Raw genomic sequence first — 93,596 nt, 5'->3', positions numbered from 1 at the left:
CCGCTGTCTATTTCATGGCGTTTGGCGATCTCACCATAGCCTGCCTGACCGTCCAGGTAGCTCTGGATAACTGTCAGCCTGAACTGCTCCGAGTACCGATACATGAAAACACCCCAAAAGTTGGTGTCCAACTTTTGGGGTGCAGTTCACGATGCTCTGGCTTTTTTTGGTTCATCGCCGATCACGAATCCGGTTTGCAAATCCGTACATCGACGCAGAATATACGGATTATCATTGGCTTGAATGCATACAAACTATGTAGTTGTATGGATTGCGGTAGGCTCAGCCATCGAACTGGTTTGTCCGTCAGGCGCTGAGCCAGGCGGACTCACGATCGGAGGCTGGAACGGTTTGAGCGGACTGAGCCGACGTCTCAAATGACCTGAAATGTGTCGCGCGCCGGCCTTCGCGCGAGAAGCCCTGACAGCTTCTTGAGCGCAAGCGACAACTGCCCGCGTTCGGCGACCCCACCGAGTGAAATCCGGATGGCACCTGGCACGGACGTGCCGTCCGCAAAAGCGTCGGCGCCGGTCACGCGAAGATCTTCGGAACGCGCGGTCCGGGTGAAGTCTGCCGATGTCCAGTAGCTCGGCAGTGGATGCCAGATATGAATGCCCAAGGCAGGGTTGGCATCGAAGCCCGCCAGCCATTGTCTGGCGATTTGCTGCCGCGCGTCAGCCTCCGTCCGAATGCCGTCAAGGAGCGTCTTCGCGGCACCATCGAGGATCCACTGCGTGGCGAGCGCCGTCGCCAGCGGCGACGCCATCAGCGTGATGGCCCGGAGCGCAGTCAGCATCGCGTTCTGAACGGTCGGATCCTTCACGACCACATACGCGGTCCGCAGCCCCGGGCTCAGACACTTCGAGAGCGTCGAGACATAGGCGGTCTGCTGCGGCGCCAGGGTAGCGATAGGTGGGGGCGCATCAGGTGTGAGCAGCCAGTAGGGGTCGTCTTCGATAATCAGGATGCCCTGCCGCTCCGCGACACGGGCGATGTCTCGGCGTCGTGCCTCGGGCATCGTATGCGTCGTCGGGTTCTGTAGCGTTGGATTGAGGTAGACCAGCCGGACCCCTTCCGTCTGACATGCCGCTTCCAGGCTGTCTGGGCGCATGCCGTCGCCATCGACCGCAATCGTGACGATGCGCCTGCCGAGTTGCGATGCGGCGGCCCGGACCCCGGGATAAATCAAGGGCTCGGCGGCAATCGCGCCGCCTTGTTCCGTGCCAGCCATGATCAGGGCTGCCAACGCCGTCTGCGCACCGGGGCATGCCACGACGTCGTCCTCGGCGACCGAGCCCAGCATCGGCGCTAGCCAACGCGCGCCGGCAGACCGGTCGGTTGTCGTGCCGCCACCCAGGTGGTAGGTCATCAACAGTGCCGGATCCGCGCGCAGGGTGAGTTGCCCAATTCCCCGTCGCAGCATCTCGCCGACATCGATGCCGGGCGCCGGAGGTGGCACGTTCATGCTGAGATCCACGGCCTGGGACAACTCGTAAGCCGGTAGCGCAATGAACGTCCCTTGAGAGCCACGGGCGACGGTAAGACCGCGTCGGGCCGCCTCGTTCAGGCCACGGGTCACGGTCGTCAGGTCGACGCCGAACAGGGACGCGAGCTGTCGCTGCGAGGGCAGGCGGTCGCCCGGGGTAAGACTCCCGCCTTGCATCGCCGTCTCGATCAGGTCGGCGATCTGAAGGTATCGCGATCCGCTTCCTTCTCGAAGTGGCCGGGCCCAGTCGGGCCGGGCGGGTGCCTCGTTCGAGTGTTGATTCGGCATCGAAATCTCTTGTATGGGCGTTGTCTTACATTAGCATGCCTCGCGGTTCGGGTAAATCCATACAAAACCGGATAACCCGTTTTTCTTGCGAAGGTGGTTGTTATGCATGTGCGTGTGGCCGATACGCGGGGCGTCCGTCGGCGAAAGTCTCCCCGTTTCCTTTCTCCTGTTCTCTGGCGTTGGCTGACCCTCGCCGCGCTACCGCTAAGCCTGGCCGGTTGTTCGTGGGATCTGCTTGACCCCAGCGGGTCCATCGGCGTGCAAACGCGGGACCTGATCGTGCTGGCCACGGCGTTGATGCTGATGGTGGTGATCCCCGTGATCATCCTTACGCTGGTGTTTGCGTGGCGGTACCGCGAAGGCAATACCAAGGCCGAGTACGCGCCGCGCTGGTCGCATTCGACCCGCATTGAAGTGGTGGTGTGGGGGATTCCGTGCGTGATCGTGGCGCTGCTCGGCATCATCATCTGGGACACCACGCACAAGCTCGACCCGTTCCGCCCGATCGAATCGAAGGTGGCGCCGCTGGAAGTGGACGTGGTGGCGCTCGACTGGAAGTGGCTGTTCATCTATCCGCAATACGGCGTGGCGTCGCTGAACGAGCTACCCGTGCCAGTGGGGACGCCGATCAACTTCCGCATCACGGCCGAATCGACCATGAACGCGCTGTTCATCCCGCGCCTGGGCAGCATGGTCTACGCCATGGCCGGCATGCAGACGAAGCTGCATCTGATTGCCGACAAGCCTGGCGTGTTCGATGGCCGGTCCGCGGCGTATAGCGGCGCCGGTTTCTCGGACATGCATTTCCGCACCGTCGCCACGTCGCGGGCCGAGTTTGATGCGTGGATCGAGCGCGCCCGGGCATCGGGCCACATGCTTGACGAACAGACCTACCGCAAGCTGGAGCAACCCAGCAGCAAGGACCCCGTCACGCTCTACGCCAAGGTCGATCCGCGCCTGTTCCAGGGCGTGGTGGACCAGTACATGGCCAGCAATGGCGACATCTGCCGCGCGGACAGCCCGGTGACCATCAGCGCCATTGCCGGCGCCAACATGCCGCCGCTCCCGGCGCAGCAGCAGACCCTGGAGCGCTAATCATCATGCTTGGAAAACTCTCTCTCGACGCCATCCCCCTGCACGAGCCCATCATCATGGGCACGCTGGTGATGGTGCTGCTGGGCGGCGCCGCGCTGTTGGGCGCCATCACGTACTACAACAAATGGTCCTACCTCTGGAAAGAGTGGATCTGCTCCGTCGACCACAAGCGCATCGGCGTGATGTACATCATCCTGGCGCTGGTCATGCTGCTGCGCGGCTTTGCGGATGCCATCATGATGCGCACCCAGCAGGCCATCGCCGTGGGCGAGGCAACCGGCTACCTGCCTCCGCATCACTACGACCAGATCTTTACCGCGCATGGCGTGATCATGATCTTCTTCGTGGCGACGCCGTTCATCCTCGGCTTGATGAACGTGATCGTGCCGCTGCAACTCGGCGCGCGCGACGTGGCGTTCCCGTTCGTCAACTCGCTGAGTTTCTGGATGTCGGCGATGGGCGCGGTGCTGGTCATGATGTCGATGTTCGTCGGCGATTTCGCGGCCACTGGGTGGGTCGCTTATCCGCCCTTGAGCGGGCTCGGCTACAGCCCCACGGTGGGCGTCGACTACTACATCTGGTCACTGCAGATATCGGGGCTGGGCACCACGCTGACCGGCATCAACTTCATCGTCACGATCCTGCGCATGCGCGCACCGGGCCTGAACCTGATGAAGATGCCGGTGTTCACGTGGACCGCGCTGATCACCAACATCCTGATTGTCGCCATCTTCCCGGTGCTGACCGCCACGCTGGCGCTGCTGGCCGCCGACCGCTACCTGGACATGCACTTCTTTACCAGCGAGCTTGGCGGCAACGCGATGATGTACGTGAACCTGATCTGGATCTGGGGCCACCCCGAGGTCTACGTGCTGATCCTGCCGTGCTTTGGCGCGTTCTCGGAGATCATCGCCACGTTCTCGCGCAAGCCGCTGTTCGGCTACACGTCGATGGTGTACGCCACATCGTCGATCGGTGTCCTGTCGTTCTTCGTCTGGCTGCACCACTTCTTCACCATGGGTTCGGGCGCCAGCGTCAATGCCTTCTTCGGCATCATGACGTCGATCATCTCGATTCCGACCGGCGTGAAGCTGTTCAACTGGCTGTTCACGATGTACCGCGGACGCATCCGCTTCCATTCGTCGACGCTGTGGACGATTGGCTTCATGGTGACGTTTGCCGTGGGCGGCATGACCGGCGTGCTGCTGGCCGTGCCGGGCGCGGACTTCGTGCTGCACAACAGCCTGTTCCTGATTGCCCACTTCCACAACGTGATCATCGGCGGCGTGGTGTTTGGCTGCCTGGCGGCCATGACGTTCTGGTTCCCGAAAGTGTTCGGCTTCACGCTGAACGAGTTCTGGGGCAAGGTCGCGTTCTGGTGCTGGCTGATTGGCTTCTACCTGGCGTTCATGCCGCTGTACGCGCTGGGCCTGCAAGGCATGACGCGCCGCATGAACCACTATGAGAATCCCGATTGGCAGCCCTACCTGATCGTTGCCCTGGTGGGGGCGGTGGTCATCGGCTGCGGCATCCTGGCGATCCTGTGGCAGCTGTTCGTCAGCGTGCGCGACCGGAACAAGAACCGCGACCTGTCCGGCGATCCATGGGACGGCCGGAGCCTGGAGTGGGCTACTGCCTCGCCAGCGCCGTTCTACAACTTCGCGCACGTCCCGCACATCACGTCGCTGGAACAGCATTGGGATGACAAGGAAGCGGGCCGCGCCTACGTGGCGCCTGCCGCGTACGAAGACATCCACATGCCGCGCAACACGTCAGCGGGCTTCATCGTCTCGGTGTTCGGGCTGGTGCTCTGCTTTGGCCTGGTCTGGCACATCTGGTGGATGGCGGGCTTTGGCCTGGCCGCGATGATCTGCACGTTCATCGCCCGCGCCTATGACCGCGATGTGGACTACTACGTCCCGGCCGCCGAAGTGGAGCGCATCGAGCGCGCCCGCTTTGCGCAACTGAAGGGGGCCAACTGATCATGACGACGACCTTGAAACTGCGCGCAGACGCCGCGCAGGCACCGCACCACGAGACCCACGCCGCGCATGCGCACGATGACGATCACGCGCATCACGCCGAACAGGCGCAAGGCAGCCTAACGCTTGGCTTCTGGCTGTACCTGATGAGCGACTGCCTGATCTTCGCCTCGCTGTTCGCGACATTTGGCGTGCTCGTCAACGGCACGGCCGGCGGCCCGACCGGACGCGAACTGTTCGATCTGCGCTTCGTGCTCGGCGAAACGGTGCTGCTGCTGACCAGCAGCCTCACCTTCGGCGTGGCGATGCAGAAGGTACGGAACGGCAAGGGCAACCCCAACGAAGTCATCCGCTGGATGGTGCTGACGTTCGCGCTCGGTGCCGCCTTCGTCTGCATGGAGATCTTCGAGTTTCACGAACTGCTGCACGAGGGCGCAGGCCCGAACCGCAGCGCCTATCTGTCGGCGTTCTTCATGCTCGTGGGTACGCACGGCCTGCACGTCAGCGCCGGGCTGCTCTGGATCATCGTGATGGTCAACCAGGTGCAGGTGTTCGGTCTCGATGACATCGTGCGTCGTCGCCTGGCCTGCCTGAGCCTGTTCTGGCACTTCCTGGACCTGGTCTGGATCGGCGTTTTCACCATCGTCTACTTGCGGGAGTTCCTGTGATGGCCAACCGACGACATGCGCATGAGGATGACCATGGCAGCCTGCGCAGCCACCTGACCGGCTACGTGCTCTCGCTGGTGCTGACGTTCATCTCGTTCGGTGCGGTGATGGGCGAGCTGTTGCCGCCGCGCGCGGGGCTGCTGATGATCGTGACGCTGTGTATCGTCCAGTTGCTGGTGCAGCTGGTGTTCTTCCTGCACCTGGGCCCGCGCAAGGGCCAGCGGGGCAACACGGCCATCTTTGCGTGTACCGTGTTCCTGATCGCCATTGTCGTATCGGGGTCGTTGTGGGTCATGCACAACGCCAACCTGAACATGATGCCGATGCAGTCGGTGCCTGTTGGCAGCAGCCGATAGATTGCAGGCAATTGGCACGTCCATCGGTGATGGCTGATGGACGTGTCTTCAGATCATTCCCCTATCGGCGATTGCCGCGATGGTGTTGTTGCCACCGCCCCCACGCAGTACGCCGCAATCGCGTCCAGCACGCTTTCGGCCTCGCCCACCGCCGTGGCGCAGCCAATCCGCATCGCCGGAAATTGCGCCCGGCATTGGTCGATCAGCGCCGGCAGGTCGCGGCGGATGTGGCCGCCCTGGCCGAAGAACACCGGTACGACAGTGACTTCCGCCACGCCAACGCCGGCCAGTTCGGCCAGCGCCACGGGCAGCGACGGTTCCATCAGTTCGAGGAAGGCCAGCCGCACGGCGGTGTCCGGCAGCAGGGCAGACAGCTTGGCCTGCAGCCGGTCGAAGGGCTCGCGCCAGCGCGCGTCGCGCGCGCCGTGGGCGAAGAGGACCAGGCCGGTGGTGGCCACGGCCGTCAATGCCGGTCCACCCAGCGCAGGGCGCTCAGCGCCAGGGCCAGGTAGAGCGTGCCGGGGACGAGCGCCGAGACGATCGGCGGCCAGGTGTGCAGCAGGCCGACGTGCGAGAACAGTGTGTTCGACAAGTGGAACGACAGCCCCAGCATGATGCCGCCGAACACCTTCACGCCCACCGCGCCGGCGCGCGCGTGCAGGTACGCGAACGGCAGCGCCAGCGCCACCATCACGAACAGCGTCAGCGGATAGACCACCTTCTTCCAGAAGGCGATTTCATAGCGCTGCGTGTCCTGCTTGTTGTCGCGCAGGTGGCGGATGTAGCGGAACAGGTCGAGCGTGGACATCCGCTCCGGGGTGACCAGCAGCACCGACAGGATCTGCGGCGTCAGCTCCGAGTGCATCACCATGTTCGGGAACTTGGCCTGCTCGGCGCGGAAGTCCGGCGCCAGGGCGTCGCCCTTGGCGCCGTCGGGGTGGGGCAGCTCGATGAAACGGGTTTCGTTGACGTCATTGAGCTGCCACGCCTGACCGCCCTGGTAGCGGCCTTCCTTGGCCACGCGGATCACGCGCAGGCGGTATTGCTGGTCGAATTCGTAGATGGTGATGCCGTTGATGGTCTGGTCCGGCTTCAGCCCCTGCACATTGACGAAGCGGGTGACCTCGCCGCCGGCGCCCTCGGGCGTGGTGTCCTTGTCGCGATCCTTGACCCAGACCCCGGAGCGGAAGCCCGCCGACACCGTGGCGCCAATCGCCTCCAGTTTCACCTTCTGGGCGTATTGCTCAGCCGCGGGGCCGATGAATTCGCCGAAGATGAAGGTGACGACGGCCAGCGGCACGGCCAGCTTGAACAGCGAGAACAACGCCTGCCGCGTGTTCAGGCCGGCCACGCGGAAGATCGTGTATTCCGACTGGCTGGCCAGTTGCGAGAAGACGTAGATCGCGCTGATCAGCACCGCGATCGGCAGCACCTCGTACACCCGGGTGGGCGCTTCCAGCATGACGTGGAAGAACGCCACCAGCGAGGTGTAGCCGCCTTGCACGCTCTCCAGCTCATTGAGCAAGTCGAAGAAGACGAACAGCGACAGCACCGCGAACAGGATGAACGCGAACACGCCATAGATCAGGCGGCCGAAATACCGCTCGTAGACCTGGAGGATCCTCATGCCTGGCTCCCCTTGGGCGCCTTGCGGCGCATGCCGAACACGGCGCGCCAGCCGCCCAGGCTGCGGTTCTGCCGGTATCGGAACATGCCCACGGCGCCCAGGAAGGCCAGCACGTGGATCGGCCAGAGCGCCATCCAGAAGGAAAGCGTCCCGGAGCGCACCCAGGCCTGCGCCAGGTTGATCATGTTGCTGTAGGTCAGGTAGATCAGCACGGCGAAGACGAGCGGCGTATAGCGGCCCAGGCGCGGGTTCACGTACGCGAGCGGAATGGCGATCATCACGAAATTGAAGGCGAGGATCGGCAGCGAGACACGCCAGAGCAGTTCGCCCAGGTTCTCACGGGTGGGATTGCGGATCAGGTCGATCGTGTCGCGGGACTTGGGCGGGATGTCGCTCTCGCTCTCGGGTGGCTTGTTGTCCACCTTGACGGCATAGCGGTCGAATTCCAGGATGCGGTAGTCGAGCTGGCCCGGCGTGCCGGCGTAGCGCCGGCCGTGTTCCATCACCACCAGGCGGTCGCCGTTCGGCATGGTCTGGAACTGGCCCTGGTGGGACAACGCCACGCCGATCTTGCCCGCCTCGGCATTGGCCACGAAGACGTTGCGCGCGTACTTCATGTCCGCGTCGATGCCCTCGATGAACAGCACGTAATTGCCGTTGGCCGGCTCGATGAAGCGGCCCGAGGCGATCATCGACAGCACGCCGCGCTGCTGGAAGCGGTCGCGGAACAGGCTGCTCTGCTGGTTGGCCCACGGCCACGCGAACATGCCCAGCAGCAACGCCATGACGAAGAACGGCGCGGCGAACTGGAGCACCGGCTTGATCAGGTCGCGCAGGGAGATGCCGGCCGAGAACCACACCACCATCTCGGAGTCCTTGTACCAGCGGGTCAGGACGATCAGCGTGGAGATGAACAGCGTGGCCGACAGCAGGATCGACAAATAGCCGATGGTGGCCAGGCCGATCAGCATCAGCACGTCGTTGGGGCTGGCCTTGCCATTGGCGGCCATCCCCAGGATGCGGATCACGAGCGACGTGAGCATGAAAGTCAGCATCACCAGGAACACCGCGCCGGCGGTGTAGGCGAGCTCGCGTCGCAGGGCTTGTTGAAAGATCATGCGGAATCGCTTCCGGCTGCCGGCCGGAGCGGGCGATGTACCGGGGGCCGAGGGACTGGCAGGACCGCGGGCTGTCAGCGTGGCGGATCGGCGGCGGCAGATCGCGGATGAAAATCGCGGATAATGGGGCCTTTCTTTTCGACGAGCCCCTGAAGGAAGCGCGATGGAATTTAGCACAAAAGCCCTGGATTGGAGCAAAGCCGGCCAAAATGGTTTCCTGGCCACGAAGACCGACTGCCTGGTGGTTGGCCTGTTCGAGGGCCAGAGCCTGGCTGGTGTGGCCAAGGCACTGGATGTCGCCACCAAGGGGCTGGTGGCGCGTCTGGTGAAGCAGGGCGACTTCGAGGGCAAGCGCGGCACCCAGCTGATGCTGCACGAAGTGGCCGGGATTGGCGCCGCCCGCGTACTGCTGGTGGGCCTGGGCAAGGAAGCCGAGTTCTCGGACAAGGCTTTCGTGGAGGCCGTGCGCACCGCCGTGCGTGCGCTGTCCGGCACGCGGGCCGCATCCGCCCTCTGGTGCCTGGCCCAGCAGCCGCCGGCCCAGCGCGACGTGGCCTGGGCCGTGATCACCACCATCACCCTGGTGCGTGACGCCGGCTACCGCCTGCTGGAGCGCCATCCGGAACTCAAGCGCCCGCCCAAGGGCGTGGGCACGGACAAGTCGTCGCTGCGCAAGATCGTGCTGGCCGTGGATGCCGCCGACGCCAAGCAGGCCACCCAGGCCGTGGTGCGCGGTACCGCCATCGCCAACGGCATGGAGCTGACCCGCGACCTCGGCAACCTGCCGTCCAACATCTGCACCCCGACCTACCTGGCCAATACCGCCCGGGCCATGGCCAAGCGCCACAAGCTCAAGGCCGAGATCCTGGGCCGCAAGCAGATCGAGGCCCTGAACATGGGCGCCTTCCTGGCCGTGACCAAGGGCAGCGTCGAGCCGCCGCAGTTCATCGTGCTGCGCTACGACGGCGCCGCCGCCAAGCAGGCCCCGGTGGTGCTGGTGGGCAAGGGCATCACCTTCGATACCGGCGGCATCTCGCTGAAGCCGGGCGAGGGCATGGATGAGATGAAGTACGACATGTGCGGCGCCGCCTCGGTGCTCGGCACGATCCAGGCCGTAGCCGAAATGGGCCTGAAAATCAACGTCGTGGCCGTGGTCCCGACCTGCGAGAACATGCCCAGCGGCATCGCCACCAAGCCGGGCGACGTGGTGACGAGCATGTCCGGCCAGACGATCGAGATCCTGAACACGGACGCCGAAGGCCGCCTGATCCTGTGCGATGCGCTGACCTACGTGGAACGCTTCAAGCCCGCCGCCGTGGTGGACGTGGCCACGCTGACCGGCGCCTGCATCATCGCGCTCGGCCACGTGAACAGCGGCCTCTTCGCGCGCAACGACCTGCTGGCCGACCAGCTGCTGGACGCCGGCCGCAAGGCCATGGACACCGCCTGGCGCATGCCGCTGGACGATGACTACCAGGACCAGCTCAAGTCGAACTTCGCCGACATGGCCAATATCGGCGGCCGCCCGGCGGGCAGCGTCACGGCGGCCTGTTTCCTGGCGCGCTACACGGAAAAGTACGACTGGGCCCACCTGGACATCGCCGGCACGGCCTGGAAGAGCGGGGCGGCCAAGGGCGCCACCGGTCGTCCGGTACCGCTGCTGACGCAGTTCCTGATGGATCGCGCGTCGTAAATCGACGGAAAGGTAGCCGGGATGACGCGCATCGACTTCCACAGCAACGTGCCGGACACGCTGGCCTACGTCTGCCGCCTGGTTCGCAAGGCGTACGGCGCGGGCCAGAAGGTGGTGGTATACGGCACGGCACAGCAGCTGACGCAGCTCGATGCGCGGCTGTGGACGTTCTCGCCGCTCGACTTCCTGCCGCATTGCGGGCTGGACAGCCCCAACGCGGCGGTGACGCCGATCATCCTGGCCGCCACGCTCGAGGGCGTGCCGCACCACCAGATCCTCGTCAACCTGTCGCCCGAGGCGCCGGCGCAGTTCGCCAGCTTCGAGCGGCTGATCGAGGTCGTGGGGGCCGGCGAGGCCGAACGTGCCGCCGGGCGCGACCGTTACCGCTTCTATCGTGAGCGCGGCTATCCGCTCACGCACCACGACATTGGCCAGTCCGCCAAGGGAGAATCCGCATGAGTGAACGTACCACCTCGCGGGTGATTCCGCGGCTGGGCCCGAACGACAGCGTGCCGTTGCTGACCGAGGTCGTGGACCTGCCCGACCTGCCGGAGACCGCCTTCGCGCCGCCGCCGGGGCATGCCTCCATGTCGATCAACACGCCCGCCAGCACGGTCATCGACACGGCAAACATGCCTGAGTCAGGGCTGGTGTCGTCAGTCGGCGATACCGAGGGTGGGGTGGAGGACGATCCGGAAGCGCCGATGATCGACCCGGTGCCCTTTCTGCCGGGTGAGGATGACCTGCGCGCGGTGCGCTCGGAACTGCTGACGCGCGTGATGATGCGTTTCCGCAGCGAGTGGCCGCAGGTGGTGGAAGCCCATACCGAAGCCACGCTGCAATCGCGGCTGGCGCCGCTGACCGCGCAACTGGCCAGCGAGCTGACGCAGGCGTTGGAGGCGAGGCTGGTGGAATGGCTGGATGCGACGCTCGAGGAGATCGAGCGCGATCCGGGCGGGATGTAGCAGAGAAAGCAGGGAAAGCAGAGAGTTTTCCCCTCTCCCGCAGGCGGAAGAGGGGAGACGGGGACCCAGGCAGGGTCAGTCCGTCACGGCGCCCTTGCTGGCCGTCGAGGCCAGTTTCGAGAACTTCGCCAGCACGCCACGCGTGTAGCGCGGCGCCGGCTGCTGCCACGTGGCGCGGCGCTTGGCCAGTTCCTCATCGGACACGTTCAGCTCCAGCTTCAGCTGGTGCGCGTCGATCGTGATCGAATCGCCTTCCTTCACCAGTGCGATGGTGCCGCCCACGAACGCCTCGGGCGCCACGTGACCGACCACCATGCCCCAGGTACCGCCCGAGAACCGGCCGTCGGTGATGAAGCCCACCGATTCGCCCAGCCCCTTGCCGATGATGGCCGAGGTCGGCGCCAGCATTTCCGGCATGCCCGGGCCGCCCTTCGGGCCCAGATAGCGCAGCACGAGGATGTCGCCGGCGTTGATCTTGTCGGCCAGGATGGCGTCCATCGCGCTTTGCTCGTCCTCGAACACGCGCGCCGGGCCGGTGATGACCGGGTTCTTCAGGCCGGTGATCTTGGCGACCGCGCCTTCTTCGGCCAGGTTGCCCTTCAGGATGGCCAGGTGGCCCTGCGCGTACAGCGCCTTGTCGAGCGGCAGGATCACGTCCTGGTCCGCACGCGGCTGGTCGGGCACGCCTTCCAGTTCCTCGGCCAGCGTGCGGCCGGTGATGGTCAGGCAGTCGCCATGCAGCAGGCCGGCGTTCAGCAGCAGCTTCATCACCTGCGGAATGCCGCCCGCGCGGTGCAGGTCGGTGGCCACGTACTGGCCCGACGGCTTCAGGTTGCAGATCACCGGCACGCGGCGGCGGATGCGCTCGAAGTCGTCGATGGTCCACTCCACCTCGGCCGAGTGCGCGATGGCCAGGTAGTGCAGCACCGCGTTGGTCGAGCCGCCCGTGGCCATGATCAGCGTCACGGCGTTCTCGATCGACTTGCGCGTGATGATGTCGCGCGGCTTGATGTCCTTCTTGATCGCCTCGACCAGCACGCGCGCCGATTCCGCGGCGCTGTCGACCTTTTCCTGGTCCGGGTTGGCCATCGTCGACGAGTACAGCAGGGACATGCCCAGCGCCTCGAACGACGAGCTCATGGTGTTGGCCGTGTACATGCCGCCGCAGGAGCCGGTGGACGGGCAGGCGTTCTTTTCCACGCCCTCGAAGTCTTCCTGGCTCATGCGGCCGGCGGTGAACTCGCCCACGGCTTCGAACGACGACACGATGGTCAGGTCCTTGCCCTTCCAGTTGCCCGGCTTGATGGTGCCACCGTAGACGTAGATGCCCGGCACGTTGGTGCGCGCCAGCGCGATCATGCCGCCCGGCATGTTCTTGTCGCAACCGCCGATCACGACCACGCCGTCCATCCACTGGCCCTGGGCTGCGGTCTCGATGCAGTCAGCGATCACTTCGCGCGAGATCAGCGAGTACTTCATGCCCTCGGTGCCCATCGACATGCCGTCCGAGATGGTCGGCGTGCCGAAGATCTGCGGGTTGGCGTCGGACGCCTTGATGGCGTCCACGGCCGCATCGGCCAGGCGCTGCAGGCCGGCGTTGCAGGGGGTGATGGTCGAGTGGCCATTGGCGATGCCCACCATCGGCTTGTCGAAGTCTTCCTTCTGGTAGCCGAGCGCGTAGTACATCGAACGATTGGGGGAGCGCGCCACGCCTTGCGTGATGTGCTTCGAGCGTTTGTTGAATGCCATGGTGGGGGTCTCTCCGGGGAGTTTGCGGCGGGCTCGGACGTGGTCGATGCCACGGCCTGCCGTGTTTGTGGCCTGAAGGATGCCGCCTGCGTAGTATCATGTCAAATATATTATTTGACCTGTATTGAGTCGAAAAACCTATCACAGCGACGAACGGGAGCGTGCGTGGACCTGCGGCAACTGCGGTACTTCGTGACAGTGGCGGAAGAGCTACATTTCGGCCGCGCGGCAAGGCGGCTGGCCATGACCCAGCCGCCGCTCTCGCAGCAGATCCAGTCGCTGGAGGAGGAGATCGGCGTGCAGCTGTTCGCGCGCACGCGCCGGTCCGTGATGCTGACGCCCACCGGCCAGCAGTGGCTGCCCGAGGTGCGCCGCGTGCTGGCCGATGCCGCCGCGCTGCCCGGGCTGGCCCAGCGGCTGGCGCGGGGCGAGGTGGGCTCGCTGGCGCTGGCCTTCGTCAGCACGGCCGACTACGGCATCCTGCCCGAGCTGCTGCGGCATTTCCGCGCTCGGCACCCCGAGGTGCAACTGCAACTGCGCGAAGCCACCAGCGACGTCCAGCTGGAGGCGCTGGCCGAGGGCGCGATCGACGCGGGTCTTGTCATCCGTCCGCAACTGGCCGTGATGCCGCACGGGCTCTCGTACCTGCCGCTGGTGCGCGAGCCGCTGGTGCTGGCCGTGCCCGATGGCTGGCGGCCCGCCAGCCTCGCCGCCGATGCCCCTGCGCCGACCGAAATCGCCCTGCGCGACGCCGCGCACGAGCCGCTGATCATCTTCCCGCGTCGTAGCGCGCCGGCGTTTTATGACATCATTACGGGCTACTATGCGCGGGACGGCCTGACGCCGGCGATTGCCCAGGAGGCCATCCAGATGCAGACCATCGTGAGCCTGGTGTCAGCTGGCATGGGCGTGGCGCTGGTGCCCGCATCGCTGTGCAACCTGCGGCGTACGGGCGTGTCCTACCTGACGCTGCGCGATGCCGGCCCGCTGATCGAGACCGGCCTGGTCTGGCGCGAAGGCGCCGCCGGGCCTTCGGCCGGGCAATCGGGGATGGCGCCGGTGCTGCGGTCGTTCATCGACATCGCGGCCGGGCTGGCCACCGCCATCGGCCTGTCGCAGGACGATGGTATCAAGGCAGCATGACCCCGACGGCATCACCCCAGACACTATATAAATACCTCTCCTCCGCCATGCTCGTTCATCCGCAATTCGACCCGGTCGCGCTTCACCTGGGCCCGTTGGCCATCCGCTGGTACGGTCTGATGTACCTGGCCGGCTTCATCATGTTCCTGTGGTTCGGCCGCCTGCGCGTGCGCCAGCCGCACATCGCCGCGCGCGGCTGGGCCACGCGCGACCTCGACGACATGCTGTTCTACGGCGTGCTCGGCGTGATCCTGGGCGGGCGGCTGGGCTACGTGCTGTTCTACAAGCCGACCTACTACCTCACGCATCCACTCGAGATCTTCAAGGTCTGGGAGGGCGGCATGGCGTTCCACGGCGGCTTCCTCGGCGTGCTCGTGGCGATGTGGGTGTTCGGCAAGGTGCGGCGCCGGCACTGGCTGGAAGTGACCGACTTCATCGCGCCGATGATCCCGTGCGGGCTGGCTGCCGGCCGCATCGGCAACTTCATCAACGGCGAACTGTGGGGCCGTCCGACCGACCTGCCGTGGGGGATGATCTTCCCGCAGGCTGGCGACAACATCCCGCGCCACCCGTCGCAGCTGTACCAGTTCGCGCTGGAAGGCGTGGCGCTGTTCCTCATCCTGTGGCTGTTCTCGCGCAAGCCGCGCCCGATGGGGGCGGTGTCCGGCGCGTTCCTGATCGGCTACGGCGGCTTCCGCTTCCTGGCCGAGTTTGCGCGCGAGCCGGACACCTTCCTCGGCCTGTTGGCGCTGAATTTCTCGATGGGCCAGTGGCTGAGCCTGCCGATGGTGCTGGCCGGCGTGCTGATGATGGTCTGGGCCTATCGCCGCCAGGGCAACGGCGCCGCGGCGGGCGCGGCGCGCTGATCGCCGTCAGTTCCCGGCGGCCCGGATGGCCTCGATCCGCTCGCGCGTGAGCGGGTGGGTCGAGAAGAAGCTGGCATCGTCCTCGGACTTGTCCGACGACTTGCCGCCATGGGCGTCTTCCAGCTTCCCCAGCACATCGGCAAGGGCGGAGACCGGCAAGCGGTTCCGCCGCATCACCTCTACCGCGTAGGCGTCCGCCTCGCGCTCATGGTCCCGCGAATAGCGCATGGTCAGCATCGCGGCCGGCACCGTGGCGAGCACCGTCGAAAAATCCCCGAAGAAGTACGCCGCCAGCGCGCCGACGGCCGATGCCTGGATCACCTGCTGCAGCCCGTGGCGCTGCGCCACGTGGCCGGCCTCGTGCGCCAGCACGCCCATCATGCCGGCACCGGTGCCGATCAGGGCCACCAGTTCGTCCGTGACCACGATGGTGCCGCCCGGCAGCGCCAGCGCGTTCGCGCCGAGCCGGTCGCCGTGGCGGAACAGCAGTTGGTAGGCGTGGTCGGGATCGTCGGGGCGACGTAGCGCGGCAAAGTTGTCGCGAATCCGCTGCTGGTCGGCGGCGGGCAGCTTGCTTGGCGTCACGAGGCCGTGGTCGAGGCTGTCGAGCGTGGCCTGGCCCAGTTGCGCCTCGATGGACGCCGGCACGGTCGACGCCAGCACCTCGGCGCTCCACGGCAGCAGGTAGAAATAGGCGCCCAGCACGACGGCCAGCATCCCCAGCAGGGCGAGGCCCGTAAGCCGCCAGCTGTTCTGCGCGCGCGACACCCAGCCCTCGCGGTGGCCGGTGCTGGCCAGCATGGCCTCGAACGTGGCGTGGTCAGCCACCTCGCAGTACGCGCCGTCATCGAAGGTCACCAGGCGCGGCGCCCGCTTGTTGCGCTCGGACACCCGCAGCGAGGCCAGCGGCGCACGGCGCACCTCCGCGCCCTCGGCATCGTGCAGGATGGCCTGCCCGCCCTGCACGATCAGCACGACGGGATGGGCGCGCGACGAGCGCGTGTCGAAATACCGGGCCGCTACCATGGCGATGCTCCGCGCCGCGCTCAGAGCGCGATGTCGATGTCGTACCAGTCCACGGTGGCGTCGCCCAGCGCGCTGACCTGCTCGGCTTCGCCGGCCACGAAGGCGTCCAGCGGACCGGCGGCGAACATCGTCACCGATTCCACGCGGTAGCGGGTGGAGCGGACTTTCGCGAACGGCAGGAACAGGCCGCAGGTGAGGGCGATGGCGATCCAGTTGGTAATCGTGATGAAGATCATGCGGCCCGCGCCCACGCGGCTCTCGAAGCGGTGCGGGGCCAGCGTGGTGTGGCTCCAGACCAGGTTCTGGAGCTTGGCCGTGAAGTAGGGGCCGGTCAGCATGATGCCGAAGTAGGTGAACGCGACCGTCCCACCGAGCACGATGGCCACGCCGCCCTTGGTATCGGCCCCGGCCGGGATGGCGATGGCGCTGAGCACGGCGCCGACGATCATGAACAGCGCCGTCACCATGCCGGTACGCAGGTACACGCCATAGAAGTCACCAGACGTGGCATCGAACGCGAACGGTGCCGTGCCAAAGCGCGTGTGGTTGTGCTGGTACTGCTTGAAGCGCTGGTGCGCCAGCGGCGCCAGCAGGCCGAGCGTCAGCGTCGACAGGATCGGCCACAGCAGGAACACCTTGTAGGCTTCCTTGTCGCCGCCGGTGAAGGCAAAGCGCAGTCCGCGATAGCTCGAATTGGCCATGCGGAAGCGCAGCGAGCGCACCAGCAGGTACGGCCACACGGCGGCAAAGACCACCGCGAACACCAGCGGCAGCACCGGGCTCACCACGCCGCTGAACTGGACCACCATGGCCAGCACCAGCACGATGGCGCGGCCCTTGAGGATGGCGCCCGGTTTGCCGTGATAGTCGAACGCGGCGTCATCGAGCCGTGTGTTGCGATAGAAATACTGGAGCGTGCGGACCTTGGCCCACGCGGAGTAGATGCCGAGCGTGACCACCGTGAGCAGCGCGTTGACGATCCAGATACGGAAGTATTCCGAGCCCGATCCGGTAAACGAGAGCTGAAGCGGTGCCGGCGGCGGGGGCGTATGCCCAAAATCCGGTGATCCGGCACCGATGAAGTGCTCGCCCTTGTGATCCCATGCCATGTTTTGACCTCCCTGGTCGTCGGGGCGTCGTGGGTCGGCATTCTGGCGCCAACCGCCCTCGTTTCATATTTGCAACCGATTTGCCCGGGCCTTTCGTGCGTCGGGCGACACATTGTGGCACTGCGCTGACGGCTGTCCATCACAAAACGCCGGAATAGACGAGTCAGAGAGTGTTGGCGCGTCGAGGTCAGTCGTAACGACGGAGAAACATCCTGTTACATGCTCCATGAAATGTAACAAGTCGTCAATCGTCCACCTCAATAAAATCAATGACTTAAGTAGGATGGCACGGTATTCGCTTTATGACTTGTTACAAAAAGACGGGTGGCATGGCGAAGCTGCCCGCGGCGATGGACCGAGGGAGGACATCGACCGGGATGACGCCACGCAGCAGAAAAGCAACGGGAAAGTCCGCGTCCCAACGGGACGCTTCAGCGGGGGCAGGCGCGGGCCAGCGCCAGGTAATCACTCTGGTCCACGCACGTCGGCAACGAACGCCGGCAAGCGATGAGATGTCCGACGGCGGTTCTTTCAGGCGCGGACGATTTCCCCGGCAGGGAGGCCTGGGGAAGTCGTCCGCTGCACCTATTTGTACTCCCCGAATGTCTCCGAAACGGCTGGCGAGGTTTGCGCGCCACGCCTTTTGTCGCTTTCCGCATTGCAGCATCGAAACCGCTTGCCACGCTGCCGGCGCTCCCCATAATTATGAATTATTGCGGCGCATACGCCGCGTGGGCAGTCTTCCCCGGTATCCCGGGACCGGAGGCATCGTGCGAATCATCCGGCAGGCGCTGTACCTCGAAGTGGCAGACCGTTTGCGGGCGATGATCGACGATCACACGCTGATGCCCGGCGCATGGATCGACGAAGTGGCGCTGGCCGCCTCGCTCGGCACCTCGCGCACGCCGTTGCGTGAGGCGCTCAAGGTGCTCGCGGCCGAAGGGCTGGTGCGGCTGGAGCCCCGGCGCGGCTGCTTCGTCAACGCGCTGACCGAGCAGGATCTCGATGAGATCTTCCCGCTGATGGCGCTGCTCGAAGGCCGCTGCGCCTACGAGGCCGCGCGCAACGTCACGCAGGCCGATCTCGACGCGCTGGAGGGCCTGCACGCCGACCTCGCGCGCTACGCCCAGGCTGGCGACATCGACGCCTATTACGAAACCAACTATCAGATCCACGAGGCGCTCCAGCGCCTGGCCGGCAACCGCTGGCTGTCCGGCGTGGTCAGCGACCTGCGCAAGGTGCTGCGCCTGTCGCGCCACAAGAGCCTGAAGCTGCCGGGCCGGATTCACGAATCGTGCGCCGAGCACATGTCGGTGTTTTCCGCGCTCAAGGCGCACGACCCGGAAGGGGCCGAGGCGCTGATGAAGACCCACGTGCTGCGCCAGCGCGGCGCGCTGCGGGCGCTGGATCGTGCCGATCCGGCCCCGGAGCCTGCCGAGTCCGCAGCCGCCGCCTCACCCGTTCTCCGCAACGTTCTCGCCGCAGGAGTCTCATGAGCGCCCTCGATCCCGCCGAACAGAAAGTCAGCGCCCCGCTGGAAGCCACGGAACCGGTCGGCGATACCTTGTTGTCGCGCTTCGGCCGCTGGTGGAGCCGCAAGGGCGAAGGGGAAACCGCCCCGGCCAAGCGTGCCAAGGCGGAGGAGGCTGACGCCCCGGCGCTCTCCACGCGCGCGATGAAGCGCCAGCGCGAGCAGCTTCGCCCCTGTTTCGATGCCCGGCTGACCGATGGCGCCGCCAACGCCGCCGCACAGGCGTGGCAGGCCGAGTACGAGGCCGCGCCGGAGCCGGTGCGCCAGGCGATGCTGACGGTGCTGGCCGAAGTGGCGGCGGGTGCCGATGGTGCTGGCGCGAAGTCGGGCAGCGCGCAATCGGCCTCCCAATCTGGCGCGGCGTCCGGCCTGTCGCAGGCGCTGTCCAACGCACGCATCCGCTTCTTCAAGCGGCTGGCCGCGCACCATGGCAAGAGCGACAACAGCGCGTGCGGCCTGCACTTCCTGATCCAACTGCGCGCGGACATGCTCCGCTGGCACAAGCGCGTGCCGGGCCTGCGCGTGCTCGACGAAGACCTGGAAGCGCTGTTCTCGAACTGGTTCGATGTCGGCCTGCTCGAATTGCAGCCCATCACCTGGGACTCGCCCGCCTCCCTGCTGGAAAAGCTGATCCGCTACGAGGCCGTGCACGAAATCGCCTCCTGGACCGATCTGCGCAACCGGCTCGACTCGGACCGCCGCTGCTACGCGTTCTTCCACCCGCGCATGCCGCGCGAGCCGCTGATCTTCGTCGAGGTGGCCTTCGTGCCCGAGATGGCGGCCAACGTGCAGGCGCTGCTCGACGAAGCCGCGCCGCTGGAGGACCTGCGCCGGGTCAAGTGGGCCATCTTTTATTCGATATCGAACACGCAGGCGGGGCTGCGCGGCGTGAGCTTCGGCAATTTCCTCTTGAAGCGTGTCATCGAGGAATTGCAGCGCGAGTTCCCCAAGCTGAAACAGTTTGCCACGCTGTCTCCGCTGCCCGGGTTTGCCGACTGGCTGCGCAAGCAGCACGGCGACGCCATCGTGACGATCCTGGGCGAGAAGCGCCTGGCGCGCTGGACCGAGCGCCAGGGCACGGCGCCCACGGATGGCGCCGGCTGGCTGGCCGCGCTGCCCGCCGACGCGCCGGACCCCGTGGTGCGCGATACCGCGCTGACGCTGGCCGCCCACTACCTCGTGCGCGAGGGCGCGCCGGGGCAGCCGGCGGACCCCGTGGCGCGCTTCCACCTGGGCAATGGCGCCTGCGTGGAGCGGCTGAACTGGGCTGCCGACCTGTCGCGAAAAGGCCGCGCCCAGTCGTGCGGCATGATGGTGAATTATCTTTACGTGCCGGAGGCGCTGGATGACAATCTGGCACGCCTTGGCGATGGCAATCCCCGCATGAGCCGTGCGGTGGGCAAGCTGCTGTGACCCCTGGGTCGGGCACGGATGGCGCCAGGCATTTTTGTCGGGTGAATGTAGTACTTCGATTGACTTTCCGCAGCAAGTAGAGAGAGGAGACAGTACATGAATCGTCGTCAGTTCCATCTGACCGCGTGCGCGCGTGCGTTCGCGGTCGTGGCGGGTGTAGCCGCCGCGTCGGCAGGGTCGATGTATGCGCCGGCCGCGCTGGCCGATACGTGGCCGAGCAAGCCGGTCACCGTGATCGTGCCGTTCCCCGCCGGCGGCGGCACCGACGCCTTCGCGCGTCCGCTGACCGCCCAGTTGTCCAAGCAGCTCGGCAAGCAGTTCGTGATCGACAACCGCGGTGGCGCGGGCGGCACCGTGGGCGCCAGCATCGCCGCCAAGGCCGCGCCGGACGGCTACACCATCTTCATCGGCGGGGCGCACCACGCCATCGCCCCGTCGTTCTACAAGAAGCTCGATTACGACATCGAGAAGGACTTCATCCCCGTCACCGTGATTGCCCAGCCGCCGCAGGTGGTGGTGGTGAATCCGACCAAGGTGCAGGCCAACACGCTCAAGGAGCTGATTGCCTACGCCAAGGCCAATCCGGGCAAGCTGAACTATGGTTCGGCCGGCAATGGCTCGTCGCACCATCTGGCGGGCGAGCTGTTCAAGCTGCAGACGCAGACCTTCATCACGCACATCCCCTACAAGGGCGCCGGCCCGGCGCTGTCGGATTTGATCGCCGGCCAGGTGGACATGCTGTTCGACGGCCTGGGCTCATCGGCGCAACACATCCGCGCGGGCCGTATCAAGGCGCTGGCGGTGGCGGCGAACAAGCGCTCGCCGGCCTTCCCGAACGTGCCGACGGCGGCCGAGGCGGGCGTGCCGAACTACGAGGTGTCGACGTGGTACGCGCTCTGGGCGCCGAAGGGCACGCCGAAGGAAGTGATCGACCGGCTCTACACCGAGACCACCAAGGCACTGAACTCGCCGGAAATGAAGCAGATCTGGCTCCAGAACGGCTCGGAAACGCCGGCGTTCACGCCTGACCAGTTCGCCACGTTCCAGCATGCCGAAATCAAGCGCTGGGCCGAGGTGGTGCAGCGCTCCGGCGCCAAGATCGACTGATGGGCGGCACCGTCACGTTCGCGCGGGACGGCGCCGTGGCCACGGTCACGCTGTCGCATCCGGGCAAGCTCAACGCGATCTCGACCAGCATGTGGCAGGCGCTGACCACGGGCTTCGCGGAGCTGGCGGCGGATACGTCGCTGCGCTGCGTGGTGGTGCGGGGCGCCGAAGGCAATTTTGCCGCCGGCGCCGACATCGCCGAGTTTCCGGTCGTGAGGCGCGACGAGGCGTCGGTGCGCCGCTACCACACGGAGATCCTCGCCCCGGCGCTGGCGGCCATCGCCACGTGCCCGCATCCGACGCTGGCGATGATCGAGGGTGTCTGCGTGGGCGGCGGGCTGGAAATTGCCTGCCACTGCGATCTGCGCATCGCCGCGGCGGGCAGCCGCTTCGGCGTGCCAATCAACCGGCTGGGTTTCCCGATGGCGCCCGGCGAGTTGGGCGGGCTCCTGGCGCTGGCCGGGCGCGCCGTCACGCTGGAAATCCTGCTGGAAGGCCGTGTGTTCGATGCGGCCGAGGCGGAGCGTAAGGGCTTGCTCACACGCGTGGTGGCCGAGTCCGCGCTCCACGACGAGGTAGCCGCCACCGTGCAGCGCCTCTGCGCCGGCGCGCCGCTGGCCGCCCGGATCAACAAGGCGACGATCCGTCGCCTGTCGCCCGATCCCGCGCCGCTCACGGCGGCCGAAATCGACGCGCATTTCGCCTACGCCGGCAGCCGCGATCACGCCGAGGGCGTGGCCGCCTTTCTGGCGCACCGGCGGCCCGAGTTCACCGGGGAGTAAGATGGCGGCCGGCCGGCACGTCCGCGTGCCGGTTTCGCCACCGCAATCCCGTCTTATTCGCCGGCATCCTATTTCCTTCGATTCCGTACCATGAACGCCAATCTGTTCGCCCTGTTCGAATCCCGCTTTCCCGTCGACCGCAGCGCGTGCTGCATCGAGACACATGACGGGCTGTACTACAGCTGGGATGACCTGGACCGTGCCACCGCCAAGATCGCCAACCTGCTCGCCGCGCTGAAGCTGCCGGCCGGCGCGCGCGTGGCGGTGCAGGTGGAGAAATCGCCCGAGGCGCTGTTCCTGTACCTGGCCACGCTGCGCGCGGGCTATGTGTACCTGCCGCTGAACACCGCGTACCAGGAATCGGAAATCGACTATTTCGTGGGCAACGCCGAGCCCGCCGTGGTGGTCTGCGGCAGCAAGAACTTCGGTTGGGTGTCGAAGGTGGCGTTCCGCCACAACACCGCGCACGTGTTCACGCTGGACGACGACCGCAGCGGCTCGCTGCTGGCCCGCGCGGCCGCCCAGCCGGACACCTTCGAGACCGTGACGAAGGGCGACGATGACCTCGCGGCCATCCTCTATACCTCCGGCACCACGGGCCGCAGCAAGGGCGCGATGCTGACGCACCGCAACCTGGCTTCCAACGCCCAGACGCTGCACGAATACTGGGGCTGGCGCAGCGACGACGTGCTGCTGCACATGCTGCCGATTTTCCACGTGCACGGGCTGTTCGTAGCTTCCCACGGCGCGCTGCTGGCCGGCGCCAAGATGATCTGGGCGCCCAAGCTCGACATGGCGCAGATCCTTGCCTTCCTGCCGCGCGCGACGGTGATGATGGGCGTGCCGACCTACTACGTGCGCATGCTGCAGGAGCCGCGCTTCAACCGCGAGGTGTGCGACAACATGCGGCTGTTCGTGTCTGGCTCGGCGCCACTGCTGCTGGAGACGTTCGACGGCTTCCGCGAGCGCACCGGCCACACCATCCTGGAGCGCTACGGCATGAGCGAGACCGTGATGCTGGTCTCGAACCCGTACGATCCCAAGCTCGGCGAGCGCATCGGCGGCACGGTGGGCATGCCGCTGCCGGGCGTGTCGGTGCGCGTGATGGATGGCGAGGGCAACCCCTGCGCGCCGGCCGCGATCGGCAATGTGGAGGTCAAGGGGCCGAACGTGTTCAAGGGCTACTGGCGCATGCCGGAGAAGACCGCCGAGGAATTTACCGCTGACGGCTGGTTCAAGACCGGCGACGTGGGCCGCTTCGGCGGTGCCATCGTCAGCCAGGCCGGCGAGCGCAAGGTGCCAGACGACTACCTGACGATCGTGGGCCGCAGCAAGGACCTGATCATCTCGGGCGGCTACAACGTCTATCCGAAGGAAATCGAGAGCTTTATCGACGAACTGCCGGGCGTGGTGGAATCGGCCGTGATCGGCGTGCCGCATGCCGATTTCGGCGAGGCCGTGGTGGCCGTGGTGGTGCGCAAGCCGGGGGCGGAGATCGACGAGGCGGGGATGATCGGCACGCTGCGTGGCCGTATCGCCAACTTCAAGGTGCCCAAGCGCGTGCACGTGGTGGACGAGCTGCCGCGTAACACGATGGGCAAGGTGCAGAAGAACGTGCTGCGGGAGCAGTTCGCCGCGCTGTGATGGATTTCCCCCTCGCCCTGTAGAACTGGGGGAGGGGGAAGCCGAACTACCTGTTTACTTCACCATCTGGACCGACCCATTGACCGACACGGTCACATGGGCCTTGCCGCCTTCCATGGGGATCGGCGCGCCGGCATCGGCGGACATCGCCTTGGCGGCGTACATGCGCGGCGTCGGCGGCACCACGCCGCCGCTGTCGTTCATCGACACTTCACGAATCGTATAACTGCTATAGCCGAACAGCTTGGTGCTGGTCTGGGCCTTGTCGCGGAACGCTGACACGGCCTGCTCGGCCAGCTTCGCCTCGGTGGCCTGGCGTGCCTCGCGCGAGAGCGAGAAGGCGACGTTCTGCACCTGCATCTGGTTGGCCAGTTCGCCGGCCAGCTTCGACACCGCCGCGAAATCCTTCGACTTCAGGATCACTTCCGAGCGCCCGCGCCACGTGCTGATGCGGCCGTTGCGGTCCGTGCTCGGATGGATGGTGAAGCCGCCCGACTGCGCTTCCACGCCCGAGGTGCGCTTGGCCTGCGCCAGCACGGCCTGCGTGCGGGCCGACAGCGCGGACGAGATCGCCGACGGCTCGGCGCCTTCCTGTTCCGCGGCCAGCGTCAGTTGCACCACGTCCGTGGGTACTTCGGTGACCGCCTCGGCGGACAGCGACAGTACGCCGGCGGGCGGCGGCAGGGTCTGGGCCGATGCCACGGCAGCGGTGGTACTCAGCAAAGTGGCCGCAAGCAGTTGTTTCATTGTTGTTCTCCCGATCAAAGTGGTGGCTTTCAGACGCCTTTCCGCGCACTTCGTTCCGTGCGCGGCTGCAATGACTGTATCCGGGTGTTTCGCCGTGTAATACGGAGGGAGCGGCGCGCTCAGAACGTCCGCCACGCCTTCCAGAGCATGTACGAGGCGAGGCAGGCCAACAGCACGGCGAACACGCGCCGCAGCGCGTTGACGTCCATGTTGTGCGCCGCCCGCGCGCCCAGCGGCGCGGTGAGCACGCTGGCGATGGCGATGATGCCCAGCGCGGGCAGGTACACATAGCCGAGCGAGCCGGCCGGCAGGCCGCCCACGTCCCAGCCGCCCCAGACGTAGCCGACCACGCTGGCGAGCGCAATCGGGAAGCCGAGCGCGGCCGACGTGGCCACGGCGTTGTGGATCGGCACGTTGCACCAGGTCATGAACGGCACGGAGATGAAGCCGCCGCCGGCGCCCACCAGGCTCGAGATCAGGCCGATGACCGACCCCACGCCGACCATGCCCGGTGTGCCCGGTAGCCGGCGCGCGGCCGGTGGCCGGCGGCTGCGCAGCATCTGGAGCGCCGAGAAGCCGACGAAGACCGCGAACAGCAGCGACAGCCAGCCGGTCTTGAGCACGCTGAAGATCTTGCCGCCGCCGATCAGGCCACCCACCAGGATGCCCGGCGCCAGCGCCAGCACAATGCCCCAGCGCACCGCGCCGCGCTTGTGGTGGGCGCGCACGGAGGAGAGCGAGGTGAACAGGATGGTCGCCATCGACGTGGCGATGGCCATATGGACGATGTGGCTGTCGGAGACCTGCATGGCTGTATAAAACAGCGTCAGGAAGGGCACCATCAGCATGCCGCCGCCCACGCCGAGCAGCCCGGCGCAGAAGCCGGTGAAGGCGCCGAGGATCAGCAGCCCCGGAATCAGGACAGGACTCATGGTCGCCCCGTCACTTCATCAGCCGTTCGGTGATATAGCGCCATTCGGCCGGCGTGACCGGCGTGATGGAGAGGCGGTTGCCGCGCCGGAGCACGACCATGTCCGCCAGCGCCTCGTGCTCGCGCAGCGCGGGCAGCGGGACCAGCGCGCTCTTGCGCACGAAACGCACGTCCACGAGCGACCAGCGCGGCTCATCGGGCTTCGAGGCCTTGTCGTAGTAATCGCTCTTGGGATCGAACTGCGTGGGATCGGGGTAGGGCTGGGAGCAGACCTCGGCCAGTCCGGCGATGCCGGGCTCGGGGCAGGAGGAATGGTAGAACAGCACACCATCGCCGATGCGCATCTGGTCGCGCATGAAGTTGCGCGCCTGGTAGTTGCGCACGCCCGTCCACGGCAGCGTGCCGCGCTTGGCAAGATCGTCGATGCTGGCTTCGTCCGGCTCGGACTTCATCAGCCAGTACTGGGGGGCGCGTTGGCCCGATTTGGCGGGGGGTGGCGTCACGGTACCAGTATCCGTCGATCAAAGAAAAAAGGCGGTGGTTCTGAAAACCACCGCCTTCTGAGGGGTCCCCGCCTCGGCCGCTGGGTCGGCATCCTGAACCCAAGTGAGGTTCAGAGTGGCTGCGGAAGTCGCATTTTGGGTACATCACCCACTCAGGGAGTCCAGGCAGAACCAAGACTATGAATGCGGTGACGCGCTCGCCCACACGACATAATCCCGCACCATGCAATGCATATCGGTTCAAGGAGTTATGACCCTCACGAACCAGGCAGGGAAACTGTCAAACGTCTGACTTTATATTCACCTTACGCTGCGAGCAGCTGGGGTGATGTCAGACGTTTGCCGTTTCGAAACAGGATGGGATGAAAACGGCGGTCGGGCGCGATAACCTGACCTGTATGCTGCACCGGTAAGGCGTTTGTGCAGTCTGGCTACACTATACACCGCGTCGTCAGGCATACCAAGTTCGGCATGTTGCATCGTTACATTTTCAACACCGGACATCGGCCAAATCCGACATTGCGCCATCGGCTTCACATGCCTGTCATGTGCGGCCGATGCGGTGTGATTTCAAGTCCGGCCAGATCCGTCCGATGTCGATGTCAGCCCGGCGCGCGCGGGTCGGTGCCCACGTGCGCGTACTGCCGCAGTGCCTCGTCGGCGCGCTCGTTCAGCTCGCGGATGCGGGCGCGCACGGCGTCCACGGGAATCTGCCCGTCCTCCTCCTGCTTGCGGCGCATGGCCAGCAGGTCCGAGGCGATGCTGATGGCCGCCATCACGGCCACGCGCTCCACGCCCTTGGCGGAGACGTTGCCCTTGAGCTTGTTCATCTGGTTGTCCACCAGCGCCACCGCCTCCAGCAGCGCGGCTTCGTTGTCTGGCGCGATGGCGAAGCGGTAGGGCTGCCCCGCGATGTTCACTTCGACTTGCTTATTGCTCATGCGTGTTCTCCGGGGGCGGGGTGCGCGCCGCTGGCATCGGGGTCCGAGCCGGTGGCCGGGGCGCCTTCGCCCAGCAGGTCGAGCTGGCGCGCATCGCTGGCCGTGGGCAGCTTGTCCAGAATCGACTGGATGCGCAGCTGGGCTTCCTCGATCTTGATATTGAGCAGTTCGCGGTCGGCCGCCATGGATTCGCGGTCCGTGCGCAACTGGCTCGCCTCGGCCCGCAGGCGGTCGATCTCCGCGCGCAGCCGCTGGTTTTCCGCCGCCAGGGTGTCTGCGTGATGCAGCACGCGCCCGATCTTGGCGGCCAGTTGTTCGAGTTCGTTGAGCATAGTGCCTGTCTGTCCGATGGAATGTGGGTCAGGTTTCGGGATTCTAGCCGATGCCGGATCGGCCACGTCGTCAACGAGACGTTTCTGACTGCAGCGTCGCCAGGAAGTTGCATCGATCGTCACGCAACGTGCGGGTAACCGGCCCCGGAGTGGACGGTTCCGCACCACGTCCGCCAGATTGACGGCCCCGGTGAAACTGCCTACACTCGCGCACGTTCCAGGTGCTCGCGACCCTGCCCACAGGGCCGCAGTTCAACGGGAAACAGGGAGTCCGGGGCGCGCCGCGCGCTGGGCCAACCTGTGCTGCCCCCGCAACGGTAAGCGACCGCGCGCGCGCCATGCGCCGCGCAAGGGCCTGCCAGCATGCCACTGATCCACCCCGACATTTGACGGGGATCCAGCGATCGGGAAGGCGGCCGGCCTGATGTCGTCAGCCCGGATACCGGCCTGAACGCGGGCGCACCGCTCCACAGCGGCGCGCCACTTCGCCACAAGGCCCGCGGGGACGGGCCCGGCCGTACTTCCATCCATCCAGCAACATGCGTTCCTCGCTCCACAGGCAGACCGCCGCGACCCAGCCGCCGGTCCGCCCGCGCGTGCCCGCCATCCTGGCGGCCATCGCCGCCTTCGTGCCCGCCCTTGTACCCGCTTTCTACCCCGCCATGGTCCACGCGCAAGCCGCGCCGGATGCCAGCGGCGCCGCCCCCGGCCAGACGCTCGCGCCGGTGGTCGTCACCGCCTCGCGCACCGCGCAGGCCGTGACCGAGGCGCTGCCGCACACCACGGTGGTCACTCAGGAAGACATCGTCAACACCCAGGCGCCGGACCTGCGCTCGCTGCTGCGCGGCCAGGCGGGCGTGGAGTTCGCCACCACGGGCGGCATGGGCGCCAACACCACGCTGTTCATGCGCGGCGCCAATTCCAACCAGGTGCTGATCCTGGTGGATGGCGTGCGCATTGCCGGCGCCAGCGGCGGCACCGCGCAGCTCGCCAATATCCTGCCGGACCAGATCGACCATATCGAAGTGGTGCGCGGCAACGTCTCGGCGCTGTACGGCTCCGACGCCATCGGCGGCGTGGTGCAGATCTTCACCAAGAGCGGCGCCGGCCAGGCCCCGGCGGCTAACGCTTCGGTGGAGTACGGCAGCAACAATACGCGCCAGGGCACCGTCGGCTATGGCGGGCAGGTGGGCGATACCTCGTTCAACGTCACCGGCTCGATGTTCAAGACCGACGGCTATTCGTCGATCGACGCCGCGAAATGGAATCGCGACAACCCCACGCGCGCCCGGCAGGGCATCGGCCCGAATCCGGCCGACAACCCGTACGAGAACAAGAGCGTCTCCGGCCAGGTGAAGCACAAGTTCAGCCAGGACTGGGACGCCGGCGTGGCCGCGTACTACTCCAACAGCCAGTTGTCGTACGACAGCACCAGCGGCAAGCCGACCGACGACCTGCGTATGGATAGCGAGCTGTACACGCTGTCCGCGTTCGTCAACGGCAAGTTGCTGCCCGACTGGCGCACCCATTTCAAGGTTGCCCAGAGCGAGGACCGCGCCGAAACCACCAAGAACGGCCTGTTCGACAGCCTGTTCAGCACGCGCTCGCGCCAGTTCAACTGGCAGAACGAGTACGCGCTGACGCCTGACCACACGCTGCTGTTCGGGACCGACTACCTCCAGCAGGAACTGTCGTCCAGCGCCTACAACGCGCCCATCCGCAATGTGTTCTCGGTCTACGGCGGCTACGAAGGCAAGATCGGCCGCCACCAGCTGCAGCTGAACGCGCGCAACGACCATTATTCGGACTTCGGCAACCAGGGCAGCTTCTTCGCCGGCTATGGCTTCCACCTGACCCAGGCGGTCAAGCTGATCGCCAACGTCAGCAACGCCTTCCGCGCGCCGACCTTCAACGAACTCTATTACCCGAACTTCGGCCAGCCGAACCTCCAGCCGGAGCGCGCGAAGTCGGCCGAGCTGGGCGTGCAGGTGGAGACTGCCGCCACCGGGTTGCTGCGCGTGACCGCGTTCGAGACCCGCTACAACGACCTGATCGTCTCCACGCAGCAGGCCAACGGGCTGTTCCTGGCGCAGAACGTCAACAAGGCCAAGGTGCAGGGGGTGGAGGCGTCCTGGCGCGCCAACCTGCTCGGCACCGATGTCGGCGCCAGCGTGACCTTCCAGAATCCGGTCGATGAAACCAACGGCACCCAGTTGCTGCGCCGCGCGCGCCGCCATGCGTCGTTCGATGTGGGCCGGAATTTCGGCGATTTCCGATTCGGGGGCGAGTGGCTGGTCTCGTCGTCGCGGATGGACAACGGCTCGCGCCGGCTGGGCGGATACGGTATCTTGAACCTCACCGCCCGCTACAACATCGACAAGCAATGGTACGTCGCCGCCCGCGTGGAAAACCTGTTCGACAAGAACTACCAGCTCGCCTATCCGTACGCCACGCAGGGCCGGGCGGGGTTCGTCACGCTGGGATGGCGCCAGAAATGAGGCCCGGCAAGGCGCCGCGCCCGGGCGGGGTCCGCCATGGCTGAGGCGCGCCGCGCGCTGGCCGTCTGGCTGCTCCTCGCCCTGGCGGGGCTGGCCGTGTTCGGGCTGTCGCTCGCGCTGGGCAGCGTATCGCTCGATGCCTCGCAGCTCTGGCAGGCCCTGACCGCCACCGATGCCGGCATGGCCGGCGCGATTGTCAGGGAATTGCGACTCCCCCGTGCCGTCGCCGCGTTCGCGTGCGGCGGCCTGCTGGCGCTCTCTGGCGCGCTGATGCAGGTGCTGCTGCGCAACCCGCTGGCCGAGCCCTATGTATTAGGCGTCTCGGGCGGCGCCGCCACCGGCGCGTTACTGGCGATGCTGCTGATGCTGCCGCTGTGGACCGTGCAGGCCGGCGCCGCCGGCGGGGCGCTGCTGTCGATGGTGCTGGTGGCTTCGCTGGCGCGCCGGGACCTGCTGCACCCGCGCGTGCAGGGCGGCCACCACGAGGCGGGCGCCCGCCTGCTGCTGACCGGCGTGATCCTGGCCGCCGGCTGGGGCGCGCTGATCACGCTGATCCTGGCCATCGCGCCGGAATCGCGGCTGCGCGGCATGCTGTTCTGGCTGACGGGCGACCTCGGCGGCACCGCCAGCTACGGCGCCGCGCTGGCCACGCTGGCCGTGGCGCTGGCGCTGGCCATGCCGATGGCCCGCTCGCTCAACGTGATGCTGCTCGGCGAGACCGTGGCGCAATCGCTGGGCGTGCAGGTGGGCCGGGTGCGGCTGGCCACCTTCCTGATCGCCTCGTTCGCCATCGCGGCGGCGATCACCACGGCGGGGTCGATCGGCTTCGTCGGCCTGGTCGTGCCGCATATGGTGCGGCTGGCCTGGGGCAACGACCAGCGGCTGCTGCTGCCGGCCTCGGTGCTGCTGGGCGGCACATTGCTGATGGCGGCGGATCTGATCGCCCGTACCGTGATCGCCCCGACCCAACTGCCGGTGGGCGTGATTACCGCGCTGCTCGGCGTGCCGACCTTCCTTTATCTGTTGCTGCGGAGGCCGCGATGAACCATTGGTCTACGCCGCTCGCGCCTTGTCCCAGCCTGCACCTGCGCGATGTCGCCCTGCGCACCGGGTCGCGCGTGCTGGTGGAGCATCTGTCGATGGCCATCGCGCCGGGCGAGTTCTGGTGCGTGGTCGGCCCCAATGGCGTGGGCAAGTCCACGCTGATGGGCGTGCTGGCCGGCCTGCGCGCGCCCGAGGGCGGCGAGGTGCGCATCGACGACACCCCGGTCACCCGCGCCGCGCCGGCCGCGCTCGCGCGCCAGCGCGCCTACCTGCCGCAGGCCGTGCACGACACCTTCTCGATGGCCGTGCAGGACGCCGTGCGCGTGGGGCGTCATCCGCACATGAGCGGCTGGGGCTGGGGCCAGGGCGACGATGACCGCGTGGTGCGCGACGTCATGACCGAACTCGACCTCGACGCCCTGACCACGCGCGATGTCCTCACGCTCTCCGGCGGCGAGCGCCAGCGCGTGTCGCTGGCCGCCGCCATGGCCCAGCAGGCGCCGCTGCTGCTGCTCGACGAACCGGTGGCCCACCTCGACCTGCGCCACCAGATCCTCGTGCTGGAACTGCTGCGCCGCCTGACCACGGCAGGCCGCCACGCGGCCGTCGTGATCCTGCACGATCTCAACCTGGCGCGCCGCTACGCCACGCATGCGCTGCTGATGTCCGAAGACGGTCAGGCGCTGCACGGCCCCGCGCCGGAAGTCCTCACCCCCGCGCAGTGCTCCCGGGCGCTGCGCACCCCCATCGTCAGCGTCAGCGACGGCCTCCATACGGCGCTGATTCCCGATGGGATGACTGGAAATTCGTAAATGAGCGATATCGATAACAACCCGCCGGACACCCCGGAAACGCCCGACACCCCAGACGATGCCGGCCGCGACGCCCGCCACAAGGCCCGCATGGCGCGCAAGAAGGAAGTGGTGGACGCCAAGATCTCCGCCGCGCAGACCGAGCGCGGCGTGATCGTGATCACCACCGGCAACGGCAAGGGCAAGTCCAGCTCGGGTTTCGGCATGGTCGTGCGCGCGATGGGCCACGGCATGCGCACGGGCGTGGTGCAGTTCATCAAGGGCGCCATCCCGAGCGGCGAGGAGATGTTCCTCCAGCGTTTTCCGGAAGCCTGCGAGTTCCACGTGATGGGCGAGGGCTACACCTGGGAGACCCAGGACCGCGCGCGCGACGTGGCCAAGGCCGAGGCCGCCTGGGAAATCGCCCGGCGCATGCTGCAGGATCCGGCCATCGGGCTGGTCCTGTTCGATGAACTGAATATCGCGCTGAAGCTGCATTACCTCGACGTGGAGCAGGTCATCGCCGACCTGCGCGCCCGTCCGCCGATGCAGCACGTGGTCATCACCGGCCGCGGCGCGCCGCCGGCGCTGGTCGAGGCCGCCGACACCGTGACCGAGATGACCCCGGTCAAGCACGCGTTCCAGCAGGGCATCAAGGCCCAGCGCGGCGTGGAAATGTAAAGACACTGCGGAAATGACGATGTCCACCTTCACCGACACCCCCCTGCAACTTCCCCCGATCGCCCCGCTCGATGACTCGCTGCGTGCCGCGCTCCAGGCCGCCATCGACGACAAGACCAAGCCGCCCGGCTCGCTGGGCCGGCTGGAGTCGCTGGCGATGCAGATCGGCCTGATCCGGGGCGAGACCCAGCCGGTGCTGACCCGCCCGACCATCATCGTTTTTGCCGGCGATCATGGCGTGGCCGATGCCGGCGTGAGCGCTTTCCCGCCCGAAGTCACGGCCCAGATGGTGCTGAACTTCCTCGGCGGCGGCGCGGCGATCAATGTCTTCACGCGCCAGCACGGCATGGTGCTGGAAGTGGTGGATGCCGGCGTGCGCGCGCCGCTGCCGGCCGCGCCGGGTCTGGTCAACTGCCGCGTGGCGGACGGCACGCGCAATTTCGTCGAGGAAGCCGCGATGACGCCGGCGCAGGCTGGCGCGGCCATCCAGGCCGGCATGGCGCGCGTGCTGCGCCATGCGGAGCAGGGCACCAATGTGATCGGTTTCGGCGAGATGGGTATCGCCAACACCTCCGCCGCCGCCTGCCTGATGAGCCGGCTGACCGGCCTGCCGCTGGCCGACTGCGCCGGGCGCGGCACCGGGCTGGACGACGCCGGCGTGGCCCGCAAGCGCGAGATCCTCGAGCGCGCGCTGGCCCGCCACGCCGAGGTCACCGCGCCGCTGGACGTGCTGGCCACCTTCGGCGGCTTCGAGATCGCGGCGATGACCGGCGCCTACCTGGCCGCCGCCGCCTGCCGCATGGTGATTCTGGTCGATGGCTTCATCGCCTCCGCCGCGCTGCTAGTGGCGGCACGGATCGACCCGACCGTGCTCCAGTACTGCGTGTTCTCGCATTGTTCCGATGAGCGCGGCCACAAGGCCCTGCTGGCCGAGTTCGGCGCCGAACCGCTGCTGGCCCTGAACCTGCGCCTGGGCGAAGGCACCGGTGCGGCGCTGGCGTGGCCGCTGGTGGCGTCGGCGGCGGCGTTCCTTAAGGAAATGGCGACGTTCAGCGGTGCCGGCGTGAGCCCCGGCGCGGCCTGATCGGAATCCGGAAAACCCGACCATGGCCGACGAACTGCGCTTCTTCCTGACCGCCCTCGGCTACTTCACGCGCGTGCCGTTGCCGCAGCGGCTGGCCGGCTGGGTCGGCTTCCAGCCGCACTATCTCAACGCGGCGGCGCGCTACTTTCCGCTGGTGGGGCTGTTGGTGGGCGTGGCCGGCGCGCTGGTCACCTGGGGCGCGCTGGCCTTGTGGAGCGCGCCCGTGGCGGTGGCGCTGGGCATGATCGCCACGCTGCTGCTGACCGGCGCATTCCATGAGGATGGTCTGGCCGATTGCGCGGATGCCTTCGGCGGCGGCTATCGGCGCGAGGACGTGCTGGCCATCATGCACGACTCGCGCGTGGGCGCCTTCGGGGCCATCGCCATCGTCATGGCGCTGCTGCTCAAGTGGCAATTGCTGCTGGCCACGGGCGAGGCGGGCGGGCTGGCCGTGCTGCTGGCGGTGCTGGTGGCCGGCCATGGCGCGAGCCGGGCGATGGCCATCTCCTTTCTCGCCACGCACGACTATGTGCGCGCCGAGGGCAAGGCCAAGCCGGTGGCGCAGCGGCTGGCCGGGGCCGGGTTGCTGTTCGCGCTGGTCTGCGGCGTGGCGCCGCTGGTGCTGCTTGGGCCGATGTTCGCGGGCGTGGCCATCGTCGTGCTGGTTGTCGTGCGCGCGGCGCTGGGCGCGTACTTCGTGCGCCGGCTGGGCGGCTATACCGGCGATTGCCTCGGCATGGCGCAGCAATGCGGCGAACTGTCGATCTACCTCGTGGCGGCCGCATGGACGTGGTCCTGATCCGCCACGCCCGGCCGGAAGTGGCGCCGGGCATCTGCTACGGCGCGCTGGACCTCGCGCTGGCGCTGCCCGTCTCGCCGCCCGCCGAGCGGATCGTCGCCACGCTGGACGGTCTGCGGCCGGACCGCATCCTGACGAGCCCGGCGGCCCGCGCGCGCGACACGGCGTCGGCCTTGTCCCGCGGCATCGACACCCGCATCCATCCGGAAATCGAACCGCGCCTGCGGGAGCTGGACTTCGGCCAGTGGGAAGGGCGGGAGTGGGCGACCATCGACCGCGCCGATCTCGATCACTGGGCGGCCAACCTGATGGCGGCGCGTCCGCACGGCGGCGAGAGCGCCGCGCAGGTCATGGCGCGCGTGGTGGACTGGGCCGGATCGCTGCCGGCCGACGCCGGGGGCTGCCTGTGGGTGGTGACCCACGCCGGCCCTATCCGCATGCTGGCTGCGCACTGGCTGGGCCTGCCGCTGGCGCGCACGCTGGGGTGGGAATTGGGCTTTGGGGCCACGTGCCGCTTCCATCTGGATGGTGCGGATGGCATGGGCGCACGGCTCGGCTGGTGGAACCGGCTGTCGAACTAGATCGAATCAACGAGGATCAGGACGGCCGGCGCGAGCGCGCGATATCGAGATCCTTGCAGATCTCGGCCGCGCCCTGCACCACGCGCGGGCCGGCGCGGTTGACCAGGTCACCGTCGATGATGAACAGGTTGTTGCGCGCCACCGCCGTCACCGACTTCCATTTTTCCCACATCGAGAAATCCGCCAGCGGCTTGTCCGGCCGCGTGGCGCCGATGCCCGCCGTCATCATCGCCTCGGGGTTGCCGGCCACCACCGCTTCCACGGACACGGTCGGCACCAGCGGCGGCTCGCTCCCGAACAGGTTGCGCCCGCCGCACAGCGCCAGCATGTCGCTGACCATGTGCTGGCCGTTCAGCGTCATCAGCGGCTGCTGCCAGACCTGATAGAAGACCGTCACCGGCGGCCGGTTGGCGTAGGTCTTGCGCAGCGTCTCCACCTGCTGGCGGAAGTCCGCGGCGGCGCGCGTGGCCACCGGGCCGGTATCCATCAGCTTGCCGAGCTTCTCCAGGTTTTCCGGGATCGATTCGAGCTTGCGCGGCTCGCTGTAGAACAGCGGCAGGCCGAGCGCGCGCAGGCGGTCGGTCTGCTTCTGCGCGTTGCCGTGGCGCCAGACCACGATCAGGTCCGGCTTCAGCGCGGCAATCCGTTCGAGGTCCAGCGCCTTGTTGTCGCCCACGCGCGGCAGGTCGCGCGCCTGCGGCGGGTAGTCGCTGTAGGAGACCGTGCCGACGATGCGGTCGCCGCCGCCAGCGGCGTAGAGCAGCTCCGTTACATGCGGCGCCAGCGAGACGATGCGGCGCGCGGGCTGGGCCAGCGTCACGGTGTTGCCGGCATCGTCGATGACCGAAACGGCCGCGTGGGCGGTGGAGGTCAGGAGCGCGGCAAGCAGGGCCAGCGCGGCGGTGGACTTCGTCATGTCAGGGTGCGAGAGAGGAGGTGGCGTCGGCCAGCGCGCGGTCAAGCCGGCGCCAGCAGGGTTCGTCATCGGGCGGCAGGCCCAGGCGCAGGCTGGCGGGGCAGCCGCCGGCCGCATCGAACAGCCGGGTCCACACGCCTTGCTGCGCCAGCGCCGCGTGCAGGGCCGGCGCGCGGGCATCGGGTATCCAGCTGAACAGCGGCTGCGACACCGGGGCCAGCCCGTGCTCGCGCAGCAGCATGGCCAGCCGCTGGCCAGCGGCGGCGAGCCTGACGCGCGCGGCGTGCTGCCAATCGGCATCGGTGAGGGCATGCTGGGCGACGGCGCGCGCCGGTCCGGAGACGGTCCAGTGGCCGAGCTGATCGCCAAGTGCCGCGAGCAGGTCCGGCGCCGCGAACACGAAGCCGCAGCGCACGCCCGCCAGCCCGTAGAACTTGCCGAGCGAGCGCAGCACGACGAGGCCCGGCGCGGCGGCGTCCGCCACCAGCGACGGCGCGGCCAGCGCATCCATGAAGGCTTCGTCCACGACCAGCGTGCCGTGCCGGGCCGCCACTTGCCGATGCCAGTGGCGCAGCGTCTGCGCCGGCAGCAGCCGTGCGGTGGGGTTGTTCGGATTCACGACCACCAGATGGTCGAGGTCATCGGCCAGATCGACCCGGGCGAAATCGGCTTCATCGAGCGGCACGACCGTGTGCCCGGCCAGCGCGAACGCCGGGGCGTACTCGCTGTACCCGAGCGCGGCAATGCCCACCCGCCCGGGCCGCAGCAGGCGCGGTAGCGTGCGGATGGCCGCCTGCGAGCCGGCGACCGGCAACGCGTGCGCACCGCCGTAGGCGCGCGCGGCGATGTCCGCCAGGGCGTCGTCATCCTGCGGCAGCCGTTGCCAGACCTCGGCGGGCAGCGGCGGCACCGGGTAGCCGTCCGGATTGATGCCCGTGGACAGGTCGAGCCATTCGGCCACGGGCCGGCCATAACGGCGCGCGGCGGCGAGCAGGTTGCCGCCATGGCGGATCGGGGCGATGGCGGTCATGGTGCCATCCCGATCGTCATCGCCAGCGGCACGCTCAGCATCGCCAGCCCGAGCCAGAGCCACAGCGTGCGTTGCACCAGCCGCAGGCAGGCATCGACATGGGCCGCGCCGGGCCGCTCGCCCACGCCGAGGGGCGGGCGCTCCTCCCACTCGCCGTGATAGCGCGCGCCGCCACCGAGCGCCACGCCCACCGCGCCGGCGCCGGCCGCCATCACCGGACCCGCGTTGGGGCTGGACCACGCGGGCGCCTGCGTGCGCCAGCAGCGCAGCGCCTGCCCGGTAGCGCCGAGCAGCGCATAGGTCAGCGCGGTCAGCCGGGCGGGGATCAGGTTGAGGCCATCGTCGATCCGCGCGGCGGCCCAGCCGAAATGCAGCAGGCGCGGCGTGCGATAGCCCCACATCGCGTCGAGCGTATTGGCGAGCCGGAACACGATCACCGCCGGGGCGCCGCCGATAAAGAACCAGAACAGCGCGCCGAAGATCGCATCGTTGCCGTTTTCCAGCGCCGATTCGCAGGCGGCACGGGCCAGCGCCTCGGCGTCGGCATCGGTGGTGTCGCGGGAGACGATGCGCGCGGTCAGCCGGCGGGCATCGGCCAGGTCATGGCGCGCCAGCGCGGCGGCAATCGGCGCGATGTGCTGCGTCAGACTGCACGCGCCCAGCGCCGCGTAGAGCGCCACCGCGTGCAGCGCCCAGGCCAGCGCCGGGTGCGCCTGCTGCGCAAGCGCGACCAGCCCCCAGGCCAGTGCGGCCGGCACGAGCACCATCGTCGCCCAGGCCAGCAGTCCGGCGGTGCGTTGGCGTAGTGAGGAACATGCGGGGCGATTAAGACGCGCTTCCAGCGCGGCGGCCAGACGGCCGAAGCCGACCAGCGGATGCCAGCGATGCGGCTCGCCCAGCCAGCGGTCCAGCAGCACGCCGGCGAGCGCGGCGGCCACGCAGGCCGCCCAGGACATCATCAACATGGTGGGAAGATCACGCGGGGTCGGCGCCCTTGACCGCAACCGGAATGCCGGCCACGAGCAGGCGCACGCGGTCTGCGGCGGCGGCCAGCTTCTGGTTCAGGCGGCCCAGTTCGTCCACGTAGAAACGGGTGATGGCGCCCGTGGGCACCACGCCGAAGCCGATCTCGTTGGAGACCAGGATCACGTGGCCCGGCAGCATCGGCAGCGCGGTGAGCAGCGCGTCGATTTCCTCGGTGAAGGCGGGCGGCGGGGTAATCACGCCGTACTCGGGGTAGGCGCGGTTCTCGTCGAAGATCAGGTTGTTGAGCCAGAGCGTGACGCAATCGACGAGGATGCAGCCGTCATGGCGCGCGTGCGCGTAAAGGGCGTCGGCTAGGTGTACCGGCTCCTCCACCAGCGCCCAGTCGGCCGGGCGGCGGGCGCGGTGCAGCGCGATGCGCAGCTCCATTTCCTCGTCGGCCGGCTCGGCGTCATGGCGCGCGGTGGCGATGTAGGTCACCGGGCCGCACGTCAGCGTGGCGTGGTCCGTGGCGAGCTGTTCGGCGAAATGGCTCTTGCCCGAGCGCGCCCCGCCCAGCACCAGCGTGAGCATGCGCGGGACCGCCGTGCCGGCCTGCGGCTGCGGCGCGGTCTCCGTCTCGGGCGTGCTGGCAACGGCGGCGCCGGCCGACGCGGGGTCGGCGGGTCCGGTGATGCCGAGTGACTTGGCGATGGCCTTGGTTTCCATCCGGCGTATTGTAGCGGCGGCATGCGGTGCCCGCACGCATGGAACTTGCAGGGCCACCGCGCGTGGCGCACCGGCCGGGCAACGACGCTGCGATAATCGCGCCATGCAATCGAAAACTATTTCCAGCGCTGCGCCGCTGGCCGGCGGGCGTGCCCTGCGCGGCACCCTGATGGTCCAGGGCACCACCTCCGATGCAGGCAAGAGCACCATCGTCGCCGGGCTGTGCCGCGTGCTGGCGCGCGCCGGTGCGGCGGTGGTGCCGTTCAAGCCGCAGAACATGGCGCTGAACAGCGCGGTGACCGTCGATGGCGGCGAGATCGGCCGCGCGCAGGCGTTGCAGGCGCAGGCGGCGGGGCTCGCCCCCCATACGGACATGAACCCGGTGCTGCTCAAGCCGAGCAGCGACATCGGCGCGCAGGTCATCATCCACGGCCGCGCGCGCATGGACCTGGACGCCCGCGCCTATCACGCCTACAAGCCGCAGGCGATGGCCGCCGTGCTGGAGAGTCACGACCGCCTGAAACAGGCGTACGAAGTGGTGCTGGTGGAGGGCGCCGGCAGCCCCGCTGAAATCAACCTGCGCGACCGCGACATCGCCAACATGGGGTTTGCCGAGCGGGTGGACTGCCCGGTGGTGCTGGTGGCCGATATCGACCGGGGCGGCGTGTTTGCCCATCTGGTGGGTACGCTCGATTGCCTGTCCGAGACCGAGCGCGCGCGCGTGACCGGTTTCATCATCAACCGCTTCCGGGGGGATATCCGCCTGCTGGAGCCGGGGCTTGACTGGCTTACCGCGCGCACCGGCAAGCCGGTGTTCGGCGTGCTGCCTTACCTGCACGGGCTGCATCTCGATGCCGAGGACGCGATCATCGACGCCCAGCCCGCCCGGGAAGGCGATGACGTGCTGCGCGTGATCGTGCCGGTGCTGCCGCGTATCTCGAACCATACGGATTTCGATGCCCTGCGCGCCCATCCCGGCGTGGACCTGCGTTTCATCGGCCCGGGCATGCCGGTGCCGCCGGCGGACCTTGTGATCCTGCCCGGCAGCAAGAGCGTGCGCGCGGACCTGGCCTTCCTGCGCGCCAACGGCTGGGACCACGCGCTGGCGCGGCATCTGCGCTATGGCGGCAAGCTGATCGGCATCTGCGGCGGCATGCAGATGCTGGGCCGGCGGATTCATGACCCGGATGGCCGTGAAGGCCCGGCCGGCAGCAGCGATGGCCTCGGCTGGCTCGACTTCGACACCACGCTGGCCCCGGAAAAGCAGTTGCGGCAGGTCGGCGGCCGGTTGGCGGGCGACGACGCGGCGCCGGTACGCGGCTACGAGATCCACCTCGGCGTGACCGAGGGGGCGGCGCTGGATCGGCCCGCTTTGTGGCTGGAAGACAACATTTCGGGCGATGGGGCCGGGCGGCCCGATGGCGCCCGTTCGGACGACGATCAGGTGCTGGCGACCTACGTCCACGGCCTGTTCGACGACCCCGCCGCGTGCGGCGCGCTGTTGCGCTGGGCCGGTTTGCGGCACGCGGAGGGGGTGGACCTCGACGCGCTGCGGGAGGCATCGATCGACCGGCTGGCGGACACCATGGCCGCCCATCTCGACCTGGCTGCGTTGCTCGGACCGCTTTCCAGGCAGTCCTGACCGTTCAGTCCGGGGCGCCGAGCCGGTAGACTATCGCAGCCATCGGTTCCTGGAGCTTTTCATGCCGGTAGTCGTGATCGCGAATCCCAAGGGCGGCGTGGGCAAGACCACGCTGGCCACCAATCTGGCGGGCTATTTCGCCCGCCACGGCCATGCCGTGATGCTGGGCGACACGGATCGCCAGCAGTCCTCGCGCGCCTGGCTGGGGCTGCGTCCGGCCGCCGCGCCGCCCATCCGCACCTGGGAAATCAATGGCGATCACATCGCCCGGCCACCCAAGGGCACCACCCACGTGGTGCTGGACACCCCGGCCGGCCTGCACGGCTGGCGCTTCGGCGATGTCATGAAGCTGGCGCACCGCGTGGTGGTGCCGCTGCAGCCGTCGATGTTCGACATCCTCGCCACCCAGGACTTCCTCACCAAGCTGGCCGATGAAAAGCGCGTGCGCCACGGCGAGGTAGCCGTCGGCGTGATCGGCATGCGCGTGGATATGCGCACGCGCGCGGCCGAGCAATTGCAACGATTTGTCGAAGGTCTTGGCTTGCCGGTGCTCGGCTACCTGCGCGATACGCAGAACTACGTGCAACTGGCCGCGCACGGGCTGACGCTGTGGGACGTGGCGCCGTCACGCGTGGCGCGGGATTGGGAGCAGTGGCAGCCGATTTTGCACTGGCTCGATGGGGGTTCGGCGATGCAGCCGGCCGCGCCTTCCCCTTCAGCCGCCTGAACTCCCGGTCAGCCGTCGCAGCAGCGCGTCCACATCGACCCACGTCACCCGGCGGATCGGCACCATCAGGTCGGTGCCGGGGAACGGGTCGTCGAAACTCGCCGATTCCTCGCCGCCCAGCGCCTGGTAGAACGCCCGCGCCTGGGCGTTGCCATCCAGCACATAGAGAAACAGGGGCTTGCCGGGCCATTCGTAGGCCACGCGCGCGGTGCAGTGCGTCATCAGCCGCTTGCCGAGGCCGAAGCCCTGGTAATCGGCCATCACATGGAGGTTGTCGAGGTAGATGCCGTAGCCCGGTTCGGCCAGCGGCATCAGGCAACTGAAGCCGGCCGGCTTGCCGTCCACGCGCAGGATGGTGACGATCAGCGGCGCCTCGGCGTCCTCCAGCATGCGCGCGCGCCAGGTGGCGAGGCGCTCGGCCGGGGCGTGGTCTTCGAGGTATTCGGTGGGAATCAGGCCGCCATAGGCGCGGCGCCAGCTGTCAGTGTGCAGCGCGGCCAGCAGGTCCGCGTCAGCGGCCGTGGCGGGGGTGAGTTCGATATCGGACATGGCGGGGCAGGTGTGGGCGGCGCACGACGGCAACGCCACCGCACGACCACCGATCTTAACGTGCCACTGTTAGAATCGCGAATTCTTCGCATTTGCATTTGCGGGCTGCCCCACAGATGCCGAGCGATCGCCTCCGGTGTGGTGGATCGGCACGTTATTTAGTGACTGATGCGGCACTCTGCAATCCCCAATCCGCCCCTGACACCATGGTCTCCGGCCGTCTTCGTACCGTCTTCCTCAAGCTCCATCTCTATATCGGCCTGACTTTCGGCCTCTTGTTCGTGCTGATGGGCCTGACCGGCACCATGATTGCGTGGCGCGAGGAACTGGACACCTGGCTCAACCCGGACCTGCTCGTGGCGTCCTCGTCCGCGCGGATTCCGGTGGGTGCGGCCACGGTGGAGACGGTGACCGCCAAGCTGATGGCCGACCCGCAGTACGGCAAGCCGAACCTGCTGATGCTGCCCACGCACGAGCACGGCGTGTTCACCGCCTATTACCCGCTCAAGGGGCCCGAGGCCGGGCTGGGGCGCTCCCGGCAGGTGATGATCGATCCGATCACGTTGACCGTGAAGGGTGAGCGGTTCTGGGGCATTCCGGGGCTGTCGCGCCAGCAACTGATGCCGACGCTGTTCCACCTGCATCGCTACCTGCTGAGCGGCGAGACCGGCAAGACCATCACCGGCGTGGGCGGCATGATGCTGCTGATCCTGGTGCTGGTGGGGATCGTGCTGTGGCTGCCGAAGCTGACGGCGCGCGGGCTGAAGCAGTCGGTGCGCATTGCGCACGGCGGCTCGTGGTCGCGATTCACCTACACGCTGCACCGGGCGGGCGGCATCTTCGTGGCGCCGGTGCTGGCCACCATCGCGTTCTCGGGCTGGTACCTGAATTTGCCGAAGTGGGTCACGCCGATCATCAGTAGCGTGATGACGGTGAGCCCCAACGACAAGCCGCAGTCGGCCACGCCGCCGGCTGGCGTGCACGCGATCACCCCGGCCCAGGCCATGACGGCCGCCCAGCGCGAGTATCCGAACGCGCTGGTCACGCGCATCGGCCTGCCCCGCAAGCCGGGCGATTCCTATGAGATGCGCGTGCGCCAGCCCGGCGAAGTCCGTAACGACAGCGGCTCCACGCGCCTCTGGCTGGACGCTTACACGGGCCAGCGCCTCGGCGCCCGCGACCCGCTGGCTGCGGAAACGCCGTCCGGCGACACCCTCATCACCTGGCTGTACCCGCTGCACTCCGGCGAAGCCTTCGGCACCCCGGGCCGCGCCTTCATCACCGCCTTCGGCCTGATCCCCCTGATCTTCGCCATCACCGGCGTGCTGATCTGGTGGAAACGCCGCAGCGGCCACCGCCGCCATCTGGCGCGGGAACGGGAGAGGATGCTGCGGGCGGGGTGAGCGGGGGGTTAGTTCATCGAGACACTGCGCAGCGGCGTGACGAGGCCAGCAAGCTCTCGCTCGGCCAGTTGCGCCGCGGCCAGCAGGCTGTCCCAGTCGTCGGGCGGATTGCCGTTCGCCAGCATCTTCGCGAACACGCGGTACGCATCGGTCTTGCTTTCGTAGGCGCGCTTGGTGGTCTCGTCGTTGACCCAGCCAAACACGATGACCTTCTGCTGCGCGTTGAAGCGGTAGAACAGCCGGTACTGCTGGAAGAACCGCGCGCGGCACCAGTGCTTGTGCGTGTCGCCCAGCGTCCCCCCGAGCCGGTATTCGGCGTTCGACGGGTCGGACGGAATCCTGTTCATCATCAACTCGAAGATCGCCCTGAGCCGCTTCGCGGCGTTCTTCTGCCGATAGCCTTCCGGATCTTTTCTTGCCAGCCCCTCGACGGTGATGGTCAGCGACGTCAGTTGATCGATGAACAACGGATGGGCGTACAACCGCCACCCGTTGACGACCGGGGTCTCGGTTTGCGGCTCTGCCATCAGTCTTCGTCCGGCAGCGGGGCGTCGAGGTCGATCCCGATTTGACGCGTGAGTTCGTCGATCCGGGCCAGCAGATCCACGCTCAGCGCACGCAGGCGTTCCGGATGCTGGGCGATGTCGCGCTCCAGCAGGTCCAGGAAGGGGGCGAGTGCCGGGTCATGGGATACCGTCGCGCCCGTTGCTCGCTGCATGACGACTTCGCCACTTGGCCGCACCACGTAACGGATCTTGTCGCGGCGCTCAAGTTTCAACGCGCGCCGGATGACGTCGGGCACGGTGGTCTGGAATCGGTCGGTCAGCGACGATTCCGCCTCGACAACGGCCTCCTCGGGCGCGTGGTACACGAGCGGCATGGTGGAACTCCTCAACACAATGCCGTCATGGTAATGCAAGTGCATTACCTGAGCAATGCAAATGCATTACCGATGGGCCGAAAAAAAGCCCGCGCAGCGACGGGCTTTTTTGCAGCGAGACGCTAAAACCTCAAATCTCGAGGTTATCGATCAACCGCGTCGCGCCCAGTTTGGCGGCGGTCAGCACGACCAGCGGTTCGCCGGCGGCGAATTCCTCGCGGGTGGGGGCTTGCAGGTTTTCGCGTTTGCGGATGGACACGTAGTCGGGCTTCCAGCCGCGCGCGGCCAGCTTGGTGACGGCATCGGCTTCCACCTGGAGCAGGTCGACCTTGTCGCCCGCGAGTACCGTATCGCGCACCTCATGGAGAGACTTATAGAGCATCGGTGCTTCGGCGCGCTCGGTCTCGGTCAGGTAGCGGTTGCGCGACGACAGCGCGAGCCCGTCCTCGGCGCGGATGGTTTCCGCCGGGATGATGTCGATCGGCAGCGCGAACTGCTTGACCATGCGGCGCACGATCATCAGCTGCTGGTAATCCTTCTTGCCGAACACGGCTACGCGCGGTTGGGCGCACGAGAACAGCTTCATCACCACCGTGCACACGCCCTTGAAGAAGCCGGGGCGGAACTCGCCTTCGAGGATGTCGCCCAGGTCGTGCGGCGGCTCCACGCGGTATTCCTGCGGCTCCGGGTACATGTCGCGCTCGGTGGGCGCGAACAGCACGTAGACGCCTTCCCTCTGCAGCTTTTCGATGTCGTCCTGCAGCGTGCGCGGGTACTTGTCGAAGTCCTCGTTCGGGCCGAACTGCAGCCGGTTGACGAAGATCGATGCCACCACCGGGTCGCCATGCTGGCGGGCCAGGCGCATCAGCGACAGGTGGCCTTCATGCAGGTTGCCCATGGTGGGGACAAACGCCGCGCGATTCTGCCCGCGCAACTGGTCCCGCAGCTCTTGGATAGAGGAAATGACTTTCATGTACGTGGTGTGCTGTCGTGGTAGGAGAGCGCCCGGGTGCGTGCCCGGGGTGCACCGGCTCTTGAAATCGCTGAAACGGGGGATGGCCGGTTGTCGGCGGATTGTAGAGCATCCGCGCCATTCGAAATGCCGCCTCGGCGGCTTGACCCGTGGGAATCAGGTCGGCGTGTACGTCAATCGCACATAAATTGGTGCGAACGGCTCGGCCTGCGTGATCTCGACGAGGGCCTCGCGCGACAGTTCCAGCATGGCGATGAAGTTCACCACCACCACCGGCACGCCCTTGCCGGAGCGGATGGCGTCGTCGAACAGTTCGGTGAACTCCATGAACCTGGAGTGCTGCAAACGCCGCAGGATCTGGCTCATGTGCTCGCGCACGGAGAGTTCCTCGCGCGAGATCTTGTGATGCTGGTTGAGCTTGGCGCGCCGGAGCACGTCAGCCCAGGCGGACTGCAGGTCAATCGTTTCCACGTCCGGGAAACGCGGCGACAGGCTCTGCTCGATATAGACCTGCGAGCGCAGGAAGTCGCGGCCGAGTTGCGGCACGGTGTCCAGCCGCTGCGCGGCCAGCTTCATCTGCTCGTATTCGAGCAGGCGGCGGACCAGTTCGGCGCGGGGATCCTCGGCTTCGTCGTCGCTGTCGGCCTTCTTCACCGGCAGCAGCATGCGCGACTTGATCTCGATCAGCATCGCGGCCATCAGCAGGTATTCGGCAGCCAGCTCGAGGTTGGTCTTGCGGATCTGCTCGATGTACAGAAGATACTGACGCGTCACCTGGGACATCGGGATGTCCAGCACGTTGAAGTTCTGCCTGCGGATCAGGTACAGCAAGAGGTCCAGCGGCCCTTCGAATGCTTCCAGGAAGATCTCGAGCGCGTCGGGCGGGATGTAGAGGTCCTGCGGCAGCTTGAACAGCGGCTCGCCGTACAGGCGCGCGAAGGCCATGCCGTCGACCATGTCGCCGGGGCTGGTCGAGGCCGCACCGCCGGCAGGGGCCACGGTTGGCAGCTCCACGGGCAGCGTCAGCTTTTCCTGCGCGTCTTTCTCGCTCGGATGCATCCGGGTCAGGTCGGGTTCGGGATCGGGCGGGCCGGGATCGGGTTCAATCGGGCTTAGTTGCCCGACGAGTACACGTACGGCTTCTGGGCCACGCGCGAGTCGTTGGCGCGGGCGCGTTCCTCGAGGTCGATCGGGGTCTTGTCCCACAGCAGGGCGCGGCCTTCGCGCTGCTCGGCTTCAAGGGCAGGACGTTCCTGCTTGAGCGTCTTGATGAACTGGGTGATTTCCGATTCGTACATGGCCATGATGAAACTCGCCGCCCGGTGGCGGAGTGGGGGAATAGTGGGGCACGATTTTACCGTATCGGCGACCGGGCAAGGAGGAATCGGCGGACGATGTCCGGGGCGCGAACCGGGAAGCGGCCCCGGGCGCCGGTTTCCGGTGTAATTTGACGCGATTCCGGCGTCGGACGCGGGGCCGGGTGTGGTCAAATAGCGACTTTGCCGGATCGACACGGACGGATGAGGATCGACTTGGGTCACGTGGCCACAAGGAGCGCCGCAAGCCGGGCGTTGCAATGCCCCCCACAGCCCCCCCAAGCCGGGGACGGTTGCCGCGCGCGCCTGCGCCGGGCAGGGCTGGCCCTGATGCTCGGGCTGGCCGGGCTGCTGATCCAGCTGCTGGCGTCCGAGGCGCTGGCCGCCCGCGCTGCCTACAAGGTGGAGATCGAGGCCCCCAAGGTCCTCAAGGACATCCTCGAGGAACACCTCGACCTCGCGCGCTACACCACCCGCACCGACATTTCCGAAGACCAGTTCGCCTACATGGTGGAAACCGTGGGCGAGCAGGTGCGCCAGTTCGCCTCCACCGAGGGCTGGTTCGATCCCGAAACCAAGGCCACCGTGACCGGCGAGGGCGACAGCCGCGTGGTCCATATCAGCGTGGACGCCGGTGCGCGCACGCTGATCCGGCGCGTGGACCTGGAGGTGACCGGCCCGGCCGCCACGCAGAACCCGCAGCAGGTGAACGAGATGCGCGCCAAGTGGGGCCTGCCCGTGGGCGACCCGTTCCGCCAGGCAGACTGGGACAAGGCCAAGGAAGACGCGCTGGTCGCCCTGCAAAGCCATACCTACTATGGCGCGAAGCAGACGGCGTCGCGCGCGCGGGTGGAGCCGGACGAGCATGCCGCCGATTTGTCGGCGCGCTTCGAGAGCGGGCCGGCCTACGTGCTCGGGCCGCTCGAGGTGGAGGGCACGCGCCGCTATCCCGAACAGATCGTCCGCAACGTGAACCCGCTCCGCGAGGGCGAGCCATACCGCGTAGAGCGGCTGCTGGAGTTGCAGCGGGCGATCCAGAACCAGCCGTACTTCTCCAATGTGCAGGTGGATCTGGCCGAGCCGACGCCGGCCGAATCGGCCGAGGCCGCCGCGAAGGACGAGACCGTGGTGGCGCCCGTGAAGGTGCGCGTGCGGGAATATCCGACGCACCGCGTCAGTTCCGGTGTCGGCTTCACCACCGATACCGGCGCGCAGGTGGAAGGCCGCTACTCGTACTACAACCTGTTCAACCGCGCGTGGGTGCTCGACACCCAGGCGCGCATCGAGCAGAAGCGCCAGTACGGCTTTATCGAGGCGGCCATGCCGCCGGACTCGCATACCTACCGCAACAGCATCTACAGCAGCTACGAGCGCACGATCGACATCGAGAGTACCGACCTGACCAGCTGGCGCGCCGGCCTCAAGCGCTCGCGCTCGCGCGAGAAGTACGACACCACCGTGTCGCTCGATTTCTACTACGACAACCTCGTGCCGTTCGGCCAGCCGGAGCAGATCTCGAAGGCGCTCGTGCCGGCCTTCGCCTGGACCCGCCGCGACGTGGACAACCCCGTGTTCCCGCGCCGGGGCAACGTCATCAGCACGCAGATCGGGGTGGCGGCCAAGAATATCCTGAGCGATGCCACCTTCCTGCGCATGTATGGCCGGATTCGCCAGTACGTGCCAGTGGGCAACCGCGACCTGTTCATTGCCCGGCTGGAACTGGGTGCCAATATGACCTCGGCCGATCCGGCGCTGATCCCGGCCTCGCTGCGCTTCCGCGCGGGCGGTACCGATTCCATCCGCGGCTACAGCTACCAGTCGATCGGCACGCCGAACGGCGCCAGCGTGCTGCCGGCGCGCTTCCTGGGCACCGGCAGCCTGGAATACCAGTACTGGTTCAAGCCCGAATGGGGCGTGGCGGCGTTCTGGGACATGGGCACGGCCACCAACGACCTGCACGGCGTGAAGCTCTATCACGGCGTGGGCGTGGGCGCGCGCTGGCGCAGTCCGGTGGGCCCGGTGCAGCTGGACATCGCCTATGGCATCCAGCAGAACCAGTTCCGGCCGCATATCTCGCTTGGGGTGGCGTTCTGATGCATATGGACATGCCACCCGTGCCCCGCCGCAATGAAGATGAACCGCGCGCGCCTCGCCCCCCCCGTCCAATACGCCGCCGCGTCTGGCGAGTGCTCGGCTGGACGCTGGCCGTACTGCTGGCGCTGCTGATCGCCGCCATCGCCACCGCCGTGGTGGCGCTGCGCACCGAGGCCGGCACGCGCCAGCTCTGGACGCTGGCCACGCGCTTCTCCGCCGGCATGCTGGCCGGCACGTTCGAGGGCGGCACGGTCGTCAGCGGCCTGCGGCTGCGCGATGTGGTCTACGCCAGCGGCGACACGCGCGTCAGCATCGACAAGATCGATAGCCGCTGGAGTGCGACGTGGTCGCCGGCGCGCCTGCATGTGGAATGGCTGCGCCTGGGCAAGATCGACGTGCGCCTGCCGCCGTCCGCGCCCACGCCGGACACCGGGCCGGCGCAGATGCCCAAGTCGCTGGAGCTACCACTGGCCATCGACGTCGACACGCTGACGATTGCCGAACTGTCGCTGCTGCAGGGCCCGCCCGCAACGGCCACGCCGCAGGTGTTTTCCGATCTTGCCGGCGCGCTCCATTCCGATGGCATGCGTCACCGCGTGGTGGTGGACAAGCTCGTCACGCCGTACGGCAAGCTGCAGGCCAATGCCCAGATTGCCGGGCAGGCGCCGTTCGCGCTCTCCGCCGAGGCGCTGCTGGAGGGCCATTGGCAGGACGAATCGTTCGCCGTATCGGCCACGGCCAACGGCGCGCTGGACGCCCTGCGCGCCGAGGCGGAAGCCACCGGCGACCGCATCCGCGCGCGGGCCGGCATCGACGTGACGCCGTTCGGCAAGGTGCCGTTCACCCACCTGCTGATCGATGGGGACCGGATCAACCCGCGCCTGTTCAGCCCCACGGCGCCGCAGGCCAACCTGACCGTGCATGCCGAGCTGCGCCCCGTGGAAGCGGTGGCACCGCCGCCGCAGATCGCCCAGCCGGCGCCGGGGCAGTCCACGGCGAGTGCGGTGGCGGCGGCTTCGGCGGCATCGGCCTCCGCGCCGGTGCCACAGCCGGCGCCGCGCACGCGCAACCCGCTGGCCGTGGCTGGCGAGGTCACCGTGCGCAACCTCGATCCCGGCCCCATCGACAAGGAACGGCTGCCGGTGCACAGCGTGCGGGCGCGCGTGGAGGTCAGCGAGATGGCCCAGACGCTGCGCGACCTGCGCATCGCGCTGCCGGGCAAGGCCGAGATCGCCGGGCAGGGTGCGCTGCACGACGGACGCGGCGGCTTCGACCTCGACGTGCACCGGCTCAACGCAGCCGATCTCTATACAACGCTGGTGCCGACCAACCTCTCCGGGCCGGTGATCCTGCGGCTGGAGCCGGGCCGCCAGAGCGTGGCGCTGGACCTGGCCGGCGGCGAACTGAAGCTGTTCGCCGATGCGCGCGTGGACGAAGACGCCGTGACGCTGTCCGCGCTGCGCGCCGGGCTGGGCGCCGGCACGCTGACCGCCGAGGGCAAGCTCGGCCTCAAGGACACCCAGCCGTTCAGCTTCAAGGGCAAGCTGGCCAATTTCGATCCGGCGCGGCTGGCCAAGGTGGCGCCGGGCCGCATCAATGCCGATTTCTCGACCACGGGCTCGCTGGCCAAGGTGCTCAGGGTGGCGCTCGATTTCGGTCTGCACGAGAGCGAGTACGCCGGGCTGCCGATGACCGGCACCGGCAAGATCCGGCTTGAGGGCGGGCGGCTGCTGCCCAGCGAGGCGTCCCTGCTGATGGCCGGCAATCAGGTCAACCTGCGCGGCAGCTTCGGCGCGCGCGGCGACCGGCTCAAGGTCAATGTCGATGCCCCGCAACTGGAGCGCCTCAAGTTCGGCGTGGCCGGGCGCGCCAAGCTGGACGCCGAGGTCACCGGCACGCTCAAGCGTCCCGAGGTGGTGGGCGACTACAGCGCGCAGGCGCTGGTGATCGGCCCGCACAAGGTGGCCAGCGCCAGCGGGCATGCCGAACTGCGCGGCGGCCTGGACGGCACCGTGTCCGTGCAACTCGCCGCGCGCGACTATCAGGGGCCGCAGGCCACCGTCCATACGCTCGATGCCAACCTGAGCGGCACGCAGGGCAATCACACCTTCGACGCCAAGGCGGCCGGCACGGTGAACCGCCAGCCGATGCAGCTGACGCTGGCTGGCCAGGGCGCGTGGCAGGGTGACAAGGGCTGGAACGGCACCATCCGCACGCTCGACTTGCGCGGCACGACCATCGTGCGGCTGGCGGCGCCGACGCAGCTGCTGGTGGCGGACCAGCACATCCGGCTCGGGCAGGCGCGGCTGTTGTTCGAGCGCGCCACGGCCAACATCGACGGATTCGAGTTCGACCATGGCCGCATCCGCACGCAGGGCAATCTCGATGGGGTCGAGGTGGCCAATATCTTGAAACTGATGCAAACGCTGACCGGGGAGCCGCCGCCGCTGCGCTCGGACCTCGTGCTGGACGGCCGCTGGAACCTGAACCTGGCCGAGACGGCGACCGGGTTTGCCGAGATCCGCCGGCGCAGTGGCGACGCCTCGATCAGCGCCGGGCGGGGCTGGACCACGCTGGGGCTGGGCGAGACCGCGCTGCGCGCAGAGTTCGTTGGCCACCGGGTCACGTTGCGCGGCGGCACCACGGCGGCACGGATCGGCAAGATCGACGTCGATGCGTCGGCAGGGCTGGTGCAGGAGCAGGGGCTGCTGACCGTGGGGCCGGCTTCGACGCTGGCCGGCATAGTGTCGGCGGACATCCCCCGGTTGAAGTCGCTGGAATCCCTGACCGGCCCGCAGTACGCGTTCGAGGGCAAGCTGGCCGCCGCGATGCGGCTCGGCGGTACGGTCGGCAATCCGCTGCTGACCGGCACCCTGGACGGCAGCGAGATCGCCGTGACGCTGTATGACCAGGGTATCCGCCTGACCGACGGCGTGGTCCATATCGTGCTCGACCAGAACACGGTGGAAATGAAGGAAGTGCGATTCCGGGGCGGAGACGGCACGCTGGTGGCTACCGGCAACGTCAAGCTGGGCGAGACCGACCCGAACCTCACCGCCAAGATCGTGGCCGACAAGCTCCAGCTATTTGCCAGCCCCGAGCGCACGCTGATCGTCTCGGGCGAGGCCGGCATCGCCAACGAGAACAAACAGATTGCGATACGCGGCAAGTTCCGCGTCGATCGTGGCCTGTTCGACCTGCCCAAGTCCGGCGCGCCGGTGCTCGGCGACGACGTGGTGGTGGTGCGCCGCAGCGACCAGCGCGAACTCAAGACCGCCGCCACGCCGGTGGTGCCCGAGTCCCAGCCGGCAAGCCGCTTCAGCCCGCTGATCGACGTCACCGTGGATCTGGGCGACGACTTCCGCTTCCGGGGCGCCGGCGCGGACATCAAGCTCGCGGGCCAGCTCGGCGTGAAGAGCGAGCCGCTGGCGCCGATGCGCGCCACGGGAACGGTGCGCGTGGTGGATGGCACGTACGAGGCGTTCGGCCGCAAGCTCAACATCGAGCGCGGCATCATCAACTTCAACGGGCCGATCGACAATCCGAACATCAACATCCGCGCCATGCGCCGCAACCAGGAGGTGGAGGCGGGCGTGGAGGTTACCGGCACGGTGCGGATTCCGCGCGTGCGGCTGGTGTCGGAGCCGAATGTGCCGGAGGAAGACAAGCTGTCTTGGCTGATGTTCGGCTACGGGGCGGAGAGCGCCGGGGCGGGCCAGCAGCGGCAGTTGAGCGGCGGCGCGCTCGGTGGCGCGGCGCTGGGCATGATCGGCGGCCGGGCGGGGAAGGGCATCGTCTCGCACCTCGGCATCGACGAATTCTCGATCGGGCCGTCCACGGCGGGCCTGAACGACCAGCAGGTGGTCAGCGTCGGCAAGGCCGTGACCGAGCAGATCTCGGTCGGCTACGAGCAGAGCCTGACCTCGGCGTCGAACGTGGTGAAGCTGACCTGGGCGTTCTCGCGCCGCTGGTCGCTGATTGCCAAGGGCGGGTCGATCAACGGGCTGTCGGTGCTGTTCAACCGCCGCTTCAATAACTGGAGTAGCCTGTTTGCCGCCGAACCACCGCGCCGGTCCACGGCTGCCGACGCTGGCACCGCGTCGGCCAGCGAGCCGGCCGGCGACCCTGTGGAAGCCATCAAGCGATAACCACCATGACCTTCACTTACGCGTCGCGCAGACGCCTTGCCACCATGGGACTGATTGCCTCCTTGCTTGCGCTGGTCGGCTGCGACCAGCAGAAAGTGGACGAAGCGATGAAAAAGGCCGGCAACGTGGCCCGCGACACGTGGAACAGCGTGAAGCCGGACAGCCAGCTATTCAAGGGCATCGAGATCGGCAAATCGACCGAGGATGACGTGCGCCGCCAGGCCGGCAAGCCCGAGATCGTGTGGGAGGAGGCCGATGGCGGCAAGCGGCTGGAGTACCCGCGCGGGCCCGAGGGCGTGACCACGTGGATGGTGACCACCGCGCCGGACGGCACCGTGCGCACCATCGAACAGGTGCTGACGGCCGAGAACTTCCAGCGCGTGCGCCCCGGCATGAGCCAGGACGGCATCCGGCGCATGCTCGGCAAGCCGACCAAGGTGGAGGCGTTCGCGCTGAAGCAGGAGGAGGTGTGGGGCTATCGCTGGCAGGAGTCGCCCGCGGACCGGGCGTTCTTCAACGTCCACTTCAACAGCCAGGGCGTGGTGACCACCACGTCACGCAGCGACGACCCGTCGCGGCAGGGGGGATGAAGTCTTTTCTCCCCTCTCCATTGGGAAGAGGGGAGCGAACACACGGTAGGCGAACTTAGCCGATCCGCATGCCCGGTACCGCGCCGCTGTGCGGTTCCAGGATGTACAGGCCCGGATTGGCCTTCTCGTCAGCCGCCGAGGCTGCCAGCACCATGCCTTCGGACATGCCGAACTTCATCTTGCGCGGCGCCAGGTTGGCCACCATCACGGTCAGCTTGCCCACCAGCTGCTCCGGCGTGTAGGCCGACTGGATGCCCGAGAACACGTTGCGGGTCTTGCCTTCGCCCACGTCCAGCGTCAGTTGCAGCAGCTTGCTGGAGCCTTCCACCTTCTCGCACGCCACGATCTTCGCCACGCGCAGGTCGATCTTCGCGAAATCATCGATCGTGATGGTGTCGCCGATCGGCTCGATGCCGGCCGGGGCGCCTTGGGCACCATCAGCGCCAGCCGGGGCGGCGGTGGCCTGGAGCGAGTCGCGGTTGGCAGCCACCAGCGCCTCGATCTGCTTGGTGTCGACGCGGGTCATCAGGTGGGCGTACGGCTGCACCGGACGATCGGCCGACAGTTGCTTGTCGATGGCGCGCCAGTCCAGCGGCTCGATGTTCAGGAAGCGCTCCACGCCGGCGGCCATGGCCGGCACCACGGGCTTCAGGTAGACCGTCAGCAGGCGGAAGGCTTCGAGCGAGACCGAGCAGGCTGCGTGCAGCGCATCGCGCTTCGCCTCGTCCTTGGCCAGCTCCCACGGCTTGTTGGCGTCCACGAAGCCGTTCACGGCATCGGTCAGCTCCATCACCAGGCGCAGTGCCTTGCTGTACTCGCGGCCCTCGTAGAAGGCAGCCAGCTGAGGCGCGGCCTGGCGCAGCTGCACCAGCAGCGGGTTGCCGAGCGCGGCCTCGTTGACCTTGCCGTCGAAACGCTTGACCAGGAAGCCCGCCGCACGGCTGGCGATGTTCACGTACTTGCCGATCAGGTCGCTGTTCACGCGGGCGACGAAGTCGTCCAGGTTCAGGTCCAGGTCTTCCATGCTCGCGTTGAGCTTCGCCGCGAAGTAGTAGCGCAGCCATTCCGGGTTCATGCCGGTGTCGATATAGCTCTGCGCGGTGATGAAGGTGCCGCGCGACTTGCTCATCTTGGCGCCATCCACCGTCAGGAAGCCGTGCGCGAAGACGTTGGTCGGCGTGCGGTAGCCCGAGAAACGCAGCATGGCCGGCCAGAACAGCGTGTGGAAGTACAGGATGTCCTTGCCGATGAAGTGGTACTGCTCGGCGGTGGAGTGCGGGCCGACCCAGGCGTCGAAGTCGATGCCCTTCTTTTCCGCCAGGTTCTTGAAGCTGGCGTAGTAGCCGATCGGGGCGTCCAGCCAGACGTAGAAGTACTTGCCCGGGGCACCCGGGATCTCGAAGCCGAAGTACGGGGCGTCACGCGAGATGTCCCAGTCGCTCAGCGTGGAGGCCTCGCCTTCGCCGCCCAGCCATTCCTGCATCTTGTTGGCGGCTTCCGGCTGAGCCAGGTCGGCCACCCACTCGCGCAGGAAGCTCTCGCAGCGCGGATCGGACAGCTTGAAGAAGAAGTGCGTCGACGTCTTGCGCACCGGCGTGGCACCGGAGACTACCGAATACGGGTTCTTCAGGTCGGTCGGCACGTAAGTTGTGCCGCATACTTCACATGAATCGCCATATTGGTCCTTGGCGCCGCACTTCGGGCACTCGCCCTTGATGAAGCGGTCCGGCAGGAACATGTTCTTGACGGGGTCGTAGAACTGCTCCACCTCGCGCTCGGCGATCAGGTCCTCGGCCTTCAGGGCCAGGTAGATCTTCTCGCAGAGCTGGCGGTTTTCCTCGGCGTCGGTGCTGTAGTAGTTGTCGAAAGAGACCAGGAAGCTGTCGAAATCGCGCTTGTGCTCGGTCCAGACGCGGTCGATCAGCTGTTTCGGGCTGATGCCTTCCTTCTCGGCGCGCAGCATGACCGGCGTGCCATGGGTGTCGTCGGCGCCCACGTAATAGACCTCGTTGCCCATCATGCGCTGGAACCGGACCCAGATGTCGGTCTGGATGTATTCCACCAGATGGCCGATGTGGATCTGGCCGTTGGCGTACGGCAGGGCGGATGTGACGAGGATGCGACGTGCGGTCATGAAGGAGGCCGGGGAATGATGATGAGGTCCGGCGGGCCGCCGGAGGGCGGGCGCGAGGACGGAAAGCGGCTATTTTAGCAAGCGGGGCGCCGGCGCGTCCGGAATCGGCATTGCAAACCGTTCGACCAAAAAAAAGCGCCGGTTGGTACCGGCGCAGCTTTCCACAACGGAAAAGGAGGAGAAATCAGATACCGCCCGGGAGGTCAGCCACCCATCGCGAGCCAGCAACGGTGGCAAGCGGTATCTGAACGGTATGACCCGCTCACCCCTGAATTGGTTTCAAGAAAATTTCGACTCGTCGATTTTGGGCCCGGCCAGCCTCGGTGGCGTTGTCCGCCACGGGCTGCGTCTGGCCCCGGCCCTCGGCGCTCAGGCGGTTCCGGGCGACGCCGCGGTCACCCAGGTACGACGCCACGCTCTGGGCGCGGCGCTGCGAGAGCTGCATGTTGTAGTTCGGGTTGCCGGTGCTGTCCGTATGGCCCACCACGTTGGCGACCACGTCCTGGTGCTGGCCCAGGGTCTGCGACACCTGGTCGAGCACCGAGCGGAACGACGGCTTGATGCTCGCGCTGTCCGTATCGAACGTCACCTGGCTCGGGATATTCACCTTGAGCGAGCCGTCCGGCTGCTCGGTGATCTGGGTGCCCGTGCCCGCCGTGTCCTTGCTCAGCTTGCCGCGGATGGCATTCCAGTTGTAGCCGGTGGCCCCGCCCACGGCACCGCCCACCGCCGCGCCCACGAGCGTGCCAGTGGTGTTGCCGCCGATCAGGTTGCCCAGGCCGGCACCCACGGCCGCGCCCACGCCAGTGCCGACCGCGGTATGGGTCTGCTGCTCCGTGGCGCAACCGGCCAGGGCTGCGGCAACGGCGAGCGAGACGGTGACGAGCTTGAATCTCATGCTTTCTCCTTCTGATGACATGCTGGGATATTTCACAAATGTTCGGCCAACGGCATACCGCATGGTAACTGCATCCGCCGGATTGACGCATCGAGCGCCCACAAGTTTCATCATGCGTTTGAAAACAAGCAGGACGATGGGGGCCGGGCGCCTTGCCGGCGTTGCCCCAGGCGGGTGGCCGGGCACTGGCGCACTACAATAGGGACATGGCAGCACCCGCACAAGGGCAAAGGTGTCAGAGATGTAAATGTCTGTAATTCCACACTCGATGGAGGGGATCTCGCCCGGCGCTATCGCGCCCCTGGCTGCTCCTTCATACTTTGATACATTACGCGCCTAATCCCCACCGACCTATATAAAGAAGCGGAGTCTGCCTTGAGCCTCACCATTGAACAGGTAACCGATGCCCTGCGCACCGTGATCGATCCCAACACGGCCCGCGACCTGGTGTCCACGCGCTCCGCCCGCAACGTGCGGGTGGACGGCGGCGATGTCTCGGTGGAAGTGGAACTGGGCTATCCGGGCAAGAGCCAGATCGAACCGATCCGCAAGCTCGTGATTGGCGCGCTGCGCACCCTGCCCGGCGTGACCAACGTCAGCGTGACCGTGACCATGAAGATCGTGGCCCACGCGGTGCAGCGCGGCGTGAAGCTGCTGCCGGGCGTGAAGAACGTGATTGCGGTGGCCTCGGGCAAGGGCGGGGTGGGCAAGTCCACCACGGCCGTGAACCTGGCACTGGCGCTGGCCGCCGAGGGCGCCCGCGTGGGCATGCTCGATGCCGATATCTACGGCCCGAGCCTGCCGATGATGCTGGGCATCGACGGCCGCCCCGAGTCGGCCGACGGCCAGACCATGGAGCCGCTGGAGGGCCACGGCCTGCAGGCCAACTCGATCGGCTTCCTGATCGAGCAGGACAATCCGATGGTGTGGCGCGGCCCGATGGTCACGTCCGCCCTGGAACAACTGCTGCGCCAGACCAACTGGCACGACCTGGACTACCTGATCGTCGACATGCCGCCGGGCACCGGCGACATCCAGTTGACCCTGTCGCAGAAGGTGCCGGTGACCGGCGCCGTGATCGTGACCACGCCGCAGGACATCGCGCTGCTGGACGCCCGCAAGGGGCTCAAGATGTTCGAGAAGGTCGGCATTCCGATCCTCGGCATCGTCGAGAACATGGCGGTCTACTGCTGCCCGAACTGCGGCCACGTCGAGCATATCTTCGGCGAAGGCGGCGGCGACAAGATGAGCGGCGAGTATGGCGTGGACCTGCTCGGCAGCCTGCCGCTGAACCTGTCGATCCGCGAACAGGCCGATTCGGGCCGCCCCACCGTGGTGGCCGAGCCGGATAGTCCGATTGCCGGGATCTACCGCGAAGTGGCGCGCAAGGTCGCCATCAAAGTGGCTGATAAGGCACGTGACATGACGAACAAGTTCCCGAGCATCGTGGTGCAGAACACCTGAGGCCGGCCGCCGCCATGGACGAAACCCTTCCCGCATCGCCTGTCTCGCCCGAGACCCCGCCGGCTGGCCGGCCTGGGGTCACCATGGCCGTGGTGATGCGCAAGGTGCCACTGGCCAACCGTTGGCAGCCCTGGAAGTGGGAGCTGGACGCGGTGCTGCCGGACCTGGGCGAGTACGGCGCCGCGCCGCTGCGGCTCGATGCCGACAGCCACGGCGCGCGCTGGCTCTATCCGGGCCATCCCGTGGCGCTGTATCGCGACGAGGGCGAGGGCTACTACCTGAACCTGACCTCGACCACGCCGTGCTGGTTCGTGCTGTGGCGCATGGCCGAGGAGCCCGATGCCGATGGCGAGACCCGCGCGGTGCCGGTGACGGTGACGCTCTCCTACAACGAGGCCGGGCGCTGGCTCGATGCCGGCGAAAGCGTGGAGAACGTGCCGCTGGAACCCGCGCAGCGCGAGTGGCTCGAAGCGTTCACGCAGGAAAACTATCGCCCCGAGCCCAAGAAACGGCGCCGTCCGGAGTCCTTCAAGGCGCCGGAAGACCGCGCGCGGTACTGACCGGCCCCGGACCCTGCCATGAGCGACGCCGATTCCTCCTTCCTCTCGCGCTGGTCGCGCCGCAAGACCGCCGTGCGCGAGGGCCAGCCGGTGCCCGCCGAGCCGGCGCTGGTGCCTGAAGCCACCCCGGCGGCGTTAGCGGAATCCCCCGCTGCGCCACCTGCCGACACCCAGGAAGCCGCGCCGCTGCCCACCCTGGCCGACGTGGCGCTGCTGCAGCCGGGCGACAACATCGCCCGCTTCGTGGCGCGTGGCGTGGACGAGACGGTCAAGCGCGCCGCGCTGAAGACCCTGTTCGCCGATCCGCACTTCAATGTGATGGACGGGCTGGACACCTATATCGACGACTACGGCAAGCCGGACCCGATTCCGCTCGATGTGCTGCGCCGCATGACCCAGTCGGAGACGCTCGGGTTGTTCGACCCGATCGAGGAAGAGGAAAAGGAAGGGGAAGCGAAAGAGAAAAAGGAAACGGAGGGGGAGGGCGAGATGGCGGCCGATTCCAAGGCGCTGGAAGCCGAGGAATCCCCGGAAACCGAGGTCGCGCAAGCCCAATCCGCGCCTGACCTCCCCGCCGACATCGCCATCCCGCCCCTCCCTGCGGATAAACGCGCGTAGCCCTGCGCCGCGTGTGGGCCTAGAATGGGCCACCCCTACAAATCCGCCGACCGGACGATCCTCCACCACGAAGAGGGCGCCGGGCCGGCAAGCAGTCTTGCCCCATGCCGACGCTGATCTGCAATTGCAACGACACCATGCCGCTTGACGGGGCGGCACTGTCCGATGCCTCTGGTTCCCTGAAGGTCCACCGCCTGCTGTGCCGGCGTGAAATCGGCGATTTCCGCCGGGCGCTCGATGGCGCGGAAGACGTCATCGTGGCCTGCACCCAGGAAAGCCCGTTGTTCACCGAGGTGGCTGGCGCTGCGCGCGAGGGCGGTGTGGTCACCGCGCCGGTGCGCTTCGTCAATATCCGCGAGACCGGCGGGTGGTCGCAGGGCGCGCGCCGTGACCCGGCCACCGCCAACGCCAAGATCGCCGCCCTGCTGGCTGCCGCCGCGCTCCCCGAGCCCGACCCGGTGGCGGTGGTGGACTACCGCTCGCACGGCGCCGTCCTGGTACTGGGCCCGGCCGCGCGGGCGCTGCCCTGGGCGGGCCGGCTCACCGAGGCCGGCCTCGAAGTCACCGTGCTGCTGACCGGCGCATCGATCAGCGATGTGACGCCGCCCGCCAGCCGCGCGTGGCCCGTCCACAGCGGCACGCTGGCCGGCCTGACCGGCTGGCTCGGCAACTTCACGGCCAGCTGGCGGACCGGCGCCGGCCAGAGCAACCCGATCGACCTCGACCTCTGCACGCGCTGCAACGCCTGCGTCGATGCCTGCCCGGAAGGGGCGATCGACTTCAGCTACCAGATCGACCTGGACCGCTGCCGCGACCATCGCGACTGCGTGAAGGCCTGCGGCGCGGCGGCGGCGATCGACTTCGACCGGCCTGCCGCCACTACCGAGGCGCGCTTCGACCTCGTGTTCGACCTCAACGACGCCCCGGCCTTCGCCATGCACCAGCCCCCGCAGGGCTACCTGCACGCGGGCGCCGACGTGGCGCGCCAGCATGCCCACGCGCTGCAACTGCAACAACTGGTGGGTGAGTTCGAGAAGCCCAAGTTCTTCCGCTACAAGGAAAGCCTGTGCGCCCACGGCCGTAACCAGACCACCGGCTGCACCGCATGTATCGACATTTGCTCGACGCAGGCGATTGGCTCGCGGTGGCGCGATGGCAAGGGTTCCATCGAGGTCACGCCCAATCTCTGCATGGGCTGCGGCGCCTGCACCACGGTCTGCCCGACTGGCGCCATCAGCTACGCCTATCCCGGCCCCGAGGCGCTTGGCGAGCGGCTGCGCACGCTGGTCTCGACTTACAATGCCGCCGGCGGCCGTGATGCCGTGCTGCTACTGCATGGCGAGGAGTATGGAAATCCGGCCATCCTGGCGCTGGGCCGCGCGGCCCGGGCCGGGCAGGCGCGCGGCGTGCCGCCCAACGTGATTCCCGTGCCGCTGTTCCACCCGGCTGCCACCGGCATCGAACTCTGGCTGGCGGCGCTGAGCTGGGGCGCGGGCGGCGTGGCCGTGTTGCTGACCGGCGACGAGGCCCCGCAGTACCGCGCCGCGCTGGTCGAACAGATGAATGTGGCGCGCGCCATTGTCGAAGGGCTGGGCTATCGCGGGTTGCGGCTGACGCTCGTGGAAGCGGGCGACGTGGGCGGGCTGGATGCCGGCCTCGCCGCGCTCGCCAGTCCCCCGTCGCGCGTGACCGCGCCGCCGCCGGCCAGCTTCCGCGCGGCGCTGGCCAAGCGCGAGACGCTCGACTTCGCCATCGACCATCTCGCCCGCCATGCCCCGGTGCCGGCCGAAGTGGTGCCGCTGCCCGCCGGCGCGCCGCTGGGCGCCATTACCGTGGACACGGGCCGCTGCACGCTGTGCATGGCCTGCGTGGGCGCGTGTCCGTCCAACGCGCTGCGCGACAACGCCGAGCGCCCGGTGCTGGCCTTTATCGAACGCAACTGCGTGCAGTGCGGGCTGTGCGAGACCACCTGCCCGGAGGACGCCATCGCGCTGGTGCCGCGCCTGCTGACGGGCGAGGGCGCCCGCCGCACGGTGACGCTGAACGAGACGCAGCCGTTCCATTGCATCCGCTGCGCCAAGCCGTTCGGCACCGCCCAGATGGTGCAGTCGATGCTGGTGCGACTGGCCGGCCACCCGGCCTTCGCGGGCGCCAACGCGGACCGGCTGAAGATGTGTGCCGATTGCCGCGTGGTGGACATGATCGAAAAAGACACCGGCGCGACGCGCGGGGCCACGCTCCAGTAGTGCGGGTGCGGCCGACCAGACCTATCAAGACATGACTGATTTCCAGCCGATTCAGCTGATCCCGCCCGCGCCGGCCCCCGGCGAGCCCGACGCCGAGGACATGGCCCGCGCGGACCTCTACGGCCTGCTGGCCACGCTGTTCTTCCGGCCGCCCGATGCCGCGCTGCTCCACCATATCGCCGCCAACCGCGCCAATGCCGAGGACGCCCGCACGGTGCTGGGCCAGGCCTGGAACGCATTGTGCGACGCAGCATCGACGACCACCGCCGAGGAAGCCGCCGACGAGTACGCGCGCCTGTTCGTCGGCGTGGGCAAGCAGGAGGTCTTCCTGTACGGCTCCTATTACCTGGCCGGCTTCCTGAACGAACGCCCGCTGGTGGCGCTGCGCGACGACCTGGCCCGCTACGGGCTGGCGCGGCACGAGGGCATCAGCGAGACCGAGGACCACATCGCCACACTGTGCGAGGTCATGCGCTTCCTGGTGGCGGGGGATGATGTGGCGGTCTGCAACGCCGGCGAGCAGCAGCGCTTCTTTGCCCGCCATATGCAGCCGTGGATGGAGCGACTCTGCGACGCGCTGGCCGAGCACCCGCAGGCGCAGTTCTACCGCAGTGCGGCAGAACTGCTGCGCGCGTTCACCGGCGTGGAGGCGGTGGCGCTGGAGATGCATTGAGGCAGGGCGATTGTGTGAAAGCCGTGTGAAAGGCCAACGCAAGCACCGGGTTTATCCGCAGTTTGAGGATTTTCCGATTGACAGTGTGGTCTTTCATTTCGCTTCAATCTAGAATATGCAAGACAAGGCATAAATAGATCATCCATCGGTCACGCAAAGCCGACAGGAGCCCCCATGAAAGACAAGCAATCCCGGGTCGCACGCCGGACCTTCCTGGCCGGGGCTGGCGTGGTTGCCGCTGCCGGTGCCGCCGCTGTGGCCACGCGCGGGCAATCGGCGCTGGCCGATGCCCTCGCGCCGCCCACCACCGCCGATGCGGCCGATCCCGCGCCCGACAGCCAGGGCTACCGGGTCTCCGCCCATATCCGCAAGTACTACCGCACCACGCTGATCTAGACCTGGGCGCCCGCACGGCGTGCCGGCTGGCGCGCCTTGTCTCTCGTCCCCCCTCTTTCGCCGAGGCAAGACATGATCCTGACCCGCAAGCGCGCGGACCAAGGCCAGACCGACCGGGTTGCGAACCGGCTCGCCGACCCAACTGCTCCGCAGGCCCATCCTTCCAGTCATGGCAATAGTCATGGCAATGGCAATGGCAATGGCAACGGGCGCCTGGCGTCCCGCCTGGCCGCCGGGCTGGCCGGGGCGATGCCGACGATGGATCGGCGCAGCTTTCTCAAGCGGTCGGGCATCGGCGTGGGTGCCGGGCTGGCCGCCACGCAACTGACGCTGATCCGCAAGGCCGATGCCGACGACGGCAAGACCGGCGCCGGGGCCGGCAAGGGCGAGATCGTGGTACGGCGCACCGTGTGCGGCCACTGCTCGGTGGGCTGCGCGGTGGATGCCGTGGTGCAGAACGGCATCTGGATACGCCAGGAACCGGTCTTCGACTCCCCGATCAACATGGGCGCGCACTGCGCCAAGGGTGCCGCGCTGCGCGAGCACGGCCATGGCGAGTACCGGCTCAAGTACCCGATGAAGCTGGTCAACGGCAAGTACCAGAAGATCAGCTGGGACCAGGCGCTGGACGAGATCACGGCGAAGATGAAGGCCATCCGCCAGGAGACCGGCCCCGATTCGATGTTCTTCGTCGGCTCTTCCAAGCACAGTAACGAGCAGTCGTACCTGCTGCGCAAGTGGGTGTCGTTCTTCGGCACCAACAATACCGACCACCAGGCGCGCATCTGCCACTCCACCACCGTGGCCGGCGTGGCGAACACCTGGGGTTACGGGGCGATGACGAACTCGTACAACGATATGCAGAACGCCCGCGCGGCGCTGTATATCGGCTCCAACGCCGCGGAGGCGCACCCGGTGTCGATGCTGCACCTGCTGCACGCCAAGGAGAACGGCTGCAAGGTGATCGTGGTGGACCCGCGCTACACCCGCACGGCGGCCAAGGCGCATCACTACGTGCGCATCCGTTCGGGCACCGACATCGCCTTTCTGTTCGGCGTGCTGTATCACATCTTCCAGAACGGCTGGGAAGACCCCAAGTACCTGAACGACCGCGTCTACGGCATGGACAAGGTCAAGGCCGAGGTCCTGGCCAAGTGGACCCCGGACAAGGTCGAGGAAGTCTGCGGCGTGCCCGAGGCCCAGGTGAAGCTGGTGGCCGAGACCATGGCGAAGAATCGCCCGTCCACGCTGGTCTGGTGCATGGGCCAGACCCAGCACACCATCGGCAATGCGATCGTGCGCGCCTCCTGCATCGTGCAGCTGGCGCTGGGCAATATCGGCGTGTCGGGCGGCGGCGCCAACATCTTCCGTGGCCATGACAACGTGCAGGGTGCCACCGACGTGGGCCCGAACCCCGACTCCCTGCCGGGCTACTACGGCCTGGCCACCGGCGCGTGGAAGCACTACGCGGCGGTGTGGGGCGTGGATTACGAATGGATCAAGAAGCAGTTCGTCTCGCAGACGCTGATGGAAAAGTCCGGCACCACGGTGTCCCGCTGGATCGACATCGTGACCGAGAAGCGCGACCTGATCGACCAGGACAACAACGTCCGTGGCGTGTTCTTCTGGGGCCACGCCCCGAACTCGCAGACGCGCGGCCTGGAGATGAAGCGCGCGCTGGACAAGCTCGACCTGCTGGTGGTGGTGGACCCGTACCCCTCCGCCACGGCCGCCATGGCGAACATGACGCCGACCGACGGCGACAAGATCAATCCGAACCGCGCCGTCTACCTGCTGCCGGCGGCCACCCAGTTCGAGACCTCGGGGTCGTGCACGGCCTCGAACCGCTCGCTGCAATGGCGCGAGAAGGTCATCGAGCCGCTGTTCGAGTCGATGCCCGACCACACCATCATGCAGGCCTTCGCCGAGAAGCTCGGCTTTGGCAAGGAGCTGTCGAAGAACTACAAGATGATCGAGGTCAAGCGCGCCGGCCGTACCTGGCAGGAGCCCGAGACCGAATCGATCTTGCGCGAGATCAACGCCAGCAACTGGACCATCGGCTACACGGGCCAGTCGCCGGAGCGGCTCAAGTCGCATATGCGCAACATGCAGATGTTCGACGTGAAGACGCTGCGCTGCAAGGGCGGCAAGGACCCGGTCACCGGCTACGACCTGACCGGCGACTACTTCGGCCTGCCGTGGCCGTGCTACGGCACGCCCGAACTCAAGCACCCGGGATCGCCGAATCTTTATGACACCTCGAAGCACGTCATGGACGGCGGCGGCAACTTCCGCGCCAACTTCGGCGTGGAGCGCGACGGGGTGAACCTGCTGGCCGAGGATGGCTCCTGCTCGGCCGGGGCGGAGATCACCACCGGCTACCCCGAGTTCGACCACGTGCTGCTGAAGAAGCTGGGCTGGTGGGACGACCTGACCGACGCCGAGAAGAAGGCCGCCGAGGGCAAGAACTGGAAGACCGACCTCTCGGGCGGGATCCAGCGCGTGGTGATGAAGAACCACGGTTGCCATCCGTTCGGCAACGCCAAGGCGCGCGCCGTGGTCTGGAACTTCCCCGACCCGATCCCGCAGCACCGTGAGCCGCTGTACTCCACGCGGCCGGACATGGTCGCCAAGTACCCGACCCACGACGACAAGATGGCCTTCTGGCGCCTGCCCACGCTGTACAAGTCGGTGCAGCAGCGCAACATCGAGAACAAGATCTACGAGAAATTCCCGATCATCCTGACTTCGGGCCGGCTGGTGGAATACGAGGGTGGCGGCGAGGAAACCCGCTCCAACCCGTGGCTGGCCGAGCTGCAGCAGGAGAACTTCGTCGAGATCAACCCGCAGGCAGCGTCCGCGCGGGGCATCCGCAACGGCGACTATTGCTGGGTGCGCACGCCGACCGGTGCCCGCCTCAAGGTGCGCGCGCTGGTGACGGAGCGCGTGGGCGTGGATACGGCGTTCATCCCGTTCCACTTCTCGGGCTGGTGGGAAGGCAAGGATCTCAAGCAGTTCTATCCCGATGGCGCGTACCCGATCGTCCGGGGGGAGGCCGTGAACACGGCCACCACCTACGGCTACGACTCGGTGACGATGATGCAGGAAACCAAGACCACCGTTTGCCAGATCGAGCGGTTTGCCTGAGCCTGAGAAGCGGAGAGACACATGGCACGCATGAAATTCATCTGTGACGCCGAGCGCTGCATCGAATGCAACAGCTGCGTCACTGCCTGCAAGAACGAGCACGAGGTGCCCTGGGGCGTCAACCGGCGCCGCGTGGTGACGATCAACGACGGCATTCTCAACGCCGAGAAGTCGATCTCGGTGGCCTGCATGCACTGCTCGGACGCGCCCTGCATGGCCGTCTGCCCGGTGGATTGCTTCTACCGCACCGACGACGGCGTGGTGCTGCACGACAAGGACGTCTGCATCGGCTGCGGCTACTGCTCCTACGCCTGCCCGTTCGGCGCCCCGCAGTTCCCCAGCGAGGGCACCTTCGGCGTGCGCGGCAAGATGGACAAGTGCACGTTCTGCGCCGGCGGCCCGGAGAAGAACGGCAGCGAGGAAGAATTCGAAAAGTACGGCCGCAACCGGCTGGCCGAGGGCAAGCTGCCGCTCTGCGCGGAAATGTGCTCGACCAAGGCCCTGCTCGGCGGCGATGGCGACGTGATTGCCGACATCCTGCGCAACCGCGTGATCAAGCGCGGCACGGGCGGCGATGTGTTCGGCTGGGGCACGGCCTATGGCAAGCCGCAGGCGCCTGCCAACGGCACTCCGGCGGCCCCCAGCACCCCGCAGGGCACCGCACCCGGCGCCCCGGCCGGCGGAGGGCAGCCGTCATGACCCGCACCGCGTTGATCGTATCGATGCTCGCCACCGTCGCGCTGCTGGCGGCGTGCAGCGAGAAGCCGCAGACCGTCTCGGCCACGCACAAGAAGTCGGATTCCATCGCCTGGCAGGGCGCCCCCGGCGACCCGTTCGTGGCCAAGGGCTGGACGGCGGGCGACAAGGACAGCTGGCAGCGTCAGATCCATCAGCGCAACCAGTACCAGAACGAGTACAACCGCATCCAATGAGCGGGGGAGGCGCCATGACCGTCATCCAGACCCTCAAGACCTTGCTGGCCGGGGTGGTCCTTGCCGCCGGTGTGGCGGGCGCGGCGCTGGCCCAGGCGCCGGCCTCGCCGCCTGCCGCGCAGCCTCCGGCGCAGGCGCAGGCCCCGACGCAGGCCCAGGCGGACGCCAACAATCCCGCCACGCACCCGGTGCAGCCGTTCGCGGGCGTGGCCAGCGAGAACATCTTCAACGTGCCCCGGCGCGACGTGGCCGCCGAGGCCCGCTCGCAGCAGGAGCGCTCGGTGACCCAGCCGGGCAACAACGCGCCGGTCTGGCGCGAGGTCAACTCGGACCAGCATCACTACAGCAGCCTGCCCGCCAAGGAAGCCGGCGTGCTGATCCAGCGCACCGGCCAGAAATGGCGGCTGTTCCGCAATGGCGTGCTGACGGTCTGGGGCGGCTGGATCCTGATCCTGGTGCCGGCGGCCATCCTGGCCTTCTTCGCCTGGCGCCGCACCATCCCGCTCAAGTCCCCGCGCACGGGCCGCATGATCGAGCGCTTCACGCCCACCGAGCGCTTCGTGCACTGGGCCGTGGCCATCTCGTTCGTGATCCTGGCGATCTCGGGCATCGTGATCCTGTTCGGCAAGCACTTCCTGCTGCCGATCATGGGCCACACGCTGTTCGGCTGGCTCACCTACATTCTCAAGAACCTGCACAACCTGACCGGGCCGGTGTTCACGCTGTCGATCATTGCCACCTTCGTGGTGTTCGTGCGTGACAACGTGCCGAACCGTGGCGACGTGGTCTGGGTGCGCAAGCTCGGCGGGCTCGCCTCCGGCGCCCACGTGCCCAGCGCGCGCTTCAACGCCGGCGAGAAGATGTGGTTCTGGGGCGGGATGGTGCTGCTCGGGCTGGTCCTCTCGGCCTCCGGCTGGGTGCTCGACATGATCGTGCCGGGCCTGGACTACTACCGCGCCACGATGCAGATCGCCCACGTGATCCATGGGGTCTCGGCCGTGGTGATGATCGTGCTGGCCTGCGGCCATATCTATATGGGGACGATCGGCATGGAGGGCGCCTACCGCGCCATGCGCGATGGCTACGTGGACGAGGCCTGGGCCCGGGAGCACCACGAGATCTGGTACGACGACATCCAGTCCGGCAAGATTCCCGCCCAGCGCTCCACGCCCCGTGACGACACGCCGCGCGTGCGGCCGCGTCCCGGCGAAGTGTGAGGGTTTACCGCAGCGCACCATGCACCCGACCGGGGCGGCGTTACAATCGCCACGGCAGTCAACTCTAGAGGAGGGTTTGGCATGAAACGTGTACTTTGCGGTTTGGCAGTGGGCACCGCCGTGGCAGTGATGGCGGGTTGCGGAACCTCGGGCACCAGCAGCGATGCGGCCAGCGCCAGCGCGGCCCCGGCTGCCGCGCCGGCGGCGGCACGGGTCGCCGTGGGCGCCAAGGCGGCGGCACCGTTGCAGTCCAAGAGCGGCACCAATACCGCGGGCCGCGTCACCTTCGACCAGCAGGCGGCCGGCGTGATGGTGGTGGTGGCGGTCACGGGCCTGCCTCCGGGCACCTCGCATGGCTTCCACGTCCACGAGAAGGGCGATTGCTCGGCCCCTGACGCGATGAGCGCCGGCGGCCATTTCAACCCTGCCGGCAAACCGCACGGCCAGATGACCATGCCCGAGCACCATGCCGGCGACATGAACAACCTGACCGCCGACGCCAGCGGCAACGCGCGCGTACAGTTCCTGATGCCGGACGTCACCGTCGGCCCGGGCCCGAACAGCGTGATCGGCAAGGCCGTGATCGTCCACAAGGACCCGGACGACTATCGCACCCAGCCGACCGGCAACGCTGGCGGCCGGATCGCGTGTGGCGTGGTCGCCGCATCCTGAGTATCGATAGTTTTTGGCTATAAACGGTAGTTCCGCAGTAACAAAACGCCCCTGAAACCGGCCCGATGGCGCCCCCGCCACGGGCCGGCACCTTCCCGCCCCCGCCCCCATGCCCCTGCGCCCCGAGTTGACCCATGCCGCCGTCCCGCTGATCGAGGAGGTGGAGGTCGTTGACGAACAGGGCCGCGTGCGCCCGGCCTGGCTGCCGGGCGAGCGGCCGCTGACGGTCTACCTCGACAAGCGCGAGTTGGTGACCCTGATGACGCTGGGCGGCGCGCCCGAGCACCTGGTGCTGGGCTACCTGCGCAACCAGCGGCTGGTGGACGACATCGAGGACATCGCCGCGATCCAGGTGGACTGGGAGACCGAATCGGCTGCCGTGACCACCCGCACCGGCGTGGACCGCATCGAGGAACGCACCGCGCGCCGCGTGGTGACCACGGGATGCGGGCAGGGCACGGTGTTCGGCTCGCTGCTGGACGAGGTCGACAACATCCGCCTGCCCGGGGATGCCACGCTGACCCAGGAAACCCTCTACGCAATCATCGACACCATCCGCCTGCAGCAGTCGGTCTACAAGCAGGCCGGCTCGGTGCACGGCTGCGCGCTGTTCCGGGGCAGCGAGCTGCTGATGTTCGTGGAGGACGTGGGCCGGCACAACGCCGTGGACGCCATCGCCGGCCGGATGTGGCTGGAAGACATGACTGGCGAGGACAAGGTTTTCTACACCACGGGCCGGCTGACCTCCGAGATGGTGATCAAGGGCGCGCAGATGGGCATTCCGTTCCTGCTGTCGCGCTCCGGGGTGACCCAGATGGGCTACCAGATGGCCCAGCGGGTCAACCTGAGCCTGTTCGCGCGCTGCACCGGCAAGCATTTCCTGTTGTATACCGGGCGGGAGCGGTTCCGCCACAGCCAGCCCGAGGCGGCCGCGCCGGCCTGAAGGCGCGTCGGGGGGCCGCCGGAGGCGGTTCGCAGGCGGATTGGTTGTACAATGCGCCCCATTCCAGCGGCACCGGCTCGGCCGGGCGCCGCCCATCGTCCATTCCGCCAGCCAATATGAGCATCAAATCCGACAAGTGGATCCGCCGCATGGCGGAACAGCACGCCATGATCGAGCCGTTCGCGCCCGGCCAGGTACGGGAGGAGGACGGCCGCAAGATCGTCTCCTACGGCACTTCGAGCTACGGCTACGATATCCGCTGCGCGGACGAGTTCAAGATCTTCACCAATATCAACAGCACCATCGTCGACCCGAAGAACTTCGACGAGAAGTCCTTCGTGGACTTCAAGGGCGATGTCTGCATCATCCCGCCGAACTCGTTCGCGCTGGCCCGCACGATGGAGTACTTCCGCATTCCGCGCAGCGTGCTGACCATCTGCCTGGGCAAGAGCACGTACGCGCGCTGCGGCATCATCGTCAACGTGACCCCGTTCGAGCCCGAGTGGGAAGGCTACGTGACGCTGGAGTTCTCGAACACCACCCCGCTGCCCGCCAAGATCTACGCCGGCGAGGGCTGCGCCCAGGTGTTGTTCTTCGAGAGCGACGAAATCTGCGAGACCTCGTACGCCGACCGCGGCGGCAAGTACCAGGGCCAGCACGGTGTCACACTGCCGAAGACCTGACCGCATTACAATGCCGGCGTCCGGACCGACGGCCGCCCAATTCTGACGAAAGAGCCACATGACGCCGCCCGGGGGAGCCTTCCGGCGGCCATGTGGCTCAAGTCTTTCCAAAGCCTTCTCATCAAGGATCGACCGATGAAATTCCGCTTCCCCGTCATCATCATCGACGAAGACTTCCGCTCCGAGAACATTTCCGGCTCGGGCATCCGCGCGCTGGCAGAGGCCATCGAGCGCGAAGGCATGGAAGTGATGGGCTTGACCAGCTACGGCGACCTGACCTCGTTCGCCCAGCAGTCCAGCCGGGCATCGTCGTTCATTGTCTCGATCGACGACGACGAGTTCGTGCGCGCCGATGACCAGCCCGAAGCCGCCGCCATCGAGAAGCTGCGCGCCTTCGTGAACGAAGTGCGCCGCCGCAATTCGGACCTGCCGATCTTCCTGTACGGCGAGACGCGCACCTCGCGCCATATTCCCAACGACATCCTGCGCGAGCTGCACGGCTTCATCCACATGTTCGAGGACACGCCCGAGTTCGTGGCGCGTCACATCATCCGCGAAGCCCGCGTCTACCTTGACACCCTGGCGCCGCCGTTCTTCAAGGCCCTGATTGCCTACGCGCAGGACAGCTCGTACTCGTGGCACTGCCCGGGCCACTCTGGCGGCGTGGCGTTCCTGAAGAGCCCGGTGGGGCAGGTATTCCACCAGTTCTTCGGCGAGAACATGCTGCGCGCCGACGTCTGCAACGCCGTGGACGAGCTGGGCCAGCTGCTGGACCACACCGGCCCGGTGGCGGCATCCGAGCGCAACGCCGCGCGGATCTTCAACTCGGACCACATGTACTTCGTGACCAACGGCACGTCGACCTCGAACAAGATGGTCTGGCACGCCAACGTGGCCCCGGGGGACATCGTGGTGGTGGACCGCAACTGCCACAAGTCGATCCTGCACGCGATCATGATGACCGGCGCGATTCCGGTGTTCCTGATGCCGACGCGCAACCACTACGGCATCATCGGCCCGATCCCGAAGAGCGAATTCGACCCGGAGACGATCCGCCGCAAGATCGCCAACCATCCGTTTGCCAGCAAGGCCAAGAACCAGAAGCCGCGCATCCTGACGATCACCCAGGGCACCTACGACGGCGTGCTGTACAACGCCGAGCAGATCAAGGAGATGCTGGCGAGCGAGATCGACACGCTGCACTTCGACGAAGCCTGGCTGCCGCACGCCGCCTTCCACGACTTCTACCGCAACATGCACGCCATCGGCCGTGACCGGCCGCGCAGCAAGGACGCGCTGGTGTTCGCCACGCAGTCCACGCACAAGCTGCTGGCCGGGCTGTCGCAGGCGTCCCAGATCCTGGTGCAGGACTCGGAGACCCGCAAGCTGGACCGCTACCGGTTCAACGAGGCCTACCTGATGCATACCTCGACGAGCCCGCAGTACTCGATCATCGCCTCGTGCGATGTGGCGGCGGCGATGATGGAAGCCCCGGGCGGCACCGCGCTGGTCGAGGAAAGCATCCAGGAAGCGATGGACTTCCGCCGCGCCATGCGCAAGGTGGAGGGCGACTACGAGGCCGGCAACAACGGCGACTGGTGGTTCAAGGTCTGGGGCCCGGACGCGCTGATCGAAGACGGCATCGGCGACCGCGAGGCCTGGATACTGCAGGCCAACGAGCGCTGGCACGGCTTTGGCGACCTGGCCGACGGCTTCAACCTGCTCGACCCGATCAAGGCCACGCTGATCACCCCGGGCCTCGACGTGGACGGCGAGTTCAGCGAGCGCGGCATCCCGGCGGCCATCGTCACCAAGTACCTGGCCGAGCACGGCATCATCATCGAGAAGACGGGCCTGTACTCGTTCTTCATCATGTTCACCATCGGCATCACCAAGGGCCGCTGGAACTCGCTCGTCACTGAATTGCAACAATTCAAGGACGATTACGACCAGAACCAGCCGCTGTGGCGCGTGCTGCCGGAGTTCGTCGGCAAGTACCCGCAGTACGAGCGCATGGGCCTGCGGGACCTGTGCGACGCGATCCACAGCGTCTACAAGGCCAACGATGTGGCGCGCGTGACGACGGAGATGTACCTGTCGGACATGGAGCCGGCCATGAAGCCGTCCGACGCCTGGGCGATGATGGCCCATCGCGAGATCGAGCGCGTGCCCGTGGACGAACTGGAAGGCCGCGTCACCGCCATCCTGCTGACGCCGTACCCCCCGGGCATTCCACTGCTGATCCCGGGCGAGCGCTTCAACCGGACCATCGTCCAGTACCTGAAGTTCGCACGCGAGTTCAACAAGCTGTTCCCGGGATTTGAAACCGACATCCACGGTCTGGTGGAAGATGAGGTGGACGGACAGAAGGCTTATTTTGTGGACTGCGTGAAGCAGTAGGGATGTCCGTTTCGGATTCCTCTCGGAGGTTCCGCCATGACGGATCGACAAAAAACCGGCGCCTTGGCGCCGGTTTTTCTTGTTTAGACCGACTCGTCGTAGCCGGACCCAAAGGGATCTTGCCAACCATTATTCTTGAAATACAAGATCACCTCGCCTGAATGACTCCATTCGAGGTAGGCCGCCCCACCGGAACTCAGCCGCCATTTCCCGCGATTTCCATCTGCGTACTCGATGGTTCCCGACGCCCAACAAGGGGACCAGAACTTTTTGGAGTAGTAGATGGCATCTACTGGATAGGCACGCGAGAAATAGCGTTTTACCAGTTTCACGGAAGGCCGGAATTTCTTGCATTCTTGCGCCATCTCCTCGAGCCTGCTGAGTCCTACGGCATCTATCGTCACCGCCTTTACAGCACGGGCATGTGCGACCGGCGACATGACAAGCCACAACATCGCGCACAGCGCGAGCAACAGGTTTCTCACCATTTTGCGGAGCTCGCTTCGGACTCGGTTTTCCGAGAGAGTTGAGGGTGTCTGTAGACATCGCCCATGGCCACTTTCAGGGTGGCTGAAAGTTCTGCTACGAGCCATCGAACAGCGTCATTCTGTGACGGGGTCACGGACTCGTACACTTCGTTTTTCTCAATGTATGCCCCTACCAGTTCAATGCCAACCGAATCCGTGTTGCCGGGATATCGTTCGGGGAAGGGTTTCCTGTGCTCATGCCGCGATAGTGGCGTAGGTCGCCATTTCAATGGGTAGGCGGCATTGAACTCTGCCGGCGAGCATTTCCTGGTTTCCAGGCAACGCGACTTGATATTGCCGACGTGGTTCGTTCTTTTTCTCAGCGATGCGGTCTGATAGATAGTCCCATCCCTATCAATCAGGAAGTGTGCGCCATTGGCGCCATTGACCTGATATGAACTGAAGGTGCTGGAGGCCGTGGGAGCTGCCGTCTGATGCACCACAATTCCATTCACCTTGTGCATCGGACCGCGTTCGATCCGAGGATAAATCCGTACAACGATACGATCTGAGTCAACGTGTCCTTCCTTCGATATGAACAGCATGGTCTCTCCTAAATCAGGCCGCCTTACCGGTATTGCTGTCGTACCGTGTCTGCGGCAGAAACACGATCTCGTCGGTTGTCTTGCCATCGCAGGTCGGTAGCCATGGAAGTCATGGCCCTGACGTGGCAAGGTACCAATGCGTTCAATACCGTAATGACTCGCTGCCGTCTTTAGCACTACGTCCAAAAATCTGGAGGCACTCGGCCCTTGGCGCAAACGACGGACGAAAAAAAGCCCCGCATCGCGCGGGGCTCTTGTGCAGTCCGATTCGGCCGTATTACTTCTTCTTCTCGAACTCGAACTGCGGTGCGGCTGGTTCGGCGGGCTCGGCGGCCGGCAATTCCAGCGTGCCCGGGCTCGATGCGCCGCCCGGTGGCGCCGCCGGCTTGGCATCCTCTCCGCCAAGCGGGATGCTTACCTCCGCCGAGTTGCTGTGCTTGAGCGAGCCCTTGTCCAGCAGGCCCGTCACCATGCCCGGCCAGAACATCACCAGCAGCACCATCACCATCTGCAGGCCGACCCAGGGCAGGGCGCCCCAGTAGATGTCCGAGCTTTTCACTTCCTTCGGGGCGATGCCGCGCAGGTAGAACAGCGCGAAGCCGAACGGCGGATGCATGAACGAGGTCTGCATGTTCACGCACAGCATCACGCCGAACCACACCAGGGCCGCCGTGGCGGCCGCTTCGGGGTTGCCGCCCATCGATTCGAGCACCACCGGCGTCAGCACCTTCACCGCCACGGGTGCCAGCATCGGCACCACGATGAAGGCGATCTCGAAGAAGTCGAGGAAGAACGCCAGGAAGAAGATGAACAGGTTCACCACGATCAGGAAGCCGATCCAGCCGCCCGGCAGCGAGGTGAACAGGTGCTCCACCCAGGCGCCGCCGTCCACGCCCTGGAACACCACCGAGAAGCAGGTCGAGCCGATCAGGATGAACACCACCATCGCGGTCAGGCGTGCCGTGGACTGGTAGGCATCGACGATCAGCAGCCGCAGGTCGGTCAACTGCCCCGCGCGGACCAGCAGCCACAGCAGGACCAGATAGGCCAGCGCCAGCGGTATCCGGAACGCGTGGGAGCCGAACGCGTAGAAGCCGACCCCAGCCGCGACCAGCGTGGCGGCGAGGCCCACGCGGTAGATCGTGCGGTCGATCCGGTTGAAGCCCTTGTCACGGATCACGGCCAGCACCAGCGCACCCACCGCGCCCATGGCGCCCGACTCGGTCGGTGTGGCAATGCCCAGCATGATCGTGCCCAGCACCAGGAAGATCAGCACCGCGCACGGGATGATGCCGCGCAGGCACTTGCGCCACAGGGCCCAGCCGGTCAGCGTGCGCGCCTCCGGGGGCACCGGCGGCAGCCAGTCCGGCTTGATGCGGGTGATCACGAAGGTGTAGAGCGCGAACAGCGCGATCTGGACCACCGAGGGGCCCCAGGCGCCCAGGTACATGCTGCCGACGTCGGCGCTGCCCATCGGGGTCTTGAGCTGGTCGGCCAGCACCACGAGCACCAGCGACGGCGGCACCAGCTGCGTGATGGTGCCCGAGGCCGCCAGCACGCCCGTGGCGTACTTCATGTTGTAGCGGTAGCGCATCATCACCGGCAGCGAGATCATGGCCATGGCGATGACCTGCGCCGCCACCGTGCCGGTGATCGCCCCCAGGATGAAGCCGACGATGATCACCGAGTAGCCCAGCCCGCCGCGCACGGGGCCGAAGAGCTGGCCCATGGAGTCCAGCATGTCCTCCGCCAGCCCGCACTTCTCGAGGATCGCCCCCATGAAGGTGAAGAACGGAATGGCCAGCAGCAACTCGTTGGCCAGCACGCTGCCGAACACCCGGCTCGGCACCGCCTGCAGGAACTGGACGGGGAAGTAGCCCCACTCGATGGCCAGGAAGCCGAACGCCAGACCCACGGCGGACAGCGAGAATGCGACCGGGAACCCGATCAGCATGAATACCACCAGGCCGCCGAACATCAGCGGCGGCATATATTCCAACGGGATCATTGCACCGGCCTCTCGTATTTCGATTCGATGCGCACCAGCCCCTTCAGGGCCGCGAAGCGCTTGATCAGCTCGGAAATGCCCTGCAGCGTGAGCAGGGCAAAGCCGATGGGCACCACCAGCTTGATCGGGTACCGCGGCAGCCCGCCGGAGTTGCCCGATTGCTCGAGGATGCGCCACGAGGGCAGGAACAGCGATTCCCACGAGAGCCACGTGAACAGGATCGTGGAGGGCAGCAGGAACACGACGATGCCGAAGATGTCGATCCAGTGCTGCGCGCGCTCGGACACGTTGCCGTAGATCAGGTCCACGCGCACGTGCTCATTGCGCTGGAACGTGTACGACGTGCCGAACATCACGGCGATGGCGAACATATACCACTGCAGTTCGAGTGGCCAGTTGTCACTGAGGTTGAAGCCATAGCGCAGCAGGGCGTTCCCCGCGCTGACCAGGCACGACAGCAGGATCATGATGTTTGCAACTCTGCCTGTGTGCTGGTTCAACCTGTCGATCTGTCGTGACAGACCAAGCAAGTAATACATGGGTTGTCTCCCCCGGTTTTTGCGGCGATTAGTGTATCTGTAACAAATTCTATCGGCGCTAGGGGGATGTACCTACCGGCGTCGCGTGCACATCACGGGCGCCAAAGAAAAACCGCCGGGGCTTGCGCCACGGCGGTTTCGGGGCTCTCCGAACCTTACGGAAAGCTTACTGCTTCACGTGCGTTTTCAGAGCGCGGCGCGGGCGGCCTGGATGGCGGCGCGCACCTGGGCGGGCGCGGTGCCGCCGATGTGATCGCGGGCGGCCACGGAGCCTTCCAGCGTCAGGACGGCGTGCACGTCGTCACCGATCAGGCTCGACTTGTCGCCCAGGCCGGAGACCTCGCGCAGCTCGGCCACGGTGAGGTCGGCCAGGTCGCAGCGGCGGTCGTCGCAGGCGCGCACGGCGTGGGCCACGGCCTCGTGGGCGTCACGGAACGGCAGGCCGCGCTTGACCAGATAGTCGGCCAGGTCGGTGGCCGTGGCGTAGCCCTGCAGCGCGGCGGCGCGCATGGCCTCCGGCTTCACGGTGATGCCCGGCACCATGTCGGCAAAGATGCGCAGCGTGTCCACCACGGTGTCCACCGTGTCGAACAGCGGTTCCTTGTCTTCCTGGTTGTCCTTGTTGTACGCGAGCGGCTGGCCCTTCATCAGCGTCAGCAGGCCGATCAGGTGGCCGTTCACGCGGCCGGTCTTGCCGCGGGCGAGTTCGGGCACGTCCGGGTTCTTCTTCTGCGGCATGATCGAGCTGCCCGTGCAGAAGCGGTCGGCGATGTCGATGAAGCCGACGCGCGGGCTCATCCACAGCACCAGTTCTTCGGAAAAACGCGAGACGTGCGTCATCACCAGCGCGGCGGCGGCACAGAATTCGATCGCGAAGTCGCGGTCGGAGACGGCGTCGAGCGAATTGCGGCAAACGCCGTCGAAACCAAGCTGGGACGCCACGAACTCACGGTCGATCGGGTAGCTCGTGCCGGCCAGCGCGGCGGCGCCCAGCGGCAGGCGGTTGACGCGTTTTCGGCAATCGGCCATGCGCTCGGCGTCGCGCGTGAACATCTCCACATAGGCCAGCAGATGGTGGCCGAAGGTGACCGGCTGGGCCACCTGGAGGTGGGTGAAGCCGGGCAGGATGGTGTCGGCGTTCTGCTCGGCCAGGTCCAGCAGCGCGGCGCGCAGGGCGCCCAGCAGGCCGATGATGTTGTCGATCTCGCTGCGCAGCCACAGGCGGATGTCGGTGGCCACCTGGTCATTGCGCGAGCGGCCCGTGTGCAGGCGCTTGCCGGCGTCGCCGACCAGCGCGGTCAGGCGGGCCTCGATATTCAGGTGGACGTCCTCGAGGTCGAGCTTCCACTCGAACGCGCCGGACTCGATCTCGCCACGGATCTGCGTCATGCCACGCTCGATCTCGGCGCGGTCCGCCTCGGCGATGATGCCTTGCTTGGCCAGCATGGCCGCATGGGCCAGCGACCCGGCGATGTCGAACAGCGCCAGGCGCTTGTCGAAGAAGACCGATGCGGTGTAGCGCTTCACCAGGTCGGACATCGGTTCGGAGAAGCGGGCGGACCAGGCTTCGCCTTTCTTGGCAAGTTGGGAGGTCATGGGCGAGGGGACAGTTGTTGCGCGCGCCGCGAACGGCGGCGGGCGCTGGCGAAATTCGGGAAACCGCGATTATATCGCCCCCGGGGACGGATTCCGCGCCCGATGGGCGTTACCTGGCCTCAAGCCGGCTGGGCGACCACCCGGCCCTGGAACACCACCGGCCCAGACGGCCCGTCCGGGCTGGGCGAGCCGCCCGGCGGCTCGATGCTGATGGCGAGCGCCGGCACGCTGTGCGGCGCGCGCTTCACTTCCAGCCGCACCTCGTGGCGCCGGCCGATCACCCCCAGCGACTGCGGCTTGCCGCCTTCCGGCAGGGCCCAGAGCTGGAGCACCTGCTGGTCGGCCAGCTTCAGGTGATCCAGGCGGCGCACGGTGACCGTGCTGGCGGGGGCATCCCAGAGCACAACCACGGCGGGCCGAGCCTGATCATCGTTCAGGATCGCCACGGCGGACATCGTCGGCGCCTGCTCGCGCTGGTTCACCAGCCATTGCGACACCCCCACGGCCATCAGCGCCAGCAAGGCCAGCGCCGCCGAGGCCATGCGCAGCAGCACCGGGGCGTCCTGGAAGGCCTGCCACCAGTGGCGCGGGGGCGGCGGCTTCAGCTTGAGCGGGGCGGCCTGCCAGCCCAGCCGTTGTTCGATGCCGCACCAGACCTTGTCGACTGGCTGGGCCGCCGGCTGCAACTCCGCCAGCCCGGTCAGGCGTGCCTGCCAGCGTTCGATGGCGGCGCGCACGGCGGTCTCCTCGTGCGCCAGCCGCTCCAGCCGGCGCCGCGCGCCGCCGCGCAGCACCCCCAGTGCATATTGGGCGGCCAGACGGTCGAGCAGGTCAGGATGGCCGGTGAGCCTCATGCCAGCCCCTCCAGACAGGTGCGCAGCCGCTCCAGCCCCCGCCGGATCCACGACTTGATGGTGCCGAGCGGCACCTGTAGCTGGGCCGCCAGTTCGGTGTGGCTCACGTCGCGCAGATAGGCGAGGGCGATGGCCTGCCGCTGCGACGGTTCCAGCCGTTGCAGGCAGCGGGCCAGTGCCGCCGCGCGTTCGCTCGCCAGCGCGGCATCTGCGGGGCCAGCGCGGTCGTCGGGCAACCAGGCTTCCAGGTCGTCATCGGGCTGTGCCGGCTGGCCACCCCGCGCGGCGGCCTGCCGGCGCAGGCAGTCCAGCGCCCGGTTGCGCACGATGGCGGCCATCCAGGTCATGGGGGCCGCCACGTGGGGGCGATAGTCGCCGGCGTGATGCCAGATGCTGACAAAACTCTCCTGCACGACGTCCTCCGCCCAATCCCGCCTATTAGTAATACGCAGCGCCAGGCCAAACAGTTTCGTCACGGTGAGGTCGTAGAGCGCGCGCAGCGCCGGGCGGTCGCCCAGGGCGATGTCCTGCAGCAGGCCCGCCAGCCGCGCGGCAGGGTCCGGCTGCGCCGCCGCTTCGGGAGGAGCAGGGTTTGCGTGGGCATCCGCGGAGGAGGGCAGGGAAGCAGGCACGGGGGCGGGGCTAGGGGCTCCGCCTGAGTATAGGAAGAATGGGCTGGAAAGGCTGGAAAGGACGGAAAGCCGATGGACCGCATCGGCTGCATCCGTCTGGCGCGCTGCCGCGTATATGCGGACAGGTGCGCCAACCCGTGGCGCGCCTCCCCCCAAAAGGAACAGGAGACCGTCATGGCCACTCTGGAAGAACGTCCCGCCGCCGCATCGCGCATCGTCACCCTGCCGGATGCCCGCCGGCGCGGCCTGCTGAAGGCCCCCGGGCTGTTTGCGCTCGGCTCGCTCGCGGTGTTTTCGCTGGGCGAATCGATGCCGGCCTGGGCGCAGACCCAGTCGGGCAGCACCCGCGATGACATCAACATCCTCAATGTCGCGCTCGGGCTCGAATATCAGGCCATTGCGGCCTATCAGGTGGGCGCGGAAAGCGGCTTGCTGCAGAAGCCGGTGCTGGACACCGCCGTGAAGTTCCAGGGCCATCACAAGGCCCACGCGCAGGTGCTGGCGGGTACCGTCAGCAAGCTGGGCGGCACGCCGATGACGGCGAAGAAGCCGGGGGACTACAACTTTCCCGCCGAACAACTCAAGACGCAGGCCGATGTGCTGCGCTTCGCGGCCGGGCTGGAGAAGGGCGCCACGGCGGCCTACCTCGGCGTACTGCCGAATTTTCACAACCGGGAACTGACCCGGGCCGCCGGCAGCATCCTCGGGGATGAGGCGATGCACTGGGCCGTGCTGCTGTCGGCGCTCGGCGAAGACCCCGTGCCCGGGGCCTTCGTCGGCTAGATGCCGATGTCGATCAGCCGCTGTTGCGCAGCCCGGCCGCCACGCCGTTGATGGTCAGGTGGATGCCGCGCCGCACGCGCACGTCGTCGCCGTCCTTGCCTGCCCGGTAGCGCTTGAGCAGTTCGACCTGCAAGTGGTTCAGCGGGTCCAGGTAGGCAAAGCGGTTCTTGATCGAGCGTGCCAGCAGCGGGTTGTCGGCCAGCCGCTCCTGGCGGCCGGTGATCAACGCGAGCATGTCGCTGGTCAGGTGCCACTCGGCGCTGATGCGCGCGAACACGCTCTTGCGCAGCGCGGCGTCCTCGCACAGTTGGGCGTAGCGCGACGCCACGGCGAGGTCGGTCTTGGCCAGCACCATGTCCATGTTCGAGAGCAGCGTCGAGAAGAACGGCCAGCTCTTCACCATGCGGCGCAGCGTGGCCACCGTGGCCTTGCGCGATTTCTCGTCCGGCGCCTCATCGACCAGCGCCTTGACCGCGCTGCCGAAGCCGAACCAGCCCGGCAGCAGCAGCCGGCACTGGCCCCAGGAGAAGCCCCAGGGAATCGCGCGGAGATCCTCGATCTTGCGGTTCTTCTTGTCCATCAGCTTGCGCGACGCCGGCCGCGAACCCAGGTTCAGGTCGGCGATCTCGGTGATCGGCGTGGTGGCGAAGAAGTAGTCCTTGAAGCCCGGGGTCTCGTAGACCAGGTCGCGATAGGCGGTGAAGGCGCGGTCGGACAGCTGCTGCATCACGCCCTCGAACGACTCCAGGTCCTTCGGCGCATTCTGCGTGGGCAGCAGCGAGGCCTCGAGCGTGGCCGCCACCACGGTTTCCAGGTTGCGCCGGCCGATTTCGGCATTGGCGAACTTGCTGTTGATGATCTCGCCCTGCTCGGTCAGCCGGATCTGGCCGTTCACGGTGCCCGGGGGCTGCGACAGGATGGCCTGATAGGTCGGGCCGCCCCCGCGCCCCACGGTGCCGCCCCGGCCATGGAACAGCCGCAGCTTCACGCGGCGCGCCTCGAACAGCTTCACCAGCGCCAGCTCGGCCTTGTACAGCTCCCAGTTCGACGTCAGGAAACCGCCGTCCTTGTTCGAATCCGAATAGCCGAGCATCACCTCCTGCTCCACGCCGTGATGGGCGATGACCGAGTCGAAGCCGGGCAGGTCCAGCAGCGACTGCATGATGCCGGCCGCGTTGCGCAAGTCCTCGATGGTTTCGAACAGCGGGATGACCATCAGCTCCATGCGCGCCGGATCGGTCTTGCTGCCGAGCGTGCCGCGCAGCATACCGGACTCCTTCTGGAGCAGCATGACCTCGATCAGATCCGACAGCGTTTCGGTATGCGAAATGATGTAGTTGCGGGCCACGCGCTTGCCGTAGCGGGCGCGCAGGTCACGCGCCATGGCGAAGATCGCCAGCTCGCTGCGCGTCTGCTCGGAATATTCGTGCCACGGCATGGTCAGCAGCCGCGGCTGGCGCAGTTCGGCCAGCAGCAGTTCGCGCTTGCGGGCCTCGGGCAGCGCGGCGTAGTCGCGCTCCACGCCGGCGGCGGCGAACAGTTCGGCGATCACGGCCTCGTGGACGTCGGACACCTGACGCATATCCACCGAGGCCAGGTGGAAGCCGAAGATGGCGATGGCGCGCTGGAGCGCGTCGATGCGCGCCTGGGCCAGCGCCACGCCATGGTGGGTGCGCAGGGAATCCATCACGACCTGGACATCGGCCGCAAACGCCTCGGCATTGTCGTACGGGGCCACGTCGGCCACCGGGTGGCGCTGGGCCTCGTGGCCGGTCAGCTTCTGCGAGGTGGCGGCCAGTCGCGCGTACATGCCGATCAGCGCCCGGCGGTACGGTTCGTCGGAACGGTGGTCGGAATGGTCCGGCGAAGCATCGGCCAGCGCGATCAGTTCGGGGCTGACATCCACCATCAGCGACGACATCGACAACTCCGCGCCCAGCGCGTGCAGTTCGTCGAGATACCACGCCATGATCAGTTGCGATTGCTCGCGCGCGGCGTGTTGGAGTGTCTCGGCGGTCACATTCGGATTGCCGTCGCGGTCGCCGCCAATCCACGACCCCATCTGCAGGAACGGAGCGAGCGGTGCCGGCGCGGTGCCGGCCTTGCCCTTCTTGCTGGTCGGGAAGACGGCGGCGATGTCTTCCTCCATCTCGGCCATCAGGCGCGGAATGCCGTGCAAGAAGGTGGTTCGGTAATAGGAGAGGGCGTTCTCGATCTCGTCCACCACCATCAGCCGGTTGTTGCGCAGCATGCGGGTCTGCCACAGCGTGGTCACGCGGGCGCGCAGTTGCGCCGTGTTGTGGTCGCGCTCGCGGGCGGTCATCGGCAGGTCGCGCTCGGCCAGCAGGCGGGCGATTTCGCGCTCGGCGTCGAGAATGCTCTTGCGCTGCACCTCGGTCGGGTGGGCGGTCAGCACCGGCACGATCAGCGCTTCGTCGAGGAACTTGCGCAGCTGCTTGCCGGTAACGCCGGCGGCGTCGATGGCTTCCAGCGCGCGGGCCAGGCTGCCCGGCTGCGGCGGCGAGCCGGCCAGCGCATGCACGCGGCGGCGGCGGTTGTGGTGCTGGTCCTCGGCGATATTGGCCAGGTGCGAGAAATAGCTGAAGGCGCGCACCACCTGATTGGTCTGGTCGCGCGACAGCCGCTTGAGCAGGCGGTCCAGCTCGGCGCCGGCGGCGCGGTCGTTCTCGCGGCGGAAACGCACGGCGGTCTGGCGAATCGTCTCAACCAGATCGAACGCCGCCTCGCCTTCCTGCTCGCGCACGCAGTCGCCCAGCAGGCGGCCCAGGAAGCGGATGTCCTCGCGCAGCGGCAGGTCCTTGTCGGCGGTACGGCGCGCGGGGGAGGTCGCGGCGATGGCTGCATCGGCGACCGTCGCGCCATTGGTGGCCACCACGGCCAGCTTGGCACGGGCGGCGCGCTGCTTCGCGGGGGCGGCGGAAGTGCCTTCCGCTTCACGTGGCGCAGCGGTGGTCTTGGCGGACTTGCGGGCAGGGGTGGTACGGGTGCGGCCCGATGGGCGCGCGACGGGCTGGGTCATGCAGTCATCTCCTCTGTCTTTTATAAGGTGCCGGTCGCCTTGAAGGCGCCCTGGTCATGTCCGATACGCGGCGAAGCGATTTCGGGCGCATTCCGGGGCCTGAGGCCGCCGGGGTGCGTGCTAACATGCGCGCATGCAAGCACCTGCGTCTCCGTCTTCTTCGTCCGCTGCCGTATCCCGCAGCATGCCGCACAAGCTCGTGATCGCCTCGCGCGAAAGCCGGCTGGCGATGTGGCAGGCTGAACATGTACGTGCTGCGTTGCAACAATACTATCCCTCGTGCGATGTGTCCATTCTCGGCATGACGACAAGGGGTGATCAAATTCTCGACAAGTCCTTGTCCAAGGTAGGCGGCAAAGGGCTTTTCGTGAAAGAGCTGGAGGTGGCGATGGCCGAGGGCCGCGCCGACCTGGCCGTGCATTCGCTCAAGGATGTGCCGATGGAACTGCCCGCCGGCTTCACGCTCACCGCCGTGATGGAACGCGAAGACCCGCGCGATGCGCTGGTCTCGTCGCACTTCGCGTCGCTGGACGAGATGCCGCCCGGCACCGTGGTCGGCACGTCTAGCCTGCGCCGCGAAGCCGCGCTACGCACCCGCTATCCCCATCTGGTCATCAAGCCGCTGCGCGGCAACCTCGACACCCGTCTGCGCAAGCTGGACGCCGGTGAATTCGGCGCGATCATCCTGGCTGCGGCCGGGTTGAAGCGGCTGGGCCTGGGCGAGCGCATCCGCGCGCTGATCGAGCCAGAGGCCTCGCTGCCGGCGGCCGGGCAGGGCGCACTGGGTATCGAGATCCGTTCCGATCGACCCGAACTCGCCGCATGGCTGGCGCCGCTGAACCATACGCCGACGCTGCTGGCGGTGTCGGCCGAGCGCGCCGTGTCGCGCCGGCTGGGCGGTAGCTGCCAGGTGCCGCTGGGCGCCCATGCCCGCTGGCGTGGCGATGCCCTGCAACTCGACGCCTTCGTGGCCCTGCCAGACGGCAGCCGCGACATACGTGCGCATGCGGCCCGGGCGGTGGACACGCTGGAGGCGGCCGAGCAGCTCGGCGCATCGGTGGCCGGCGACCTGCTGGCGCGCGGTGCCGATGACGTGCTGGCGGCGCTTGCCGCGGCGGGTCCGACCTGAGGCGCGCGCGATGCCCCGCCCGACCGTCGTAGTTACGCGACCTGCCGGGCAGTCCCGGCAACTGACCGAGGCGCTCCAGTCCGCTGGACTGGACGTGCTCGGCTTCCCATTGCTCGCCATTGGCCCGCCCGCCGACGACGCCGCGCTGCGCGCAGCGCTGGCCCGGCTCGCCGACTATGCGCTGGTGGTCTTCGTCAGCCCCAATGCGGTCTCGTTCGCGCTCGATGCGCTGGCGAACGTGCAGAACGCGCCGGCGCTGCCGCAATGGCCGGCCCAGGTGCCGGTGGCGGTGGTCGGGCCGTCGAGCGTGGCGGCGCTGGCCGAACGCGGCATTGCCGCGCCTGCCTATCGCGTGGTGGCCCCGGCCGGGGCGCATGGCAACGCGGAAATCCACAATGAACCGGCGCGCTTCGATTCCGAGGCGCTCTGGTCCGAACTCGACACCTCGCCCGGCGCGTTCTCGAACCAGCGCGTGCTGATCGTACGGGGGAACGGCGGGCGCGACTGGCTCGGCGATCGCCTGCGCGATGCCGGCGCCACCGTCGACGCGGTGGAGGCATACAGCCGCACGCTGCCGGAGCCCACGTCCATGCAATGGCAGGCCGTGCGCGATAACCTGAAGCCGGGCGCGCCGCCCTGCGCGTGGCTGCTGACCAGTTCCGAAGCTGTGCGCAACCTCGACGCGCTGGCCCGGTTGCACCTGTCGCCGCAGGAACACGAGCGTCTGAAGCAGATGCAGTGCATTGCGCCGCATGCGAGAATTGCCGCGCAGGCGAACGCGCTGGGCTTCGCCCATGTGCTGCCCGCCGCGCCCGGCGACGCCGGCCTGCTGGCCGCCTGCACGCAGTGGGCCGATGCCCACGCGGGGCCGGCGGAGGCGCTGGTCCGCGCAGATTCATCCGACACCCCGGTGGTGGCCGTCGCTCCGACGCCAACCCCGCGCGCGCCGGTTCCAGATTCCCCGTCAACGAAGGTTGATCGCGTGACGCCAGACACTACGTCCTCCTCTTCTTCAGCCTCCGCAGCCGCTGCGGCATCGGCCCCGCCGCCGCATGTCGCGCCGCCTGCGGCTCCTGCCGCCAGTGCCCCCACCGCTGCGTTCGCACCGCGCCGCATGAACCCGTGGTGGATCGTCGCCGCCGTCATCGTGCTGGCCACCGCGGCCGGCTTCTGGTGGCTGCAACTGCGCGTGGAACATCTGACGCAGGAACTGGCGCGGCGCCAGCAGAACAACGACGCTCTGGTCCAGGAGACCCGGGTGCTGTCCCGCAACGCGCAGGAGACGGTCAAGGAACTCCAGGCCAAGGTCGGCGCGCTGGACGGCCAGGTGGTCGAGACCCGCGACAAGCAGGTGGCGCTCGAGCAGGTCTACCAGGACCTGATGCGCAACCGTGACGACTGGGAAATTGCCGAGATCCAGCAGTTGCTGACCAACGCCGGCCAGCAGCTCCAGCTCAGCGGCAACGTGCAGGTGGCGCTGGCCGCGCTGCAAAGCGCCGACGCGCGGCTCGCGCGGGCCGACAAGCCGCAGTACAACCAGCTGCGCCGGGCCTTGGCGCGCGACATCGCCCGCATGAAAGCCGTGCCGGATACGGACCTGACCGGCGCCGCGATCAAGCTCGATGAGTCGATCAACCAGATCGACGTGCTGCCGCTGCTGTCTGGCGAACGCATGCTCGACCGCACGCCCGGCGAGAACGGCAAGCCCGCCAGCGCGGCGCAAGCATCACAAAATACCCAGCCGACGCCCGAATCCGGCAACGCCTTCGTGCGGCTCTGGCACTACGTGCTGGCCGAAATGGGGCAGGTGATTCGCATCCGCAAGGTGGACGACGCCAACGCGCTGCTGCTCTCCGGCGACCAGGGCTGGTTCCTGCGCGAGAACGTGAAGCTGCGCCTGCTCAACGCGCGGCTGGCGCTGCTGTCGCGCAACGAGCCGGTGTTCCGCAATGACCTCGCCGCCGCCCAGGCGCTGATTTCACGATATTTCGATACCCGCTCGCGCCGCGTGCAGGGCGTGCTGACCCTGCTCAAGCAGGCGCAGGCCAGCGCGGTCTCCGTCTCGCTGCCGACCATGGCCGAGAGCCTTGGCGCGCTGCGTGCCCTGAAGAAGGAGTAGCCATGCGACTTCTGTTCTGGGTAGCGGTCCTGTTCGCCGGCGCCGTCGGGCTGGCGCTGTTCACGCAGTTCAACCACAGCAACGTGGTGCTGTTCTACCCGCCGTACCGGGTGGAAATGTCCCTGAATCTCACGCTGGCGCTGCTATTGCTGCTGTTCTTCGGGGTGTGGACGATCCTGACCACGTTCCGGCACCTCTCCGAGATGCCGCGCCGCGCAGCCGCTTACCGCGAACGCAGCCGCATGAGCAAGGCGCAGGCCGCGCTACGCGAGTCGATCGAAAACCTGTTTGCCGGACGTTTCGCCCGCGCCGAGCGCGCCGCGCGCGATGCCCAGGCGTGGCCGGAACAGGCGCAGACCGCCGCCCTCGTGGGCGCCCGGGCCGCGCACCGGATGCAGGAATCGGACCGCCGCGATGCCTGGATGGCGCAGGTCACGGACCCCGAGCGCGCTCAGGCGCGGTTGGTTTCCATGGCCGAACTGCTAGTCGATGCCCGTGACGCCGAGGGCGCGCTGGAAACCATCGCCCAATTGCAGTCGCAGGGCGGGCGGCAGATCCACGTGCAACGGATTGCGCTGCGTGCGCACCAGCATCTGAAGAACTGGACGGAGGTGCTGCGGCTGGCGCGCTCGCTGGAGAAGCGCAACGCGCTGCACCCGGTGCTGGCGCTGCGGCTCAAGCAGCTGGCGGTGGAGGCGATGCTCGACGAGCGTCGCCATGACGCGGAAGGGCTGTACCACTTCTGGCGCTCGCTGTCGCCCGATGAGCGGCACGCGGTGCGGATTGCCGAGCCGGCAGCGCGCTACTTCTCGGCGCTGGGCCGCCAGAACGAGGCGCGACGCATCGTCGAGGAAGCGCTCCGGGTCAACTGGGACAGCCGGCTCGTGCAGCGCTACGCCGAATGCGCCGAGCCGGGGAAGGCCCTGCCGCAGATCCAGCAGGCCGAGAAATGGCTGGCCGAACATCCGGCCGATGCGGATTTGTACTACACGCTGGGCGTGCTGTGCCTGGGCGAGCAGCTCTGGGGCAAGGCCCAATCGAACTTCGAGCGCGCGCTGAAGTATGCCAACCCGGAAACGCAAGGCCGGCTCCGCGTGCGCACGCATCTGGCGCTGGCCCGGCTGTTCGAGGAAACCGAGCGGCCCGAGGATGCCCAACGGCATTATCGGGAGAGTGCGATGTTGGCGGCCTGAGCCGACGGCTCGCCTCAGTCCTCGTCTTCGGCCAGTTTCGCCCGGGCGGCGGCCTTCGCCTTCGGCGTCTTCACCACCGCATAGCGGGCCAGCGTCTCCTGCCGGGCTACGTCGTGCTGCACGATCGGCCTCGGATAATTCTCACCCAGCTTCACGCCCGCCGCCGCCAGCACATCGTCTGGCGCGGTCCATGGCGCGTGGAGGTACTTGTCCGGCAAGTGCGTCAGTTCCGGCAGGTACTTGCGGATGAACTGCCCGTTCGGGTCGAACTTTTCCGATTGCGTGACCGGGTTGAAGATGCGGAAGTAGGGCTGCGCATCGCAGCCTGTGGACGCCGCCCATTGCCAGCCGCCGTTGTTGGCCGCGAAGTCGAAATCGTTGAGCTGATCGGCGAAATACTGCTCGCCGCGCCGCCAGTCCACGCCCAGATCCTTGACCAGGAAGCTCGCCGTCACCATCCGCAGCCGGTTGTGCATATAGCCGCTCTGGCGGATCTGGCGCATCGCCGCATCCACCAGCGGATAGCCGGTGGACGCCTCGCACCATGCCTGGAAATAGCGCTCGCCGGTCTGCGGGGCGACCCAGCGCAGGCCGTCGTACTCGGGGTGGAACGACTTGCTTTCGGCCACGCGCGGGTGGTGATGCAGGATCATGAAGTAGAAGTCGCGCCAGATCAGTTCCGAGAGCCATACCGCCGCCCCGGCGCTGGCGGCGCCGCCGCGCAGCACGGTCTCGTGGGCGGCGCGGGCGAGGGTGCGGATCGAGATCGTGCCGAAGCGCAGGTGCACGGACAGGTAGCTCGGCCCGCGCAGTGCCGGGAAGTCGCGGCGGTGGCCGTAGTCGCCGATCCGGTCCAGGAATTCGTCGAACAGCGCGTGGGCGCCGTCCGAGCCGGTGGGCATGGCGATCTCGGGCAGGTTGCTCGGCGCGAACCCCAGGTCGGCCAGCGTGGGCAGGTCCCGGCGATAGGGGGCCGGTACCGGCGCCAGTGCGTGGCGGTACTTATCCACAGGGTAGGGGCTCAGGTCGAATGGCTGCACCGTGCGCAGCCACGCGTTCTTGTAGGGCGTGAACACGGCGAACGGGGCGCCCTGGCCGTTCAGGACCTCGTCGGCCTCGAAGATGACCTGGTCCTTGAAGGTGAACAGCAGGCGGGAATCGGCGGCCAGCGCATCGCGCACGGCGGCATCCAGGGCGTTGGCGGACGGTTCGTAGTCGTGGTTGGCGAAGACTGCCTCGGCCTCGAGGGCGGCTGCGAGTTGCGGGATCGCCTCGCGGGCCTTGGCATCGCGCACGATCAGGCCGCCGCCCCACTGGCTCAGGGCCGCGTGCAGCGGAGCCAGCGAGCGCAGGATGAAGTCGACGCGCCGGTCGGCCTGGAGCCCTCGTTCCAGCAGGGGATCGAGGATCTCGCGGTCGAAGACGAACACGCACCATACCTGCCGGCAGTGCTTAAGGGCATAATGCAGCGCCGCGTGGTCGTCGGCGCGCAAGTCGCGCCGGAACCAGACCAGGCCGCGTTCGAACCGTTGTTCGATACGATACGGCGCGCGGCCGGCGGCATCCATCGATTGGGGCTGGGACGATCTTGGCATCGTCGTACCCTAACATATGGATACCCCGGCATCACATCCGCATTTCAGAGCATTCCCATGGCCATGACACTCGATCGAATTCTGCAATCCCAAGGCTTCGGCACGCGCCGTTATTGTGGCGACCTCTTGGCCGCCGGGCTCGTCGAGGTCAACGGCGAGCTATGCGAAGACCCCGGCGCACGCTTCGAGGTGGATGGCCTGCAACTGACCGTGGATGGCGAGGCGTGGCTGGCCTGCACCAAGGCCTACCTGATGCTCCACAAGCCCGCCGGCTATGAGTGTTCGCAGCGGCCGCGACACCACGAGAGCGTCTACAACCTGCTGCCGGTGCCGCTGCGTCAGCGCGAAGTGCAGGCCGTGGGCCGGCTCGACCACGACACCACGGGCCTGCTGTTGCTGACGGACGACGGCCAGTTCATCCACGCCCAGACCTCGCCCAAGCGCAAGGTGCCGAAGTTCTACGAGGTAACCACGGCCGAGCCCGTGACCGAGGCGCAGGCCGAGGCACTCCGCACCGGCGTGAAACTCGACGACGAACCGGCCCCGATCGCCGCCGAAGGCTGCGAGATCACCGGCGAACACAGCCTGCGGCTGACGCTGATCCAGGGCAAGTATCACCAGGTGAAACGCATGGTGGCAGCCGCCGGCAACCATGTGAGCGGGCTGCATCGGAGTGCCATCGGCCGCCTGCAGCTCGACCCGGTCCTGGCGCCGGGCGAATGGCGCTGGCTCACGGCGGACGACCTGGCCGCGCTGAAGCCGGCCGACTGACGGGCCGCATCGACGAACCCTCCGGTGACGGATGCTGCGCAGGCCGGCAGAAAGTTTCGGGCCGACCGGCAGCGATTTGATAAAATGCAGCCATGGCGACGCCCGAAGCTCCAATCAATCTCACGAATCAGTTCCTGATTGCCATGCCCGGCATGGCCGACCCGACTTTTTCGGGTTCCGTGGTCTACCTTTGCGAGCACAACGAACGCGGCGCGCTCGGCCTGGTCATCAACCGGCCGATCGACATCGACATGGCCACGCTGTTCGACAAGATCGATCTCAAGCTCGAAATCCAGCCTGTGGCCCATCAGCCTGTCTACTTCGGCGGCCCGGTGCAGACCGAGCGCGGCTTCGTGCTGCACGATCCGGTCGGTGTCTATGTGTCGTCGCTGGCGGTGCCGGGCGGGCTCGAGATGACCACCTCCAAGGACGTGCTCGAAGCCGTGGCCAACGGGAGCGGGCCGCACCGGTTCCTGCTCACGCTGGGCTATGCCGGCTGGGGCGCCGGGCAGTTGGAGGAAGAATTGAGTCGCAATGGCTGGCTGACCGTCCAGGCCGATCCCGAGATCATTTTCAGCGTGCCGCCCGAAGAGCGGTTCGCCGCCGCAGTGCGCCTGCTGGGCATAGATTTCACGATGCTCTCGGGCGAGGCGGGGCATGCCTGATCAGGCGGGGCGCGCGACGCCCCCGGACGGCACCGTCCTCGCCTTCGACTATGGCGAGAAAAAAATCGGCGTGGCGCTCGGTAATTTCATCACCCGGCAGGCCCGCGCGCTGACCATTCTTCCCAATGTGACCGTGGAAGGCCGCTTCGAGGCCGTGAGCGCGCTGGTGCGCGACTGGACGCCGGTGCAGTTCGTGGTGGGCATGCCGGTCAACCCCGAAGCCGGCCCCGACGATGCCGAACAAGCCTCCATGCGACTTGCGCGCCGCTTTGGCAACCAGTTGAACGGCCGCTTCGACCTGCCAGTGGCCTTCGTGGACGAGCGCTACAGCTCCCGCGCCGCCGCCATGGCTGGGGCGAAGCGCGGCGCGCTGGACGCCGAGGCCGCCCGCATCATCCTGCAACAGTATTTCGACGAGCTTCCGCTATGACCCAGACCTCCACTCCCGACGCCGAGGCGCTCTACCACGCGCTGCGCGACCAGGCCCAGGCGCTGATGCCGGCGGCCGAGCGCGCCAACTGGTCCGTGGCCGGCATCTACTCCGGCGGCGCCTGGATTGCCGAGCGCCTGGCAGCGGACCTGAAGCTCGACAGCCATGGCGTGATCAACGTGGCCTTCCACCGCGACGACTACGCCAAGAAGGGCCTGCACAGCCAGGCCGAGCCGACCACGCTGCCGTTCGACGTGCAGGACCGCAACATCCTGCTGATTGACGACGTGCTGGCCACCGGCCGCACGATTCGGGCCGCCGTGAACGAATTGTTCGACTACGGCCGCCCGGGGCGTGTGGCGCTGGTGGTGCTGGCCGACCGCGGCGGGCGCAACCTGCCGATTGCCGCCGACTTTGCCGCGGCCACCATCGAACTGCCCCAAGACAAGACCCTGGTGCTGTCCCGCCAGGGCGAGGGTGCCGCCACGCGCTTCGCCTTCGCCACCGAAGCCCGTGCCTGACCGCCGCCCCCGACCCTTAACTCCGCAAGCCACCCAGACCGACCCTGCCCGCGCCCGACCTGCCATGACCAAGATGTTCCGCAACCCGCAGCTGACCAAGAATGGCGAGCTGAAGCACCTGTTGTCGATCGAGGGGCTGTCGCGTGACATGATCACGCACATCCTCGACACCGCCAGCCAGTTCGTCTCGCTCTCCGACTCGGACCGCGACGTGAAGAAGGTGCCGCTGCTGCGCGGCAAGAGCGTGTTCAACCTGTTCTTCGAGAACTCCACACGCACGCGCACCACGTTCGAGATTGCCGCCAAGCGGCTCTCCGCCGACGTGCTGAACCTGAACATCAACGCGTCTTCCACCAGCAAGGGCGAATCGCTGCTGGACACGATCAACAACCTCTCGGCGATGTCCGCCGACATGTTCGTCGTGCGCCACGCCAGCTCGGGCGCGCCGTACCTGATCGCCGAGCACGTGGCGCCGCACGTCCACGTGATCAACGCCGGCGACGGCCGCCATGCACACCCGACGCAGGGTTTGCTGGATATGTACACAATTCGTCACTTCAAGAAGGATTTCACCAACCTGACGGTGGCGATCATCGGCGACATCCTGCATTCGCGGGTGGCGCGCTCGGACATCCACGCGCTGACCACGCTCGGCGTGCCGGAAGTGCGCGCGATCGGGCCGCGCACGCTGCTGCCGTCCGGGCTGGAGCAGATGGGCGTGCGCGTCTTCCACAACATGGAAGAGGGCCTGAAGGGCGTGGACGTGGTGATCATGCTGCGTCTGCAGAACGAGCGGATGAGCGGCGCGCTGCTGCCGTCCGCGCAGGAGTACTTCAAGGCGTACGGGATGACGCCGGAGCGGCTGGCGCTGGCCAAGCCCGATGCCATCGTCATGCACCCGGGACCGATGAACCGCGGCGTGGAGATCGACTCCGCCGTGGCCGATGGCTCCCAATCGGTGATCCTGAACCAGGTGACCTTCGGCATCGCCGTGCGCATGGCCGTCATGGGCATCGTCGCCGGTAACAACGACTAAGACGCGCCTCCCAGAACAACCGAACGCCAAGCGACAGAACATGAAGATTCACATCCAGGGTGGCCGCCTGATCGACCCGGCCGCGAACCTCGACGCCGAGCAAGACCTGTTTATCGCCGCCGGCAAGGTCGTCGGCGTGGGCCGCGCACCGGCCGATTTCAACGCCAACAAGACCATCGACGCCCGCGGGCTGATCGTCTGCCCGGGGCTGGTGGACCTCTCCGCGCGGCTGCGTGAACCGGGCTACGAGTACAAGGCGACGCTGGAATCCGAAGTGGCCGCCGCCACCGCCGGCGGCGTGACCAGCCTGGTCTGCCCGCCCGACACCGATCCGGTGCTGGACGAGCCGGGCCTCGTAGAAATGCTGAAGTTCCGCGCCCGCACGCTCAACCAGACCCACGTCTACCCGCTGGGCGCGCTGACGCTGGGCCTCAAGGGCGAGATCCTGACCGAGATGGGCCAGTTGACCGAGGCCGGCTGCGTTGGCTTCAGCCAGGCCGAGATGCCGATCCGCAATACCCAGGTGCTGCTGCGCGCGATGCAGTACGCGCAGACCTTCGGCTACACGGTGTGGCTGCGTCCCGAGGACCCGTTCCTCGGCGGCGGGGTGGCGGCGAGTGGCGCGGTGGCGTCGCGGCTGGGCCTCTCGGGCGTGTCGGTGATCGCCGAGACCGTGCGCCTGCATACGATCTTCGAACTGATGCGCACCACGGGCGCGCGCGTGCACCTGTGCCGGCTGTCGTCGGCTGCCGGCCTGGAACTGGTGCGGCAGGCGCGCAAGGAAGGGCTGAGGGTGTCGTGCGACGTGAACATGCACCATGTGGCGCTGACGGACGTGGACATCGGCTTCTTCAATAGCCAGATGCGCTTCTCGCCGCCGCTGCGCAGTGCGCGGGACCGGGATGCCATCATCGCCGCGCTGGCCGATGGCACCATCGACGCGCTGTGCTCGGACCATACCCCAGTGGACGATGACGAGAAGCTGCTGCCGTTCGACGAGGCCTCACCCGGCGCCACCGGCCTGGAACTGCTGCTGCCGCTGACGCTGCGCTGGGCCAACGAGCACAAGGTGCCGCTGGTGAAGGCGCTGGCGCGCATCACCAGTGAGCCGGCCCGCGTGATTGGCCTCGGTGCCGGCACGCTGGCCACCGGCAGCGCGGCAGACGTCTGCGTGTTCGACCCGAAACAGGTGTGGAAGGTGGAGCGTAGCGCGCTGAAGAGCCAGGGCAAGAACTCGCCGTGGCTCGGCTACGAGATGGAAGGGCGCGTGCGCATGACGCTGGTCGGTGGCCAGATCGTGCACGAAGCGCGCTGATCAGCACGGATCTTAGTCGATCAATATCATCCGAGAGCCCTTACGATGATCTGGTTACGCAAGACGCGCCTCATCCTGCTGATGCTGCGCGGCATGCTGATCTGCGCCACGGTGTTCCCGTGGGCGAGTGTGGCGATGCGCGAGCGGCTGATCCGCAACTGGTCGCGCAAGCTGCTGAAGCTGTGTGGCGTGGAAGTGGAGGTGCAGGGTTTGGCGCCCGGCCAGCCCGCGCCGCGTGGCGCGATGATGGTTGCGAATCACATCTCCTGGCTCGACATCTATGTGATCCATAGCTGGCATCCCGCACGCTTCGTGGCGAAGTCCGAGATCCGTAGCTGGCCACTCGTCGGCTGGCTATGCGAGAAGACCGGCACGATCTTCATCGAGCGTGGACGCAAAAGGGACGCGCACCGGGTGCTCCATCACATCACCGAGGTGATGCGCGACGGTGACTTGGTGTGCGTGTTCCCGGAGGGGACGACGACGGATGGGACGGAGGTGCTGCCGTTCCATGCCAATCTGATGCAGGCCCCAGTGGCGGGCGGGCTGCCGGTGCAACCGGTGGGGCTGCGGTATCTGGACGCAGCCACCGGCGAACCGACGGCGGCGCCGGCCTATATCGGCGATTTGTCGCTGCTGGACTCGCTCGACATGATATTGCGGTCGCCGCCGATCAAGGCGCGGCTGACGCTTGGGCCGCAGCTGATGGCGCAGTCGGCGAGTCGGCGGGAATTGGCGGAGTCGGCGCGGGAAGTGGTTGTTCACCTCGCACAGG

The 93,596-nt window shown here is 67.3% G+C and carries 86 protein-coding genes, 1 other RNA gene and 1 riboswitch (1 of these 88 only partly in view); of the genes, 52 read left to right on the top strand and 35 right to left on the bottom strand.

The genetic code is table 11. From position 1 onward, the window contains the following. The coding region (locus AC1DEL_RS06750; RefSeq protein ID WP_477109024.1) for a transposase at positions 1-104 on the bottom strand (104 nt) is incomplete at its 3' end. Between the two features lie 269 nt (positions 105-373). Then, complete coding sequence (locus AC1DEL_RS06745; protein ID WP_477125426.1) at positions 374-1,774, bottom strand: aminotransferase-like domain-containing protein; 1,401 nt, start codon at positions 1,772-1,774, stop codon at positions 374-376. A gap of 102 nt (positions 1,775-1,876) precedes the next feature. Here AC1DEL_RS06745 and cyoA point away from each other — a divergent pair, with 102 nt between their 5' ends. Genes cyoA through cyoD form a run of 4 tightly spaced genes read left to right on the top strand, consistent with a single transcriptional unit; the run spans position 1,877 to position 5,875 of the window. Continuing rightward, complete coding sequence (cyoA, locus tag AC1DEL_RS06740; RefSeq protein WP_092290785.1) at positions 1,877-2,869, top strand: ubiquinol oxidase subunit II; 993 nt, start codon at positions 1,877-1,879, stop codon at positions 2,867-2,869. Between the two features lie 5 nt (positions 2,870-2,874). After that, the gene (gene cyoB / locus AC1DEL_RS06735) at positions 2,875-4,851 is read left to right on the top strand and encodes a cytochrome o ubiquinol oxidase subunit I (RefSeq protein WP_092290783.1); all 1,977 of its coding nucleotides are present in this window, start codon (positions 2,875-2,877) and stop codon (positions 4,849-4,851) included. Positions 4,852-4,853: 2 nt separating this feature from the next. Further along, positions 4,854-5,519, top strand: coding sequence for a cytochrome o ubiquinol oxidase subunit III (gene cyoC / locus AC1DEL_RS06730; RefSeq protein WP_092290781.1), 666 nt, complete (start codon positions 4,854-4,856; stop codon positions 5,517-5,519). Continuing rightward, positions 5,519-5,875 carry a cytochrome o ubiquinol oxidase subunit IV gene (gene cyoD, locus AC1DEL_RS06725; protein ID WP_477104818.1) on the top strand — a complete coding sequence of 119 codons (357 nt, stop codon included), beginning with the start codon at positions 5,519-5,521 and terminating at the stop codon, positions 5,873-5,875. Before cyoC ends, cyoD begins: the two co-directional genes overlap by 1 nt. A gap of 53 nt (positions 5,876-5,928) precedes the next feature. Here the strand turns inward: cyoD and AC1DEL_RS06720 are convergent, their stop codons facing one another. From AC1DEL_RS06720 to lptF, 3 genes are read right to left on the bottom strand one after another with little or no spacing between them, the layout of a single operon-like run. After that, positions 5,929-6,333, bottom strand: coding sequence for a sirohydrochlorin chelatase (locus tag AC1DEL_RS06720; RefSeq protein ID WP_369825672.1), 405 nt, complete (start codon positions 6,331-6,333; stop codon positions 5,929-5,931). A gap of 5 nt (positions 6,334-6,338) precedes the next feature. Continuing rightward, positions 6,339-7,502, bottom strand: a complete 1,164-nt coding sequence (lptG, locus tag AC1DEL_RS06715) for an LPS export ABC transporter permease LptG (protein ID WP_092290775.1) — start codon at positions 7,500-7,502, stop codon at positions 6,339-6,341. Next, a complete protein-coding gene (gene lptF, locus AC1DEL_RS06710) occupies positions 7,499-8,620 on the bottom strand; it encodes an LPS export ABC transporter permease LptF (RefSeq protein WP_092290773.1) in 1,122 nt (373 codons plus the stop codon). The genes lptG and lptF overlap by 4 nt, the downstream gene beginning before the upstream one ends. 163 nt (positions 8,621-8,783) lie before the next feature. On the opposite strand from lptF, the gene AC1DEL_RS06705 reads away from it, so the two are divergent. From AC1DEL_RS06705 to AC1DEL_RS06695, 3 genes are read left to right on the top strand one after another with little or no spacing between them, the layout of a single operon-like run. Beyond that, positions 8,784-10,313, top strand: coding sequence for a leucyl aminopeptidase (locus AC1DEL_RS06705; protein ID WP_092290771.1), 1,530 nt, complete (start codon positions 8,784-8,786; stop codon positions 10,311-10,313). 21 nt (positions 10,314-10,334) lie between these two features. Then, positions 10,335-10,772, top strand: coding sequence for a DNA polymerase III subunit chi (locus tag AC1DEL_RS06700; protein WP_092290769.1), 438 nt, complete (start codon positions 10,335-10,337; stop codon positions 10,770-10,772). Then, positions 10,769-11,278, top strand: coding sequence for a hypothetical protein (locus AC1DEL_RS06695; protein ID WP_477125427.1), 510 nt, complete (start codon positions 10,769-10,771; stop codon positions 11,276-11,278). Before AC1DEL_RS06700 ends, AC1DEL_RS06695 begins: the two co-directional genes overlap by 4 nt. Positions 11,279-11,353: 75 nt before the next feature. Here the strand turns inward: AC1DEL_RS06695 and ilvD are convergent, their stop codons facing one another. Then, on the bottom strand, positions 11,354-13,027 hold the full coding sequence (gene ilvD / locus AC1DEL_RS06690; RefSeq protein ID WP_477106274.1) for a dihydroxy-acid dehydratase: 1,674 nt from the start codon (positions 13,025-13,027) through the stop codon (positions 11,354-11,356). Between the two features lie 165 nt (positions 13,028-13,192). Here ilvD and AC1DEL_RS06685 point away from each other — a divergent pair, with 165 nt between their 5' ends. Together AC1DEL_RS06685 and lgt are read left to right on the top strand one after the other, a co-directional pair. Continuing rightward, the gene (locus tag AC1DEL_RS06685; protein ID WP_092290763.1) at positions 13,193-14,170 is read left to right on the top strand and encodes a LysR family transcriptional regulator; all 978 of its coding nucleotides are present in this window, start codon (positions 13,193-13,195) and stop codon (positions 14,168-14,170) included. A 47-nt stretch (positions 14,171-14,217) separates the two neighbouring features. Next, positions 14,218-15,036, top strand: a complete 819-nt coding sequence (lgt, locus tag AC1DEL_RS06680; RefSeq protein ID WP_092290761.1) for a prolipoprotein diacylglyceryl transferase — start codon at positions 14,218-14,220, stop codon at positions 15,034-15,036. Positions 15,037-15,042: 6 nt separating this feature from the next. On the opposite strand, the gene AC1DEL_RS06675 is transcribed toward lgt, so the two are convergent. Both AC1DEL_RS06675 and AC1DEL_RS06670 read right to left on the bottom strand, forming a co-directional pair. Then, on the bottom strand, positions 15,043-16,062 hold the full coding sequence (locus AC1DEL_RS06675) for a M48 family metallopeptidase (protein WP_477109777.1): 1,020 nt from the start codon (positions 16,060-16,062) through the stop codon (positions 15,043-15,045). 20 nt (positions 16,063-16,082) lie between these two features. After that, positions 16,083-17,171: a YjgN family protein gene (locus AC1DEL_RS06670; RefSeq protein ID WP_477106276.1), complete on the bottom strand. Its 1,089-nt coding sequence runs from the start codon at positions 17,169-17,171 to the stop codon at positions 16,083-16,085. Positions 17,172-17,941: 770 nt separating this feature from the next. Here AC1DEL_RS06670 and AC1DEL_RS06665 point away from each other — a divergent pair. The 5 genes from AC1DEL_RS06665 (at position 17,942) to AC1DEL_RS06645 (ending at position 23,648) form a co-directional block, all read left to right on the top strand. After that, positions 17,942-18,667: a GntR family transcriptional regulator gene (locus AC1DEL_RS06665; protein ID WP_255370682.1), complete on the top strand. Its 726-nt coding sequence runs from the start codon at positions 17,942-17,944 to the stop codon at positions 18,665-18,667. Continuing rightward, a complete protein-coding gene (locus AC1DEL_RS06660) occupies positions 18,664-20,115 on the top strand; it encodes a malonyl-CoA decarboxylase domain-containing protein (RefSeq protein ID WP_477106278.1) in 1,452 nt (483 codons plus the stop codon). Before AC1DEL_RS06665 ends, AC1DEL_RS06660 begins: the two co-directional genes overlap by 4 nt. A gap of 96 nt (positions 20,116-20,211) precedes the next feature. After that, a complete protein-coding gene (locus AC1DEL_RS06655) occupies positions 20,212-21,222 on the top strand; it encodes a Bug family tripartite tricarboxylate transporter substrate binding protein (protein ID WP_454757312.1) in 1,011 nt (336 codons plus the stop codon). Continuing rightward, positions 21,222-22,004 carry an enoyl-CoA hydratase/isomerase family protein gene (locus AC1DEL_RS06650; protein WP_441590729.1) on the top strand — a complete coding sequence of 261 codons (783 nt, stop codon included), beginning with the start codon at positions 21,222-21,224 and terminating at the stop codon, positions 22,002-22,004. The genes AC1DEL_RS06655 and AC1DEL_RS06650 overlap by 1 nt, the downstream gene beginning before the upstream one ends. A gap of 90 nt (positions 22,005-22,094) precedes the next feature. Next, positions 22,095-23,648, top strand: coding sequence for a malonate--CoA ligase (locus AC1DEL_RS06645; protein WP_477125428.1), 1,554 nt, complete (start codon positions 22,095-22,097; stop codon positions 23,646-23,648). 54 nt (positions 23,649-23,702) lie between these two features. On the opposite strand, the gene AC1DEL_RS06640 is transcribed toward AC1DEL_RS06645, so the two are convergent. The 6 genes from AC1DEL_RS06640 to AC1DEL_RS06615 all read right to left on the bottom strand — a co-directional run bounded on the left by AC1DEL_RS06640 (position 23,703) and on the right by AC1DEL_RS06615 (position 27,102). After that, entirely contained in the window at positions 23,703-24,395 is a 693-nt protein-coding gene (locus AC1DEL_RS06640) for an SIMPL domain-containing protein (RefSeq protein WP_441645478.1), read from the bottom strand. Between the two features lie 119 nt (positions 24,396-24,514). Further along, a complete protein-coding gene (locus tag AC1DEL_RS06635) occupies positions 24,515-25,327 on the bottom strand; it encodes a sulfite exporter TauE/SafE family protein (protein ID WP_092290744.1) in 813 nt (270 codons plus the stop codon). A 10-nt stretch (positions 25,328-25,337) separates the two neighbouring features. Further along, positions 25,338-25,778 (bottom strand): EVE domain-containing protein, encoded by a 441-nt coding sequence (locus AC1DEL_RS06630; protein ID WP_441645501.1) that lies wholly within the window; start codon positions 25,776-25,778, stop codon positions 25,338-25,340. Positions 25,779-25,890: 112 nt separating this feature from the next. After that, positions 25,891-26,107, bottom strand: a non-coding RNA gene (gene ssrS / locus AC1DEL_RS06625) — 6S RNA. Between the two features lie 324 nt (positions 26,108-26,431). Next, on the bottom strand, positions 26,432-26,770 hold the full coding sequence (locus AC1DEL_RS06620) for a cell division protein ZapA (protein WP_092290740.1): 339 nt from the start codon (positions 26,768-26,770) through the stop codon (positions 26,432-26,434). Continuing rightward, entirely contained in the window at positions 26,767-27,102 is a 336-nt protein-coding gene (locus AC1DEL_RS06615) for a hypothetical protein (RefSeq protein WP_092290738.1), read from the bottom strand. Before AC1DEL_RS06615 ends, AC1DEL_RS06620 begins: the two co-directional genes overlap by 4 nt. A 201-nt stretch (positions 27,103-27,303) precedes the next feature. Then, positions 27,304-27,567, top strand: a riboswitch (cobalamin riboswitch). A gap of 74 nt (positions 27,568-27,641) precedes the next feature. Here AC1DEL_RS06615 and AC1DEL_RS06610 point away from each other — a divergent pair. The 7 genes from AC1DEL_RS06610 to cobC are packed head-to-tail and all read left to right on the top strand — an operon-like array spanning position 27,642 to position 34,580. Beyond that, a complete protein-coding gene (locus tag AC1DEL_RS06610) occupies positions 27,642-29,600 on the top strand; it encodes a TonB-dependent receptor plug domain-containing protein (protein WP_454757309.1) in 1,959 nt (652 codons plus the stop codon). A gap of 36 nt (positions 29,601-29,636) precedes the next feature. Then, complete coding sequence (locus AC1DEL_RS06605) at positions 29,637-30,644, top strand: FecCD family ABC transporter permease (protein ID WP_477106283.1); 1,008 nt, start codon at positions 29,637-29,639, stop codon at positions 30,642-30,644. Next, a complete protein-coding gene (locus AC1DEL_RS06600) occupies positions 30,641-31,456 on the top strand; it encodes an ABC transporter ATP-binding protein (RefSeq protein ID WP_477125429.1) in 816 nt (271 codons plus the stop codon). Before AC1DEL_RS06605 ends, AC1DEL_RS06600 begins: the two co-directional genes overlap by 4 nt. Beyond that, on the top strand, positions 31,457-32,116 hold the full coding sequence (gene cobO, locus AC1DEL_RS06595; RefSeq protein WP_092290730.1) for a cob(I)yrinic acid a,c-diamide adenosyltransferase: 660 nt from the start codon (positions 31,457-31,459) through the stop codon (positions 32,114-32,116). A gap of 19 nt (positions 32,117-32,135) precedes the next feature. Then, positions 32,136-33,200 carry a nicotinate-nucleotide--dimethylbenzimidazole phosphoribosyltransferase gene (gene cobT / locus AC1DEL_RS06590; RefSeq protein ID WP_092290728.1) on the top strand — a complete coding sequence of 355 codons (1,065 nt, stop codon included), beginning with the start codon at positions 32,136-32,138 and terminating at the stop codon, positions 33,198-33,200. 22 nt (positions 33,201-33,222) lie between these two features. Further along, entirely contained in the window at positions 33,223-33,999 is a 777-nt protein-coding gene (locus AC1DEL_RS06585; RefSeq protein WP_477125430.1) for an adenosylcobinamide-GDP ribazoletransferase, read from the top strand. Further along, positions 33,984-34,580 carry an alpha-ribazole phosphatase family protein gene (gene cobC, locus AC1DEL_RS06580; RefSeq protein WP_477125431.1) on the top strand — a complete coding sequence of 199 codons (597 nt, stop codon included), beginning with the start codon at positions 33,984-33,986 and terminating at the stop codon, positions 34,578-34,580. The genes AC1DEL_RS06585 and cobC overlap by 16 nt, the downstream gene beginning before the upstream one ends. A 16-nt stretch (positions 34,581-34,596) precedes the next feature. On the opposite strand, the gene AC1DEL_RS06575 is transcribed toward cobC, so the two are convergent. Genes AC1DEL_RS06575 through cobU form a run of 4 tightly spaced genes read right to left on the bottom strand, consistent with a single transcriptional unit; the run spans position 34,597 to position 38,218 of the window. Next, complete coding sequence (locus AC1DEL_RS06575; RefSeq protein WP_092290723.1) at positions 34,597-35,496, bottom strand: cobalamin-binding protein; 900 nt, start codon at positions 35,494-35,496, stop codon at positions 34,597-34,599. A 1-nt stretch (position 35,497) separates the two neighbouring features. Further along, positions 35,498-36,526, bottom strand: a complete 1,029-nt coding sequence (gene cobD / locus AC1DEL_RS06570) for a threonine-phosphate decarboxylase CobD (RefSeq protein WP_092290721.1) — start codon at positions 36,524-36,526, stop codon at positions 35,498-35,500. Then, on the bottom strand, positions 36,523-37,491 hold the full coding sequence (gene cbiB, locus AC1DEL_RS06565) for an adenosylcobinamide-phosphate synthase CbiB (RefSeq protein ID WP_477125432.1): 969 nt from the start codon (positions 37,489-37,491) through the stop codon (positions 36,523-36,525). The genes cobD and cbiB overlap by 4 nt, the downstream gene beginning before the upstream one ends. Positions 37,492-37,501: 10 nt before the next feature. Then, positions 37,502-38,218, bottom strand: coding sequence for a bifunctional adenosylcobinamide kinase/adenosylcobinamide-phosphate guanylyltransferase (gene cobU / locus AC1DEL_RS06560; protein WP_092290717.1), 717 nt, complete (start codon positions 38,216-38,218; stop codon positions 37,502-37,504). 169 nt (positions 38,219-38,387) lie between these two features. On the opposite strand from cobU, the gene AC1DEL_RS06555 reads away from it, so the two are divergent. Then, a complete protein-coding gene (locus tag AC1DEL_RS06555; RefSeq protein WP_477125537.1) occupies positions 38,388-39,860 on the top strand; it encodes a cobyric acid synthase in 1,473 nt (490 codons plus the stop codon). A gap of 61 nt (positions 39,861-39,921) precedes the next feature. Next, positions 39,922-40,587 (top strand): nucleotide-binding protein, encoded by a 666-nt coding sequence (locus AC1DEL_RS06550; RefSeq protein WP_441590713.1) that lies wholly within the window; start codon positions 39,922-39,924, stop codon positions 40,585-40,587. Here the strand turns inward: AC1DEL_RS06550 and AC1DEL_RS06545 are convergent. Beyond that, a complete protein-coding gene (locus AC1DEL_RS06545) occupies positions 40,576-41,136 on the bottom strand; it encodes a GNAT family N-acetyltransferase (RefSeq protein ID WP_477125433.1) in 561 nt (186 codons plus the stop codon). The genes AC1DEL_RS06550 and AC1DEL_RS06545 overlap by 12 nt on opposite strands. A gap of 206 nt (positions 41,137-41,342) precedes the next feature. Here AC1DEL_RS06545 and AC1DEL_RS06540 point away from each other — a divergent pair, with 206 nt between their 5' ends. Next, entirely contained in the window at positions 41,343-42,539 is a 1,197-nt protein-coding gene (locus AC1DEL_RS06540; RefSeq protein WP_441590709.1) for a PepSY-associated TM helix domain-containing protein, read from the top strand. Positions 42,540-42,547: 8 nt separating this feature from the next. On the opposite strand, the gene AC1DEL_RS06535 is transcribed toward AC1DEL_RS06540, so the two are convergent. The 5 genes from AC1DEL_RS06535 to AC1DEL_RS06515 all read right to left on the bottom strand — a co-directional run bounded on the left by AC1DEL_RS06535 (position 42,548) and on the right by AC1DEL_RS06515 (position 45,696). Continuing rightward, on the bottom strand, positions 42,548-43,066 hold the full coding sequence (locus tag AC1DEL_RS06535; RefSeq protein ID WP_092290709.1) for a type II toxin-antitoxin system YhaV family toxin: 519 nt from the start codon (positions 43,064-43,066) through the stop codon (positions 42,548-42,550). Continuing rightward, complete coding sequence (locus AC1DEL_RS06530) at positions 43,066-43,419, bottom strand: type II toxin-antitoxin system PrlF family antitoxin (protein WP_441590707.1); 354 nt, start codon at positions 43,417-43,419, stop codon at positions 43,066-43,068. Before AC1DEL_RS06530 ends, AC1DEL_RS06535 begins: the two co-directional genes overlap by 1 nt. A gap of 130 nt (positions 43,420-43,549) precedes the next feature. Next, a complete protein-coding gene (gene panC / locus AC1DEL_RS06525; RefSeq protein WP_441590705.1) occupies positions 43,550-44,392 on the bottom strand; it encodes a pantoate--beta-alanine ligase in 843 nt (280 codons plus the stop codon). A gap of 156 nt (positions 44,393-44,548) precedes the next feature. After that, positions 44,549-45,451 (bottom strand): segregation and condensation protein A, encoded by a 903-nt coding sequence (locus AC1DEL_RS06520; RefSeq protein WP_092290703.1) that lies wholly within the window; start codon positions 45,449-45,451, stop codon positions 44,549-44,551. A gap of 53 nt (positions 45,452-45,504) precedes the next feature. Next, on the bottom strand, positions 45,505-45,696 hold the full coding sequence (locus tag AC1DEL_RS06515) for a DUF3460 family protein (protein WP_092290701.1): 192 nt from the start codon (positions 45,694-45,696) through the stop codon (positions 45,505-45,507). A 342-nt stretch (positions 45,697-46,038) separates the two neighbouring features. On the opposite strand from AC1DEL_RS06515, the gene AC1DEL_RS06510 reads away from it, so the two are divergent. The 3 genes from AC1DEL_RS06510 to bamE are packed head-to-tail and all read left to right on the top strand — an operon-like array spanning position 46,039 to position 52,540. Then, positions 46,039-47,802, top strand: coding sequence for an autotransporter assembly complex protein TamA (locus AC1DEL_RS06510; RefSeq protein ID WP_092290699.1), 1,764 nt, complete (start codon positions 46,039-46,041; stop codon positions 47,800-47,802). Continuing rightward, a complete protein-coding gene (locus AC1DEL_RS06505) occupies positions 47,802-51,950 on the top strand; it encodes a translocation/assembly module TamB domain-containing protein (RefSeq protein WP_477125434.1) in 4,149 nt (1,382 codons plus the stop codon). Before AC1DEL_RS06510 ends, AC1DEL_RS06505 begins: the two co-directional genes overlap by 1 nt. A gap of 44 nt (positions 51,951-51,994) precedes the next feature. Beyond that, on the top strand, positions 51,995-52,540 hold the full coding sequence (gene bamE, locus AC1DEL_RS06500; RefSeq protein ID WP_092290907.1) for an outer membrane protein assembly factor BamE domain-containing protein: 546 nt from the start codon (positions 51,995-51,997) through the stop codon (positions 52,538-52,540). A gap of 55 nt (positions 52,541-52,595) precedes the next feature. On the opposite strand, the gene metG is transcribed toward bamE, so the two are convergent. After that, positions 52,596-54,674, bottom strand: a complete 2,079-nt coding sequence (gene metG, locus AC1DEL_RS06495; protein WP_092290697.1) for a methionine--tRNA ligase — start codon at positions 54,672-54,674, stop codon at positions 52,596-52,598. Positions 54,675-54,936: 262 nt separating this feature from the next. Next, a complete protein-coding gene (locus AC1DEL_RS06490) occupies positions 54,937-55,572 on the bottom strand; it encodes a YiaD family glycine zipper/OmpA-like lipoprotein (RefSeq protein ID WP_092290695.1) in 636 nt (211 codons plus the stop codon). A gap of 375 nt (positions 55,573-55,947) precedes the next feature. Here AC1DEL_RS06490 and apbC point away from each other — a divergent pair, with 375 nt between their 5' ends. The 14 genes from apbC (at position 55,948) to AC1DEL_RS06420 (ending at position 71,523) form a co-directional block, all read left to right on the top strand. Continuing rightward, a complete protein-coding gene (apbC, locus tag AC1DEL_RS06485; RefSeq protein ID WP_441590701.1) occupies positions 55,948-57,036 on the top strand; it encodes an iron-sulfur cluster carrier protein ApbC in 1,089 nt (362 codons plus the stop codon). Between the two features lie 14 nt (positions 57,037-57,050). After that, a complete protein-coding gene (locus tag AC1DEL_RS06480) occupies positions 57,051-57,596 on the top strand; it encodes a DUF3305 domain-containing protein (RefSeq protein WP_477125435.1) in 546 nt (181 codons plus the stop codon). An 18-nt stretch (positions 57,597-57,614) separates the two neighbouring features. Further along, positions 57,615-58,214 carry a DUF3306 domain-containing protein gene (locus AC1DEL_RS06475; protein WP_477104829.1) on the top strand — a complete coding sequence of 200 codons (600 nt, stop codon included), beginning with the start codon at positions 57,615-57,617 and terminating at the stop codon, positions 58,212-58,214. A gap of 104 nt (positions 58,215-58,318) precedes the next feature. Then, positions 58,319-60,460 carry a 4Fe-4S binding protein gene (locus AC1DEL_RS06470; protein WP_441590697.1) on the top strand — a complete coding sequence of 714 codons (2,142 nt, stop codon included), beginning with the start codon at positions 58,319-58,321 and terminating at the stop codon, positions 60,458-60,460. 31 nt (positions 60,461-60,491) lie between these two features. After that, a complete protein-coding gene (locus tag AC1DEL_RS06465) occupies positions 60,492-61,133 on the top strand; it encodes a TorD/DmsD family molecular chaperone (RefSeq protein WP_477125436.1) in 642 nt (213 codons plus the stop codon). Between the two features lie 174 nt (positions 61,134-61,307). Then, positions 61,308-61,529, top strand: a complete 222-nt coding sequence (locus tag AC1DEL_RS06460; RefSeq protein WP_092290683.1) for a formate dehydrogenase — start codon at positions 61,308-61,310, stop codon at positions 61,527-61,529. Positions 61,530-61,601: 72 nt separating this feature from the next. Continuing rightward, entirely contained in the window at positions 61,602-64,676 is a 3,075-nt protein-coding gene (locus AC1DEL_RS06455) for a molybdopterin-dependent oxidoreductase (RefSeq protein WP_477109788.1), read from the top strand. Between the two features lie 21 nt (positions 64,677-64,697). Further along, on the top strand, positions 64,698-65,375 hold the full coding sequence (fdh3B, locus tag AC1DEL_RS06450) for a formate dehydrogenase FDH3 subunit beta (protein ID WP_092290679.1): 678 nt from the start codon (positions 64,698-64,700) through the stop codon (positions 65,373-65,375). Continuing rightward, positions 65,372-65,608 (top strand): EexN family lipoprotein, encoded by a 237-nt coding sequence (locus tag AC1DEL_RS06445; protein ID WP_092290677.1) that lies wholly within the window; start codon positions 65,372-65,374, stop codon positions 65,606-65,608. Before fdh3B ends, AC1DEL_RS06445 begins: the two co-directional genes overlap by 4 nt. Positions 65,609-65,622: 14 nt before the next feature. Further along, on the top strand, positions 65,623-66,825 hold the full coding sequence (locus AC1DEL_RS06440; protein WP_092290675.1) for a formate dehydrogenase subunit gamma: 1,203 nt from the start codon (positions 65,623-65,625) through the stop codon (positions 66,823-66,825). Positions 66,826-66,906: 81 nt separating this feature from the next. Then, positions 66,907-67,497 carry a superoxide dismutase family protein gene (locus AC1DEL_RS06435; RefSeq protein ID WP_441590692.1) on the top strand — a complete coding sequence of 197 codons (591 nt, stop codon included), beginning with the start codon at positions 66,907-66,909 and terminating at the stop codon, positions 67,495-67,497. Positions 67,498-67,606: 109 nt separating this feature from the next. After that, positions 67,607-68,440: a formate dehydrogenase accessory sulfurtransferase FdhD gene (locus AC1DEL_RS06430; protein WP_092290671.1), complete on the top strand. Its 834-nt coding sequence runs from the start codon at positions 67,607-67,609 to the stop codon at positions 68,438-68,440. 116 nt (positions 68,441-68,556) lie between these two features. After that, on the top strand, positions 68,557-69,123 hold the full coding sequence (dcd, locus tag AC1DEL_RS06425; protein ID WP_092290905.1) for a dCTP deaminase: 567 nt from the start codon (positions 68,557-68,559) through the stop codon (positions 69,121-69,123). A gap of 135 nt (positions 69,124-69,258) precedes the next feature. Then, a complete protein-coding gene (locus tag AC1DEL_RS06420) occupies positions 69,259-71,523 on the top strand; it encodes an arginine/lysine/ornithine decarboxylase (RefSeq protein ID WP_092290669.1) in 2,265 nt (754 codons plus the stop codon). 83 nt (positions 71,524-71,606) lie between these two features. Here the strand turns inward: AC1DEL_RS06420 and AC1DEL_RS06415 are convergent, their stop codons facing one another. From AC1DEL_RS06415 to AC1DEL_RS06385, 7 genes are all read right to left on the bottom strand, one after another. After that, positions 71,607-72,011 (bottom strand): hypothetical protein, encoded by a 405-nt coding sequence (locus AC1DEL_RS06415; RefSeq protein WP_092290667.1) that lies wholly within the window; start codon positions 72,009-72,011, stop codon positions 71,607-71,609. After that, entirely contained in the window at positions 72,005-72,595 is a 591-nt protein-coding gene (locus tag AC1DEL_RS06410; RefSeq protein WP_092290665.1) for a peptidoglycan recognition protein family protein, read from the bottom strand. Before AC1DEL_RS06410 ends, AC1DEL_RS06415 begins: the two co-directional genes overlap by 7 nt. A gap of 277 nt (positions 72,596-72,872) precedes the next feature. Then, positions 72,873-74,603 carry a TRAP transporter large permease gene (locus AC1DEL_RS06405; protein WP_092290663.1) on the bottom strand — a complete coding sequence of 577 codons (1,731 nt, stop codon included), beginning with the start codon at positions 74,601-74,603 and terminating at the stop codon, positions 72,873-72,875. After that, positions 74,600-75,142 carry a TRAP transporter small permease subunit gene (locus AC1DEL_RS06400; protein ID WP_092290661.1) on the bottom strand — a complete coding sequence of 181 codons (543 nt, stop codon included), beginning with the start codon at positions 75,140-75,142 and terminating at the stop codon, positions 74,600-74,602. Before AC1DEL_RS06400 ends, AC1DEL_RS06405 begins: the two co-directional genes overlap by 4 nt. Positions 75,143-75,328: 186 nt before the next feature. Then, a complete protein-coding gene (gene argH, locus AC1DEL_RS06395) occupies positions 75,329-76,738 on the bottom strand; it encodes an argininosuccinate lyase (RefSeq protein ID WP_092290659.1) in 1,410 nt (469 codons plus the stop codon). 119 nt (positions 76,739-76,857) lie between these two features. Then, positions 76,858-77,592, bottom strand: a complete 735-nt coding sequence (locus AC1DEL_RS06390) for an anti-sigma factor (protein ID WP_477125437.1) — start codon at positions 77,590-77,592, stop codon at positions 76,858-76,860. Beyond that, positions 77,589-78,212, bottom strand: a complete 624-nt coding sequence (locus AC1DEL_RS06385; RefSeq protein ID WP_477125538.1) for a sigma-70 family RNA polymerase sigma factor — start codon at positions 78,210-78,212, stop codon at positions 77,589-77,591. Before AC1DEL_RS06385 ends, AC1DEL_RS06390 begins: the two co-directional genes overlap by 4 nt. A gap of 186 nt (positions 78,213-78,398) precedes the next feature. Here AC1DEL_RS06385 and AC1DEL_RS06380 point away from each other — a divergent pair, with 186 nt between their 5' ends. Next, positions 78,399-79,007: a ferritin-like domain-containing protein gene (locus tag AC1DEL_RS06380; RefSeq protein ID WP_477125438.1), complete on the top strand. Its 609-nt coding sequence runs from the start codon at positions 78,399-78,401 to the stop codon at positions 79,005-79,007. A gap of 13 nt (positions 79,008-79,020) precedes the next feature. On the opposite strand, the gene ppc is transcribed toward AC1DEL_RS06380, so the two are convergent. Further along, positions 79,021-82,047, bottom strand: coding sequence for a phosphoenolpyruvate carboxylase (gene ppc / locus AC1DEL_RS06375; protein WP_454757297.1), 3,027 nt, complete (start codon positions 82,045-82,047; stop codon positions 79,021-79,023). Between the two features lie 133 nt (positions 82,048-82,180). Between ppc and hemC the strand changes: the two genes are divergently transcribed. From hemC to AC1DEL_RS06360, 3 genes are read left to right on the top strand one after another with little or no spacing between them, the layout of a single operon-like run. Then, complete coding sequence (gene hemC / locus AC1DEL_RS06370) at positions 82,181-83,176, top strand: hydroxymethylbilane synthase (RefSeq protein WP_441590683.1); 996 nt, start codon at positions 82,181-82,183, stop codon at positions 83,174-83,176. A 10-nt stretch (positions 83,177-83,186) separates the two neighbouring features. Further along, positions 83,187-85,295, top strand: coding sequence for a fused uroporphyrinogen-III synthase HemD/membrane protein HemX (gene hemDX, locus AC1DEL_RS06365; protein ID WP_477125439.1), 2,109 nt, complete (start codon positions 83,187-83,189; stop codon positions 85,293-85,295). Positions 85,296-85,297: 2 nt separating this feature from the next. Next, positions 85,298-86,488 carry a heme biosynthesis HemY N-terminal domain-containing protein gene (locus AC1DEL_RS06360; RefSeq protein ID WP_477125440.1) on the top strand — a complete coding sequence of 397 codons (1,191 nt, stop codon included), beginning with the start codon at positions 85,298-85,300 and terminating at the stop codon, positions 86,486-86,488. Positions 86,489-86,502: 14 nt separating this feature from the next. On the opposite strand, the gene AC1DEL_RS06355 is transcribed toward AC1DEL_RS06360, so the two are convergent. Further along, positions 86,503-88,083 (bottom strand): cryptochrome/photolyase family protein, encoded by a 1,581-nt coding sequence (locus AC1DEL_RS06355; protein WP_477125441.1) that lies wholly within the window; start codon positions 88,081-88,083, stop codon positions 86,503-86,505. Between the two features lie 63 nt (positions 88,084-88,146). On the opposite strand from AC1DEL_RS06355, the gene AC1DEL_RS06350 reads away from it, so the two are divergent. The 7 genes from AC1DEL_RS06350 to AC1DEL_RS06320 form a co-directional block, all read left to right on the top strand. Further along, positions 88,147-88,854 (top strand): pseudouridine synthase, encoded by a 708-nt coding sequence (locus AC1DEL_RS06350; RefSeq protein ID WP_477125442.1) that lies wholly within the window; start codon positions 88,147-88,149, stop codon positions 88,852-88,854. Between the two features lie 92 nt (positions 88,855-88,946). After that, on the top strand, positions 88,947-89,519 hold the full coding sequence (locus AC1DEL_RS06345) for a YqgE/AlgH family protein (protein ID WP_092290645.1): 573 nt from the start codon (positions 88,947-88,949) through the stop codon (positions 89,517-89,519). Next, positions 89,512-89,949 carry a Holliday junction resolvase RuvX gene (gene ruvX, locus AC1DEL_RS06340; protein WP_092290643.1) on the top strand — a complete coding sequence of 146 codons (438 nt, stop codon included), beginning with the start codon at positions 89,512-89,514 and terminating at the stop codon, positions 89,947-89,949. The genes AC1DEL_RS06345 and ruvX overlap by 8 nt, the downstream gene beginning before the upstream one ends. Then, positions 89,946-90,470 carry a bifunctional pyr operon transcriptional regulator/uracil phosphoribosyltransferase PyrR gene (gene pyrR, locus AC1DEL_RS06335; protein WP_092290641.1) on the top strand — a complete coding sequence of 175 codons (525 nt, stop codon included), beginning with the start codon at positions 89,946-89,948 and terminating at the stop codon, positions 90,468-90,470. The genes ruvX and pyrR overlap by 4 nt, the downstream gene beginning before the upstream one ends. A 64-nt stretch (positions 90,471-90,534) precedes the next feature. Then, positions 90,535-91,506: an aspartate carbamoyltransferase catalytic subunit gene (locus AC1DEL_RS06330; RefSeq protein WP_477125443.1), complete on the top strand. Its 972-nt coding sequence runs from the start codon at positions 90,535-90,537 to the stop codon at positions 91,504-91,506. A 40-nt stretch (positions 91,507-91,546) separates the two neighbouring features. Next, positions 91,547-92,821 carry a dihydroorotase gene (locus tag AC1DEL_RS06325; RefSeq protein ID WP_092290637.1) on the top strand — a complete coding sequence of 425 codons (1,275 nt, stop codon included), beginning with the start codon at positions 91,547-91,549 and terminating at the stop codon, positions 92,819-92,821. A 45-nt stretch (positions 92,822-92,866) separates the two neighbouring features. Next, a protein-coding gene (locus AC1DEL_RS06320; protein WP_441645156.1) for a lysophospholipid acyltransferase family protein crosses the window boundary here: on the top strand, positions 92,867-93,596 show its 5' portion. 86 nt of this gene lie beyond the right edge of the window; 730 of the gene's 816 nt are visible here — the first part of the coding sequence; the start codon lies at positions 92,867-92,869; its stop codon lies off the right edge, out of view.

Source organism: Cupriavidus sp. 10L43_2 (genome assembly GCF_056395265.1).
Note: the sequence above shows the minus strand (reverse complement) of the source record. Positions and strands in the feature narration are given on the sequence as shown.

Excerpts from the sequence above, each read along its gene's own strand:
- AC1DEL_RS06640 (WP_441645478.1), bottom strand. The coding sequence starts at position 24,395 with ATGAAACAACTGCTTGCGGCCACTTTGCTGAGTACCACCGCTGCCGTG.
- AC1DEL_RS06635 (WP_092290744.1), bottom strand. The coding sequence starts at position 25,327 with ATGAGTCCTGTCCTGATTCCGGGGCTGCTGATCCTCGGCGCCTTCACC.
- AC1DEL_RS06585 (WP_477125430.1), top strand. The coding sequence starts at position 33,223 with ATGGCCGACGAACTGCGCTTCTTCCTGACCGCCCTCGGCTACTTCACG.
- AC1DEL_RS06610 (WP_454757309.1), top strand. The coding sequence starts at position 27,642 with ATGCGTTCCTCGCTCCACAGGCAGACCGCCGCGACCCAGCCGCCGGTC.
- AC1DEL_RS06515 (WP_092290701.1), bottom strand. The coding sequence starts at position 45,696 with ATGGCCATGTACGAATCGGAAATCACCCAGTTCATCAAGACGCTCAAG.
- ruvX (WP_092290643.1), top strand. The coding sequence starts at position 89,512 with ATGCCTGATCAGGCGGGGCGCGCGACGCCCCCGGACGGCACCGTCCTC.
- cobU (WP_092290717.1), bottom strand. The coding sequence starts at position 38,218 with ATGGAAACCAAGGCCATCGCCAAGTCACTCGGCATCACCGGACCCGCC.
- AC1DEL_RS06675 (WP_477109777.1), bottom strand. The coding sequence starts at position 16,062 with ATGGTAGCGGCCCGGTATTTCGACACGCGCTCGTCGCGCGCCCATCCC.
- AC1DEL_RS06615 (WP_092290738.1), bottom strand. The coding sequence starts at position 27,102 with ATGCTCAACGAACTCGAACAACTGGCCGCCAAGATCGGGCGCGTGCTG.
- hemC (WP_441590683.1), top strand. The coding sequence starts at position 82,181 with ATGCAAGCACCTGCGTCTCCGTCTTCTTCGTCCGCTGCCGTATCCCGC.
- AC1DEL_RS06670 (WP_477106276.1), bottom strand. The coding sequence starts at position 17,171 with ATGGCATGGGATCACAAGGGCGAGCACTTCATCGGTGCCGGATCACCG.
- fdh3B (WP_092290679.1), top strand. The coding sequence starts at position 64,698 with ATGGCACGCATGAAATTCATCTGTGACGCCGAGCGCTGCATCGAATGC.
- AC1DEL_RS06655 (WP_454757312.1), top strand. The coding sequence starts at position 20,212 with ATGAATCGTCGTCAGTTCCATCTGACCGCGTGCGCGCGTGCGTTCGCG.
- ppc (WP_454757297.1), bottom strand. The coding sequence starts at position 82,047 with ATGACCCAGCCCGTCGCGCGCCCATCGGGCCGCACCCGTACCACCCCT.
- cbiB (WP_477125432.1), bottom strand. The coding sequence starts at position 37,491 with ATGTTGATGATGTCCTGGGCGGCCTGCGTGGCCGCCGCGCTCGCCGGC.
- dcd (WP_092290905.1), top strand. The coding sequence starts at position 68,557 with ATGAGCATCAAATCCGACAAGTGGATCCGCCGCATGGCGGAACAGCAC.
- AC1DEL_RS06630 (WP_441645501.1), bottom strand. The coding sequence starts at position 25,778 with ATGAAGTCCGAGCCGGACGAAGCCAGCATCGACGATCTTGCCAAGCGC.
- hemDX (WP_477125439.1), top strand. The coding sequence starts at position 83,187 with ATGCCCCGCCCGACCGTCGTAGTTACGCGACCTGCCGGGCAGTCCCGG.
- panC (WP_441590705.1), bottom strand. The coding sequence starts at position 44,392 with ATGAAAGTCATTTCCTCTATCCAAGAGCTGCGGGACCAGTTGCGCGGG.
- AC1DEL_RS06695 (WP_477125427.1), top strand. The coding sequence starts at position 10,769 with ATGAGTGAACGTACCACCTCGCGGGTGATTCCGCGGCTGGGCCCGAAC.
- AC1DEL_RS06605 (WP_477106283.1), top strand. The coding sequence starts at position 29,637 with ATGGCTGAGGCGCGCCGCGCGCTGGCCGTCTGGCTGCTCCTCGCCCTG.
- cyoC (WP_092290781.1), top strand. The coding sequence starts at position 4,854 with ATGACGACGACCTTGAAACTGCGCGCAGACGCCGCGCAGGCACCGCAC.
- AC1DEL_RS06480 (WP_477125435.1), top strand. The coding sequence starts at position 57,051 with ATGGACGAAACCCTTCCCGCATCGCCTGTCTCGCCCGAGACCCCGCCG.
- AC1DEL_RS06660 (WP_477106278.1), top strand. The coding sequence starts at position 18,664 with ATGAGCGCCCTCGATCCCGCCGAACAGAAAGTCAGCGCCCCGCTGGAA.
- AC1DEL_RS06530 (WP_441590707.1), bottom strand. The coding sequence starts at position 43,419 with ATGCCGCTCGTGTACCACGCGCCCGAGGAGGCCGTTGTCGAGGCGGAA.
- AC1DEL_RS06330 (WP_477125443.1), top strand. The coding sequence starts at position 90,535 with ATGACCAAGATGTTCCGCAACCCGCAGCTGACCAAGAATGGCGAGCTG.
- AC1DEL_RS06650 (WP_441590729.1), top strand. The coding sequence starts at position 21,222 with ATGGGCGGCACCGTCACGTTCGCGCGGGACGGCGCCGTGGCCACGGTC.
- ilvD (WP_477106274.1), bottom strand. The coding sequence starts at position 13,027 with ATGGCATTCAACAAACGCTCGAAGCACATCACGCAAGGCGTGGCGCGC.
- bamE (WP_092290907.1), top strand. The coding sequence starts at position 51,995 with ATGGGACTGATTGCCTCCTTGCTTGCGCTGGTCGGCTGCGACCAGCAG.
- pyrR (WP_092290641.1), top strand. The coding sequence starts at position 89,946 with ATGACCCAGACCTCCACTCCCGACGCCGAGGCGCTCTACCACGCGCTG.
- AC1DEL_RS06355 (WP_477125441.1), bottom strand. The coding sequence starts at position 88,083 with ATGCCAAGATCGTCCCAGCCCCAATCGATGGATGCCGCCGGCCGCGCG.
- cobO (WP_092290730.1), top strand. The coding sequence starts at position 31,457 with ATGAGCGATATCGATAACAACCCGCCGGACACCCCGGAAACGCCCGAC.
- AC1DEL_RS06535 (WP_092290709.1), bottom strand. The coding sequence starts at position 43,066 with ATGGCAGAGCCGCAAACCGAGACCCCGGTCGTCAACGGGTGGCGGTTG.
- AC1DEL_RS06575 (WP_092290723.1), bottom strand. The coding sequence starts at position 35,496 with ATGACGAAGTCCACCGCCGCGCTGGCCCTGCTTGCCGCGCTCCTGACC.
- AC1DEL_RS06390 (WP_477125437.1), bottom strand. The coding sequence starts at position 77,592 with ATGAGGCTCACCGGCCATCCTGACCTGCTCGACCGTCTGGCCGCCCAA.
- AC1DEL_RS06435 (WP_441590692.1), top strand. The coding sequence starts at position 66,907 with ATGAAACGTGTACTTTGCGGTTTGGCAGTGGGCACCGCCGTGGCAGTG.
- cobD (WP_092290721.1), bottom strand. The coding sequence starts at position 36,526 with ATGACCGCCATCGCCCCGATCCGCCATGGCGGCAACCTGCTCGCCGCC.
- AC1DEL_RS06470 (WP_441590697.1), top strand. The coding sequence starts at position 58,319 with ATGCCGACGCTGATCTGCAATTGCAACGACACCATGCCGCTTGACGGG.
- AC1DEL_RS06400 (WP_092290661.1), bottom strand. The coding sequence starts at position 75,142 with ATGTATTACTTGCTTGGTCTGTCACGACAGATCGACAGGTTGAACCAG.
- lgt (WP_092290761.1), top strand. The coding sequence starts at position 14,218 with ATGCTCGTTCATCCGCAATTCGACCCGGTCGCGCTTCACCTGGGCCCG.
- cyoA (WP_092290785.1), top strand. The coding sequence starts at position 1,877 with ATGCATGTGCGTGTGGCCGATACGCGGGGCGTCCGTCGGCGAAAGTCT.
- AC1DEL_RS06325 (WP_092290637.1), top strand. The coding sequence starts at position 91,547 with ATGAAGATTCACATCCAGGGTGGCCGCCTGATCGACCCGGCCGCGAAC.
- AC1DEL_RS06545 (WP_477125433.1), bottom strand. The coding sequence starts at position 41,136 with ATGTCCGATATCGAACTCACCCCCGCCACGGCCGCTGACGCGGACCTG.
- AC1DEL_RS06745 (WP_477125426.1), bottom strand. The coding sequence starts at position 1,774 with ATGCCGAATCAACACTCGAACGAGGCACCCGCCCGGCCCGACTGGGCC.
- AC1DEL_RS06345 (WP_092290645.1), top strand. The coding sequence starts at position 88,947 with ATGGCGACGCCCGAAGCTCCAATCAATCTCACGAATCAGTTCCTGATT.
- AC1DEL_RS06415 (WP_092290667.1), bottom strand. The coding sequence starts at position 72,011 with ATGGTGAGAAACCTGTTGCTCGCGCTGTGCGCGATGTTGTGGCTTGTC.
- AC1DEL_RS06405 (WP_092290663.1), bottom strand. The coding sequence starts at position 74,603 with ATGATCCCGTTGGAATATATGCCGCCGCTGATGTTCGGCGGCCTGGTG.
- AC1DEL_RS06460 (WP_092290683.1), top strand. The coding sequence starts at position 61,308 with ATGAAAGACAAGCAATCCCGGGTCGCACGCCGGACCTTCCTGGCCGGG.
- cyoD (WP_477104818.1), top strand. The coding sequence starts at position 5,519 with ATGGCCAACCGACGACATGCGCATGAGGATGACCATGGCAGCCTGCGC.
- AC1DEL_RS06350 (WP_477125442.1), top strand. The coding sequence starts at position 88,147 with ATGACACTCGATCGAATTCTGCAATCCCAAGGCTTCGGCACGCGCCGT.
- AC1DEL_RS06440 (WP_092290675.1), top strand. The coding sequence starts at position 65,623 with ATGACCGTCATCCAGACCCTCAAGACCTTGCTGGCCGGGGTGGTCCTT.
- AC1DEL_RS06705 (WP_092290771.1), top strand. The coding sequence starts at position 8,784 with ATGGAATTTAGCACAAAAGCCCTGGATTGGAGCAAAGCCGGCCAAAAT.
- AC1DEL_RS06455 (WP_477109788.1), top strand. The coding sequence starts at position 61,602 with ATGATCCTGACCCGCAAGCGCGCGGACCAAGGCCAGACCGACCGGGTT.
- AC1DEL_RS06520 (WP_092290703.1), bottom strand. The coding sequence starts at position 45,451 with ATGCATCCGAGCGAGAAAGACGCGCAGGAAAAGCTGACGCTGCCCGTG.
- metG (WP_092290697.1), bottom strand. The coding sequence starts at position 54,674 with ATGACCGCACGTCGCATCCTCGTCACATCCGCCCTGCCGTACGCCAAC.
- AC1DEL_RS06645 (WP_477125428.1), top strand. The coding sequence starts at position 22,095 with ATGAACGCCAATCTGTTCGCCCTGTTCGAATCCCGCTTTCCCGTCGAC.
- AC1DEL_RS06700 (WP_092290769.1), top strand. The coding sequence starts at position 10,335 with ATGACGCGCATCGACTTCCACAGCAACGTGCCGGACACGCTGGCCTAC.
- AC1DEL_RS06620 (WP_092290740.1), bottom strand. The coding sequence starts at position 26,770 with ATGAGCAATAAGCAAGTCGAAGTGAACATCGCGGGGCAGCCCTACCGC.
- cobC (WP_477125431.1), top strand. The coding sequence starts at position 33,984 with ATGGACGTGGTCCTGATCCGCCACGCCCGGCCGGAAGTGGCGCCGGGC.
- cyoB (WP_092290783.1), top strand. The coding sequence starts at position 2,875 with ATGCTTGGAAAACTCTCTCTCGACGCCATCCCCCTGCACGAGCCCATC.
- AC1DEL_RS06490 (WP_092290695.1), bottom strand. The coding sequence starts at position 55,572 with ATGAGATTCAAGCTCGTCACCGTCTCGCTCGCCGTTGCCGCAGCCCTG.
- lptF (WP_092290773.1), bottom strand. The coding sequence starts at position 8,620 with ATGATCTTTCAACAAGCCCTGCGACGCGAGCTCGCCTACACCGCCGGC.
- AC1DEL_RS06475 (WP_477104829.1), top strand. The coding sequence starts at position 57,615 with ATGAGCGACGCCGATTCCTCCTTCCTCTCGCGCTGGTCGCGCCGCAAG.
- AC1DEL_RS06465 (WP_477125436.1), top strand. The coding sequence starts at position 60,492 with ATGACTGATTTCCAGCCGATTCAGCTGATCCCGCCCGCGCCGGCCCCC.
- AC1DEL_RS06445 (WP_092290677.1), top strand. The coding sequence starts at position 65,372 with ATGACCCGCACCGCGTTGATCGTATCGATGCTCGCCACCGTCGCGCTG.
- AC1DEL_RS06540 (WP_441590709.1), top strand. The coding sequence starts at position 41,343 with ATGGTCTCCGGCCGTCTTCGTACCGTCTTCCTCAAGCTCCATCTCTAT.
- argH (WP_092290659.1), bottom strand. The coding sequence starts at position 76,738 with ATGACCTCCCAACTTGCCAAGAAAGGCGAAGCCTGGTCCGCCCGCTTC.
- AC1DEL_RS06510 (WP_092290699.1), top strand. The coding sequence starts at position 46,039 with ATGCTCGGGCTGGCCGGGCTGCTGATCCAGCTGCTGGCGTCCGAGGCG.
- AC1DEL_RS06505 (WP_477125434.1), top strand. The coding sequence starts at position 47,802 with ATGCATATGGACATGCCACCCGTGCCCCGCCGCAATGAAGATGAACCG.
- AC1DEL_RS06410 (WP_092290665.1), bottom strand. The coding sequence starts at position 72,595 with ATGCTGTTCATATCGAAGGAAGGACACGTTGACTCAGATCGTATCGTT.
- cobT (WP_092290728.1), top strand. The coding sequence starts at position 32,136 with ATGTCCACCTTCACCGACACCCCCCTGCAACTTCCCCCGATCGCCCCG.
- AC1DEL_RS06360 (WP_477125440.1), top strand. The coding sequence starts at position 85,298 with ATGCGACTTCTGTTCTGGGTAGCGGTCCTGTTCGCCGGCGCCGTCGGG.
- AC1DEL_RS06430 (WP_092290671.1), top strand. The coding sequence starts at position 67,607 with ATGCCCCTGCGCCCCGAGTTGACCCATGCCGCCGTCCCGCTGATCGAG.
- AC1DEL_RS06380 (WP_477125438.1), top strand. The coding sequence starts at position 78,399 with ATGGCCACTCTGGAAGAACGTCCCGCCGCCGCATCGCGCATCGTCACC.
- AC1DEL_RS06420 (WP_092290669.1), top strand. The coding sequence starts at position 69,259 with ATGAAATTCCGCTTCCCCGTCATCATCATCGACGAAGACTTCCGCTCC.
- lptG (WP_092290775.1), bottom strand. The coding sequence starts at position 7,502 with ATGAGGATCCTCCAGGTCTACGAGCGGTATTTCGGCCGCCTGATCTAT.
- AC1DEL_RS06600 (WP_477125429.1), top strand. The coding sequence starts at position 30,641 with ATGAACCATTGGTCTACGCCGCTCGCGCCTTGTCCCAGCCTGCACCTG.
- AC1DEL_RS06555 (WP_477125537.1), top strand. The coding sequence starts at position 38,388 with ATGGTCCAGGGCACCACCTCCGATGCAGGCAAGAGCACCATCGTCGCC.
- AC1DEL_RS06550 (WP_441590713.1), top strand. The coding sequence starts at position 39,922 with ATGCCGGTAGTCGTGATCGCGAATCCCAAGGGCGGCGTGGGCAAGACC.